Source organism: Muricoccus pecuniae (genome assembly GCF_014199205.1).
Lineage (GTDB): Bacteria > Pseudomonadota > Alphaproteobacteria > Acetobacterales > Acetobacteraceae > Roseomonas > Roseomonas pecuniae.
In genome coordinates this window covers 219686-331743 of record NZ_JACIJD010000002.1, presented here as the reverse complement: position 1 = coordinate 331743, position 112058 = coordinate 219686, and the positions used below count along the sequence as shown (strand labels likewise).

At 72.8% G+C, this 112058-nt stretch carries 105 protein-coding genes (1 of these 105 cut by a window edge); 47 read left to right on the top strand and 58 right to left on the bottom strand.

Annotated features, from left to right (window positions below; translation table 11 throughout):
* Window positions 1-3 precede the first annotated feature (3 nt).
* The 4 genes from argF to FHS87_RS23360 all read right to left on the bottom strand — a co-directional run bounded on the left by argF (window position 4) and on the right by FHS87_RS23360 (window position 4117).
* Window positions 4-957 (bottom strand): ornithine carbamoyltransferase, encoded by a 954-nt coding sequence (argF, locus tag FHS87_RS03520; protein WP_184513899.1) that lies wholly within the window; start codon window positions 955-957, stop codon window positions 4-6.
* Window positions 954-2159: an aspartate aminotransferase family protein gene (locus FHS87_RS03515; RefSeq protein ID WP_184513897.1), complete on the bottom strand. Its 1206-nt coding sequence runs from the start codon at window positions 2157-2159 to the stop codon at window positions 954-956. The genes argF and FHS87_RS03515 overlap by 4 nt, the downstream gene beginning before the upstream one ends.
* Window positions 2160-2341: 182 nt before the next feature.
* Window positions 2342-2719 carry a hypothetical protein gene (locus tag FHS87_RS03510; protein ID WP_184513894.1) on the bottom strand — a complete coding sequence of 126 codons (378 nt, stop codon included), beginning with the start codon at window positions 2717-2719 and terminating at the stop codon, window positions 2342-2344.
* Between the two features lie 201 nt (window positions 2720-2920).
* Window positions 2921-4117, bottom strand: coding sequence for a PRC-barrel domain-containing protein (locus FHS87_RS23360; protein ID WP_221299462.1), 1197 nt, complete (start codon window positions 4115-4117; stop codon window positions 2921-2923).
* 116 nt (window positions 4118-4233) lie between these two features.
* Here FHS87_RS23360 and FHS87_RS03500 point away from each other — a divergent pair, with 116 nt between their 5' ends.
* The 5 genes from FHS87_RS03500 to FHS87_RS03480 all read left to right on the top strand — a co-directional run bounded on the left by FHS87_RS03500 (window position 4234) and on the right by FHS87_RS03480 (window position 7287).
* Complete coding sequence (locus tag FHS87_RS03500) at window positions 4234-4875, top strand: regulatory protein RecX (protein ID WP_184513892.1); 642 nt, start codon at window positions 4234-4236, stop codon at window positions 4873-4875.
* Between the two features lie 95 nt (window positions 4876-4970).
* Complete coding sequence (locus tag FHS87_RS03495; protein ID WP_184513889.1) at window positions 4971-5153, top strand: KGG domain-containing protein; 183 nt, start codon at window positions 4971-4973, stop codon at window positions 5151-5153.
* A 27-nt stretch (window positions 5154-5180) separates the two neighbouring features.
* Complete coding sequence (locus FHS87_RS03490; RefSeq protein WP_246417795.1) at window positions 5181-5921, top strand: AzlC family ABC transporter permease; 741 nt, start codon at window positions 5181-5183, stop codon at window positions 5919-5921.
* Window positions 5918-6223: an AzlD family protein gene (locus FHS87_RS03485; RefSeq protein ID WP_184513888.1), complete on the top strand. Its 306-nt coding sequence runs from the start codon at window positions 5918-5920 to the stop codon at window positions 6221-6223. The genes FHS87_RS03490 and FHS87_RS03485 overlap by 4 nt, the downstream gene beginning before the upstream one ends.
* Window positions 6224-6285: 62 nt before the next feature.
* The gene (locus tag FHS87_RS03480; RefSeq protein WP_184513886.1) at window positions 6286-7287 is read left to right on the top strand and encodes an ATP-grasp domain-containing protein; all 1002 of its coding nucleotides are present in this window, start codon (window positions 6286-6288) and stop codon (window positions 7285-7287) included.
* On the opposite strand, the gene FHS87_RS03475 is transcribed toward FHS87_RS03480, so the two are convergent.
* Window positions 7284-8192 (bottom strand): alpha/beta hydrolase fold domain-containing protein, encoded by a 909-nt coding sequence (locus FHS87_RS03475; RefSeq protein ID WP_184513884.1) that lies wholly within the window; start codon window positions 8190-8192, stop codon window positions 7284-7286. The two genes, FHS87_RS03480 and FHS87_RS03475, sit on opposite strands and share 4 nt — an antisense overlap.
* Before the next feature lie 24 nt (window positions 8193-8216).
* A complete protein-coding gene (cysK, locus tag FHS87_RS03470) occupies window positions 8217-9191 on the bottom strand; it encodes a cysteine synthase A (RefSeq protein WP_184513883.1) in 975 nt (324 codons plus the stop codon).
* Window positions 9192-9591: 400 nt separating this feature from the next.
* On the opposite strand from cysK, the gene FHS87_RS03465 reads away from it, so the two are divergent.
* Window positions 9592-9789 carry a hypothetical protein gene (locus FHS87_RS03465; RefSeq protein WP_184513881.1) on the top strand — a complete coding sequence of 66 codons (198 nt, stop codon included), beginning with the start codon at window positions 9592-9594 and terminating at the stop codon, window positions 9787-9789.
* 31 nt (window positions 9790-9820) lie between these two features.
* On the opposite strand, the gene FHS87_RS03460 is transcribed toward FHS87_RS03465, so the two are convergent.
* Complete coding sequence (locus tag FHS87_RS03460) at window positions 9821-10438, bottom strand: pyridoxamine 5'-phosphate oxidase family protein (protein ID WP_184513879.1); 618 nt, start codon at window positions 10436-10438, stop codon at window positions 9821-9823.
* Window positions 10439-10546: 108 nt separating this feature from the next.
* On the opposite strand from FHS87_RS03460, the gene FHS87_RS03455 reads away from it, so the two are divergent.
* Complete coding sequence (locus FHS87_RS03455) at window positions 10547-11017, top strand: RrF2 family transcriptional regulator (protein ID WP_184513877.1); 471 nt, start codon at window positions 10547-10549, stop codon at window positions 11015-11017.
* Here the strand turns inward: FHS87_RS03455 and FHS87_RS03450 are convergent.
* From FHS87_RS03450 to FHS87_RS03420, 7 genes are all read right to left on the bottom strand, one after another.
* On the bottom strand, window positions 11014-12186 hold the full coding sequence (locus FHS87_RS03450) for a TIGR03862 family flavoprotein (protein ID WP_312861865.1): 1173 nt from the start codon (window positions 12184-12186) through the stop codon (window positions 11014-11016). The genes FHS87_RS03455 and FHS87_RS03450 overlap by 4 nt on opposite strands.
* Before the next feature lie 40 nt (window positions 12187-12226).
* A complete protein-coding gene (locus FHS87_RS03445) occupies window positions 12227-13009 on the bottom strand; it encodes a succinate dehydrogenase iron-sulfur subunit (protein WP_184513875.1) in 783 nt (260 codons plus the stop codon).
* Between the two features lie 80 nt (window positions 13010-13089).
* A complete protein-coding gene (gene sdhA / locus FHS87_RS03440) occupies window positions 13090-14916 on the bottom strand; it encodes a succinate dehydrogenase flavoprotein subunit (protein WP_184513873.1) in 1827 nt (608 codons plus the stop codon).
* 235 nt (window positions 14917-15151) lie between these two features.
* The gene (gene sdhD, locus FHS87_RS03435) at window positions 15152-15541 is read right to left on the bottom strand and encodes a succinate dehydrogenase, hydrophobic membrane anchor protein (RefSeq protein ID WP_184513870.1); all 390 of its coding nucleotides are present in this window, start codon (window positions 15539-15541) and stop codon (window positions 15152-15154) included.
* Between the two features lie 13 nt (window positions 15542-15554).
* The gene (sdhC, locus tag FHS87_RS03430) at window positions 15555-16004 is read right to left on the bottom strand and encodes a succinate dehydrogenase, cytochrome b556 subunit (protein ID WP_184513868.1); all 450 of its coding nucleotides are present in this window, start codon (window positions 16002-16004) and stop codon (window positions 15555-15557) included.
* Between the two features lie 177 nt (window positions 16005-16181).
* Window positions 16182-17186, bottom strand: a complete 1005-nt coding sequence (locus tag FHS87_RS03425; RefSeq protein ID WP_184513866.1) for an aspartate-semialdehyde dehydrogenase — start codon at window positions 17184-17186, stop codon at window positions 16182-16184.
* 110 nt (window positions 17187-17296) lie between these two features.
* On the bottom strand, window positions 17297-19612 hold the full coding sequence (locus FHS87_RS03420; protein ID WP_184513855.1) for a methyl-accepting chemotaxis protein: 2316 nt from the start codon (window positions 19610-19612) through the stop codon (window positions 17297-17299).
* Between the two features lie 108 nt (window positions 19613-19720).
* Here FHS87_RS03420 and FHS87_RS03415 point away from each other — a divergent pair, with 108 nt between their 5' ends.
* The 6 genes from FHS87_RS03415 to FHS87_RS03390 all read left to right on the top strand — a co-directional run bounded on the left by FHS87_RS03415 (window position 19721) and on the right by FHS87_RS03390 (window position 25477).
* Window positions 19721-20146, top strand: coding sequence for a DUF1489 family protein (locus tag FHS87_RS03415; protein WP_184513853.1), 426 nt, complete (start codon window positions 19721-19723; stop codon window positions 20144-20146).
* Window positions 20147-20355: 209 nt separating this feature from the next.
* Complete coding sequence (locus tag FHS87_RS03410) at window positions 20356-21150, top strand: lysophospholipid acyltransferase family protein (protein WP_221299456.1); 795 nt, start codon at window positions 20356-20358, stop codon at window positions 21148-21150.
* A 34-nt stretch (window positions 21151-21184) separates the two neighbouring features.
* Complete coding sequence (locus tag FHS87_RS03405) at window positions 21185-22525, top strand: 3-deoxy-D-manno-octulosonic acid transferase (RefSeq protein ID WP_246417794.1); 1341 nt, start codon at window positions 21185-21187, stop codon at window positions 22523-22525.
* Between the two features lie 7 nt (window positions 22526-22532).
* On the top strand, window positions 22533-23522 hold the full coding sequence (lpxK, locus tag FHS87_RS03400) for a tetraacyldisaccharide 4'-kinase (protein WP_184513851.1): 990 nt from the start codon (window positions 22533-22535) through the stop codon (window positions 23520-23522).
* 95 nt (window positions 23523-23617) lie between these two features.
* Window positions 23618-24574, top strand: coding sequence for an iron exporter MbfA (mbfA, locus tag FHS87_RS03395; RefSeq protein WP_184513849.1), 957 nt, complete (start codon window positions 23618-23620; stop codon window positions 24572-24574).
* Window positions 24575-24637: 63 nt separating this feature from the next.
* Window positions 24638-25477 (top strand): DUF2272 domain-containing protein, encoded by an 840-nt coding sequence (locus FHS87_RS03390; protein ID WP_246417793.1) that lies wholly within the window; start codon window positions 24638-24640, stop codon window positions 25475-25477.
* Window positions 25478-25524: 47 nt separating this feature from the next.
* Here FHS87_RS03390 and FHS87_RS03385 read toward each other — a convergent pair whose 3' ends face one another.
* The 10 genes from FHS87_RS03385 to FHS87_RS03345 all read right to left on the bottom strand — a co-directional run bounded on the left by FHS87_RS03385 (window position 25525) and on the right by FHS87_RS03345 (window position 34391).
* Complete coding sequence (locus FHS87_RS03385; protein ID WP_184513847.1) at window positions 25525-27018, bottom strand: carboxypeptidase M32; 1494 nt, start codon at window positions 27016-27018, stop codon at window positions 25525-25527.
* On the bottom strand, window positions 27015-27704 hold the full coding sequence (locus tag FHS87_RS03380) for an SURF1 family protein (protein WP_184513845.1): 690 nt from the start codon (window positions 27702-27704) through the stop codon (window positions 27015-27017). The genes FHS87_RS03385 and FHS87_RS03380 overlap by 4 nt, the downstream gene beginning before the upstream one ends.
* An 85-nt stretch (window positions 27705-27789) precedes the next feature.
* Window positions 27790-28659, bottom strand: coding sequence for a cytochrome c oxidase subunit 3 (locus FHS87_RS03375; protein ID WP_184513843.1), 870 nt, complete (start codon window positions 28657-28659; stop codon window positions 27790-27792).
* Between the two features lie 108 nt (window positions 28660-28767).
* Window positions 28768-29367, bottom strand: coding sequence for a cytochrome c oxidase assembly protein (locus FHS87_RS03370; protein WP_184513841.1), 600 nt, complete (start codon window positions 29365-29367; stop codon window positions 28768-28770).
* 34 nt (window positions 29368-29401) lie between these two features.
* The gene (locus FHS87_RS24155) at window positions 29402-29536 is read right to left on the bottom strand and encodes a hypothetical protein (RefSeq protein WP_281394284.1); all 135 of its coding nucleotides are present in this window, start codon (window positions 29534-29536) and stop codon (window positions 29402-29404) included.
* Window positions 29537-29550: 14 nt separating this feature from the next.
* Window positions 29551-30522, bottom strand: coding sequence for a heme o synthase (locus FHS87_RS03365; protein ID WP_184513839.1), 972 nt, complete (start codon window positions 30520-30522; stop codon window positions 29551-29553).
* Between the two features lie 54 nt (window positions 30523-30576).
* Complete coding sequence (gene ctaD / locus FHS87_RS03360; protein ID WP_184513837.1) at window positions 30577-32172, bottom strand: cytochrome c oxidase subunit I; 1596 nt, start codon at window positions 32170-32172, stop codon at window positions 30577-30579.
* A gap of 25 nt (window positions 32173-32197) precedes the next feature.
* The gene (coxB, locus tag FHS87_RS03355; RefSeq protein ID WP_246417792.1) at window positions 32198-33058 is read right to left on the bottom strand and encodes a cytochrome c oxidase subunit II; all 861 of its coding nucleotides are present in this window, start codon (window positions 33056-33058) and stop codon (window positions 32198-32200) included.
* A gap of 279 nt (window positions 33059-33337) precedes the next feature.
* Entirely contained in the window at window positions 33338-33664 is a 327-nt protein-coding gene (locus tag FHS87_RS03350) for an ArsR/SmtB family transcription factor (protein ID WP_312861864.1), read from the bottom strand.
* A gap of 85 nt (window positions 33665-33749) precedes the next feature.
* On the bottom strand, window positions 33750-34391 hold the full coding sequence (locus FHS87_RS03345) for a hypothetical protein (protein WP_184513833.1): 642 nt from the start codon (window positions 34389-34391) through the stop codon (window positions 33750-33752).
* A 125-nt stretch (window positions 34392-34516) separates the two neighbouring features.
* On the opposite strand from FHS87_RS03345, the gene FHS87_RS03340 reads away from it, so the two are divergent.
* The 4 genes from FHS87_RS03340 to FHS87_RS03325 all read left to right on the top strand — a co-directional run bounded on the left by FHS87_RS03340 (window position 34517) and on the right by FHS87_RS03325 (window position 37908).
* Complete coding sequence (locus FHS87_RS03340; protein WP_246417791.1) at window positions 34517-35134, top strand: LolA family protein; 618 nt, start codon at window positions 34517-34519, stop codon at window positions 35132-35134.
* Window positions 35135-35209: 75 nt separating this feature from the next.
* Complete coding sequence (locus FHS87_RS03335) at window positions 35210-36016, top strand: gamma-glutamyl-gamma-aminobutyrate hydrolase family protein (RefSeq protein WP_184513828.1); 807 nt, start codon at window positions 35210-35212, stop codon at window positions 36014-36016.
* Between the two features lie 369 nt (window positions 36017-36385).
* On the top strand, window positions 36386-37069 hold the full coding sequence (locus FHS87_RS03330; protein ID WP_184513826.1) for a fumarylacetoacetate hydrolase family protein: 684 nt from the start codon (window positions 36386-36388) through the stop codon (window positions 37067-37069).
* Window positions 37070-37077: 8 nt separating this feature from the next.
* Entirely contained in the window at window positions 37078-37908 is an 831-nt protein-coding gene (locus FHS87_RS03325; protein WP_312861863.1) for an exodeoxyribonuclease III, read from the top strand.
* Window positions 37909-37975: 67 nt separating this feature from the next.
* Here FHS87_RS03325 and ppdK read toward each other — a convergent pair whose 3' ends face one another.
* From ppdK to FHS87_RS03300, 5 genes are all read right to left on the bottom strand, one after another.
* Complete coding sequence (gene ppdK, locus FHS87_RS03320; RefSeq protein ID WP_184513824.1) at window positions 37976-40657, bottom strand: pyruvate, phosphate dikinase; 2682 nt, start codon at window positions 40655-40657, stop codon at window positions 37976-37978.
* A 10-nt stretch (window positions 40658-40667) separates the two neighbouring features.
* A complete protein-coding gene (gene glyS / locus FHS87_RS03315) occupies window positions 40668-42905 on the bottom strand; it encodes a glycine--tRNA ligase subunit beta (RefSeq protein ID WP_184513822.1) in 2238 nt (745 codons plus the stop codon).
* A complete protein-coding gene (locus FHS87_RS03310) occupies window positions 42905-43768 on the bottom strand; it encodes a glycine--tRNA ligase subunit alpha (RefSeq protein WP_184513820.1) in 864 nt (287 codons plus the stop codon). The genes glyS and FHS87_RS03310 overlap by 1 nt, the downstream gene beginning before the upstream one ends.
* Window positions 43769-43896: 128 nt before the next feature.
* Complete coding sequence (locus FHS87_RS03305; protein ID WP_184513818.1) at window positions 43897-44511, bottom strand: LysE family translocator; 615 nt, start codon at window positions 44509-44511, stop codon at window positions 43897-43899.
* Window positions 44512-44721: 210 nt separating this feature from the next.
* Window positions 44722-45552, bottom strand: a complete 831-nt coding sequence (locus FHS87_RS03300; RefSeq protein WP_184513816.1) for a S49 family peptidase — start codon at window positions 45550-45552, stop codon at window positions 44722-44724.
* A gap of 91 nt (window positions 45553-45643) precedes the next feature.
* Between FHS87_RS03300 and FHS87_RS03295 the strand changes: the two genes are divergently transcribed.
* Together FHS87_RS03295 and FHS87_RS03290 are read left to right on the top strand one after the other, a co-directional pair.
* The gene (locus FHS87_RS03295) at window positions 45644-46033 is read left to right on the top strand and encodes a hypothetical protein (protein ID WP_184513814.1); all 390 of its coding nucleotides are present in this window, start codon (window positions 45644-45646) and stop codon (window positions 46031-46033) included.
* Window positions 46030-46347, top strand: coding sequence for a DUF167 domain-containing protein (locus FHS87_RS03290; RefSeq protein WP_184513812.1), 318 nt, complete (start codon window positions 46030-46032; stop codon window positions 46345-46347). The genes FHS87_RS03295 and FHS87_RS03290 overlap by 4 nt, the downstream gene beginning before the upstream one ends.
* A 105-nt stretch (window positions 46348-46452) precedes the next feature.
* On the opposite strand, the gene FHS87_RS03285 is transcribed toward FHS87_RS03290, so the two are convergent.
* Entirely contained in the window at window positions 46453-46956 is a 504-nt protein-coding gene (locus FHS87_RS03285; protein ID WP_184513810.1) for a YciE/YciF ferroxidase family protein, read from the bottom strand.
* Window positions 46957-47198: 242 nt separating this feature from the next.
* Between FHS87_RS03285 and FHS87_RS03280 the strand changes: the two genes are divergently transcribed.
* Window positions 47199-47447, top strand: coding sequence for a hypothetical protein (locus FHS87_RS03280; RefSeq protein ID WP_184513808.1), 249 nt, complete (start codon window positions 47199-47201; stop codon window positions 47445-47447).
* Here FHS87_RS03280 and FHS87_RS03275 read toward each other — a convergent pair.
* The gene (locus tag FHS87_RS03275; protein WP_184513807.1) at window positions 47368-49056 is read right to left on the bottom strand and encodes a glycoside hydrolase family 17 protein; all 1689 of its coding nucleotides are present in this window, start codon (window positions 49054-49056) and stop codon (window positions 47368-47370) included. The two genes, FHS87_RS03280 and FHS87_RS03275, sit on opposite strands and share 80 nt — an antisense overlap.
* A gap of 139 nt (window positions 49057-49195) precedes the next feature.
* Between FHS87_RS03275 and FHS87_RS03270 the strand changes: the two genes are divergently transcribed.
* The 5 genes from FHS87_RS03270 to FHS87_RS03250 all read left to right on the top strand — a co-directional run bounded on the left by FHS87_RS03270 (window position 49196) and on the right by FHS87_RS03250 (window position 53505).
* Window positions 49196-49645 carry a CoA-binding protein gene (locus FHS87_RS03270; RefSeq protein ID WP_184513805.1) on the top strand — a complete coding sequence of 150 codons (450 nt, stop codon included), beginning with the start codon at window positions 49196-49198 and terminating at the stop codon, window positions 49643-49645.
* Between the two features lie 78 nt (window positions 49646-49723).
* Window positions 49724-50518 carry a DUF2076 domain-containing protein gene (locus tag FHS87_RS03265; RefSeq protein ID WP_184513803.1) on the top strand — a complete coding sequence of 265 codons (795 nt, stop codon included), beginning with the start codon at window positions 49724-49726 and terminating at the stop codon, window positions 50516-50518.
* 86 nt (window positions 50519-50604) lie between these two features.
* Window positions 50605-51471 carry a LysR substrate-binding domain-containing protein gene (locus FHS87_RS03260; RefSeq protein WP_184513801.1) on the top strand — a complete coding sequence of 289 codons (867 nt, stop codon included), beginning with the start codon at window positions 50605-50607 and terminating at the stop codon, window positions 51469-51471.
* Between the two features lie 64 nt (window positions 51472-51535).
* Window positions 51536-52783, top strand: a complete 1248-nt coding sequence (locus tag FHS87_RS03255) for an MFS transporter (protein WP_184513799.1) — start codon at window positions 51536-51538, stop codon at window positions 52781-52783.
* Window positions 52784-52791: 8 nt separating this feature from the next.
* Window positions 52792-53505: a trimeric intracellular cation channel family protein gene (locus FHS87_RS03250; protein WP_184513797.1), complete on the top strand. Its 714-nt coding sequence runs from the start codon at window positions 52792-52794 to the stop codon at window positions 53503-53505.
* Window positions 53506-53517: 12 nt separating this feature from the next.
* On the opposite strand, the gene dctA is transcribed toward FHS87_RS03250, so the two are convergent.
* The 4 genes from dctA to FHS87_RS03230 form a co-directional block, all read right to left on the bottom strand.
* The gene (gene dctA, locus FHS87_RS03245; protein WP_184513795.1) at window positions 53518-54843 is read right to left on the bottom strand and encodes a C4-dicarboxylate transporter DctA; all 1326 of its coding nucleotides are present in this window, start codon (window positions 54841-54843) and stop codon (window positions 53518-53520) included.
* A gap of 173 nt (window positions 54844-55016) precedes the next feature.
* Entirely contained in the window at window positions 55017-55949 is a 933-nt protein-coding gene (gene glk, locus FHS87_RS03240; protein ID WP_184513793.1) for a glucokinase, read from the bottom strand.
* Window positions 55946-56908, bottom strand: a complete 963-nt coding sequence (locus tag FHS87_RS03235) for a 1-phosphofructokinase family hexose kinase (protein ID WP_184513790.1) — start codon at window positions 56906-56908, stop codon at window positions 55946-55948. Before FHS87_RS03235 ends, glk begins: the two co-directional genes overlap by 4 nt.
* A gap of 134 nt (window positions 56909-57042) precedes the next feature.
* Entirely contained in the window at window positions 57043-58176 is a 1134-nt protein-coding gene (locus tag FHS87_RS03230) for a threonine synthase (protein WP_184513788.1), read from the bottom strand.
* A 69-nt stretch (window positions 58177-58245) separates the two neighbouring features.
* On the opposite strand from FHS87_RS03230, the gene FHS87_RS03225 reads away from it, so the two are divergent.
* Window positions 58246-59367, top strand: a complete 1122-nt coding sequence (locus tag FHS87_RS03225) for a M20/M25/M40 family metallo-hydrolase (RefSeq protein WP_184513786.1) — start codon at window positions 58246-58248, stop codon at window positions 59365-59367.
* Window positions 59368-59534: 167 nt separating this feature from the next.
* Complete coding sequence (locus tag FHS87_RS03220; RefSeq protein WP_184513784.1) at window positions 59535-60056, top strand: DUF4142 domain-containing protein; 522 nt, start codon at window positions 59535-59537, stop codon at window positions 60054-60056.
* A 48-nt stretch (window positions 60057-60104) separates the two neighbouring features.
* Here the strand turns inward: FHS87_RS03220 and FHS87_RS03215 are convergent, their stop codons facing one another.
* The 5 genes from FHS87_RS03215 to FHS87_RS03195 are packed head-to-tail and all read right to left on the bottom strand — an operon-like array spanning window position 60105 to window position 66989.
* Window positions 60105-60647 carry a cob(I)yrinic acid a,c-diamide adenosyltransferase gene (locus tag FHS87_RS03215; RefSeq protein ID WP_184513782.1) on the bottom strand — a complete coding sequence of 181 codons (543 nt, stop codon included), beginning with the start codon at window positions 60645-60647 and terminating at the stop codon, window positions 60105-60107.
* Between the two features lie 8 nt (window positions 60648-60655).
* On the bottom strand, window positions 60656-61609 hold the full coding sequence (locus FHS87_RS03210; protein WP_184513780.1) for an energy transducer TonB: 954 nt from the start codon (window positions 61607-61609) through the stop codon (window positions 60656-60658).
* 10 nt (window positions 61610-61619) lie between these two features.
* On the bottom strand, window positions 61620-62507 hold the full coding sequence (locus tag FHS87_RS03205; RefSeq protein ID WP_184513778.1) for a cation diffusion facilitator family transporter: 888 nt from the start codon (window positions 62505-62507) through the stop codon (window positions 61620-61622).
* 25 nt (window positions 62508-62532) lie between these two features.
* Window positions 62533-66033, bottom strand: a complete 3501-nt coding sequence (gene metH / locus FHS87_RS03200) for a methionine synthase (RefSeq protein WP_184513776.1) — start codon at window positions 66031-66033, stop codon at window positions 62533-62535.
* An 11-nt stretch (window positions 66034-66044) separates the two neighbouring features.
* The gene (locus FHS87_RS03195) at window positions 66045-66989 is read right to left on the bottom strand and encodes an ArsR/SmtB family transcription factor (protein WP_184513774.1); all 945 of its coding nucleotides are present in this window, start codon (window positions 66987-66989) and stop codon (window positions 66045-66047) included.
* 53 nt (window positions 66990-67042) lie between these two features.
* On the opposite strand from FHS87_RS03195, the gene FHS87_RS03190 reads away from it, so the two are divergent.
* Window positions 67043-67417 (top strand): hypothetical protein, encoded by a 375-nt coding sequence (locus tag FHS87_RS03190; RefSeq protein ID WP_184513772.1) that lies wholly within the window; start codon window positions 67043-67045, stop codon window positions 67415-67417.
* Window positions 67418-67426: 9 nt separating this feature from the next.
* Here the strand turns inward: FHS87_RS03190 and FHS87_RS03185 are convergent, their stop codons facing one another.
* From FHS87_RS03185 to FHS87_RS03165, 5 genes are all read right to left on the bottom strand, one after another.
* The gene (locus FHS87_RS03185; protein ID WP_184513770.1) at window positions 67427-67945 is read right to left on the bottom strand and encodes a GNAT family N-acetyltransferase; all 519 of its coding nucleotides are present in this window, start codon (window positions 67943-67945) and stop codon (window positions 67427-67429) included.
* A 75-nt stretch (window positions 67946-68020) separates the two neighbouring features.
* Window positions 68021-69211, bottom strand: a complete 1191-nt coding sequence (locus FHS87_RS03180) for an amidase (RefSeq protein WP_184513767.1) — start codon at window positions 69209-69211, stop codon at window positions 68021-68023.
* Window positions 69212-69347: 136 nt separating this feature from the next.
* Window positions 69348-70718, bottom strand: a complete 1371-nt coding sequence (locus FHS87_RS03175) for an esterase-like activity of phytase family protein (RefSeq protein ID WP_184513765.1) — start codon at window positions 70716-70718, stop codon at window positions 69348-69350.
* Window positions 70719-70812: 94 nt separating this feature from the next.
* Window positions 70813-71253 carry a DUF3429 domain-containing protein gene (locus tag FHS87_RS03170; protein ID WP_184513763.1) on the bottom strand — a complete coding sequence of 147 codons (441 nt, stop codon included), beginning with the start codon at window positions 71251-71253 and terminating at the stop codon, window positions 70813-70815.
* Between the two features lie 68 nt (window positions 71254-71321).
* Complete coding sequence (locus tag FHS87_RS03165) at window positions 71322-72035, bottom strand: GNAT family N-acetyltransferase (protein WP_184513761.1); 714 nt, start codon at window positions 72033-72035, stop codon at window positions 71322-71324.
* Between the two features lie 135 nt (window positions 72036-72170).
* On the opposite strand from FHS87_RS03165, the gene FHS87_RS03160 reads away from it, so the two are divergent.
* The 10 genes from FHS87_RS03160 to bla all read left to right on the top strand — a co-directional run bounded on the left by FHS87_RS03160 (window position 72171) and on the right by bla (window position 83578).
* Window positions 72171-72944: a ferredoxin--NADP reductase gene (locus tag FHS87_RS03160; protein WP_184514020.1), complete on the top strand. Its 774-nt coding sequence runs from the start codon at window positions 72171-72173 to the stop codon at window positions 72942-72944.
* Window positions 72945-73039: 95 nt separating this feature from the next.
* Window positions 73040-74179 carry a TRAP transporter substrate-binding protein gene (locus FHS87_RS03155; RefSeq protein ID WP_184513759.1) on the top strand — a complete coding sequence of 380 codons (1140 nt, stop codon included), beginning with the start codon at window positions 73040-73042 and terminating at the stop codon, window positions 74177-74179.
* A gap of 53 nt (window positions 74180-74232) precedes the next feature.
* The gene (locus FHS87_RS03150; protein WP_184513757.1) at window positions 74233-74907 is read left to right on the top strand and encodes a TRAP transporter small permease subunit; all 675 of its coding nucleotides are present in this window, start codon (window positions 74233-74235) and stop codon (window positions 74905-74907) included.
* 34 nt (window positions 74908-74941) lie between these two features.
* Window positions 74942-76342, top strand: coding sequence for a TRAP transporter large permease (locus tag FHS87_RS03145; protein WP_184513755.1), 1401 nt, complete (start codon window positions 74942-74944; stop codon window positions 76340-76342).
* Complete coding sequence (locus FHS87_RS03140) at window positions 76339-76986, top strand: hypothetical protein (RefSeq protein ID WP_184513753.1); 648 nt, start codon at window positions 76339-76341, stop codon at window positions 76984-76986. Before FHS87_RS03145 ends, FHS87_RS03140 begins: the two co-directional genes overlap by 4 nt.
* Window positions 76987-77214: 228 nt before the next feature.
* Window positions 77215-78933, top strand: coding sequence for an MFS transporter (locus tag FHS87_RS03135; RefSeq protein ID WP_221299453.1), 1719 nt, complete (start codon window positions 77215-77217; stop codon window positions 78931-78933).
* 126 nt (window positions 78934-79059) lie between these two features.
* Window positions 79060-79875 carry an enoyl-CoA hydratase gene (locus FHS87_RS03130; protein WP_184513752.1) on the top strand — a complete coding sequence of 272 codons (816 nt, stop codon included), beginning with the start codon at window positions 79060-79062 and terminating at the stop codon, window positions 79873-79875.
* The gene (locus tag FHS87_RS03125) at window positions 79875-81518 is read left to right on the top strand and encodes an AMP-binding protein (RefSeq protein WP_184513750.1); all 1644 of its coding nucleotides are present in this window, start codon (window positions 79875-79877) and stop codon (window positions 81516-81518) included. Before FHS87_RS03130 ends, FHS87_RS03125 begins: the two co-directional genes overlap by 1 nt.
* Window positions 81519-81576: 58 nt before the next feature.
* Complete coding sequence (locus FHS87_RS03120; protein ID WP_184513748.1) at window positions 81577-82632, top strand: ROK family protein; 1056 nt, start codon at window positions 81577-81579, stop codon at window positions 82630-82632.
* A 67-nt stretch (window positions 82633-82699) separates the two neighbouring features.
* A complete protein-coding gene (bla, locus tag FHS87_RS03115) occupies window positions 82700-83578 on the top strand; it encodes a class A beta-lactamase (RefSeq protein ID WP_184513746.1) in 879 nt (292 codons plus the stop codon).
* Window positions 83579-83600: 22 nt separating this feature from the next.
* Here bla and FHS87_RS03110 read toward each other — a convergent pair whose 3' ends face one another.
* From FHS87_RS03110 to FHS87_RS03095, 4 genes are all read right to left on the bottom strand, one after another.
* On the bottom strand, window positions 83601-84179 hold the full coding sequence (locus tag FHS87_RS03110) for a DUF1643 domain-containing protein (protein WP_184513744.1): 579 nt from the start codon (window positions 84177-84179) through the stop codon (window positions 83601-83603).
* A 10-nt stretch (window positions 84180-84189) separates the two neighbouring features.
* Window positions 84190-85320 carry a peptide chain release factor 2 gene (gene prfB / locus FHS87_RS03105; protein WP_184513742.1) on the bottom strand — a complete coding sequence of 377 codons (1131 nt, stop codon included), beginning with the start codon at window positions 85318-85320 and terminating at the stop codon, window positions 84190-84192.
* A gap of 123 nt (window positions 85321-85443) precedes the next feature.
* The gene (locus tag FHS87_RS03100; RefSeq protein WP_184513740.1) at window positions 85444-88032 is read right to left on the bottom strand and encodes a penicillin-binding protein 1A; all 2589 of its coding nucleotides are present in this window, start codon (window positions 88030-88032) and stop codon (window positions 85444-85446) included.
* 154 nt (window positions 88033-88186) lie between these two features.
* Complete coding sequence (locus FHS87_RS03095) at window positions 88187-89317, bottom strand: N-acetylmuramoyl-L-alanine amidase family protein (RefSeq protein ID WP_184513738.1); 1131 nt, start codon at window positions 89315-89317, stop codon at window positions 88187-88189.
* A gap of 663 nt (window positions 89318-89980) precedes the next feature.
* On the opposite strand from FHS87_RS03095, the gene FHS87_RS03090 reads away from it, so the two are divergent.
* From FHS87_RS03090 to FHS87_RS03080, 3 genes are read left to right on the top strand one after another with little or no spacing between them, the layout of a single operon-like run.
* Window positions 89981-92974 carry an Rne/Rng family ribonuclease gene (locus FHS87_RS03090; protein WP_184513736.1) on the top strand — a complete coding sequence of 998 codons (2994 nt, stop codon included), beginning with the start codon at window positions 89981-89983 and terminating at the stop codon, window positions 92972-92974.
* Window positions 92975-93013: 39 nt separating this feature from the next.
* On the top strand, window positions 93014-94021 hold the full coding sequence (locus FHS87_RS03085; RefSeq protein WP_184513734.1) for a bifunctional GNAT family N-acetyltransferase/(deoxy)nucleoside triphosphate pyrophosphohydrolase: 1008 nt from the start codon (window positions 93014-93016) through the stop codon (window positions 94019-94021).
* Between the two features lie 59 nt (window positions 94022-94080).
* On the top strand, window positions 94081-94851 hold the full coding sequence (locus FHS87_RS03080; protein ID WP_184513732.1) for a competence/damage-inducible protein A: 771 nt from the start codon (window positions 94081-94083) through the stop codon (window positions 94849-94851).
* A 22-nt stretch (window positions 94852-94873) separates the two neighbouring features.
* Here FHS87_RS03080 and FHS87_RS03075 read toward each other — a convergent pair whose 3' ends face one another.
* A complete protein-coding gene (locus FHS87_RS03075) occupies window positions 94874-95899 on the bottom strand; it encodes a M14 family metallopeptidase (RefSeq protein ID WP_184513730.1) in 1026 nt (341 codons plus the stop codon).
* 74 nt (window positions 95900-95973) lie between these two features.
* Between FHS87_RS03075 and FHS87_RS03070 the strand changes: the two genes are divergently transcribed.
* A complete protein-coding gene (locus tag FHS87_RS03070) occupies window positions 95974-97119 on the top strand; it encodes an aminotransferase class V-fold PLP-dependent enzyme (protein WP_184513728.1) in 1146 nt (381 codons plus the stop codon).
* Window positions 97120-97123: 4 nt separating this feature from the next.
* On the opposite strand, the gene FHS87_RS03065 is transcribed toward FHS87_RS03070, so the two are convergent.
* From FHS87_RS03065 to FHS87_RS03050, 4 genes are read right to left on the bottom strand one after another with little or no spacing between them, the layout of a single operon-like run.
* Window positions 97124-98374 (bottom strand): D-amino acid dehydrogenase, encoded by a 1251-nt coding sequence (locus FHS87_RS03065; protein WP_184513726.1) that lies wholly within the window; start codon window positions 98372-98374, stop codon window positions 97124-97126.
* Between the two features lie 32 nt (window positions 98375-98406).
* A complete protein-coding gene (kynA, locus tag FHS87_RS03060) occupies window positions 98407-99264 on the bottom strand; it encodes a tryptophan 2,3-dioxygenase (RefSeq protein WP_184513725.1) in 858 nt (285 codons plus the stop codon).
* Complete coding sequence (locus tag FHS87_RS03055) at window positions 99257-99988, bottom strand: DsbA family protein (protein ID WP_184513724.1); 732 nt, start codon at window positions 99986-99988, stop codon at window positions 99257-99259. Before FHS87_RS03055 ends, kynA begins: the two co-directional genes overlap by 8 nt.
* Complete coding sequence (locus tag FHS87_RS03050; protein ID WP_184513723.1) at window positions 99985-101415, bottom strand: M48 family metalloprotease; 1431 nt, start codon at window positions 101413-101415, stop codon at window positions 99985-99987. The genes FHS87_RS03055 and FHS87_RS03050 overlap by 4 nt, the downstream gene beginning before the upstream one ends.
* Between FHS87_RS03050 and FHS87_RS03045 the strand changes: the two genes are divergently transcribed.
* From FHS87_RS03045 to FHS87_RS03030, 4 genes are all read left to right on the top strand, one after another.
* On the top strand, window positions 101390-102769 hold the full coding sequence (locus FHS87_RS03045; protein WP_184513722.1) for a gamma-glutamyltransferase: 1380 nt from the start codon (window positions 101390-101392) through the stop codon (window positions 102767-102769). The two genes, FHS87_RS03050 and FHS87_RS03045, sit on opposite strands and share 26 nt — an antisense overlap.
* A gap of 52 nt (window positions 102770-102821) precedes the next feature.
* On the top strand, window positions 102822-103940 hold the full coding sequence (locus tag FHS87_RS03040; RefSeq protein WP_184514016.1) for a pyridoxal phosphate-dependent aminotransferase: 1119 nt from the start codon (window positions 102822-102824) through the stop codon (window positions 103938-103940).
* A gap of 134 nt (window positions 103941-104074) precedes the next feature.
* Window positions 104075-105907: a hypothetical protein gene (locus tag FHS87_RS03035; protein WP_184513721.1), complete on the top strand. Its 1833-nt coding sequence runs from the start codon at window positions 104075-104077 to the stop codon at window positions 105905-105907.
* A 176-nt stretch (window positions 105908-106083) separates the two neighbouring features.
* Window positions 106084-107043, top strand: coding sequence for a Bug family tripartite tricarboxylate transporter substrate binding protein (locus FHS87_RS03030; RefSeq protein WP_184513719.1), 960 nt, complete (start codon window positions 106084-106086; stop codon window positions 107041-107043).
* A gap of 45 nt (window positions 107044-107088) precedes the next feature.
* Here the strand turns inward: FHS87_RS03030 and FHS87_RS03025 are convergent, their stop codons facing one another.
* The 4 genes from FHS87_RS03025 to FHS87_RS03010 form a co-directional block, all read right to left on the bottom strand.
* The gene (locus tag FHS87_RS03025; RefSeq protein ID WP_221299451.1) at window positions 107089-108105 is read right to left on the bottom strand and encodes a Bug family tripartite tricarboxylate transporter substrate binding protein; all 1017 of its coding nucleotides are present in this window, start codon (window positions 108103-108105) and stop codon (window positions 107089-107091) included.
* Between the two features lie 91 nt (window positions 108106-108196).
* On the bottom strand, window positions 108197-109045 hold the full coding sequence (locus FHS87_RS03020; protein ID WP_221299449.1) for a shikimate dehydrogenase: 849 nt from the start codon (window positions 109043-109045) through the stop codon (window positions 108197-108199).
* 5 nt (window positions 109046-109050) lie between these two features.
* A complete protein-coding gene (argJ, locus tag FHS87_RS03015; RefSeq protein ID WP_184513714.1) occupies window positions 109051-110286 on the bottom strand; it encodes a bifunctional glutamate N-acetyltransferase/amino-acid acetyltransferase ArgJ in 1236 nt (411 codons plus the stop codon).
* Between the two features lie 13 nt (window positions 110287-110299).
* A complete protein-coding gene (locus FHS87_RS03010) occupies window positions 110300-111277 on the bottom strand; it encodes a peptidylprolyl isomerase (protein ID WP_184513712.1) in 978 nt (325 codons plus the stop codon).
* A gap of 262 nt (window positions 111278-111539) precedes the next feature.
* Between FHS87_RS03010 and secA the strand changes: the two genes are divergently transcribed.
* Window positions 111540-112058, top strand: partial view of a preprotein translocase subunit SecA gene (secA, locus tag FHS87_RS03005; RefSeq protein WP_184513710.1) — the 5' portion only. Its footprint extends 2217 nt past the window's final position; the window shows 519 of its 2736 coding nt (coding positions 1-519); the start codon lies at window positions 111540-111542; its stop codon lies beyond the right edge, outside the window.

The window sequence follows — 112058 nt, the reverse complement described above, 5'->3', positions numbered from 1 at the left end:
GCCCTATCCCGCGCCCAGCGCCCAGAGCAGCACGCCCTTCTGCGCGTGCAGCCGATTCTCCGCCTCGTCGAAGACCACGCTCTGCGGGCCGTCGATCACCTCCTCGGTGATCTCCTCCCCGCGATGGGCGGGCAGGCAGTGCATCACAATGGCATCGGGCGCCGCGTGGCGCATCAGCGCGGCGTTGAGCTGGTAGGGCGCGAGGAGGTTGTGGCGGTTCGTGGTGGCCGCATCCGGCTTCTCATCGGACATGGAGACCCAGGTATCCGTCACCACGCAGCGCGCGCCGCGCACGGCCTCGGCGGGATCGCCTGTCTCCTCGATCCGCGCGCCCTCGCGCCGCGCCCAGGCCACGAGATCGGCCGGCGCCCGCAGCGCCTCGGGCGTCGCGAGGCGGAGGGTGAAGTCGAAGCGCGCGGCGGCCTGGATGAAGGACTGGGCCACGTTGTTGCCGTCTCCCGTCCAGGCGACCGTCTGCCCGGCGATCGGGCCGCGATGCTCCTCGAAGGTGAGCACGTCGGCCATGATCTGGCAGGGATGCGACACGTCGGTCAGCCCGTTGATCACCGGCACCGTCGCGTGCTCCGCCAGGCCGCGCAGCTTCGACACGTCGTCCGTGCGGAGCATGATGGCATCGACGTAGCGGGAGAGGACCTTGGCGGTGTCGGCCGGGGTTTCCCCGCGGCCGAGCTGCATGTCCCGCCCCGAGAGCACCACCGCGTGCCCGCCGAGCTGGGTGATGCCCACCTCGAAGGAGACGCGCGTGCGGGTGGATGGCTTCTCGAAGATCAGCGCCACCGACTTGCCCGCCAGCGGCTTGCCGCCCACGCGCCCGGCCTTCGCCTCGCGCGCGAGGTCGAGCATGCGGCGGAGCGTCGGCGCGTCGAAGTCCATGATCTCGAGGAAGTGGCGGGGGGCTGCGAGCCCCCCCTCCACGGTCTTCAGGGCGGCGCTCACTTCGCCGCCGCCTTCGCCTCGCCCGGCGTCATGCGCAGGCAGGCGCGGTCGAGCAGGCGCAGCGCCTCGTCCGCCTCGGCCTCGGTGATGATGAGCGGCGGCGCGACGCGCAGCACGTTCATCCCCGCCGCCACCGTCAGCAGGCCCTCCGCCACGGCGGCGCCCTGCATTTCGGAGTTGGAGACGGCGTCCTGCAGCCGGAGGCCGAGCAGCAGCCCCGCGCCCTGCACGCCCGCCACCACCTTCGGGTGGCGCTCCGCGAGGCCGAGCATGCCGCGCCAGAGATGGCGCGCGACGCGGTCCACGCCGTCGAGGAAGCCGGGCGCGAGGATCACGTCCAGCACGGCATTGCCGGCCGCGCAGGCGAGCGGGTTGCCGCCATAGGTGCTGCCATGGGTGCCGGGCTTGAGGTGCACCGCCACCTTCTCCCGCGCCAGGGTGGCGCCGAGCGGGAAACCGCCGCCGATACCCTTGGCCGAGGAGATGATGTCCGGCTCGATCCCGGCCCATTCATAGGCCCATAGCTTGCCGGAGCGGCCCATGCCGGTCTGCACCTCGTCGAGCGCCAGCAGCAGGCCGAACTCGTCGCAGACGGCGCGCAGCTCGCGCAGGAAGCGCAGGTCGGCCGGGCGCACGCCGCCCTCGCCCTGCACCGGCTCGATCATGATCGCCGCCGTCTCCTTCGTGATCGCCTGCCGGACGGCGTTCATGTTGCCGAAGGGAACGTGATCGAAGCCTTCCACCGGTGGGCCGAAGCCCTCCAGGTACTTCGGGTTGCCGGTGGCCGAGATCATGGCCAGCGTGCGGCCGTGGAAGGCGCCCTCGAAGCAGATGGTGCGGAAGCGCTCGGGACGGCCCTCGGCGGCGTGGTATTTCCGCACCGCCTTCACCATCGCCTCGTTCGCCTCGGCGCCCGAATTGGAGAAGTAGACGCTGTCCGCGAAGGGAGTCGCCTCCACCAGCCGCGCGGCGAGGCGCTCGGCCTGCGGCACGCGGTAGAGGTTGGAGGTGTGCATCACCCGCCCCGCCTGCTCGGCGATGGCGGAGACGAGATGCGGGTTGCCGTGGCCCAGGCTGCTGGTCGCGATCCCGGCCCCGAAATCGAGGAATCGTCGGCCCTGCGCGTCCCACAGCCAGGCGCCCTCGCCCCGCTCGAAGGCGAGGTCGGCACGGTTGTAGTTCGGCATCAGGGGGGGGATCACGCGGCGTGGCCCTCCGGTAGCCCCGCGGGCGAGGCGGTTATCGCGGCGCCGGGCGGGAAGCCGGCGAGGATGCAGGAAAGCGAATCACCGGTCAAAGCGTGACAGGGATGCGAAACGCGAGGGGCGGCGGCCCTGCGGCCACCGCCCCCCCTTTCTGCGCGCGGGCTGGCCGCGCGCCGCGATCAGCGGCGGTTGCGGCGGCGCTCGGCCGGCGTCGGGCAGGTGCTCGGATCGGTCGTGCCGAGGGCGCGGGAGACCTGCGTGCCCGGCGGGTTGCCCGGCGAGCAGTCGTCCTGCCGCGGATAGGCACCCGAGACATCCGTGCCGGCCGCGCGGTCGAAGGCGCGCTCGGCGGCGGTGCCGGTCGGGTTGCCCGGGCGGCCATCGGCCGGGGTGCGGTCGCCGGTCACGGAGTCGACCGCGCGCTGCGTCGCGGTGGAGGGCGGGTTGCCCGGCGCGCCGTCGCGGCGGCCGGCGGTGTTCAACGGGTCGCTGCTGCAGGCCGCGAGGGCACCGAGGGTGAGGGCGAGCACGGTGGCGCGGAAGGTGGTGGACAGCATCGGATGCCTTCTCCGGTCGGTTGTTCTGATCCCGCATGTCTCGCCGGGACCTGTGAGGGCAACGCGACATCCCGGCGGTGGTTCCGCTTTCCGTTGCGTCATCTTTTCATTTTTGAGCACCGTGTCGCATGGCACGAAACGAGAAAGGGGTCCGGACGCCTTCGCGTCCGGACCCCCGTCAATGCCGCAGGAAGAAGCCGATCAGCCGCGGCGCGCGGCGTCGTAGGAGTAGGCGGGAAGCGAGGTCAGGCTCTCCCGCGTCGCGCCGGTGATCGTCCAGCGGTTGTCGGCCGCCGACCAGCGGAGGTCGGACATCGGCACGGCCACGAGCTTCGCACCGATCCCGAGGAAGCCGCCGACCGAGACGATCGCCATGGGCGAAGAGCCGCCCGAGGCGAGGACGAGGTCATCCACCGAGCCGATGGCCTCGTTGCGCTCGTTGTAGACGCTGGAGCCGATGATGCGGCTCGCCCGGTCCGTCTGCGCCATCGGGGCCGTGGCGGCGGTGCCGCCGGAGGCGGTGGCTGCCGCGCCACCCGAAGCGGCACCCGCCGTGGCGCCGGCCGCCGGCATGCTGCCCGGGCCGTTGGGGTTGGCGGGGGCATTACCGGCCGCCTGGTTCTGCAGCGGCACGCTCGTCGTGCCGGCGCGGGCCTGGCCGCCATCGGGGGTGGCGTTCACGGCGCCGGGCTGGGTCTGGCCGGGGCCCTGGGCGCCGCTCGCGCCACGGTTCACCGCCTGGTTGCTGCCCATGGCGCCGGGATTGGCGTTGGCGGCGGCGGGCTCGTTCTCGCGGTCAGCGGCGGGGCTGCGGCCCGTCGTGCTCGCGCGGGTGCCGTCGGTCGCCGGCCCCTCGTTCTGCGGGAAGGCGCCGGAGATGTTGGTGCCGAGCGCGCGGTCCACGCCGCGGCTGACCGCCGTGCCCGGCGGGTTGCCGGCGGTGCCGTCCGGCTGGTTGTTCGTGTTCGCCGGATCGCCGGCGCGCTGGTTCGCGCCGCTGGCGCTGTCGGTCGCGCGGTCGGCGGCGCGGCCGAGCGCGGTGCCGGGCGGGTTGCCGGGGGTGCCGTCAGGCCGGTTCTGGGTGTTCAGCGGGTCGCCCGCGCGCTGGTTCGCCTCGGCGGCGTTGTTACCGGCACGCTCCGTCGCTCCGCTCACGGCATTGCCCGCGCGCTCCGCGGCCCGGCCGACCGCCGTGCCCGGGGGATTGCCCGGCGTGCCGTCGGCCGGGGTGCGGTTGCCCGTCGCGGCATCGGCCGCGCGCTGGGTGGCGGTGGAGGGCGGGTTGCCCGGCGCGCCGTCGCGCGGCTGGGACTGGCTCTGGGCGAATGCCGGGAGGGCGAGCAGGGCAGCAGCAGCGGTGAGGCCCATCAGGCTGGACTTGTAGGATCGATTGGTCATCGGCGTCTCCTTACGGCGTCGTCTGAGTCGTGCGGCTGGAACGCCCGCCGGCGAGGGGGGGTTGCGGCACTCGCCTTCCCCTCGCCGGGCCGGCGGCGCCGTGGCAGGTTCTCCCGATGGCCGAGGACCCTTCGCCCCCGAACCGGCGCAAGCGGGAGCGCCGCCCGCCCGGCGCCGGCCCCGCCCCCACCGAGGCGCGGCTGCACGAGGCCGCGCTGAACCACCTCGCCCGCTTCGCCGCTACCGAGACCGGCCTCACCCGCGTGCTGCAGCGCCGGGTCGCGCGTTGGGCGCAGCGGGCGGAGCGCGAGGGGATGGCGCCCGAGGCCATCGCCCCCATCGTCGCCCAGGGGCGGGCGGCGGCGGCGAGCGTGGCGAGGCGCATGGTCTCCGCGGGGGCGGTGGACGACGCCGCCTTCGCCGCCTCCCGCGCGCGCCGCCTCTCCCGCGCCGGGCGGTCCCGGCGGGCCATCGCAGCGCATCTGGCGGCCAAGGGCGTGGGCGGGGAGACCGCCGCCGGGACGCTGGAGGAAGCGGCGACGGACGAGGTGACGGCCGCCCTCGCCCATCTTCGCCGCCGGCGCCAGGGCCCCTTCGATCCCGACCCGCCGGAGGAGGCGGAGGCGCTGAGGACGGCGCGGATGAAGGCCATGGGCGCCCTCGCCCGCGCCGGCTTCCCGCGCGAGGTGGCGGAGCGGGCGCTCGACCTCGACCGCGCCGAGGCGGAGGCCCGGATCATCGAGTCCCGCCGCGGCTGAGCCGGCGGGGAGCAGCAAACCTCCCGCGCTCCCCGCGTTGATCCCGCGGAGGCCCCGACGGCCTCCCACGCAGCACGATGAATCGGAGGTCCGCCGTGGCAACCAGCCATTCAGGGAACGAGGGCAAGAAGTCCGACAGCGCCGCCGGCAAGAAGGGCGTCTCGCAGGAGACGGTCGGCAGCGGGAAGGAGCACGACCCCAACAACTTCGCCAACAACCCCGAGCGCGCCTCGGCCGCCGGGAAGAAGGGCGGGCACAACAGCCACAAGAACGACTGAGGCACCGCCTCCGGGAGGGGGCGCCGCATGGCGCGGGCGCCCCTTCCCGCCTATAGGGCGCCCATGCGCGTCACCTTCACCTCCGCCGGTATCAAGCGCGGCGTCGGGCGCGGCGTGCCGTTGCTGCTCGGGATCATACCCTTCGGGCTGGTGGTTGGGGTCATCTCGCTGGGCAAGGGGCTGAGCCTCGCCGAGACCCTACTGATGAGCGGGCTCGTCTTCGCCGGCGCTTCCCAGCTCCTGGCGCTGGAACTCTGGACGAACCCGCCGGACATCCTCGCCGTCGCCCTCGCGGCGCTGGTGGTGAACATCCGCATGGTGCCGATCGGCGCCGCCCTCTCCTTCTGGTTGGACCATCTCCGGGGCTGGCGCCTCTGGGGATCGCTCTTCCTCACGGTGGACCACTCCTTCGCCCTCTCCGTGGCGGAGAACAGGGCTGGGGGGCGCGATGCGGGCTTCCTCTTCGGCCTCGGCGTCTTCACCTGGCTCGGCTGGGTGGCCGCGGCCGGGGCGGGGCATGCGATGGGCACGGTAGTGGCGCTGCCTCCGGACCACCCGCTCTTCTTCGCGGCCACGGCGAGCTTCGTTGTCATCCTCGTCGCCCTCTGGCGCGGGCCGCGCCAGGACCTGCCGCCCTGGATCCTGGCGGCGGCCACCGCCCTGGCCGCCCAGGCGCTGCGCCTGCCGCCCCCGGTGCCGCTGCTGGCCGGCGCCTTCGCCGGCGCCGCGCTGGGAGCCTGGCAGGAGACGCGGGCGCGCGCGGCATGACGCTCCGCCTGGATGTCACCCTGGCGATCCTGGCCATGGGGATCGTCACCTATCTCTGCCGCGCCGGGGGCTACGCGATCCTTCGGGCCGTGCGGACCCCGCCTTTCCTCGACGCCCTGCTGCGGAACCTCCCCGCGCCGCTCTTCGCCGCCTATGTTTCGCTGGCCCTCTCGCGGCAGGACCTCGCGGCGGCGCTGGCGAGCATTCCCTGCGCGGCGGTGCATGTGCGGTGGGGTAATTTCGGGCTGTCCATCGTGGTCGGGGTCGCGGCCATGGCGGCGCTGCGCTGGGCCGGGCTCTGAGAGCCTCCTTGACCGCGCGCCTCGGCCGGCCAACATCGCGCGCCGAAGCAAAGGCCGATCGCATGTCAGAGATTCACGTTATCCACGAAAATCCCGAGTGGCTTCCGCCGCTCGCCCGCGCCTTCGATCAGCGCGGCCTGCCCTGGACGGAGTGGAACCTCTCCGCCGGCAGCTTCGACCTTTCCCGGCCGCCGCCCGAGGGCGTGTTCTACAACCGCATGTCGGCCTCCTCCCACACGCGCGGGCACCGCTACTCCGCGGAGCTGACGGCCGCCGTGCTCGCCTGGCTGGAGCGCTACGGCCGCCGCGTGGTGAACGGCCCCCGCGCCCTGGACCTGGAGATCAGCAAGGCCCGGCAATACGCCGCGCTGGAGGCGGCCGGCGTGGCCGTGCCCGGTACGGTGGTGGTGCGCGGCGAGGCGGGTGACGTGGTCGAGGCCGCGCGCCGCCGCTTCGGCACGGGCCCCCTGATCCTCAAGCCCAATCGCGGCGGCAAGGGGCTGGGCGTCCGCCTCTTCGCCGATGCCGACGCGCTCGCCGCCTTCCTGGCCGATGCGCCGGAGGATGAGCTGCCGGCCGACGGGCTCTGGCTGCTGCAGGACTACATCCGCGCCGCCCGCCCCTTCATCACCCGCGCCGAGTTCGTCGGCGGCCGGTTCCTCTACGCGGTGGAGGTGGACACCTCCTCCGGCTTCGAGCTGTGCCCCGCCGATGTCTGCGAGGTGCCCGCCCCCTCCGCCGCCATCGGCGACGCCGCCTGCCCCGTGGGCACCGCCCCCGCCGCGGCCGCCCCGCGCTTCCGCGTGCTGCCCGAGGGGATCGATGCCGCCCAGCGGGAGCGGCTGGAGGGCTTCCTGGCCGCGAACGGCGTGGAGGTGGCCGGCATCGAGTTCATCCGCACGCCGGAGGGCGAGGTGCTGACCTACGACGTCAACACCAACACGAACTACAACCCTGATGCCGAGGCGGCGGCGGGGCTGGCCGGCACGGACCGCTCCGGCCCCGGCGCCATCGCGGCCTTCCTCGGCGCGGAGCTGGCGCGGACCCGCCGCGCCGCGGCCTAATCCCCCGGGGCCGCCGCCTCCATGAAGGCGGCGGCCTCGTCCAGCGCCTGCCGGGCCTCGGGCATCGGCAGGGCCATCCAGACGTGGCACAGGCCGTCATACTCGCGGAAGATGAGGTCGGCCCCCTCCTCCGCGGCCTTGTCGCGCAGCCGGCGGGAATCGGCGTTCAGCATGTCCCGCGTGCCCGTGAACACGGCGATCGGCGGCAGGCCCCGCAGGGAGCCGTAGATCGGGCTCACGCGGGGATCGCGGAGGGAGAGGTCCCGCGCGTACCACCGCCCGGCCATCCTCGCGGCGGGGATGGCGAGCATGGGGTCGCGCGCCTCGGCGGCGACCACGCCGGGGTCGTCTGTGACGACGTCCAGCCAGGGCGAGAGGAGCACCAGCCGCGCCGGCAGCGCCTCCCCTGCGTCGCGGATTTCCTGGGCCAGGGCGAGCGTCATGCCGCCGCCCGCCGAATCGCCCATCACCGTCAGGTTCTCCGCCCCGTGCCTCTCCGCCAGCGCCGCGTGCAGGGGGCGGACGAGGGCGAAAACGTCGCTCCAGCAACGGGCCGGCGCGAGGGGGTAGATGGGGATGCTCACCGTCGCGCCCGTGCGGTGGATGAGCCCCTCGATCACGCGCCAGTGAACGTCCAGGAGGTCGAAGACATAGGCGCCGCCATGGAGGTAGAGGATGTGGTGGCGGCTGTCCCCCTCCCTCGGGGCAGCGGTGATCAGCTCGTAGCCGCCGAAGCCCTGCCGCTCGATCCGCAGCCGCCTCTCCCTCGCGGCGCCGGGGCTGGCGGGCCCCCTTGCCTGGATCATCCGCACCCGCTCGGGAAGGCGCGCCGTATCCCGCGCCTTGTCCTTCATGCGGGTGGCCCGGACGAGGGCCATCACCAACCAGGCGCGGAAGCTCGGCACTCGTGTCACCTCATCATCACGGGATCAGAGCCCCGCGAAGAGCTCCGTCGAGAGGTAACGCTCGGCGAAGCTCGCGGCGATGCCGACCACCAGCCGCCCCTCCATCGCGGGATCGCGCGCCACCTCCAGCGCCGCGTGCAGCATGGCGCCGGAGGAAATGCCGATCGGGATTCCCTCCTCCCGCGCGCAGCGGCGGGCGGCGGCGATGGCCGCGCGCTCGGAGACGGGGATCACCGCGTCCATCCGCTCCAGCTCCAGCACCGCCGGGCGGAAGCCGGCGCCGATGCCCTGGATGTCGTGTGGCCCGGGCTCGTCGCCCGAGAGAACGGCGGATTCGGCGGGCTCCACCGCGATCACGCGCAGGCCGGGCCGCCGTGGCTTGAGGGCGCGCGCGATACCCGTCAGCGTGCCGCCCGTGCCGACGCCGCCCACCACCGCGTCCACCTCTCCCCCTGTGTCGGCCCAGATCTCCTCGGCCGTCGTGCGGGCGTGGATGTCGGGATTGGCGGGGTTGTCGAACTGCCGCGGCATCCAGGCGCCGAGGGTGGAGGCGACCACCGCCTCGGCCCGCTCGATCGCCCCGGCCATGCCGCGCCGGGCCGGGGTGAGCACCAGCTCCGCGCCCAGCAGCGCCATCATGCGGCGGCGCTCCTCGCTGGCGCCGTCCGGCATGACGACCACCAGCCGGTAGCCCTTGGCGGCGGCCACGAAGGCGAGGGCAATGCCGGTGTTGCCCGAGGTCGGCTCCACCAGGGTGGACCGGCCGGGCTCGATGAGGCCGGCGCGCTCGGCCTCCTCCACCATGGCGAGGCCGATGCGGTCCTTCACCGAGGCCAGGGGATTGAAGAACTCCAGCTTCAGCGCCAGCCGCGCGGCCAACCCCTCGGAGGCTTCCAGCCGCGGCAGGCGCACGAGCGGCGTGCCGCCCACCGTCTCCAGTACGCTGCCATAAAGGCGCCCCCGCGGCGGATTGGATCGGTTATCGGAGGATGCAGACATGACAGGGGCTTATCCCGCGGGGGCGGGATGACGTCCATCGCCGATCCACGCCGGACGAATGGTTCATGCCAGGAAATGCACGAAAATCGACTGTTCCATTTCGTTGACCCACGGCCGCCGAGGGGCAAATCTAGGGCCATGCCAACCAGCCTCGACAGGGGGTTCCAGATGGCGCCGGCACACAGGATGGCGGAGCGCTGTCGGCGCTGAGCGCCCGGCCAGACCCTCCCAGCATTTTCCCCTTTCCCAGGCCCGATGATGGCCAGGAGACGGACGCCATGACCCGCACCGCCCACGCCCTGCGCGCCCTTTTCGCGCGCCTCTTCCCGCGCGCCCCGATGCCGCCGCGCCAGTCCGAGATCGAGCGCGCCCTGCTTCGTGCCATGGGAGGGCTGTGAGAGTGCTCGCCTCCCGCCCCATCAGCGTGGACGGACGCTTCGTCGGCGTCGCCGTCGCGCGCGAGAAGGACTGGCTCTTCCTCGCCACCGACCCCGTGCTCGAGGACCTGGAAGGCGCGGCCTTCCCCGATCCCTCCGAGGCGGCGCGCGTCGCGCGGCTCGTGCTGATGCGCGGGCTCGGCCTGCGTCAGGCGGCCTGACACCCCGCCCCGCGCGAGGCGGCGGAGGCGGCTACCACATCGTCTCCTTCGCCCGCGCGGCCCAGCCGGAGTCGTAGGGCTCGCCCCCCACCTTTCCCTCGCTCAGCGAGGCCAGGATGCGCCCCGGCGTGGGCAGGCTGCCCGGCGCCACCTGCGCCCCGGCCTCCCAGAGCCGGGCGCGGATCACGGCCCGGGCGCACTGGAAATAGACGCTCTCCACCGCGATCACGATCACGCTGCGCGGTGCCCTGCCCTCTACCGCGAAGCTCTCCAGCAGCGCGGGGCTGGCCGAGACACGCGCGCGGCCATTCACGCGGAGCGCATTGCCATGGCCGGGGATGAGGAACATGAGCCCGACGCGCGGGTCGCGCAGGATGTTGCGCAGCGAATCGATCCGGTTGTTCCCGCGCCGGTCCGGCATCAGCAGCGTGCGCTCGTCCGCCACCCGCACCAGCTCCCCCGGCCTGTCGCCGCGCGGGGAGCAGTCGAGGCCCTCCGGCCCGCTCGTCGCCAGCGCCGCGAAGGGCGAGGCCTCGATCATCGCTCGGTATTCCGGTGTGATGACGGGTACCTCCTTCACGGTGGAGGCGTCGTTCGGCACGCCATAGAGGGCCTCGAGCGCCTCGATGCTGTCGATCATGTCGGGCATGGGGTGTCCTGCTCGCGCTGCTCGCCGGAGCCTAGCCCGCCATCCCGCCACGGCGAAGCCGCGGGCCGGGGCCTGGAAATCCACGTCATTCCAGCGTAGATAACCAGCATGGAACAGTCCCTTCGCCTGCTGCGGCAGGACCGCGCGCTGACCGCCATCTCGGTGCTGCTGGACGTCGCCTTCCACGCCGGGCGCGGCGCGACCGGGCCCGTCGCGGGCGGGGCCGAGGTGGCGGACCGGCTGGGTGCCGCCCGGCGCGGCATCGAGCCCGTCTTCCAGGCCCTGTCCCGCGCGGGGCTGCTGGAAGGCGTGCGCGGTCCCCGGGGCGGCTACCGCCTGGCCCGCCGCCCGCGGGACATCCGCCTGTCCGAGGCCGTCGCGGCCGTGGCTGAGGGGACGGAGGGCGGCAGCGACCTCGCCGGCCCGCTGCACGAGAAGGTGGTGGGACCGCTCTGGGCCGAGCTGGACGAAGCCCTGCGCGAGCGACTGGAAGGCCTGACCCTGGAGGACCTGCTGCGCCGCGCCGGGGCCGCGGGGCTTCAGCGCCCGGCGACCGAGCCGCTCAACTTCACGATCTAGCGCCCGAGCATCCCCCGCGCCGCCGCCCGCCCCGTGGCGAAGCAGGCGGTGAGCAGGTGCCCGCCCGTCGGAGCCTCCCAGTCGAGCATCTCGCCCGCGGCGAAGAGGCCGGGGATGCGGCGCAGGGCGAAGTTCTCGTCCAGCCCCTCCCAGCGCAGTCCGCCCGCGGAGGAGATGGCGCGGTCGAGACCGGCCACCCCGGTCACGCGCAGCGGCAGGGCCTTGATGGCGCCCTCCGGCGGCCCCGCGCCCTCGCGCAGCAGCGCGATGGCGGCGGGGGAGAGGGAGAGCTGCCGGCGCAGGTGGTTCGAGAGGGACTGCCCCCGCCGCGGCGCCGCCACCCGGCGCGCGACCTCCTCCGCCGACAGATCCGGGCGGAGGTCGAGGGTGACCCTTGCCTCCCCGCCCGCCGCCACGGCATCCCGGATCGCGGCGGAAAGGGCGTAGACCACGCCGCCTTCCAGCCCGCGGACCGTGATGAGCGCCTCCCCGCGCAGGCTTCGCCCGCCGAAGGAGAGGGCAATGCGCTTGAGCGGCTCCCCGGCGAAGCGGTCCCGCAGATGCGTGGACCAGTCGATCAGGATGCCGCAATTGGCGGGGGCGAAGGGCGTGACGGCGACCCCGCGGGCGGCCAGCACCGGCGCCCAGCCGCCATCCGATCCCAGCCTCGGCCAGGAAGCACCGCCCAGGGCCAGCAGCGCCGCATCCGGGCGAAGGCGGAGCGGTTCGCCCCCCGGCCGGTCGAAGGTGAGCGCGCCCTCCTCGTCCCAGCCGGTCCAGCTGTGTCGGCTGAGCAGCGTTACTCCGCGCGCGCCCAGCCGCGCGAGCCAGGCGCGCAGCAGCGGCGCGGCCTTCATCGCGCGCGGGAAGACGCGGCCGCTGGTGCCGGCGAAGGTCGGCTCGCCCAGCCCCTCGCACCAGGCGCGCACGGCCTCGGGCGGGAAGGCACGGATGGCCGGCTCCAGCCGCTCGCGCGCCGCGCCGTAGCGGGAGAGGAAGGTCTCGAAGGGCTCGGTATGGGTCAGGTTCAGCCCGCCGCGCCCGGCCATGAGCAGCTTGCGCGCGGGGCTGGGCATGCGGTCCAGCACGGTGACCGCGACGCCCGCCTCGGAGAGGATCTCGGCCGCGGCCAGCCCCGCGGGGCCGGCCCCGATGATCGCGGCCTTCACGCGGGGACGGCGCGCGGCCGCCCCGCCGATGACGCCCCGATCAGCCCTCGCGCTCGGCGAGGAGCATCTTCACCTTGCCGATCGCCTCGGCCGGGTTCAGCCCCTTCGGGCAGGTCCGGGCGCAGTTCATGATCGTGTGGCAGCGATAGAGGCGGAACGGGTCCTGGAGCTGGTCCAGGCGCTCGCCCATGTACTCGTCCCGCGAATCCGCGATCCAGCGATAGGCCTGCAGCAGCACGGCCGGGCCGAGATAGCGGTCGCCGTTCCACCAGTAGGACGGGCAGGCGGTCGAGCAGCAGAAGCACAGGATGCACTCCCACAGCCCGTCGAGCCGCGCGCGCTCCTCGCGGGACTGGCGGCGCTCCTCGTCGGGCGGCGCGGCGGTGTCGGCCTTCAGCCAGGGCTCAATCATGCGGAGCTGCGCGTAGAGCTGCGACAGGTCCGGCACGAGGTCCTTCACCACCGGCATGTGCGGCAGCGGATTGATCCGCACCTCGCCCACCACGTCCTCGATCGGCTTGAGGCAGGCAAGGGTGTTCAGCCCGTCGATGTTCATCGAGCAGGAGCCGCAGATGCCCTCGCGGCAGGAGCGCCGGAAGGTGAGGGTCGTGTCCACCTCGTTCTTGATCTTGATGAGCGCGTCCAGAACCATCGGGCCGCACTTGTCGAGATCGATCTCGTAGGTGTCCATCCGCGGGTTCTCGCCCGTGTCCGGATCCCAGCGGTAGATCTTGAAGGAGCGCACGTTCTTCGCGTCGGGCGCGGCCTTGTAGGTCTGGCCGGTCGAGACGGTGCTGTTTCTCGGGAGCGTAAAGGTCGCCATGGGTCCGGGGCTTCCTAGAGCGCGAACGCCGGGGGCGTGCGCGCGATCCAACGGGGGAAGGGAGCGTGGAGAACCACGCCCTAGTAGACGCGTGCCTTGGGCGGGAAGACCTGCACCTCATTGGTGAGGGTCCGCATCTTCACGTCGCGGTAGTCCAGCTTTACCTGGTACTTGTCATTCACCCAGGCCAGCGTGTGCTTCATCCAGTTCTGGTCGTCGCGCTCGGGGTAGTCCTCATGCGCGTGGGCGCCGCGGGACTCGTGCCGGGCCTCGGCGCCGACCACCGTGGTCAGCGCGTTGCCGATCAGGTTGTCCAGCTCCATCGCCTCGACGAGGTCGCTGTTCCAGATGAGGCTGCGGTCCTTGATGCGGATGTCGTCATAGCCCTGGGCCACGACGGCCATCTTCTCCACGCCCTCCTTCAGCAGCTCGGAAGTGCGGAACACCGCGGCATGGGCCTGCATCGTGCGCTGCATGTTCACGCGCAGCTCGGAGACGGAGGTGCTGCCCTTCGCATGGCGAACCTTGTCGAGCCGGGCAAGCGCGTTCTCCCCTGCGCCCTCGGGCAGCGGCGCCTGGGTGGCGCCCGGCTTGAGCGTATCCTTCGCGCGCAACGCGGCAGCACGGCCGAACACGACGAGGTCGAGCAGCGAGTTCGTGCCGAGGCGGTTCGCGCCATGGACGGAGACGCAGGCCGCCTCGCCCACTGCCATCAGGCCCGGCACCGTTGCGTCCTGGTCGGCCGCAGTGGGGCGCAGAACCTCGCAATGGATGTTCGTCGGAATGCCGCCCATGTTGTAGTGGACGGTCGGGAGCATCGGGATCGGCTCCTTCGTCACGTCCACGCCGGCGAAGATCTTCGCCGTCTCGGAGATGCCGGGCAGGCGCTCGTGCAGGAGCTCCGCGCCCAGATGCTCCAGGTGAAGGTGGATGTGGTCCTTCATCGGGCCGACACCGCGGCCCTCGCGGATCTCCATCGACATGGCGCGGGACACCACATCGCGCGACGCCAGGTCCTTCGCGGTCGGCGCGTAGCGCTCCATGAAGCGCTCGCCCTCGGAGTTGGTGAGATAGCCGCCCTCGCCGCGCGCGCCCTCGGTGACGAGGCAGCCCGAGCCGTAGATGCCGGTGGGGTGGAACTGCACGAACTCGTTATCCTGCAGCGGAAGGCCAGCGCGCAGCACCATGCCGCCGCCATCGCCCGTGCAGGTATGCGCGGAGGTGCAGGAGAAGTAGGCGCGCCCGTAGCCGCCGGTCGCCATCACCGTCGTCTGCGCGCGGAAGCGATGGATCGAGCCGTCCTCGAGGTTCCACGCCATGACGCCGCGGCAGGCGCCCTCCTCGTCCATGATGAGGTCGAGGGCGATGTACTCGACGAAGAACTCGCAGTTGTGCTTCAGCGACTGCTGGTAGAGCGTGTGCAGGATCGCGTGGCCCGTGCGGTCGGCCGCGGCGCAGGCGCGCATGGCCGGCGTCTTGCCGTAGTTCTGCATGTGGCCGCCGAAGGGCCGCTGGTAGATCTTGCCGTCCTCCGTGCGGGAGAAGGGCACGCCGAAATGCTCCAGCTCGATGATCGCCGGCACGGCCTCGCGGCACATGTACTCGATCGCGTCCTGGTCGCCGAGCCAGTCCGACCCCTTCACGGTGTCGTACATGTGCCAGCGCCAGTCGTCCTCGCCCATGTTGCCCAGTGCGGCGCCGACGCCGCCCTGCGCCGCCACCGTGTGGGAGCGGGTGGGGAAGACCTTGGTGATGCAGGCCGTCTTCAGGCCGGCCGCACCCATGCCGAAGGTGGCGCGAAGGCCGGCACCGCCGGCCCCCACCACCACCACGTCATAGGTGTGGTCCACAATGCGATAGGCGCCGCCGTTGATCCCGGGGCGCGGAGGCTGGCTGATGGCGTTCATCGCGGGCTCTCGTCGGTCCTCGCGCCGGCTTCGGCGCATGTCTTGGCGCCCTGCGGGGCGCGGAAATCACCGCCCGTTCGGGCGCAGATGTCGTCGCCCGTTCGGGCGTGGAAGCGATGGCCCCCTCGGGCCGTGGCGCCGTGCCGGCGATGGCACGGCGGGAGGGCGCCGGAGCACCCTGAACCTATATGGGAAGCCCTTGCGCGACCGGAAGAGAGAGGCCGCGCAGGGCGCATCAAACGGCGAGCCGGATGATGGAGAGCGCGGCCAGAAGGGCCAAAAGGGTGAGCACGGCCTTGATGGCCATGTTCACCACCATCACGCTCCGGTCGGGTCGGATATAGTCCTCCACCACCACCTGCAGGCCCTGGGCCGTGTGGTAGAAGCCGATCGCCGTGAGCACGACGAGCAGCACGGCGTTGAAGGGACGGGCGATCCACTCCGCCATCACCTCCCAGGGCTCGCCCGCGCGGATAGCGATGGAGAAGGCGAACCAGATCATCAGCGGGGTGAGCGCGATGGAGGTCACGCGCTGCATCCACCAGTGATGCGTGCCGTTCTTGGCCGAGCCGAAGCCGCGGACGCGGCCGAGCGGCGGCTGGAGGCGGGTCTGCTGCTCGATCATGCGCCGGTTCCCCTCACGATGCCCAGGCGACGATGGCGACGATCCAGGTCAGGACCGTCATCACGGCGGTGCCGGCGATGACGATCCAGCCCGTGCGATAGGTCGTCGGGATGTCGTAGCCGTAGCCGAAGTCCCACATCAGGTGCCGGATGCCGGCGAGGATGTGGTACCAGGCGGCGGCGGTGATGCCGAACAGGATGGGCACGCCGATGAAGCTGCCCATGAAGCCCGCCATGCGGCCATAGGCCTCGGGCCCGGCCGCCGCGGCGGCGACCCACCACACGAAGAAGATCAGGCCGACCGACCAGGCCGCGCCCGAGATCCGGTGCATGATGGAGAGGGCACTGGTCATCTGCAGCATGTCGTAGACCTGCAGATGCGGGGAGAGCGGCCGGCGGACGGTCGTTCCGTCCGTACGGCGGCCGATCATGAGGGCTTCGCGCGCGTCGTTGGAATGGGCCATGCGGCGTCCTGAAATCCTGCCGGGCGCGGGACACTTCCGCGAACGGCTGCGCCGCTTTTATGGTGCGCCACGGCAAAGCGTCAATCGCACGAAATCAAAGCGTTGCGAAGCGGTCGCAACTGGAGACCGCCCCCGACCTCCAGCGCCTTGTAACCACGCGCTTCCCGCCGCAGCCCTTCAGCCACGAAGGGCGCCCCGGCGGGCGAGCTCCTCGGCGATCTGCACCGCGTTCAGCGCCCCGCCCTTCCGCTGGTTGTCCCCCGCGCACCAGAGGGCGATTCCGTTCGGGACCGTCGAATCGGCCCGGAGACGGGAGATGAAGACAGGGTCCTCCCCCACGGTCTCCAGCGGGGTCACGTAGCCGCCATCGTCACGGCGATCGAGCAGGGTGAGGCCCGGGGCGCCCCGTATGGCCTCCCGCGCCTCCGCCTCGTCCAGGGGACGGTCGAAGACCGCGTTGATGGAGAGGCACTGCCCGATGAAGACGGGCACCCGCACGCAGGTCGCCGCCACCGTCACCCCGCCGAGCAGCCGCCCGGCATCCTCGGCGATGGCCTCCTCCTCCTCCGTCAGCCCGTCCTCGCCGAAGGCGCCGATATGGGGGATGAGGTTGAAGGCGATAGGCTTGGTGAACTGCTCCGGCGTGGCGGTGTCGTTCACGAAGACGCCGCGGGTCTGGCTGAACAGCTCGTCCATCGCGTCCTTCCCGGCGCCGGAGACCGGCTGGAGCGAGGTGACCACCACCCGCACCAGCCCTCCCAGCGCCTGGAGGGGGTGCAGCGCCATGGCCAGCAGGATCGCCCCCGCCACGGGTGAGGCGACGACGCGCGGATTCGCGGCCAGCACGCCGGGATTCACCTCCGGCACCACCACGGGCGCGTCCGGATCGCCCATCCCCGTCACGTCCACCACCGCGCAGCCCGCGGCCACCGCGCGGCGGGCGAGGGTCGCGGGTGCAGGCGTGCCGGGGGCCAGGAAGAGAAGATCCGTCGCGGCGAGGTCGTGCCGCTCCACCGCGCCCACCCTCAGGTCCGCTTCGCCGAAGGAGAGCGAGCCCCCCACCGCGCGCCCGGAAGCGAGGGCGGCGAGGGAGACGGTGGGGAAGTCGCGCTCCGCCAGGGTCTTGATGATCTCGCGCCCCACCTGCCCCGTGGCGCCGGCAACCGCGATCCGATGAGCCATTCCGCAATCCCTTCCCGCCGGCACCCCTCGCCGTCACGGCCGCCGGGAGCGGCGCGCGGCAGATAGGGTCGGGCGGCCCGGTTCCGCAAGCCGGGGCCGCCCTGCCCCCGTCAGGCGGCGCGCACGGCCCGCAGGAAGCCCGCGGACTTCTCCCGCAGGATGCCCGTCTGCCCCGCCAGGATTTCGGTGGCGGCCAGCATGCCGCCGGCGGCGCTGCCCGTCTCCTCCGCGGCGGTGCGCACGCCGGCGATGGCCCCGTTCACCATCTCCGTACCGTCCGCCACCTGTGCGGCGCTCCGGGCGATCTCCTGCGTCGTCGCGCCCTGCTGCTCCACGGCGGCGGCGATGGCGGTCGCGATCTCGCTCGTGCGCTCGACCGTCTCGCCGATGCCGCGGATGGCCTCCACGGCCCCGGCCGTGGCCGCCTGCATCTGCTGGATCTGGGCGGAGATCTCCTCAGTGGCCTTGGCGGTCTGGCTGGCGAGGGACTTCACCTCGCTCGCCACCACGGCGAAGCCCTTGCCGGCCTCGCCCGCCCGCGCCGCCTCGATCGTGGCGTTGAGCGCCAGCAGGTTCGTCTGACCCGCGATGTCTCCGATCAGCCGCACCACATCGCCGATCCGGGCGGCGCCATCCGCCAAGCCGCGCACGGTGCCATCGGTCGCGCGCGCCTCGGCGACGGCACGGGCCGCCACATCCGCGGCCTCGGCCACGCGGCGCGTGATCTCGGCGATGGAGGCGGCCATCTCCTCGGCCGCGGCGGCCACGGCGCCGACCTCGTTCCCCGCGCGGGCGGCGACCTCGGCCACTTCGGCGGCCTCGCGCCCCGAGCGGCTGGCGCTCCCATGCACCAGCCCGGCGGAGCGGCGGAGCTGCTCGGCCTGGCCGGCCAGGTTCTCGACCACGGCGCCGACCTCGGCCTCGAAGGTGTCAGCGAGCCGGGCCTCCTCGGTCACGACGCGCCAAGTGAGCATCGGGCCGGCAAAGGCGCCGCGCCCGTCGGTGATCGCGCTGGCCTGGAGGTCCACGACCTCCTGCCCGATGACGAGGCGGGCGCGGTGCGGCAGGGCGGAGGGGTTGGACAGGACCGGCCCCAGGGCGGAGAGGCCGGCCAGCGGCAGCTCCCCGAGCGACTTCCCGAGCACGGGCTCGCTCACCCCCAGCCGGGCGAGCACCGTGCCCATCTCGGCATTTGCATGGGTGACCCGCAGCGCGGGATCCACGGCCATCAGACCCAGCGGCATCTGCTCGATCATCTGGGCCTGGGCAAAGGCGCGCCCGACCGTGCCGCGCAAATCCTCGAGCGCGGCCGCGATCCGCCCCGTCTCGTCGCGGGAGGCGCGATCCCGGGCCTCGGCCGCCCCGCCCGGCGCGGTGTCGCCGGCCGCGATCGCCCGCACCCGCACGGCCGCCCGGCGCAGCGGCGCGCCGATCGCCCGCGAGCTGGCCCAGGAGGAGAGGAGCAGGATCACCGCCACCGCGCCGCCGATAGAGAGGGTAAAGTCCGCCATGCTCTCCACCGAGGTCTCGACGGAGGCACGGCGCAGGGAGGCGTCCTGGCGCAGGAGGCCGGTCGCCTCGCCGAGCGCGCCCTGCACGGCCGCGGATGCCTTCTCGGCCTCCTCGTCGTGCAACTTGCGGATCTCGGCCAGCACCGAGAGGATCGTCTCCGCCCCTTCGGCGAGGCCGGAGGCGACGGCGCCGATGCGGGTGATGTCCTCCTTCAGCCGGTCCGACATCCCGGCGGACAGGGCGCCCCGGAGATGGACGCGCTGCTGCGCCGCGGCCCGGCGCACGCGGCGCGCCTGCGCCTCCTCGCCCGTGATGAGGAAGCGCTGCACGGCGAGGCGCACCTCGTTCACCGCGTTGGAGAAGGTCATCAGCCGGCTGCGAGCATCCTCGACCCCGCTCCGGTCCGACAGCTCGAATTCGAGGCTGCCGAGCACGGCCTCCATCGCCTGGTCGAAATCCACGGCCTGACCGTAGAGACGCTCGTCCCGCGCCCCGATCATGCGTCCGCGCAGCTCCAGCATGCGGGCAACTGCCGCCTCATGCGCGCGCATGGCCGGGATCGCCGCCTCGGCCGCGGTGCGGGCGGCGGAGGGGGGCAGCGCCCGCACGGCTTCCTCGGTCCGTGCTCGCGCCTCGGCCATGCTGGAGCGGGCCGCCTCCGCCGCGGCGCGGGCGGCGGACAGGGTCTGGGCGCTGCCCAGCTCGGCCGTGGCGGCCGGGGCCTGGGCGGCGCGCGCGCCCGCCTGCTCCATGAGGGCGAGCACGCCGGCGGCCTCCTTCAGCTGGCCCTGCTGCCGCGTGACCTCGCGCGCCTCCACCCAGACGAGGCCCACGAGGCCGCTCAGAAGGGTAAGCGTCAGTCCGGCGCTCGCCCCGAGCTTCCGGGCGACCGAGAGGTTCTGGAAGGCGCGCATCCCTGGCGATCTCCTCGTTGTGAGCGTCACCAATCCTACGGGCCGAATGCCTAACCGCTGGATAAGGCCAGCTTGCGCGCGAAGGGTCGCGGGAGCAGATGGCGCGGCGTGCTGCACATCATCAAACTGGCCGTGGGGCCGAAGGACGTCGATGCGCTGGAGCGCGGCCAGGCGCTGCGCGCCCGCGGCCCGGAGGGGCTGCGCCACGTCACGCGCATGACGCCCCGGCGCGCGCCGGAGATCCTGGAGGGCGGCTCCATCTACTGGGTGGTGGCGGGGGTGCTGCGCGTGCGCCAGCGAATCCTCGCGATCGAGCCCGTGAAGCGGGCGGACGGCACGGGCGCCACAGCGCTCATCCTCCAGCCCGGCCTCGTCCATGTCCGCCCCCGCCCGGTGAAGGCCTTCCAGGGGTGGCGCTACCTCGAAGCCCATGCGGCACCCCCGGACCTCGCGGAGGGCGAGGCGGCGGTGGAGGGAATCGAGGAACTGCCGCCGGCGATGCGCCGGGCGCTTCTCGACCTCGGCCTCCTCTAGAGCGGTTTCCGTTCGCCGTGGCTCGCGGCAACCGCTCTCGCGTTCTGCTTTGGCGCATCTTCCGAGCCGCCGGGTGATTCCACCCGGCTTGAAAATGCTCCGGCCCAGCCGTTCCCGCCCGCGCCCCGTCCCGCGCGCCCGGCCGGAGCCCTGCCCGTGACCTCCCGCCGCGCCCGTGCTAGGGGCGCCCGACCCATGGCACGCCTCCGATGCTCAAGCGGCTGACCCGCCACCCCCGCTTCCTCGCGGCCGCGGCCCGGCTGCTGGGCCTCTACATCGCCCTCGTCCACCGCACGACGCGCTGGACGCTGGCGGGCGACGCCGCCATCGCGGCGCTCCAGGCCCGGCCCGGCCCGATCATCCTCTCCTTCTGGCACGAGCGGATCGCGCTCGGCCCCCGGCCCTGGATCGGCATGCAGCGGCTGGTGCCCGCGCTGCGCCCCAAGCGGCCTCAGGTCCTCGTCTCCCAGCACCGGGACGGCGTGTTCATCGGCGAGGTCGTGGCGCGCTTCGATCTCGACATGATCTACGGCTCCACCTCCAAGGGCGGCAGCCAGGCGCTGCGAACGATGCTGAAGATTCTCCGAAAGGAGGGCGTCGTGGCCATCACCCCGGACGGGCCGCGCGGGCCGCGCCGGGTGGCGGCGCCGGGGGTGGGGCAGCTCGCGGCCGTGTCGGGCGCGCCCGTCCTCCCCTATGCCGCCGCGACCACGCGCGGCTTCCGCCTGCGCTCCTGGGACCGGATGCTCATCCCCCTGCCCTTCTCGCGCGGGCTGATCGTGCTGCACCCCCCCTTCACCGTGCCGCCCCACGCCGCCGAGGCCGGGCGCGCGGCCGTGGAGGCGGCGCTCACCGAGGTCTGCGACGCCGCCGATGCCTGGGCCGAGGCGCGGCGCGCGGGGCGCGGCGGCGAGGCCGAGCTGGCCGCCGCCCAGGCCATCGCGCGCCGCGCGCCGCCCGCCTTCCCCGCACCCCCGGCAGGGCCCGGGACGGAGGCGGCTTGACCCTCGCCGGGGATTCCCGCCCGGCGCCGCCGGCTTGAGCGACGCAACCCTTCCCGGTGGCTGGCGCGGCACGCTGCCGCTGCTCGCCTGGCGCGCGGCGACCGGCCTCGCCGCGCCGCTCCTGCCGCTCTGGCTAGCCCGCCGCGCCAGGCGCGGGAAGGAGGACCCCGCGCGGCTGGGCGAGCGCCGGGGCGAGGGCGCGGACCGTCCGCCCGGCCCGCTGCTCTGGCTGCACGGCGCGAGCGTGGGGGAGAGCCAGTCCGCCCTGCCGCTGATCGAGGCCCTCGCCGCCTCCCGTCCCGCGCTGCGCTTCCTCGTCACCACCGGCACGGTCACCGCCGCGCGGCTGCTGGCGGAGCGCCTGCCGCCCTCTCTCGCGCCCCGGGTGCAACACCGCTTCGCCCCGCTCGACGTGCCCGCCCATGTCGAGCGCTTCCTCGATGGCTGGCGGCCGGACGCGGCGGTGTTCATCGAGAGCGAGATCTGGCCGAACCTCATCCTCGCCGCCGCCGGGCGCGGCGTGCCCATGGCGCTGGTGAACGCGCGCCTCTCCGCCGGCTCCGCCCGCGGCTGGGGGCGGGTGCCCTCCGTGGCGCGGCGGCTCTTCGGCGCCTTCCGGCTGGTGATCGCGCAGACGGAGGACGATGCCGCCCGCCTGCGCGCCCTCGGCGCCGAGGGGGCGGAGGCCTGGGGCAACCTGAAATTCGCCGCCCGCCCCCTTCCCGCCCCGGAGGCGGCGCTGGCCGCCCTGCGCGGCGCCATCGGTCCCCGCCCCGTGCTGCTGGCCGCCAGCACCCATCCCGGGGAGGAGGCGCAGGTCGCCGAGGCGCACGCCCTGTTGGCCGAGCGCCTTCCCGAGCTGCTGACCATCCTCGCGCCCCGCCACCCCGAGCGCGGCCCGGCCCTGGCGCGGGAACTCGATGCGCTTCCCCTCGCGCTGCGCTCGCGCGGCGAGCTGCCCGGCGCGGACACGGCGCTCTACGTGGCGGACACGCTGGGCGAGCTGGGGCTGCTCTACCGCCTGGCCGGGGCCGCGCTGATCGGCGGCTCCCTCGTGCCCCATGGCGGGCAGAACCCGCTGGAGGCGGCGCGGCTCGGCTGCCCCGTTCTGCTCGGCCCGCACACAGCCAATTTCACCGCCATCGTGGACCGTATGATCGAGGCCGGCGCGGCCCTCCGCGTGGCCGGCCCCGCCGCGCTGGCCGAGGCCGCTGCTGGCGTGCTAACGCATCCCGAACGGGCTCGCGCCATGACCTCGGCCGCCGCCCGGATCGCGGCGGATGCGGGGGCGCTGCCCGAGCGGATGGCCGCCGCGATCGAGACCCTCCTGCCCGCCCCCTCCGGGACCGGGCGGGATCAGGAAAAGGAAGCCTGACGGCACCATGCGTGCCCCCGATTTCTGGACCGGGGATGGCGGCGGGCTCGCCCCCATCCTGCTCTCCCCCATCGCCGCCCTCTATGCCTCGGCCACCGCGCGGCGCGTGGCCAGGCCGGGCTGGCACGCCCCGGTCCCCGTGATCTGCTGCGGCAACGCGACGGCGGGCGGCGCGGGCAAGACGAGCCTCGCCCTCGACCTCGGCCAGCGCCTGGCCAACCGGGGCGTGGCCGCCCACTTCCTCACCCGCGGCTATGGCGGCACGGAGCGCGGTCCGATCCGGGTGGAGCCGGGCAAGCATGACAGCCGCGCCGTGGGCGACGAGGCCCTGCTGCTCGCCGCCGAGCAGCCGACCTGGGTGGCCGCGGACCGCGCCGCCGGCGCCCGCGCCGCGGTGGAGGCCGGCGCGCAGGTCATCGTCATGGATGACGGGCTGCAGAACCCGACGCTGGAGAAGGACCTCTCCTTCCTGACGATCGACGGCTCCTACGGCTTCGGCAACGGCCGGGTGATCCCGGCCGGCCCGCTGCGCGAGCCCGTGGCCAATGCCGCCGGCCGCGCCCGGGCCGCCGTGCTGATCGGCGATGACGAGACCGGCGCGCTGGCGCATCTCCCCCCGGGGATGCCCGTGCTGCGCGCCCGCACCGTGCCCGGGCCGGAGGCGGCGCAGCTCTCGGGGCAGCCGGTCTTCGCCTTCTGCGGCATCGGCAATCCCCGCAAGTTCTTCGCGACGCTGGCCGGGGCGGGCGCGAGCATCGCCGGCCGCGCCTCCTTCGCCGACCACTATCCCTACGACGCCGGCGACATGCGCGACCTGATGGCCGAGGCCGACCGGCTGCGCGCCATCCCCGTGACCACGCGCAAGGACTTCGTCCGCATCCCCCCCGCCTTCCGCTCGCGGGTGACGGTGGTGACGGTGACGCTCGCCTGGGACGAGGCGGCGCAGCTGGAGGCGATGCTGGACCCGCTGGCCGGGCGCGTGCCCGTGCCGGCCTGATCCGGGCGGCGCAATCGAGAATGCGTCACGATTGCGCCTAAATATCTGTTTTTCTTGGCCTTCCCTTGAAGCCCGATCCGGGGCTAGCTAGAGGGATGAAGCGCTTCGAGGACCTCACGGAGGCCGAGACCCTCGCCCTCGCCATCGCGAACGAGGAGGAGGACTCGCGGATCTACGCCACCTTCGCCATGCGGCTGCGCGGCGACTACCCCGCGACCGCCGCCGTCTTCGACGGCATGGCGGAGGAGGAGAACGAGCACCGCCGCTCCCTCCTCGCCCTCTACGAGCGCAAGTTCGGGCAGGAGCTGCCCCTCATCACCCGCCAGGACGTGCGCGGCTTCCTCCGCCGCAACCCCGTCTGGCTGGCCGAGGAGCTGCGGATCGACGTGGTGCGCAGACAGGCCTCGATCATGGAACTGGAGGCCGGGCAGTTCTACGCCCGCGCCGCCGAGCGGGCGCGCGACACGGATGTCCGCCGCCTTCTCGGCGACCTCGCCCTGATCGAGCAGAAGCACGAGGCGGTGGCCGAGCGCCTGGCCGAGACGCATCTGACGGAAGCCGCCCGCACGGGGGAGGACGAGACCAAGCGGCGCCTGCTGGTGCTGCAGGTGGTGCAGCCCGCCCTGGCCGGGCTGATCGACGGCTCCGTCTCCACCCTCGCCCCCATCTTCGCCGCCGCCTTCGCGACGGGGAACACGCACGAGACCTTCCTCGTCGGCCTCGCCGCCTCGGTCGGCGCGGGCATCTCGATGGGGCTGACCGAGGCGATGTCGGATGACGGCGCGATCACCGGGCGCGGCCGTCCCTGGATCCGCGGCCTCGCCTGCGGCCTCGCGACGGCGGTGGGCGGGCTGGGCCATGCCCTGCCCTACCTCATCCCCGACTTCTGGACGGCGACCGCCGTCGCCGCGGTGGTGGTGGTGGTAGAACTCCTGGCCATCGCCTGGATCCGCTGGCGCTACATGGAGACGCCCTTCGGCTCGGCGCTCGTGCAGATCGTGCTGGGCGGGCTGCTCGTGCTGCTGGCGGGCATCTTCATCGGCAGCGGCTGAGACGGCCCTCGTCATTTTGCGCGCGGGCCGAAACCGGCGGTTGTTGCGCCGCGATACCGGACCATGCGCCGCGCTTCTTCTTCTCTGCTCGCTCTCCTCCTGGCGGCCTGCGCCTCGGGGGCATCCGGTCCGGGAGGCACGGGTTCCTCCGGGGCCTCCCGCTCCCCCGGCCCCGGTGCCGCACGCCTCGCCTCCGTTGCCGAGCGGGAGTGGCGGGCCTGGGGGCGGATCGCCGTCGACGGCTGGCCCGTTGCCCTGGAGCGCACGCCGGACGCGACGCCGGAGCTCTTCGAGCGGCTGATGACCTACTGGTCCGCCACCCCCGAGGGACCGGAGGTGGTCACCGCCCATCGCCTCTTCCGCGACACGATCACCGCTCCACTGGCCGAGGCCGCCTCGCTGGATCCCGTCTCCGGCCTGCCCTTCACGGTGGTGCCGGCGAACGTGGCCATCTCCAGCTTCAACCACCCTGCCTGGTCCGCCGCCTTCATCAGCTTCGCCATGGCCGAGGCGGGAGCCCCGCGCGCGGATTTCGACCCCTCCGCCAGCCACGCTCTCTATGTGGACCGGCTGATCGCGGCGGCGCTGGCCGATCCCGAGGGCGCCGCCTTCCTGCCGCGCGGCCCCGCCGAGCACGCCGCCCGCCCCGGCGACCTCCTCTGCGCGGACCGCTCGGCCGCGCCGCTGCCGGACTGGCCCTCCCGCCTCGCCGAGGCCGGGAGCTTCCGCCCGATGCACTGCGACATCGTGGTGCGCGCGGGCGGGGGAACAGTCGACATCATCGGCGGCAACGTGCTGGACGTCGTGCTGCGCCGGCGGGTGCCGACGGATGCGGCGGGCCATGTCCTGCCCCCGCCGCCCGATCGCCCACCCTTCTTCGTGATCTTCGAGAACCGGCGGTAGCGCCGCCCGGCTTTCTGCCGGATCAGGTCCCCCGGCTTCCGGCCGGATCAGGTAAGATAGCGCGCGCGCAGGTGCTCCATGAAGGCCGAGGGGTCGAGCGGCCGGCCGGTTGCGGACGTCATCAGCTCCTGGAAGCCGAGGAGCGATCCCCTCTCATGGATGGAGACGCGGAGCCAACCTACCAGCGGGGCGAAATCGCCCCTGCCCAGCGCCTCGTCCAGCCCGGGCACGGCGATGCGCGCCGCCTGCATGAGCTGTGCCGCCGCCATGGCGCCGAGGGTGTAGGAGGGGAAGTAGCCGAAGGCGCCGTCGTGCCAGTGGATGTCCTGCAGGCAGCCGCGCGCGTCGTCGGGCGGGATGATGCCGAGCAGCCCCTGCAGACCCTCGCCCCAGGCACCGGGCAGCTCGGCCACGCGGAGATCGCCCGCGATCAGCGCCCGCTCCAGCCGGAAGCGCAGGATGACATGGGCGGGGTAGGTGATCTCGTCCGCCTCGACTCGGATGAAGCCGCGCCCCACGCGCCGCCAGAGCCGGCCGAGATTCGCCCCGGCATAGGCGGCGGGATCGCCCCCGAAGGCGGCGTGCAGCTCGGGGCCGAGCCAGGAGAGGAAGGCATCGGAACGGCTGGCCTGCATCTCGATGATGAGGCTCTGCGATTCGTGGGCAGCCATGCCGGCGGCCTCGCCCACGGGCTGGCGCGCATAGGCCTCGGGCAGGCCGCGCTCGTAGAGGGCGTGGCCGGTCTCGTGCAGGATGCCGAGCATCGCCTGTCCGAAGGCCTCCGGCGTGTAGCGCGTGGTGATCCGCACGTCGGTCGGTGTGCCGCCGCAGAAGGGGTGCGCGCTCTCGTCCAGCCGGGCGTGGTCGTAGTCCAGCCCCGCCCGCTCCGAGAGGCGGCGGCCGAGGGCGCGCTGCACCTCCACCGGGAAGGGGCCCTGCGGCTCAACCGGCGCGGGGCGGGAGGCCTGGACCTCCTCGGCCCGCGGCAGCGCCTCGGCCAGGAAGGCCTCGTAGGCGGCGAAGACCGGCTCGACATCGGCGGCGAGGATACCGGGCTGGTAGGTGTCCATCAGCGCGTCATAGGGCGAGAGGCCGGTGGCGCCGGCCAGGGCGGCGGCCGTCTCCCGCTGGAGCGCCACCACCTCCTCCAGCCAAGGGCGGACCGCCGCGAAGTCGGAGCGGGGCCGCGCCTCGCGCCAGACCTTCTCGCAGGCGGAGTTCGCCCGGGCCGTCGCCTCGACGAGATCGGCCGGCAGGGCGGTCGCGCGCCGGTGGGCGCGGCGCATGAGGGCGAGGTTCGCCTCGCCCCAGGCCCCCTCCGCCCCGGCCGCGGCAAGGTCGCCGGCCACTTCCGGCGCGACGAGCATGGCGTGGGAAACCCCCGCCAGCACCGCGAGCTGCTCCCCCCGCGCCGCGCCGCCGCCGGGCGGCATCATGGCGGAGGCATCCCAGCCGAGCATGGCCGCGGCCTCGTTGAGGGTCGCGATACGGGCGAAGCGATCCTTCAGGCGGGCATAGGCGGTCGCGGAGGTGTCGCTCACGGGTCGTCCTTGCGGAGGCAGAAGGCGATGAGCACGCCGACGAGGGAGGCGGCGAGCCCGTACCAGGTGATGGCGTAGCCGAGATGGGAGTTGGTGGGCCGGGGCAGCGTCGCGGCCGGCTGCGGCAGCGCGTTCCCCGCTTGGCCGGGCCCGACGAGGGCGACGAGCAGATCCGGCATCGCGTCCGGCAGGCCGAGCGCGGCGCCGATGGCCCGGGCGTCGGCGGTGTAGAAGCGGCGCCCGACCGTGTCGTCGGTGGCGGCGAAGAGGTCGCGCGGGTCGGGCGGGGAGACGTAGCCCGTGACGGTGACGGGCCCCTCCGGGCGCTCGATCCGCACGCCCTGCCGCTCCAGCGGAACCCAGCCGCGATCGACCAGCACGGGCGGCAGGCCCTCCGCCTCCAGTGGGGTGATGAGGCGCGTGCCGAGGGTGGGGCCGCGCACCTGCACCCCGAGGATCGCCTCCAGGTCGTAGCGGAAGCGGCCGGTCACCTGGACCTTGGTGAAGGGAGCGGGCGAGGCGGTCAGCGGCACGGGCGGCCCGGCCTCGGCGGCCGCGATCCCGGCGAGGAGGTCGGTCTTCCAGTGCAGCCGCCTCACCTGCCAGGTGCCGAGGGCCAGGAGGATCGCCAGCACCGGGATGGAGGCCAGCACGGCCGGAAGGATGCGGCGCAGGCGGGGCGTCATGCGGACCTCTCAACGACGAACCCCGCCCGGCCGGCCGAAAGCTCTCGGCGGGCCGGACGGGGCTCGGGTAACGCGCCGGGGGGCGTCAGTGCTGCGCGATCTCGCCCGCGCCCCAGAGATAGACGACGACGAAGAGGAACAGCCACACCACGTCGACGAAGTGCCAGTACCAGGCGGCCGCCTCGAAGCCGAAGTGCTTGCGCGGCGTGAAGTCCCCGCGCAGGCCGCGGAAGAGGCAGACGGCCAGGAAGATGGTGCCGACGATCACGTGGAAGCCGTGGAAGCCGGTGGCCAGGAAGAAGGTGGAGGGATAGATGCCGCCGCCGGAGAAGGGGAAGGGCGCCTCGGCGTACTCCACGGCCTGGAGGAAGGTGAAGAAGAGGCCGAGCAGCACGGTCAGGAGCAGGCCCTGGATCATGCCCTTGCGGTCGCCCTCGACCAGCGCGTGGTGCGCCCAGGTCACCGTGCAGCCCGAGAGCAGCAGGATCATCGTGTTCAGGAAGGGCAAGCCGAAGGGATCGAAGGTGTGGATGCCCTTGGGCGGCCAGGTCGCGACCTCGGCGCCCGAGACGTGCTCGGGATAGAGGGCGAAGTGGAAGAAGGCCCAGAAGAAGGCGACGAAGAACATCACCTCGGAGGCGATGAACAGCGCCATGCCGTAGCGCAGGCCGATGCGCACGATGGGGGTGTGCAGGCCGGGGGTCTTCGCCTCCCGCACCACGTCGCGCCACCAGAAGTACATGGAGGCGATGACGCCGAGGAAGCCGACGCCCAGCACCCAGTGGATGTTGTAGTGCGCGAACAGCACGATCCCGAGCAGCAGCGCGCCCGCGGAGAAGGAGGCGGTCAGCGGCCAGGGGGACGGGTCGACGAGGTGGTACGGATGCCGGTTCGGCGGCGGCGGCTCGCTCGGATCGAGGGTGACGTCGGCCGTGGTGGTATCGAGGGAAGCCATCGCGCGTCCTGGTGAAGCGGGGCCGGGCCCCGGAAGGTCTCGTCGCATCAATCCCGCAAACGGCCGCGCGGATCAAGGGTTGGACCGGCGCATCGCGCCCCCCTCACCTCAGGGTGTCGCGGTGCGACCCACATGCGGCCCGGCGCTGGCCAGGGCGCCGTTGCGCTCGGCATCCGCCAGGGTGCGGAAGAAGGTGTAGTTCAGGGTGATCGTGCGGATGTCGCGCGTGTTCGGGTCCTGCGCGATCGCGGGGTCCACCCAGAAGCTGACGGGCATCTCCACGGACTGGCCGGGCTGGAGGGTCTGGGCGTCGAAGCAGAAGCAGGCGGTCTTGTGGAAGTACTTGCCCACCACCTCCGGCGTCACGTTGTAGGTCGCCACACCCTCGACGGGGCGGTTCGCCTCATTGGCGGCGCGGTAGAAGGCCAGCCCCTGATCCCCGAGATGGACGGGCATGGAGAGCTGGGCAGCCTCGAACTTCCAGGGCAGGGAGGGATGGGTGTTGGCGGCGAAGCGCACCGTCACCTGCCGCTCGACCGCGCCCGGCGCGGCCTGGCCACCGGCCTGGACCGTGCCGTTATAGCCGGTGATCCGGCAGAACATGGCGTAGAGCGGCACGGCCGCGAAGGAGAGGCCGGCCATCCCCGCCACGGTGGCGAAGGCGGCCAGGGCGACGCGGCGGTTCCGGCGAGCGATGGAGTCGTTCATGTCGGCCCTCAGATGCTCCCCTCCCTCCCCTTCCTCAAGAGACGGAGGAGGTCAGCTTCGCCATGGTAATGGCATAGAAGATCACGACCAGCGCGACGAGCACGACGAGCAGGGCGATGTTACGGCCGCGCCGGCGGCGCACGAAGGCGGCCGCCTCATCATCCGACATCTGGGCAGGTTCCATCAGCCGAGGACTCCGGCGGCGCGCAGCCAGTGATCGAGCGCAATGGCGGCGAACAGGCCGGCAAGGTGCAGAAGGGAGAAGCGGAACGCCGCCTTCGCCGCCCGGTCGCCGACGAGGCTCACCCCGGAAGCATCCTGCGGCTCGGTCAGCACACGCCAGGCATGGAAGAGGAAGCCGGCGCCGAGGGAGAGGGCGTAGGCACCGTAGACCCAGCCCGCCTGCCCCATCAGCACGGGCAGCAGCCCGAGCGGGGCCAGTACCAGCGTGTAGAGCATGATCTGCCGCCGCGTCTCCCGGGCCCCGGCCGCGACCGGGAGCATGGGCACGCCGGCCCGGGCGTAGTCGTCATGCGCCCAGAGGCTGAGGGACCAGAAATGCGGCGGAGTCCAGGTGAAGACGATGGCGAAGAGGATGAGGGGCAGCACGTCCACGCCACCCGTTACCGCGGCCCAGCCGATCACCGGGGGGAAAGCCCCGGCGGCGCCGCCGATGACGATGTTCTGCGGCGTCCGGCGCTTCAGCCACATGGTGTAGATGAACACGTAGAAGAGGATCGACCCGGCGAGCCAGGCCCCCGCCACTGCATTGGTTGCGAGGCCCATCATCAGCACGGAGAGAACCGAAAGGGTGATGCCGAATGCCAGGGCCGCCCCGGGCTCCACCCGGCCCGCCGGGATGGGGCGGCGGGCGGTGCGGCGCATCACCGCGTCGATGTCGCGGTCGTACCACATGTTGATGCAGCCCGCGGCCCCGGCCCCGAGCGCGATGCAGAGGATGGCGACGGTGCCCAGCACGGGATGGATGTGCCCGGGGGCGAGCAGCAGGCCGATCAGGCCGGTGAACACCACCAGCGTCATCACGCGCGGCTTCAGGAGCGCGACCCAGTCGCGCAGCTCCGACCAGTCGGCGGAGATGGCCCCGGAAGATATGGAAAGGGGGGCCGTGGCCCCCCTCCGGATCAGGTCACTCATGGTGACGCCTCATATCGTCCCGAAGCGGCGAACCGCAACGGGGAACTGCCGGGATTAGCGAATGCGCGGCAGCTCATCGAAGGTGTGGAAGGGCGGCGGGGAGGAAACCTGCCACTCCAGCGTCGTCGCGCCCTCGCCCCAGGGGTTCGCCTCGGCCTTCTGCTTGCGCGCGAAGGTCAGGTACACCGTGTAGACGAAGACGAGGAAGGACAGGCCGGAGATATAGGCGCCGGCCGAGGCCACCATGTTCCAGCCCGTGAAGGCATCGGGGTAGTCGGCGTAGCGGCGCGGCATGCCCTGGGCACCGAGGAAGTGCATGGGGAAGAAGGTAATGTTCACCCCCACGAAGGTCAGCCAGAAGTGGATCTGACCCCAGCGCTCCGGGTACTGGTAGCCGCTCATCTTGCCGATCCAGTAGTAGAACCCGGCATAGATGCCGAAGACGGCGCCCAGCGACAGCACGTAGTGGAAGTGGGCCACGACGTAATAGGTGTTGTGCAGGATCTGGGTGACGCCGGCATTCGCCAGCTTCACGCCCGTCACGCCGCCGACGGTGAAGAGGAAGACGAAGCCGATGGCGAAGAGCATCGGCGTCTTGAAGGAGATCGACCCGCCCCACATCGTCGCGATCCAGGAGAAGATCTTGATGCCCGTGGGCACGGCGATGATCATCGTGGCGGCCATGAAGTAGGCCCGCGTGTCCACCGAGATGCCCGAGGTGAACATGTGGTGCGCCCAGACCACGAAGCCGACCACCCCGATCGCGACCATGGCGTAGGCCATGCCGAGATAGCCGAAGATCGGCTTGCGGCTGAAGGTGGACAGCACATGGGAGACGATGCCGAAGGCCGGCAGGATCATGATGTAGACTTCGGGGTGGCCGAAGAACCAGAAGAGGTGCTGGAACAGCACGGGGTCGCCGCCACCCTCGGGCTTGAAGAAGGCCGTGCCGAAGTTCCGGTCCGTGATCAGCATCGTGATCGCGCCGCCGAGGACGGGGACCGAGAGCAGCAGCAGGAAGGCGGTGACCAGCATCGCCCAGACGAAGAGCGGCATCTTGTGCAGCGTCATGCCCGGGGCGCGCATGTTGAAGATGGTCGTGATGAAGTTGGCCGCGCCCAGGATGGAGGAGGCACCGGCGAGGTGCAGGCCGAACAGCGCCATGTCGACGCCGGCGCCGCCCTGGTACTGGATGTCCGACAGCGGCGGGTAGAGGGTCCAGCCCGTGCCGGCGCCGCCCACGAAGAGGCTGGCCACCGTCAGCAGGAAGGCCGGGACGATCAGCCAGAAGGAGATGTTGTTCAGCCGCGGGAAGGCCATGTCCGGCGCGCCGATCATGATCGGCACGAACCAGTTGCCGAAGCCGCCGATCAGGGCGGGCATGACGACGTAGAACACCATCACCACGCCATGCGCGGTGACGGCCACGTTCCACATCTGGCCGTCGGCGAAGAACTGCATGCCCGGGGCCTGCAGCTCCAGCCGCATCAGCATCGAGAGGCCGATGCCGACGAAGGCCGCCACCACCGCGAAGATGATGTAGAGCGTGCCGATGTCTTTGTGGTTGGTCGAGAAGAACCAGCGCGCCACGAAGCCTGGCGCGTGGTTGTGGGCGTCGTGCCCGTGTGTGTCGTGCGCGGCGTGCGCCATGTTGCTCTTTTCCCCTCAGGCCGCCTTAACGGCGGGCCTCCGCGGAGTGGTCGGTGATGGAAGCGACGGGGCCGCCCAGCGCGGCGACCGAGGTGGTGCGGTCCCGCTCCGGCCAGCCGGGGCCGTTGCCCTCGGCGAAGCGGGTGCGGGCCTGGGCCACCCAGGCATCGAATTCGGCGCGCGGCACGGCGCGGACGGCGATCGGCATGAACCAATGGTTCGTGCCGCAGATCTGGTTGCACTGGCCGTAGAAGGTCCCCTCCCGGTCGGCCCGGAACCAGGTCTCCATGGTGCGGCCGGGGATCGTGTACTTCTGCACGCCCAGCGAGGGCACGAAGAAGGAGTGGATGACGTCGTGGCCGCTCGTCATCACGCGGATGGTCGCGCCCACCGGGATCACCAGGGGGTTGTCCACCGAGAGCTTGGCGATCTGGCCGGGACGGATCTCGGCGTCGGCGATGGGGTAGCTGTCGAAGGCGAAGTTGCCGTGGTCGGGATAGGCGTAGTGCCAGTACCACTGCCGCCCCTGGACGGAGATCGTCATGTCCGCGTCACGCGCCCGGTCCTCGTAGTAGATCAGGCGGAAGGAGGGAATGGCGATCACCAGCAGGATCAGCACCGGCACGACCGTCCAGGCCACTTCCAGCATCGTGTGGTGGCTGACGCGGGACGGGTTGGGGTTCCGGCTCGCGCTGTAGCGCCACATCACATAGGCCAGCAGGGCGGCCACGAAGATCGTGATCGCGACGATGATGTAGAGCACGAGGTCGTTGAAGTCGTGGATGGCCACCTTCACCGGCCCGAAGGCCTCCTGGAGGCCCGTGCCCCAGGGCACGGGGGCGCCGACCGCCTCCCCCGTGGGGGCCGGAGCGGGGGACTGCGCCATCGCGCCGGTCCCGGCCGTCAACATCAAAGCCAGGGCTGTTGAGAGAATCCGCCGCATTCCGCCGTCCTGATCCGGTGTTCCGCCCGGGCGCACCGCGCGCCGGGCGACCACGCGCCGCTCGAAAACCTGTGCCGCCCGGTGCGTCCCGCGCCGGCCGAACGCCGCCCCGCGAAGCCGCGGGTCCCAGCGCAACCGGACACTAATCACGGGCCGAGCCAGGGCACAAGATTGGGGCTCGCGCCCGGGTTGGAAGAGGGTGATCTTCCTTGCGAATCCTTCTCACCCCGGAGGCGCAACCTCTCCCTCCGCCTCGCCCTCGGCGACATGGTCCACCATGTCCGTCAGCATCGAGCGGATGTGCTCGTCCATCACGGCGTAGAAGACCTGCCGCCCCCGCCGGTCAGCCTGCAGGAGGCGCGCGGCGCGGAGGAGCCGGAGGTGGTGGGAGACGAGGCTGCCCGAGATCCCGATGCGGTCCGCCATCTCCCCCACGGAGGCCGGGGCGTCGAGGCAGGCGAGGATGATGCTCAGCCGGGTGGGGTCACTCATCAGCCGGAACATCTCGGCCAGCTCCACCACTTGGTCGTCGCCGATCCTGCCCCGCACCGCCAACGTCTCCCCCTTCGGAAAGGGCCGAGTCTCGGGGCAAGGGGGCGCCCTGTCCAGGGTGGCCGCTCCGCGCGCCCAGGGGTCAGACGGAAACGACGCGGAGCCCGGCCCTCTCGGGGCGCTGCAGCGGCGAGGGGCCGGGACCATCCTCAGCCGCCCATCTCTCCAAGACCCATTGCGCCCGGCCGGACAGGGCCAGGGGTTCCGCCGGGGTGCCGGCCAGCCTGGCCGTCCAGCCCGCCCTGTGAGTGACCAGATCCGCCCCGTCCCGCAGGGCGGACAGAAGGGTGTGGGCCCAGCGCGGGGCCACGGGCGCCCCGGGCGCCGCGATCAGCACCGGCACCCCGGGGGCGTCCAGCGCAGCGGCCCAGTCCGAGGCCAGCCGCAAGGCGAGGGGCAGATCCCCAGGGCCGGGCTCGATCCGGAGGGGAAAAGGCAGCTCCGGCGCCATGGATTCGACGATCTGCCGGACATCCGGGTGATCCGACACAACCAGCACGGCGAGGGCTCCGGCAGCCATGGGCACGTCCCCAGCCCCGCGCGACCGCGCGAGGGAGAAGAGCAGGGCCCGCAGCCCCTCCGCCCTCCCGCGCGGAACGGGCACGATCACCACGGCCGCGGGCGTCACCGTGCCCGCCCGCTGATGCTTAGTGGGTTCGTGGAAGACCTGGGGTGCCGCACGCGTCGGAAGATGGGCCAGGGTGTTCATATCGCGATAGGACAACGCGCTTCCTTACAATGACATTAACGCGGCAGGCGGCGGAAAGGCATGTTTCCGGCCGTATCGCGCCGCGGGGCCTTCCGCCGGCGGCCCTCCTGCGCCATCTCCGCCCTATGCTTCGCCGCCAGATGCTCCCCCTTCTCTCCCTGCTCGCCCTCGCGCCGCCCGCCCTGGCGCAGGCGCCGGCACCCAGCGCCCGCGACCGGGCGGACCTGCAGCGGGTGGAGGCCTACCTGAACGGGCTGACCACGCTCCGCGCCCGCTTCATCCAGATCGCTCAGAATGGCGCGACCGCCCAGGGAACGGCGCTCATCTGGCGTCCGGGACGCATGCGCTTCGACTACGATCCGCCCGAGCCGCTGCTGCTGATCGCCAATGCCGGCCAGTTCCTGCACTACGACAAGGAGCTGCGCCAGCCCTCCATCGTCCCGGTCGGCTCGACCCCGCTCGGCATCCTCCTGCGCGACCGCATCACCCTCTCGGGAGACGTGACGGTCTCCGCGGTGCAGCGGGAGCAGGGGCTGCTCCGGGTGACGCTCTACCGCACGGAGAACCCGGCCGAGGGCCGCATCACCCTCGTCTTCGCGCAGGAGCCGATGGAGCTGCGGCAATGGCTGGTCGTCGATGGCCAGGGGCGCACGACCCGCGTCACCCTCTCGGCGATCGAGACGGGGCTCCGGCTCAACCGCGCGGCCTTCGACTTCAACGACCCCCGCTTCATGGCCAATCCCGTGGACAACAACTAGGCACGGCCCTGCCTTGTGCGTTCCGTGGCGCTTCCTCCTTGAAGGCGCCACGCCGCGACTGCAACATAAGTGTCCATGCGCCCCCTGATCGGTATTTCCTGCTGCGTGAAGCCCTTCGGCCCCTCGGGGATGCCGAACCACGCAGCATCGGACCACTATGTGCGCGTGGTGCTCGGCCCCGTGGGCGGGATGCCGGTGCTCCTCCCCGCCGCGGGCGAGGACGTCTCGCGCGAGCTGCTCTCGCGGCTGGACGGGCTGTTGCTCACGGGCAGCCGCTCGAATGTCTGCCCGGTCTACTACGACGGCCCTGACCACGCGGAGGGGACGCCCGAGGATCAGGCGCGGGATGCCACCACCCTTCCCCTCATCCGCGCGGCGATCGCGGCCGGCGTGCCGTTGCTGGCCATCTGCCGCGGTTTTCAGGAACTGAACGTCGCCCTCGGCGGCTCGCTCGACCAGCGAGTGCAGGATCTGGAAGGGCGGATGGACCATTCCACCCCCACGGACCAGACGATCGCGCGGGTGAGGACCGGCAAGGCCCATCCTGTCCGCATCGAGCCCGGCAGCAGCCTCGCCCGGCTCTGGGCGGGGCTGGACTACGATGCCGGCACCGTGCCGGTGAACTCCCTCCACAACCAGGCCGTGCGCCGCCCTGCCCCGCGCCTCCGGCCGGAAGCATGGGCGCCGGACGGCACGATCGAGGCGGCGAGCATCGAGGACGCGCCGGGCTTCGCGCTCGGCGTCCAGTGGCACCCGGAATACGACTGGGAGCGGGACGCCCTGTCCCGCCGCATCTTCGACCGCTTCGGGCAGGCGGCCGTCAGCCATGCTGCGCGCCGGAACGCCGGGGCGGGCCTCCCCACTCCCATCGCCGCAGAGTGATGAGTCGTAACGCGGGGAGAAATGCAACGCTGGCGAAGTTAAGCGTTCTCACGCTGCTGTGATTGAAACGGTAACCCGCGGCTTTGCATTCTGCCTGTGGATATGAGTAATGTTCCGTCGTCGGCTGAGAAGCCGGCGGTGGCCCGGTATCCCCTGCCGGTTCACCCGACCATCAATACTCCGATCGGAACTAGCGTGTTACGGCGCCCGGTGACCCCCCTCACCGGGCGCCACTTCTTTGCGCCGTCCAGTTCTTGCGCGGCCCAGGCCATCCGTTCAGGCCCGGTCGTTCCGGACAGCCCCGCTATCCCCGCTGCCGCACCGGCCCTATACCCTTTGGCCGTTCCCGGAACCGGATCGGATCGCTCCATGGCCGACTATGTCATCGCCCCACCTCCCGTCGCCGCCATTCCCGTGCGCGGCGGTGGGCTCTTCCCCGTGCGGCGCATCTTCTGCGTCGGCCGCAACTATGCCGAGCACGCGCGCGAGATGGGCAGCGACCCCGACCGCGAGCCGCCCTTCTACTTCACCAAGCCCGCCGATGCCGTGGTGACCGGCGGCGCCGACATGCCCTACCCCACCATGACCAAGGACCTGCACCACGAGATGGAGCTGGTCGTCGCCATCGGCGTGGGTGGGGTCGACATCGCCGAGGCGGACGCGCTGAACCATGTCTGGGGCTACTGCGCCGGCCTCGACATGACCCGCCGCGACCTCCAGGCCGAGGCGAAGAAGGGAGGGCGCCCCTGGGACATGGGCAAGGGCTTCGACCAGTCCGCGCCGATGGGCGAGCTGGTGCCGGCCGGCTCCTTCGACCCGGGCAAGGGCAGGATCGAGCTGAAGGTGAACGGCCAGGTCCGCCAGACCTCCGACCTCTCGAAGCTCATCTGGTCCGTGCCGGAGGTGATCGCCAACCTCTCCCGCCTCGTGCGCCTCGCCCCCGGCGACCTCATCATGACCGGCACGCCGGAGAACGTGGCGGCCGTGCAGCGCGGCGACGTGCTGGAAGGCGTGGTCGAGGGCGTCGGCACGGTCACCACCCGGATCGTCTGATCCAGCCCGTGTCCGCACCGGCATTGGTGGCCGCGCCCCTTCGCGTGGCCACCTGGAACATCAACTCCGTCCGTCTGCGCGCGCCCCTGCTGCGCGCGCTGGTGGACGAGCTGAACCCGGACGTCCTCTGCCTCCAGGAAACGAAGACGCCGGACGAGCACTTCCCGCACGAGGCGGCGGAGGCGCTGGGTTTCACCCACCGGATCATCACGGGGATGAAGGGCTACAACGGCGTCGCCGTCCTCTCCCGCCTGCCCCTCACCCGCTTGCCGGACGGGCGGGACTGGTGCGGGAAGGGCGACTGCCGCCATCTCGGCGTGGCGGTGGACCTGCCCGGCGGCCCGCTGGAGGTGCACAACTTCTACGTCCCCGCCGGCGGCGACGTGCCGGACCCCGCGGTGAACCCGAAGTTTGCCCATAAGCTGGACTTCGTGGCCGAGGTCACCGCCTGGACCGCCGCGCGCGGCCCGGCGCACCGCTCCGTGCTGGTCGGCGACCTGAACATCGCGCCGCTGGAGCACGATGTCTGGAGCCACAGGCAGATGGTCGGCGTTGTCTCCCACACCCCCGTGGAGGTGGAGGCGATGGCGGGCTGGCAGAGGGCGGGGAACTGGTACGACGCCCTTCGCCACTTCGTACCGGAGGACCAGAAGCTCTACACTTGGTGGTCCTACCGCGCGAAGGACTGGCGCGCCTCGGACCGGGGGCGGCGGCTGGACCACATCTGGGTCAGCCAGGACCTTGCCGGCGCGCTCCAGCGGCACGCGGTGCTGAAGGACGCGCGCGACTGGGCGCAGACCAGCGACCATGTCCCCGTGATGCTGGAGATCACGGTCTAGCCAGACCGGAAAGGCGGGCAGATCCGGGGAAGGTCGTCGCCTTCCCCGGACCGGAAAGCCAGCGGCGCTAGGCGGTACGGTCCGCCATGGCCGGCTTCTCGCTCGCCAGCGCGGCCTGCGCCGCCGCCAGGCGCGCGACCGGCACGCGGTAGGGCGAGCAGGAGACGTAATCCAGCCCCACCGTCTCGCAGAACTGAATGGAGGCGGGGTCGCCGCCGTGCTCGCCGCAGATGCCGAGCTTGATGCCCGGCCGCGTGGCCCGGCCCTTCTCGGCGGCGATCTTCACCAGGGCGCCCACGCCGTCCACGTCGATGGAAACGAAGGGGTCCTTCGGCAGGATGCCCTTCTCCACGTAGAGCGGCAGGAACTTGCCGGCGTCGTCGCGGGACAGGCCGAAGGTGGTCTGGGTCAGGTCGTTCGTGCCGAAGGAGAAGAAGTCCGCCGTCTCGGCGATCCTGTCGGCGGTCAGGCAGGCGCGCGGCAACTCGATCATGGTGCCGACCATGTACTCGATCGTCGTGCCCGTCTCGGCGAAGACCTCCTGCGCAATCTTGTCGATCTGCGCGTGGCTGATCTCCAGCTCCTTCTTGGTCGCGACCAGGGGGACCATGATCTCGGGCACCGGCGCCTTCCCGGCCTCCTTGGCGACGATCACCGCCGCCTCGAAGATGGCGCGGGCCTGCATCTCCGCGATCTCCGGATAGGTCATCGCGAGGCGGCAGCCGCGATGGCCGAGCATCGGGTTCGCCTCCGACAGGTCCGCCGCGCGGCGCTTCATGGTGGCGAGATCGGCGCCCAGGCTCTCCGCCACCTCGGCCAGCTCCTCCTCCTTGTGGGGGAGGAACTCGTGCAGCGGGGGGTCGAGCAGGCGGATCGTGACGGGCAGCCCCGCCATGATGCGGAACAGCTCCACGAAGTCGTCCCGCTGGAAGGGCAGGAGCTTGGCCAGCGCGTCGCGCCGGCCGCCCTCGGTCTCGCTCATGATCATCTGCCGCACGGCACCGATGCGCGAGGGGTCGAAGAACATGTGCTCGGTGCGGCAGAGGCCGATGCCTTCCGCGCCGAACTTACGGGCGGTGTCGGCGTCCAGCGGGGTCTCGGCGTTCGCGCGCACCTTCAGGCGGCGCACCTTGTCGGCCCAGCCCATCAGCGTCTCGAAGTCGCCCGAGAGCTTCGGCTCCACCATGGCGACCGTGCCGACGAAGACCTCGCCCGTCGCGCCGTCGAGCGTGATGGTCTCGCCCGCCTGCACCTGCACCCCGCCGGCGGCGAGGATCTGGGAGGCGTAGTCCACCACGATGCCGCCGGCGCCGGCCACGCAGGGCCGGCCCATGCCGCGCGCCACCACCGCCGCGTGGCTCGTCATGCCGCCGCGGGTGGTGAGGATGCCGCGAGCCGCGTGCATGCCGTGGATGTCCTCGGGAGAGGTCTCAATGCGGACGAGGATGACGCTCTCGCCCTTCTGGGCGCGCGCCTCGGCTTCGTCGGCGGAGAAGACCACCACGCCGCTCGCCGCGCCGGGGGAGGCCGGCAGGCCGCGGGAGAGGAGCCGGCGCGGCGCGTTCGGGTCGAGCGTGGGGTGCAGGAGCTGGTCGAGCGAGCCCGGGTTCACGCGGCGCACCGCCTCGGCCTGGTCGATCAGCCCCTCATTGGCCATGTCCACCGCGATCCGGAGGCTGGCCGCGGCCGTGCGCTTCCCGTTGCGGGTCTGCAGCATGTAGAGCTTGTTGCGCTGGACCGTGAACTCGATGTCCTGCATGTCCGCGTAGTGCTTCTCGAGCCGCTCGCGCACCGCGACCAGCTCGGCATAGGCGGCCGGCATGGCCGCCTCCATGCTGCGCTCGCCGGGCTTGGCGCGGGCCTCGCTCATCGGCTGGGGCGTGCGGATGCCGGCCACGACATCCTCGCCCTGCGCGTTGATGAGGTACTCGCCGTAGAATACGTTCTCGCCCGTGGAGGGATCGCGGGTGAAGCACACGCCCGTCGCGCAGTCGTCGCCCATGTTGCCGAAGACCATGGCCTGGACGTTCACCGCCGTGCCCCAGTCCACCGGGATGTCGTGCAGGCGGCGATAGGTGATCGCGCGCTGGTTCATCCAGGAGCCGAACACGGCTCCGATCGCGCCCCAGAGCTGGGCCCAGGGCTCCTGCGGGAAGTCCGCGCCCGTGACCTCGCGCACCATGTCCTTGTAGCCGGCGGCGACGTGCCGCCAGTCCTCGGCCGTGAGATGCGTGTCCTCGACGACGGCGCGGGCGAGCTTGGCGTCCTCGATGATCTCCTCGAAGCGGTGGTGGTCCACGCCGAGCACGACCGAGCCGTACATCTGGATGAAGCGGCGATAGCTGTCCCAGGCGAAGCGCGCGTCGCCGGAAGCGGCCTCGAGCCCCTCCACCGTCACGTCGTTCAGGCCGAGGTTGAGCACCGTGTCCATCATCCCCGGCATGGAGACGCGGGCGCCCGAGCGCACGGAGACGAGGAGCGGGTTCTGAGCGTCGCCGAAGCGGGCGCCCACGGCCTCCTCGATGCGCGCGAGCGCGGCCTTCACCTGCGCGTCGAGATCCTCGGGATAGGCGCCCTTGTTCTCGGTATAGAAGGTGCAGACCTCGGTGGTGATGGTGAAGCCGGGGGGAACGGGCAGGCCGATCAGGGCCATCTCCGCCAGGTTCGCGCCCTTGCCGCCCAGCAGGTTCCGCATCTCCGCACGGCCGTCATTGCGGCCGGCCCCGAAGCCGTAGACCCAGCTCTTCATGACCTCATCCTCAGCCTTCGATACGCGCGATATCGGCCACCTCGTCCATGGCGCCGCGAAGCAGCGCCAGCAAGCCTAGCCGGTTCTCCCGCAATTCCCTATCCGGATCATTGACCGTGACCCCGTCGAAAAAAGCGTCCACCGGCGCGCGGATTGGCGCAAGGGCCGACATGGCGGCTGCGAAGCCCTCCTGTGCCAGCGCCTCCCGGACGGCCGGGCGCGCGGCCTCGATCGCCGAGGCAAGGGCGATCTCCTCCGGGGCACGGAGCAGGTCGGCGCGGATCGCCGGAGCGTAGGCCCGCCCGTCCCGCTTTTCCTCAATTTTGAGGATGTTCGCGGCGCGGCGATAGGCCGCCAGCAGGTCCGTTCCCTCGGCGGTGGAGAGGAAGTCGCGCAGTGCGTCGGCGCGCGCCAGCAGCCGGTTCAGGTCGTCGTCGCCCGAGCGCCCGAAGGCCGCGGCCACGAGATCGTGACGCAGCCCCTCCGCCCGCATCTGCACACGGAGCCGCTCGGCCAGGAACTCGACCACCCCCTGGGCGAAGGCGGCGACCATGGGAGGATGGGCCGATTCGGCCGGCGGCTTCCAGCCCGCATTCATTCGCTCGGCGGCCACCGCCATGCCGAACTCGGGCGTCGCGGTCGTGCCCTGGGCCATGGGGTAGCCGAAGAAGGCCTCCGCCACCGCATCCGCCAGCGGCAAGCGCAGCCCGTTCTCCCGGACGATGCGGATGACGCCGAGCGCCGCGCGGCGCAGCGCGTAGGGATCGCCCGAGCCGGTCGGGCGCTCGTCCGCGGCGAAGAAGCCGGCGAGCTGGTCCAGCTTGTCCGCGAGGGCGACGGCCACCGCGACAGGCTCGGATGGCACGGCGTCGCCGGGGCCGAGGGGGCGGTAATGCGCGCCGATCGCCTCGGCCACGCGCGGGTCCTCCCCGGCATGGAGCGCGTAGTAGCGGCCCATCACGCCCTGGAGCTCGGGGAACTCGCCCACCATGCCGGAGGCGAGGTCCGCTTTGGCCAGCCGCGCGGCGCGGGCGGCGAGGCCGGGCTCCGCGCCCACCATCGGCGCGATGTGCCGGGCCAGCCGCTCCAGCCGGCGGACGCGGTCGCCCTGCGTGCCGAGCTTCGCGTGGAACACCACGGAATCGAGCTTCGGCAGGAAGGATTCGAGCGGCTGCTTGCGGTCCAGGTCCCAGAAGAAGCGGGCGTCGGAGAGGCGGGCGCGCAGCACGCGCTCGTTGCCGCCGATGATGGCGCCGCCGCCGTCCCTGGCCGCGATGTTGGCGACGAGGGCGAAGCGCGCGGCGGCGCGGCCGTCGGGGTGACGGAGCGCGAAGTAGCGCTGGTTCACCCGCATGGTCGTCCGCATCAGCTCAGGCGGCAGGTCCATGAAGGCGTCGTCGATCCGGCCGAGAAGCGGCACGGGCCACTCCACCAGCCCGGCCACCTCGGCCAGCAGCCCGCGGTCCGGCACCACCTCCAGCCCCTCCGCGGCGGCGAGGGCGGCGATCCCGCCCTCGATCATCCGCTCGCGCTCGGCGGCGTCGGGAATGACGGAGCGCTCGCGCAGCCCCGCCTCGTACTCCGCTGCGGAGGCCACGGCGAAGGCGCCGGGCGACTGGATGCGGTGCCCCTCGGTGAGGTCGGCGGAGCGGAGGCCGTGCGCCTCGTCCGCCCCCTCGCCGAGAGCGAAGGGCACCACCTCTCCATCGAGCAGGAGGAGGATGCGCTGCATCGGGCGGACCCAGATGAGGTCCGAGGTGCCCCATCGCATCGACTTCGGCCAGGGAAAGCGGCGGATGAGGGCCGGGACCGCCTCGGCCAGCACCTCGGCGCTGGAGCGCGCGGGGTTCCGCAGCCGCAGGAGGAAGGAGGCGCCGGACTTCTCCGGGCGGGCCAGGATCACCAGCCCCTCCCCCTCATAGACCGGCGTGTCGGAGGGGCCGGCGGCGCCGCGCATGGCGGCCACCGCGTCATCGGGGAGCGCGTGCTTGCGGGCGAAGCCGCCCAGCGCCGCCTCGGGGGCGCCGAGGCGCGGCCCCTTCTCTTCCCGCTCGCTCGCCGGCGTCTCGCCCGGGATCTGCGCGACGAGCGCGATGCGGCGCGGGCCGTAGAGGGTGCGGACGCCGTCGAGCGACAGCCCGGCGGGCCTGATCGCCTCGCCCAGCAGCCGCGCGAGGGCCTCGGCCGCGCGGGCCTGCATGCGGGCGGGGATCTCCTCGGAGAGGATCTCCAGTAGAAGCTCGGCCATCAGGCGGACTCCCCGGCGAGCCAGCCCTCGCAGCAGCGCTTCGCCAGCGCGCGCACGCGGCCGATATAGGCGGCGCGCTCCGTCACGCTGATGGCGCCGCGGGCGTCCAGCAGGTTGAAGCTGTGGCTCGCCTTGATGCACTGATCATAGGCGGGCAGCGGCAGGTCCTTGTCGCAGAGCGCGTTGCACTCCTCCTCCGCCTCGGCGAAATGGCGGAACAGCGCGGGGATGTTCGCGTGCTCGAAGGAATAGGCGGAGAACTCGCGCTCGTTCCGCAGGAACACGTCGCCATAGGTGAGGCCGGCCGAGTTGAAGGCGAGGTCGTACACGTTCTCGACGCCCTGGATGTACATGGCCAGGCGCTCCAGCCCGTAGGTCAGCTCGCAGGAGGGCACGGCGCAGGGGATGCCGCCGACCTGCTGGAAGTAGGTGAACTGCGTCACCTCCATCCCGTCGCACCAGACCTCCCAGCCCAGGCCCCAGGCGCCGAGCGTCGGGCTCTCCCAGTCGTCCTCCACGAAGCGGATGTCGTGGAGCATGGGGTCGATGCCGATGGAGCGGTAGCTCTCGATCAGCAGGCTCTGCGGGTCCGGCGGGCTCGGCTTGAGGATGACCTGGTACTGGTAATAGGCCCCCAGACGGTTCGGGTTCTCGCCGTAGCGCCCGTCGGAGGGGCGGCGGCTGGGCTGCACATAGGCGGCCCGCCAGGGCTTCGCCCCGAGCGCGCGCAGCGTGGTGGCAGGATGAAAGGTGCCCGCGCCCATCTCCATGTCATAGGGCTGCAGGATTGCGCAGCCCTGCTTCGACCAGAAGGCGTGGAGCGCCAGGATCATGTCCTGGAACGGGAGCGGCGTGGCGGTCATGCAGGGGCGATCATCGGGCTGGGGAGGCGTTCCTTGGCGCGGCCGGTATAGGGGCGCCCGCCGCACCCCCGCAAGGAAGCCCCCCACCCCGGAGCCGGCCCAGGCCCCGCAGCGAAATGGGAATAATTTCAGTTCACGCGCGCCAGGGCGAGGGTGCCATAGGCCGTCAGAAGCATCCCGGCCGCGAGGTTGGCGTGGAGCAGCAGTTCCGGCCGCAGCCGCGAGCGCAGCAGCGCCACGCCGCCGCTGAGCAGCATCCACCACAGGCTCGCCGCCGCGAACATGCCGAACAGGAGCGCGGAGGCCGCGGCCGGCGAAGTGGCCGTCGTGCCGGCGATGGGCGAGAGCAGCGAGAAGATGAGGAGCAGCGACATCGGGTTCGCCGCGTTGAAGGCGAGCGCGGAGAGATAGGCCGAGGCGCAGGAACGCGGCGCCTGTCCGGGCGCGTCCTCCGCGACGTGACGGCGCATCAACATCCTCGCTGCCATCAGCAAGAGAACGATTCCGGCCGCGATCGACAGCACCCTCCCCGCCCGCTCCATCCACGGCGCGGCGCTCTCCATCCCGAGCACCACGGCCGCACCGTAGGCGATGTTCACTGTCGCCGCGCCGAGCCCGGTGCAGAGGCCGACGCGCATGCCCGAGGCGAGAGTTCGCTGGATGCAGAGAATCCCCATCGGGCCGATCGGGACGGCGATGGAGAATCCCACCGCCAGGCCGAGCAGGAGCGGCGTGTTGCTCATCAGACTTCCCTTTGTCCTGTCGCGGGCGGGCCAGGGCACGGAATCCCCCCGCGGAGGTGCCGGCGCAGCCGCGCCATTCACCCCCGCCCGCCCGATCGATGTAGGAATTCTGACCTTTGTATTCGAACAAATCAAGAACGATTCGGGTGGGGCCGAGGGCCTGGGCGGGCGCCACCGATCAAGGCTTCATGAGCGGCCCGCCCCTCGGGGTCAAAGGCCGATACGCCCCCAGGCCGCCCGCGCCTCGGCCGCCACGATCGCGCCCTCCACCGCCGCCGACGGATCGAGCGCGGCGCCGGAGAGCAGGCGCCAGGGCAGGCGCGGGCGGCGGGCGCCGAGGGGCACGATCCGGGCAGCCTCGCCGAAGCGGCGGGTCACCTCACCGCGCAGGTCGCCCAGACGGTCCACCAGCCCGAGCTCCAGCGCGCGGCGCCCCGTCCAGAAGCGGCCGGTGAAGAGCGGCTCCTCCGCCCCGCGCAGCCTCTCCCCGCGGCGCGATTCCACCCAGCCGACGAACTCGCGGTGCAGCCCGCCCATCAGGTCGCGCAGCCGCTCCTGCTGCGCGGGGTCGACGGGGCGGAAGGGGTCGAGGAAGGACTTGTCCTCCCCCGCCGTCACCAGCCGCCGCTCGATGCCGAGCCGCGCGATCGCCTCCTCGAAGCCGAAGCCGGCGGAGATGACGCCGATGGAGCCGACGATGCTCGCGGGGTCCGCCACGATCTCGTCCGCCGCGCAGGCGAGCCAGTAGCCGCCCGAGGCCGCCGCATCCTCCACGCAGGCGATGACGGGCACGCCTTTCTTCTCCGCGAGTTGCCGGATGCGCGCGGCGATGAGGGAGGATTGCGCGGGCGAGCCGCCGGGCGAGTTCAGCGCCAGCACCACGCCGGCCAGGCGCTTCAGCCCGAAGGCGCGCTCCAGCACGGGGTCCAGCGCGGCGGCGGAGAGGGTGGGGCCGGCCAGGCCGTTCGCGCGCGGCGCGATGACGCCGGCGAGCCGCACGACGGCGACGCGGGGGGAACGATCGAGGAAGGGAAGCTTCATCAGCCAAAGGTCGCGCCGAGTGCGGCGGCTTCAAGGCGCTGCCCCAATGATGCCGCTTGCACGCCCGAAGCGATCGCGGGATCACATCGGCATGACCGTCCCCAAGCGTGATTTCCTGGCGATTCTCGCGGTTGCCGCCGCCATCGGGCTGATGCTGCTCTACCGCTACCTGCAGGTTGAGCCGCGCGAGATGGGCGCGCTCTGCCTCGACCTCGCCAGCGCGCCCTTCGCCTGCAAGCCGCGCGCGGTGCTGCTCTGGCTCCAGCACTGGCAGCTCTGGGGCGCGGGGGCCATGGCGCTCGGGATCTGGGCCTTCATCGGCGCCCCCTTCGCGGTGCGCGCGGCGGCCGTGGCGCTGGGCGTGACCGCGGTGCTGAACTTCAACGCCACCTGGGGGATGATCGGCGCGGCGCTGGGCGGCTGGGCCTGGGTGGAGGCGAATGCGCGCAAGGCGGTCGTCACCCCGCTCCGGGGCCGGTGACACCGCGCGACCTTCCCTGGCGCGCGGTGGAAGGCGGGCTGGAGCTTCGCGTGAAGGCCCATCCCCGCGCGAGGCGGCCGGGCCTGCAAGGGCTGGTGCCCGGGGTGGACGGGCCGAAAATCAAGGCGGCGGTGAACGAGGCACCGGAGGACGGGCGCGCGAACCGCGCGATCCTCGCCCTTCTGGCCGAGGCGCTCGGCCTCGCCCCCTCCCGCCTCTCGGTCACGGCGGGTGCGGCGTCCCGGGAGAAGACCGTGCTGGCGGAGGGCGACCCCGCCGCCCTGGCCGCGAGGCTGGCGGAACGTCTCGCCTGAAGGGGGCCTGAACGGCGAAGCGCCGGCCCCCTCCCCCGCGCTGCGGGATCGGAAACCGGCGCCCCTTGCCCCTGGTGGATCGTCCGAGGCGAAAGAGGTAACGCCTCAGGCGGCCATGCGGTTGACCTTGCTCTCGGCGAGCATAGTCAGCTTCTTGTCCGTCGCCTTCTCCTCGGCGAGGTTCTCCTCCAGCACCGAGGCGCAGTCGGCGCGGCCGAGCTGGCGGGCGAAGGCGACCAGCGTGCCGTAGCGGGTGATCTCGTAGTGCTCCACGGCCTGGGCGGCGGCGAGCATGGCGGCGTCGAGCACCTCCTTGTCGTCCACGTCGCCCATGATCTCCTGGGCTTCCTCCAGGATGCCGTCCATGGCGGCGCAGGTGACGCCCTTCACGGGCTGGCCATGCATCTGGAAGACCTTCTCCAGGCGGGTGATCTGGTTCTTCGTCTCCTGCAGGTGCAACTCGAAGCCCTGCTTGAGCTGAGGATCCGTCGCCTTGTCGATCATCTTGGGCAGCGCCTTCGTGATCTGGTTCTCGGCGTAATAGATGTCCTGCAGCGTGTGGACGAAGAGGTCGTCGAGCGTCTTGATGGGCTTGGAGAAGAGGGCCATGGCGGTCTGCCTTCCTGCGCGTGATGCGGGGAGCCCGGCCTGGGGGGACCGGGCCGATGTCGCACAGGGAACGCCCTGGCGGGGCCCCGCGTTGCGCCCCGGCCCGTTTCGCCGGGCAGCACCCGCCCGCGCGCGGCCGGCGATGGGGTGACGGATTCGCCTCCCTCCCCTCCCCGCACCGCGCCTATCGTCCTCCCCAACGCCTGCCGGCATGAACCGGGGCGCGCGGGGATGTTCAGGAGATGAGCGGGATCACCGATCCTCTGGTCGCCGACCTCGTGGAATGGGCGGCGCGGCGGCCGCGCAGCCTCGCCGAGCTGAACGAGGCCTGGCGCACCTCCTGCCCGCGCCTGATGGTGTGGGAGGAAGCCTTCGAGAAGGGCTTCCTGGCGCGGGCGGAACCGGTGCGGGTCACGCCGCTCGGGATGGCGCTCCTCGCCGGGAGCCGGGGGGCGGAGAGGCAGGGGCAGGCACCCGCGCCGCCCGGCTGAAGGGCTTCAGCCGTAGGAGGGGCGGCAGGGCGAGGCCGATCGCGCAGGTGCTCCAGCCCATGGCCTGGAGGTTGTGCGGCCCCTCCATCACCGCGCTCGCCACGGCGCAGGCCGCGAGCACGCCGCCCGCCAGCCATTCCGCCCAGCCGCCCCCCGTGCGCGGAAGGTCCCGCAACAGGGCGCGCGCGACCACCGCCACGAGCGGTACGGCGAAGGTGGGGAAGGGGAAGTCGCGGTAGCGGGGGTCGAAGAGCAGCATCATCTGCAGCACGGCCGCGGTGACGATGAAGAGGAAGAGCAGGTCCTCGAAGGCGAAGCCGCGCCAGTCCCGCGGGCGGAAGCGGCCGCGGAAGACCGAGCGAAGGTTAGCGCTGGCCTGGGCGCCATTGCGCGCGGGCTCCACCCTGTCCCCCGAGAGCCGCGCGCCCGCCCGGCGCAGCAGCAGTGCGGCGAGAAGCGACTGGCCGAGGATGTTCACGACGAAGGCGAGCTTCAGATGCTCGTCGAAGGCGTAGGGCCAGCCGCCGCACCAGGCATAAGCCAGGGCGTTGCCCAGCGCGGCCGAGAGCACCGCCAGCGCGGCGCGGAAGGCGCGGGGCCAGGCGCGGGCGGTGGCGGCGAACATGCCGGCGCCGAGCAGCAGTGCCGCGCCCGCGTACCAGGCCCACCACGGGTTCTCCCGCACGGGGCCGGAGAGGTCGAACTTCGGCTGCCGGTCCGCCGTCCACAGCCCCCAGGCGGCGCCCACCGTGCCCTCGTTGCGGTACTTCCAGACCTGGTCGAAGGCCTCGATGAGATTGTAGTCGAAGCCCTCCTCCTGGCTGAGCGCGATGAACTGGCGGAGGAACACCGCCTGATCCACGCGGGAGGGAACCGCGCCCTCGCGCCAGCGGCCGGCGCTAGGCCAGCCGATCTCGCCGATGGCAATGGCCTTGTCCGGGAACATCGCCTTCATCCGGCGATAGACGTCGCGCACATGGGCCATGGCGACGTCCACGCCCAGCGGCTCGTCCTCCCAGTAGGGGAGGATATGGATGGTCACGATGTCCACATGGCGGGCCAGCTCGGGGAACTGGGCCCAGAACTCCCAGACATCGGCATAGGTCACGGGCTGGCGCACGGCCGCCTTCACGCGGTCGATCTGGCGGGCCAGCTCCTCCACCGGCAGGTCGCGGCGCAGCAGCACCTCGTTGCCGACGACCACGCGCTCCACCACCTCCGGGTGCTTGTTGGCGGTGGCGATCAGGGCGGCGATCTCGCGGTCGTTCCCGCGGAGGTCGCGGCCGAGCCAGGCGCCCTTCCACATCTTCACCCCGTGCCGCCCGGCGATCTCAGCGGTGTCGTAGGCGCCCTCGATGCTGGCGTAGCTGCGGATGGCGCGCACGCGCGGGGCGATGAGGCGGATGTCCTCATCCACCTCCGCCGCCGTGGGGAAAATGTCGCGCAGCGGGCTCTGCCCCTCCCGGAAAGGGGCGAAGGAGACGCTGTTGAAGCGCTCGGCCGTCATCGGCACCTCGCCCGCCCTTTCCCGGTTGGGCACCCACCAGAGGAGGGCGGTGGCGAGCGCGGAGAGGATCAGCGCGGCGGCGACGGAGCGGGATACGGGCATGGCGCCCCACCTCTAGCCCCCGCCTGAGGCTCACGAAAGGCGGCGCGCGCCGCAATGGCGCCCCATTGGCATCCTCACCCTTCCGTCCCAACTGCCCCCGGGGCAGGGCACTGCCCCGGGACAAGGCAGGAGAGAGAGCATGGCCAGGGACGGGTTGAGCGACGATGCAGTGAGGGACCTCCTGCTGCGGACGCGCCGGATCGCGGTGGTCGGCGCCTCGGACAAGCCGGGGCGCGCCTCCAACGGCGTCTTCGCCTTCCTTCTCCAGCGCGGCTACAGCGCGATCCCGGTGAACCCGGCGCTCGACGGCCGCAGCATCCACGGCATGCAGGCCGTGCCCTCCCTGGAGGAGGCCGCGCCGCTCGACATGGTGGATGTGTTCCGTCGGAGCGAACAGGCCGGGGAGGTGGTGGACGAGGCCATCCGACTCGGCGCGAAATCGGTCTGGCTCCAACTCGGCGTCTGGGACGACGCGGCGGCGGAGCGGGCGCGGGCGGCCGGGATAGCGATCGTGATGGACCGCTGCCCCGCCATCGAGTGGGGCCGGCTCGGCCTGCCTTCCCGGGTGCCGGCCGGCGCGGTAGATTAACATCTTGAAAGGTTTGCCGCGGCGGGCCATCTCGCGGCCGTCGTGGGCATCTGCCCGCAACGAGGAGTTATGAGGGACATGACCGAGGAAGAGCGCCGCATCATCACCGGCTATGTGGAGCGCGTCGCTGGCGCCGCGCCGCAGCCGGCCGCGACCTCAACCGGCCCCTGGGGTGGCCGCAGCGTGCCCAGCACGCAGCCGCGCCCCAGCCTGCCCCCCGTGGACCCGGAGGCGGACCGCCTGATCGGCGAGCTGTTCACCCGCTACCCCGAGGCGCGTTACCGCATCACCCAGACGGCCTTCGTGCAGGAAGCCGCGCTGGTCCAGGCCCAGAACCGCATCCAGGAACTGGAGTGGCAGCTGGAGAACACGCAGAACCAGGCGCAGGCCAACCAGGGGTCCCGCGGCGGGCTGTTCGGCGGCATGTTCGGCGGCGGCGGGAACCGGCAGGTGCCGATGACCCCCCGCCCGCAGCCGATCCAGCCGCCCATGGGCGCGATGAACCCGGCCATGATGCAGCAGGGGGGGCGCGGCTCCGGCTTCCTCGGCACGGCGCTGACGACCGCGGCGGGCGTGGCCGGCGGCATGGTGCTGGGCAACGCGCTGATGGGCATGTTCTCGGGCGGCGCGGCCCATGCGGCCTCCGGCGTGTCCGATGCCGTCTCCGGTGCCACGGGCGGTGCCTTCGGCGAGCAGGCGGTCGATACCCCCGCAGCCTCTCCCTGGACCGATCCGGGCGGCGCGGGCAACGACGCCTCGCCCGTCTCTGATAATGGCTGGGGTGGCAATGACGCGGCCGGCTTCGACCAGGGCGCCGGCTATGACGATGCCGGTGGGTTCGACGACGCCGGCGGCTTCGACGAGGAAGTCTGAGCGATCAGCCCTTCTCATCGATCCGGCGGGTAGCACCGCCGAATCGTCATTGACCCCGTCGGGGCGCAGGTCCAGCCTGCGCCCCGATGCGCGTTCCGGACCTCGATCTCGATCTTCTCCGCTGCTTCGTGCAGGTGGCCGAGCGCGGCGGCTTCACCGCGGCGGCACCCGCCCTCGGCCTGACGCAATCGGCCATCTCGCTCAAGATCCGGCGGCTGGAGGAGCTTCTGGGCAAGCGCGTGCTGGAGCGCACCAGCCGCAGCGTCGCCCTCACCCCGCAGGGGGAGACCCTGCTCGCCTATGCCCGCCGGATGCTCGCGCTGAACGAGGAAGCGGTGCGGCGGCTCGTCGCCCCGCCCGTCTCCGGCCATCTGCGCCTGGGCGTGGCGGACCACTTCGTGCCGCGCAACCTCGCCCCGCTGCTCGCCCGCTTCTCCCGCTCCCATCCCGGCATCCGGCTGGAGGTGGAGGTCGGCCGCTCCCACGAGTTGCGCCGTGCCATGGAGGCGGGCGCGCTCGACCTCGTGCTCGGCAAGCGGCGGGACGGGGAGAGCGAGGGCACGATTCTCTGGACCGAGCCGGTTATCTGGGCCGCCACCCCCGGCTGGACCCCGCCCGAGGGACGGCCCCTGCCCCTCGCCATGCTCCCCGCCGGCTGCATGTTCCGGGACCGGGCGCTCGCCGCCCTCGCCCGTGCGGGGATGGGATTCGAGATCACCTACACCTCGCCCAGCCTCCTCGGCGTGGCGGCGGCAGCGCAGGCAGGGCTGGGGGTGACGGTGATGGGCGCCTCCGGCCTGCCGGACGGGCTGATTCCCCTCCCCGGCCTCCCGCCCCTGGGCACCGCGGAGATGGCGGTGTTCGGCGACCTCGCCGGCCTCGCGCCGCTGGCCGGGCCGCTGGTGGAGGCCATCCGGGAGACGGTAGGCGGGCCCGCGCCGCTCGCGGCGTAACGGCGGCGGGAGCGCAGGAGAAGGAAGGTTGACCCCCGGCCGGGGCGGGGCGCAGTTTCCGGCCATGACTCAGGCGACCCCGGCCGGCGAGGCCCCGAACGAAGCCCCGGACAGGGACTGGCGCATCATCGGGCTGATCGGCACGGGGCACTTCCTCTCCCACTTCTACATGCTCTGCCTCGCGCCCCTCTTCCCGATCTGGCGGGAGGAGTTCGGCGTGTCCTACGCCGTGCTCGGCCTCTCGGTCGCGCTGATGAGCGCGGTGACAGCGCTGCTGCAGACCCCCGTGGGCTTCCTGGTGGACCGGCACGGGGCGCGGCCCTACCTCGTCGGCGGCACGCTCATCATGGCCCTCTCCATCTCGGCCATGGCGCTGGCGCCCAACTACTGGGTGATCCTCGGCCTCGCCGTGCTGTCGGGCATCGGCAACTCGGTGATCCACCCCGCGGACTACGCCATCCTCGGCAGCAGCATCGGCGAGAAGCGGATCGGCCGCGCCTTTGCCATGCACACCTTCACCGGCAATCTCGGCTTCGCCCTGGCGCCGCTGGCGATCGGGGCGATGACGCAGGGGATGGGGCTGGGCTGGCGGGCGGCGCTGCTGACGGTCGGGCTGCTCGGCGTGCCCGTGGTGGCGGCGATCCTGCTCCAGTCCGGCATCCTGAAGGACCAGGCAAGGCCGAAGAAGGGTGGCGCCCCGATCGGACGGCAGGTCCTGCTCTCCCGTACCATGCTGATGTTCTTCGCCTTCTTCCTTCTCTCCGCCATGGCGGGGGTCGGGGTGCAGTCCTTCCTGATCGCGACGCTGGACCGGCTCTGGTCCACCCCGCTCGCCGTCGCCTCCATCACCCTCACGGCCTATGTCGCGGGGGCCACGGGCGGGGTGCTGATCGGCGGCTGGTACGCGGACCGGCACAGCAGCCACTTCACCTTCGTCACGGGGCTGACGGCGCTGGCCATCATCCTCTTCCTGGCGATGGGCCTCGTGCCGCTGCCCGATCCCCTGCTTCCCGTGGTGGCGCTCGCGGCGGGCACGGCGCTCGGCGCCTCCCGCACGCCGCGGGACGTGATGGTGAAGCACGCGGCGCCCCCGGGGCAGATGGGCAAGGTCTTCGGCTTCATCTCCTCCGGCCTGCCGCTCGGCGGCGCCATCACCCCCGTGCCCTTCGGGCTGATGCTGGACAACGGGGTGCCCTGGCTCGTCCTTCCCTGCGTGGCGCTGCTGCTGCTGCTCTCCCTTCTCTGCGCCGGCACGGCGCGCGGGGGGGCGCTGCGCGCATCCCGGAGCACCGTCCCCGCCCCGGCCGAGTAGGTATCGACATGGCGGGGTCCTTCGACCTGGCGCTGGAGGCGCTGGGCTGGATCGGCACCGCCGCCTTCGCCACGGCGGGCGCCCTCGCCGCCGCGCGGAAGAGGCTGGATCCCGTGGGCTTCCTGCTCGTCGCGGGGGTCACGGCCTTCGGTGGCGGCACCCTGCGCGACCTCATGCTCGGCCTGCCCGTGGCCTGGCTTCTCCGCCCGGACCTCGCGGGGCTCGCGGCCCTCTGCGCCCTGCTGGTCTTCCTCTTCGCGCCGGGGGTCGAGCGGCGCGTGGCCCTGCTGCTCTGGGCCGATGCGGCGGGGATGGCGGTCTTCGCCGTGCTGGGGGCCGAGGCGGCGTCCCGCGCCGGGGCCGCACCCTGGGTCTGCGTGCTGATGGGGGTGATGACCGCGAGCTTCGGCGGCCTCATCCGCGACGTGATCTGCGGCGAGATCCCGCTGATCCTGCGGCGGGAGATCTACGCCACCGCCGCGGCGGCCGGGGCGGGCGCCTTCCTCGCGCTGGGGGCGCTGGGCACGGGGCGGGCGCTGGCGGTCGCGGCCGGGGCGGGCACGGCCTTCCTCATCCGCGCGGCCGCCCTGGGCGGGGGCTGGTCCCTGCCCGCCTATGGCGGCCGGCCCGCGGAGGGCTCGGCCGATCCGGAACCCCGGAAAGAGGCCCGGAAAGAGAAAGGGGCGGAAGCGCCGCCGCGCCCCGCCCCTCCCCCGGCCTGAGGGGTCCCCCGCTCAGTCGCCGCTGCGTGCCCCACCGGGTAGCGAGACCACGGGGGCCGGCTGCGGCCCCGCGCCGGCCATCGGCTTCGGCCCCATCGCCTGGCGCAGCTTCACCGGGTCCAGCTCGCCCTCCCAGCGGGAGATGGCGAGGCAGGCCACGCCGTTGCCGATGAGGTTGGTCAGGGCGCGCACCTCGCTCATGAACTTGTCGATGCCGATCAGCACGGCGAGCGCGGCGATGGGGATGTCGGGGATGACGGAGAGGGTGGCCGCCAGGGTGATGAAGCCCGCCCCCGTGACGCCCGAGGCGCCCTTGGAGGTGAGCATCGCCACCAGCAGGATCGTCAGCTCCTGGCCCAGCGTGAGGTCCGTGTTCGTGGCATAGGCCAGGAACATGGTCGCCAGCGTCATGTAGATGTTCGTGCCGTCGAGGTTGAAGGAGTAGCCGAGCGGCACGGTGATGCCGACCACCTTCGGCGAGGCGCCGAGCGCCTCCATCTTCCGCATGATCTGCGCCAGCACGGATTCCGACGAGGAGGTGCCGAGGACGATCAGCAGCTCCTCGCGGATGTAGGCGATGAAGCGGAAGATGGAGAAGCCGCAGAAGCGCGCGATGGTGCCGAGCACCACGACGACGAAGAACAGGGCGGTGAGATAGAAGGTCGCCACCAGCTCGCCCAGCCGCAGCAGGGAACCGAAGCCGTAGGCGCCGATGGTGAAGGCCATGGCGCCGAAGGCGCCGACGGGCGCGGCCTTCACGACGATCGAAACGATGCCGAAGAAGATGGCCGAGAGGGAATCGACGCTGTGGGAGATGGGCTCGCGCAGCTTGTCCGGCAGGGCGTTGATGGCGAAGCCCGTCAGCACGGCGAGCACCAGCACCTGCAGCAGGTCGCCATTGGCGAAGGCGCCGACGAAGGTGTCGGGGATCAGCGCCATGAAGTGCGAGACGACGCTGTCATTCGCCGCCTTCTGCGCGTAGCCCTGGATGGCCGCCGCGTTCATCTGGCTCGGATCGATGTTGAAGCCCGATCCCGTCTTGAAGATCTTCGCGACGCAGAGGCCGATGACGAGCGCGAAGGTGGAGACGATCTCGAAATAGGCGAGCGCCTTGATGCCCACGCGGCCGACGCTCTTGGCGTCCCGCACGGAGGCGATGCCGTGGACGATGGTGAAGAACACCACCGGCGCGATCACCATGCGGATGAGCTTGACGAAGCCGTCGCCCAGCGGGCGCAGCGCCGCGCCCGTCTGCGGCCAGATCACGCCCACGGCGACGCCGAGGACGATGGCGATGAGCACCTGCACGTAGAGCAGGGAGAGGGCGCGTCTGATCATGCGGGGTTCCGTGCCGGGCCGGAAAACAGGCCTGCCCTGAGATTGGCGGGGCTTATGACAGACGACTTATAGAGGACAGCGCGCAACTCGCTCGCCCGCTCCGCGCGCCCGGCATGCCTCATCGCGCGTTGCTGAAGAACGTGACACCGCCTTCATGCGCGAGCGGGCGCCGCTCAGTGCTCCTCGTAGATCGCGGCGCCAAGCAGCCCGGTATGCGGCCGCATCACCTGGGTGATGGGAATGCCCCCGAGATAGCCGGCGAAGCGCCCCTTGCCGGTGAAGCCGCGCACCAGCGCCTCCCGGTCCAGCAGCGGGCCGAGATTCCGGCAGAGCCCGCCCGTGACGTAGACGCCGCCCTCGGCCAGCACCGTCAACGCCATGTCCCCCGCCGCGGCGCCGAGGATGGCGGAGAAGATGCGGGTTGCCTCCAGGCAGAGGTGGTCGCCCGCCCCGGCCGCCTCTGTCACCTCCTTGGGCGAGGCGAAGCGCAGCCCCTCGCCCCGGATCTCCGCGAGCCCGTTCGCGATCCGCAGCAGGCCAGGGCCAGAGAGAAGGCGCTCCACCGAGACATGGCCGAACTCACGGCGCAGCCCGTGCAGGATGCGCTCCTCCGTCTCGTCCTGGGGGGAGAAGGAGCTGTGCCCGGCCTCGCTCGCCAGCACCCGGGCGGCGCCCCCGCCGCCGAGCAGGAAGGCGACGCCGAGGCCGGTGCCGGGGCCGATCACCACGCGGGGGGCGGCCGGATCGGCCTCGCCCGGCTTCAGCTCCCGCAGGTCCGCCGTGCCGAGGCCCCGGATAGCCGAGGCCTGGGCGACGAAGTCGTTGATGATCACCAGGCGCCGCAGGCCGAGCCTCTCCCGCGCCTCGGGGATGGTGAAGCGCCAGGGGCTGTTGGTGAAGGCCACCTCGTCCCCGAGCACGGGGGTGGCCACGGCGAAGACCGCCTCCTCCACCGCGCGCCCGGCCAGGTAGGCCCCCGCCGCCTCGATCAGCCCGGGATGCTCCGCCACCGAGAGCTTGCGCTCCTCCCGCGGCGCGCAGCCCGGCTCGCAGAGGGCGAAGCGGGCGTTGGTGCCGCCGATATCGCCGACGAGGCGCATGGTCATGCCCTCTCCCGCACGGCCGGCGCGGCGGGAACCTCGCGGATGCGGTCCCGAAGCGCGACGACATCGGCACGCCGGGGATGGGCGGTGCCGGGGCTGGAGACGGCGGCGGCCCCGGCGGCCACGCCCCAGGCGAAGGCGTCCTCCGGCGGGCTCCCCCGGACCAGGGCAAGGGTCATGGCCGCCAGGAAGCTGTCGCCCGCCCCCACGGCGCCGCGCACGGGCACGTCCAGCGCGGGCAGGCGCAGGCTGCGCTCGGCACTCGCCAGCAGGGCGCCGTCCCGCCCAAGGGTGACGGCCACGAGCCGGACGCGGCCGGACCGCGCGAGCGCGACGGCCTCCCGCTCCAGCGCGCCGGGCTCGGCCAGCGGGCCGCCCGCCAGCGTCTCGAACTCGCCCTGGCTCGGCTTGATCAGCTCGATCCCGCCCCGCTCCACGGCGGCGCGCAGCGCGGGGCCGGAGGTGTCGAGCACGAAGGGCAGGCCGCGCGCCCGGGCGGCCTCGATGGCGCGGGCGTAGAAGTCCTCCGGCACGCCGTTGGGCAGGCTGCCGCTGGCGACGAGCCATCCCGGCTCGGCCTCCGCGACCGCCGAGAGGGCCGCGCCCCATTCGGCCTCCGTCACCGCCGGCCCCTCGGGCACGAAGCGGTATTCCTGGCCGCTGCCGCGGTCGAGCACGGTCTGGCTGATCCGCGTTCGGCCCGCGATGGGGACCGTGCGGCGGGGCACTCCGGCCTCGTCCAGCAGCTCGTCAAGGAAATGGCCGGTCACCCCGCCGGCGAGGATCACCGCCCGCGTCTCCCCGCCCAGCTCCCGCACCACGCGCGAGACGTTCACCCCGCCGCCCCCGGGGTCCTGGCGCTCGTTGGAGGTGCGGACCTTGTGGATGGGGCGGACGGCCTCGGCCTCGCTGGCCAGGTCGATGGTGGGGTTGAGGGTGAGCGTCGTGATCACGGCGGGCATGGGGGCGGCGTCTCTCCTGGGCCGGTCGCGATGGTCGGGCGGCCTTCACCCCCGCAACGCGGGGAGGCGCGGCTTCTTTGCCTCCGGGACCAGTCTAAGCGCCGCCGCCCGACCGTCCAGCCGGGGCCGCCCGGTCAGACCGGCCCGAGGCCGAGCAGTTCCGCGTAGCGCGGCGTGGCCTTCAGCCCGGTGCCGGTGAGGACGACCACCACCCTCTCCCCCGGCCGCACCCGCCCATCGGCCGCGAGCTTGCCGAGGGCCGCCACCGCCTGGGCGCAGGTCGGCTCGACATAGATGCCGCTCCGCGCGAGGCCGAGGGAGGCGGCGGCGATCTCCTCCTCCTCCAGCAGCACGCCGCCGCCGCCGCTGCGGCGAAGGGCGCCCAGCACCTCGGCCGGGCGGATGGGCTGGGCGATGGCGGTGCCCTCCGCGATGGTGGGGCGCGGCGGCTCGGGCGGCAGGCCCAGCGCCGCCCGCGCGATCGGGCCGCAATTCGCCGGCTGGGCGGCGTAGAGGCGCGGGAGGCGGGAGATGGCGCCCGCGCGCAGCAACTCCCCGAAGCCGATGTCGCAGCCGAGCACGTTGGACCCCGCGCCGCAGGGGATCACCACCGCATCGGGCGCCACGAAGCCGAGATCCTCCCACAGCTCGTAGGCGAGGGTCTTCGTGCCCTGGAGGAAGAAGGGGTGCCAGTTGTGGCTGGCATAGAAGAAGCCGGAGGACGGGTCGTTCCCCTGGCGCAGCGCCTCCTCCGCGCAGTCCTGGCGGCTTCCGGGGGTGAGCTGGATCTCCGCCCCCGCCGCGCGGGACTGCACGGTCTTGGCCGGGGAGGTGCTGTCGGGCACGAGGATCCGCGCCCGCATCCCGCCGGCGGCGGCATAGGTGGCGATGGCCGCGCCGCCATTGCCCGAGGAATCCTCCAGCACCGCCGCGATCCCCTGCTCCCGCAGGAGGGAGAGCATCACCGAGGCCCCGCGGTCCTTGAAGGAGCCGGTGGGCATCAGCCACTCGCATTTCAGCAGGGCGGGGAAGCCGTCGAGCGCGCGGGAGAGCAGCGGGGTGCGCCCCTCCCCCATCGCGATCGGCTCGCGCGGGCGGAAGGGCAGCGCGGCGGCATAGCGCCACAACCCGGGCGCGGCTTGGTCGATCCCCTCCCACGCGATGCCGGGCAGGTCGGTCAACAGCAGGGGCTGCCCGTCGTCGCCGCGCCAGCGCGGCGCCTCCAGCGGCCAGGTCTGGCGGGTGCGGGGATCGAGATAGGCGGTCACGGGGCCCTCTTCGCGGCGGGGGCGGCACCCTGTCTTGCGGCCGCCCCGCCGGCAAGGGATACCGCTCCCATGATCGCACGCACCGATGCCGAGGCCGTCGCGGCCCTCGCCGCCGACCTCATCCGCATCGACAGCCGCTCCTTCGTCTCCAACCTCGCCATCGCCGAGCGGGTGGAGGCGGCGCTGCCCGGCTTCGAGATCGAGCATCTCGACTTCACCGACGCGAACGGGGTGGGCAAGCGCGCCCTCGTCGCGCATCGCGGCGGGCCGGGCGGCCTCGCCCTGTCCGGCCACATGGACACGGTGCCCGACACGGGCTGGCAGGAGGACCCCTTCTCCGCCCGCGTGGACGGGGAAGGGGTGATGCACGGCCTCGGCGCGGCCGACATGAAGGGCCCGCTCGCGGCCTGCATCGTGGCGGCGCTCGGCATGCCGGCGGACCATCCGGTGACGCTGCTGATCACGACGGACGAGGAGACGACGAAAGCGGGCGCCGCAATCATCGCCGAGGAATCGGCCCTCGCGCGGCGGGCGGCCCTGCGCGGCATCGTGGTGGCGGAGCCCACGCGCCTCGCCCCCGTCCGCGGCCATCGCGGCACTGTCAACTTCGAGGCGGTGGCGAAGGGCAGCCAGGCGCATTCCTCGACCGGCCAGGGGGTGAACGCGAACCTCGCCCTCATTCCCTTCCTCGCGGAGATGCGCGCCCTGCACGACCGGCTGCGCGAGGAGCCCGGCTTCCGCGACCCCGGCTACGACCCGCCCTTCCCCGACTTCAACATCACCGTGGACAACCACGGCACGGCCATCAACGTCACCGTGGCGCGGGCGACGGCGCGGATGAAGTTCCGCTACTCCCGCCGGCTGGACCCCGCGCCCGTCATCCGCGCGGTGGAGGAAGCGGCGGCGCGGGCCGGCCTCTCCCTCACCCTCGTCGTGGACGGCTCCCCGCCCGAGCTGCCCGAGAACCATCCGCTGGTCCGCTCGGCCATGGCGGCCACGGGACAGGCGGCGCGGACCGTTCCCTTCGGGACGGACGCCACGCGGCTGAACGCGCTCGCCCCCTGCATCGTGCTGGGCCCCGGCGATATCGGCGTCGCCCACTCCCCCGGGGAACGGGTGCCGCTGTCGGAGCTGGCCGCCGCCGTGCCGCTGTTCCGGCGGCTGCTGCGGGAGGGGAGCGCGGCCGGCTGAGGGCGTTGGAGCTCGCCCCGCCTTAACAATTGTTTGTCCGACGGGACAAAATGGACCGGGCGCAATGTTTTCCGCCCGGCGCTGCGAACTCGCGCACGCTCCCTGGCGTTGGGGCCACGGCTTCAACCAGACCAAAAGCGGCGAAGCCAGAGCACGGAGATCGCAGCATGATCAATCGACGCGTGATCGGGATCGCCCTCGCGGGCGCGGGACTCGCGGGCTGTGCCGCCACGGCGCAGCAGGCGGCGGCCCCCCAGGCCCCCATCGGTGCCGCCCCCTCGGGGCTGCGCAGGCAGGCCCTCCAGGGCGGCGCCTTCCTGATGCAGACCGCGCAGCTCGGCGCCAGCAAGGCGCAGCGCGCCGACCTGCGCCGCTGGGCGCCCTTCGAGGTGAGCGAGCAGCAGGGCCTGGTGCAGGCTATGAGCCTGATGGGCGAGGCCACGACTCCCCCGCCGCTGGTGGGCGAGAAGGCGGCGATGCTCCAGCAGCTCCAGTCCGCCAACGGCGCCGCCTTCGACCGCGCCTTCGTGATGGCGCAGGTCCAGGGCCACCAGGAGGCGCTGAACACCTACACGGCGATCGCGCAGGACAGCGCGGCCCCGCCGGCCGACCGCGCCATCGCCCTGCTGGCGGTGGACCGCATCCGCGAGCACCTGGCCTTCCTGCAGGCCGTTCCGGCCCGCGTCTGACCGGTTCCGGAAGGGCCGCCCCCCGCGGGGCGCGCCCCTTCCGGTGCGTCAGCGATTCTCCCCGGGCTGCCAGAGCGGGTCCTGGCCCATGTTCAGGCTCCGGGAGAGGACGAACAGGTGGTCCGAGAGGCGGTTGAGGTAGCGCAGCGCGTTGCCGTTCACCGCCTCCTCGGCCGCCAGCGCCGCCACCGCCCGCTCGGCCCGCCGGGCCAGGGCGCGGGCGAGATGCGCATGGGCCGCCGCCGGCGTGCCGCCCGGCAGGACGAAGGAGCGCAGCGGCTCCAGATCCTCGTTCATCGAGGCCAGCTCCCGCTCCAGCCGCAGACACTGCGCGGCCGAGACCCGCAGCCCCTCCTCGCCCGGCACGGCGAGGTCGGCGCCGAGATCGAAGAGATCGTTCTGGATGCGGGCGAGCATCGCGTCCTCCTCCTGCGCGGTGTGCAGGCGCAGCAGGCCGATGGCGCAGTTCGCCTCGTCCACCGCGCCCAGTGCCTCGATCCGCGCGGCGTGCTTCGGCAGGCGCGTCCCGTCGCCGAGAGAGGTTTCCCCGGAATCGCCGCCCCGGGTGGTGATGACGTCCAGCTTGACCATGCCTTCTCCTAATCCAGCCTGAAAACGACGCGGTAGTCCCGGCTTCCCCAGACGGGGATGCCATCCCGCAGCGCGGGCACGAAGCGGCAGCGGCGGATCCCGCGCTGGGCGGCCTCGTCCAGCGCGAAGGAGCCGCTGGGCTCGACCAGCCGCGCCTCGACCACGCGGCCGTCATCGGAAACACGCAGCCGCAGCCCCACGGCGCCGGTGATGCCGCGCTGCCGCTCGGAGGGCGGATAGCCGATCGCGTCCTGGCAGCCGGCCTGCGGCGCGCCGACCACGCGGCTCTCCCCGGGGGCGCCGGCCGTGCCCGCATCGAGACGGACGGAACCCGCGGCGGGCGGGCGCTCGGCCGGGGTGGCAGCGGGCACCGCGGCAGCAGGTGGCGCCGCGGCGGGCGCGGGAGGGGCGGGGCTGGCACGGGGCGGCGCGGGCGGGGCCGGCGGCATCGGCAGCGGCAGGGGGTCCGCCGCAGGACTAGGCGGTGCGGGCGGGCGCCGGGCAGGCGGTGTGGGACGGGTTTCCGCGAGAGAGTCGGGGGGAGGCGGCAGGGCCGGCGCGGCTTCGGCGGCGGGTGGCGGCGCGGGTGCGGCAGCTGGCGGCGCCTCGGCCGTCGGCGGCTCCGCCGGGGCGGGCGCGGCTTCGGGCAGGGATGGCGCGGGCCGGGGCGGGGCGGCCTCCGCCGGCACGGGCTGCTCCGGCAGGTCGGGAGAGAGGGTTTCGGCCCCTTCCCCTGTCCCGACCGGCCCTTCCCAGAGCAGCGGCGTGCCCTCGACGATCCGGGGCTCGGGCAGGGTTTCCGGCTCCAGGCGGAGCAGCAATGCGGCCAGCGCCGCCGCGTGCAGCGCCGCCGCGACCCACCAGGCGAGGTCGCGGCGCCGCGGCCTGCGCCCCCTCGGGCGCCAGAAGGGCGCGGCGGCGGGGGCGAAGGCCCAGGGCCCGGCGGGGGCCTCGGCGCTCAAGGCCCGGGAATCACAGCACGACCACCCCGCTGTGCTTCGCCTTGCCCTCCGGCTCCACATGGATGGAGATCACGGCGTTGCCGAGCCTGTCCTTCAGCGCCGCCTCGATGCGGTCGCAGATCTCATGCGCCTCGGCCACCGGCATGGCGCCGGGGACCACGAGGTGGAACTCCACGAAGGAGATGCGCCCGGCCCGGCGGGTGCGGAGGTCGTGCGCCTCGATCGCGCCCTCCGCATTGGTGGAAACGAGGGTGCGGATGGCGGCCACCTCCTCGCCCCCCAGCCCCTCGTCCATCAGCCCGCCCACGCTCTCGCGCAGCAGGCGCCAGCCGGAGAAGAGGATCATCACCGCCGTCACGCCCGCCAGCAGCGGGTCGAGCCAGAGCAGCCCGGTGGCCGCGACCAGCCCGACGCCGATGATCACCCCGGCGGAGGTGACCACGTCCGACATGAGGTAGTGCGAATCCGCCACCAGCGCCGGGGAGCCCAGCCGCTTGCCGCGCCGGCGCAGCACCGTGGCCCAGGCCGCGTTGATCACCGTGGCCACGGCCGAGAGGGCGAGGCCCACCACGGGCTGGTCCGGCACGCGCGGGTTGGCCCAGGCCTGCCACACCTCCTGCAGGATCATGGAGGCCGCGACGAGGATCAGCGTCCCCTCCAGCACCGCCGAGAAATACTCGATCTTCGTGTGCCCGTAGGGGTGGTTCTCGTCGGCCGGCATGGCGGAGTAGCGCACGGCCGCCAGCGCCGCGCAGGCCGCGGCGACGTTCACCACCGTCTCCAGCATGTCCGCGAAGAGCGCGGTGCTGCCGGTCAGCCACCATGCCGCCCCTTTCAGGGCGAGCACGGTGAGGCCGGTGCCGAGGCTGGTCCAGGCTGTGCGTTCGGTCGGGCTCATCGGCCCCCGAATAGCCCGCCCTCCCCTAGACCGAGAAGTACTTCGCGCGGGGATGGTGCAGCACGATCGCGGAGGTGGATTGCTCAGGATGCAATTGCCATTCGTCCGAGATCGAGACGCCGATCCGCTCGGCCTTCAGCAGGCGCAGCAGGGGCTCCTGGTCCTCCAGCTTCGGGCAGGCGGGATAGCCGAAGGAGTAGCGCCCGCCCCGGTAGCCCTGGGACAGCATCCTCTCCATGTCGCGCGCGTCCTCGCCGGCATAGCCGAGCTCGGCGCGGATGCGCTTGTGGACGTATTCCGCCATGCCCTCCGCCATCTCGACCGAGAGGCCGTGGAGATAGAGGTAGTCCTGGTAGCGGTTCTCCTCGAACCAGTCCCGCGCCATGTCGCTCGCCTTCTGGCCGACGGTGACGACCTGCAGCCCGATCACGTCGCGCCCCTCCGGCCCGTCATCCACGTCGCGCACGAAGTCCGCGATGCAGTCGCCATCCTCCTTCGGCTGCCGCGGCAGGGTGAAGCGCGCGGCCTCGGTGGTGCCGTCCTCCTCGAAGAGGATGAGGTCGTTCCCCTGCCCCGCGCATTTCCAATAGCCGTAGATCGCCTGCGGCCTGAGGATTCCCCCCTCCTCCGTGATCTGCAGCATCCGCCGCAGCACGGGGCGCAGCTCCTGCTTCGCCCAGCCGAGGAAGTCGTCCAGGCTGCGGCCCTGCTTCCGGAAGCCCCACTGGAACTGGTACAGGCTGCGCTCGTTGATGAAGGGCACGATCGCCTTCTGCGGCGCCTCCACCACCCGCGCGCCCCAGAAGGGCGGGGTGGGAACGGGCTCCTCCGCCGTCAGGCGCCGGCGGCGCCCCTGGGCATAGCCGATCTCCACGGGCGCGAAGCCGCGGGCATCGGCGGTGCCGAGGGTGCGGCGCTCGCTCCTGCCCTTGCCCGTGCGCTTGGCCTGGAGCGCGGCGAGGTAGTCGTCGAAGCCGTTGCCCATCACCTTGTCCATCAGGTGCAGGCCATCGAAGGCGTCCCGCGCATAGGCGACGCGGCCGGAGGCATAGGCGCGCACGCAGTCGTCCTCGACATAGTTGCGCGTCAGCGCCGCGCCGCCGAGCATGACGGGGATATCGACGCCCTGGCGCGACATCTCCTCCAGGTTCTCGCGCATCACGACGGTGGACTTCACCAGCAGGCCGGACATGCCGATGGCGTGCGCCTTGTGGTCCCTCGCGGCCGCCACGATGTCCTGCAGCGGCACCTTGATGCCGAGGTTCACCACCTTGTAGCCGTTGTTCGTCAGGATGATGTCGACGAGGTTCTTGCCGATGTCGTGCACGTCGCCCTTGACCGTGCCGAGGACGATCGTGCCCTTCTCCTGCCCCTCGATGCGCTCCATGTGCGGCTCGAGATAGGCGACGGCCGCCTTCATCGTCTCCGCGGATTGCAGCACGAAGGGGAGCTGCATCTTGCCCGCGCCGAACAGCTCGCCCACCACCTTCATCCCGTCCAGCAGAATGTCGTTGATGATGGAGAGCGGGGCGATGCCCTTGGCCAGCGCGTCCGCGAGCTCCTCGTCCAGCCCCTTGCGGTCGCCGTCCACGATGCGGTCCTTCAGGCGCCCCTCCACCGTCTCGGCCTTGGCTCGCTTGGCGGTGTCGGCGGCCTTGCGGCCGGCGAAGAGCTCCAGCAGAGCCTGGAGGGGATCGTAGCCCTCCGTACGGCGATCGAAGATCAGGTCCTCGGCGACCTTCACCTCCTCGGCGGGGATGAGGTGCAGCGGCTTGATCTTCGAGACATGCACGATCGCGCCCGTCATGCCGGCCCGCACCGCGTGGTCGAGGAAGACGGAGTTCAGCACGTGCCGGGCGGCGGGGTTCAGGCCGAAGGAGATGTTGGACAGGCCGAGGATGATCTGGATGTCCGGGAAGCGCTCCCGGATCATGCGGATGCCCTCCAGCGTCCACAGCCCGAGCTTGCGGTCGTCCTCGTTGCCCGTCGCGATGGTGAAGGTCAGGGGGTCGATCATCAGGTCGCCCTGCGGCAACCCGTACTTGTTGCAGGCGAAGTCCACGAGGCGCTCGGCGATGCGGAGCTTGTCCTCCGCCGTCTTGGCCATGCCCACCTCGTCGATGGTCAGCGCGATGACGGCGGCGCCGAACTTCTTGGCGAGCGTCAGGCGGTCATGCGCGTGCCCCTCGCCGTCCTCGAAGTTGATCGAGTTTATGATGGGCTTGCCGCCATGCAGCTTCAGCGCGGCTTCGATCACCGGCGTCTCGGTGGAGTCGATCACGAGCGGCGCGTTCACCGAGGAGGTGAAGCGCGTGACCACCTCGTTCATCTCCGCCATCTCGTCGCGCCCGACGAAGGCGGTGCAGATGTCGAGCGAGTTGGAGCCCTCGCCCACCTGCTCGCGGCCGATGGCAACGCAGCCGTCCCAGTCATGCGACGCCTGACGCTCGCGCCAGGCTTTGGAGCCGTTGGCATTGCAGCGCTCGCCGATGGAGAAGTAGGCGTTCTCCTGCCGCAGCGCGACGGCGCCGTAGAGGGAGGCGACGGAGGGGATCCAGACCGGCTTGCGCGCCACCGGCGCCGGGCGGTGGCTGGTGCCGCCCAGCTTGCGCAGCATCGCGTCCAGCGCGGTGATGTGCGGGATGGAGGTGCCGCAGCAGCCGCCGATGAGGTTCATCCCGTCCTCCAGGACGAAGCGCTCCATCCAGCTCGCCATTTCCGCAGCGCCGAGGGGGTAGTGCGTCTTCCCGTCCACCAGCTCCGGCAGGCCGGCATTGGGCTGCACGGAGATCAGCCCGCGCCAGTTCTGCGAGAGCCAGCGGACGTGCTCGGCCATCTCCTGCGGGCCGGTCGCGCAGTTCAGCCCGATCAGCGGCACGTCCAGCGCGTCGATCACCGTCGCGGCGGCGGCGATATCGGGGCCGACGAGGAGGGTGCCGGTGGTCTCCACCGTCACCTGCACGAAGATCGGGATGTCCGACTTCGCCTCGGCGATGGCGCGCTTGGCGCCGTTCACCGCGGCCTTGATGAAGAGCGTGTCCTGGTTCGTCTCCGTCAGGATCGCGTCCGCGCCGCCCTCGATCAGGCCGCGGCACTGCTCGGCCAGCGCCGCCTCCAGCGCGTCATAGGTGATGTGGCCGAGGCTCGGCAGGCGCGTGCCCGGGCCGATGTCGCCGATCACCCAGCGCGGGCGGCCGTCGGCGAAGCCCTCGCTCGCCTCGCGCGCCAGCTCCACGGCGCGGCGGTTGATCTCGCGCGCGCGGTCGGTCAGGTCGAACTCGCCCAGCGTCACGGGGCTGCCGCCGAAGGAGTTGGTCAGCACCATGTCCGCGCCGGCCTCGAAGTATCCGCGATGGATCTCGCGCACGAGGTCGGGGCGGGAGAGGTTCAGTACCTCCGTGCAGTTCTCCTGGCCCCAGTAGTCCTTCTCGACATCGAGGGTCAGCGCCTGCACCCGGCTGCCCATGGCGCCGTCGCAGAGCAGCACGCGGTCGCGAAGGGCGTCGAGCAGATGCGGTCGGGACATGTGTCGTTCTCTCAGGCGGGCTGCGCGGCGGTGGCGCGATGCGCCGACCACAGGCGGACGTTCAGGTCGGTTCCGGGGGATCCGGCGATCTCCACGGGGGAATTCAGCGCGCAGCCGGCATCGCCGAGCCAGCCGGCCATCTGCGCGTCGTCGAAGCCGGGCCAGCGATGGGCGTGGCGCTCCATCAGCTCGCCGCGGGAATGGGGGGCGAGGTCCACCACGAGCAGCACGCCGTCGGGGGAGAGGACGCGCGCGGCCTCGGCGAGCGCGGCGGCGGGGTCCTCGGCGTAGTGCAGCACCATCTGCAGCGTCACGGCGTCGAAGCCCGCCTCGGGGAAGGGCAGGCGGTACATGTCGGCCTGGCGCACGGTGCAGCGCGGGGCGAGGCCGCGCTCGGCGAGCCGGCCGCGGGCGAGCGCCAGCATGTCGCGGCTCGCATCCACGCCGAGCGCCGCGTCGCAGCGCTCCGCCACGAGTTCGAGCAGCTGCCCCGTGCCCGCCCCGATATCCAGCAGGCGCCCGATGCGCGCGGGCAGCGCGTCCAGCAGCGCCGCGCCGACGGAGGCGGCGGGCAGGCCGAGGGCGCGCATCTCGTCCCAGTCCGCCCCGGCCTCCCGGAAGGCCTCGGAAGCGGCCCGCACGCGCTCCGCCCCGAGCCGGGCGGCGAGGCGGCGGTCGGCGGCGAGGAGGGGATCGTCCTCCGGCAGCCGGGCGAGGATGGCGCGCGCCAAGTCCGCGCGGGGGGCGAGGGAGAAGTAGACGTTGGAGCCCTCCGGCAGCCGCTCCAGCAGCCCGGCCTCGACCAGCAGCTTCAGGTGGCGGGAGAGGCGCGGCTGGGACTGGCCGAGGGCGGCGCAGAGATCGGTCACGCAGAGTGCCCCGCGCGCGCAGAGCGCGAGCAGCCGCAGCCGGGTCGGCTCGGCGGCGGCACGGAGCTGGGCCAGGGTCTCTTCCATGGGCTTGTAAATGACATAACGATATCTTTATGTCTATCGGAAAGGAGTCGCCGATGCCCGTCTTCGCCGATGGAAGGATCCCCGTCACCGTGGTGGCGGACAAGGCGTCCCTCGCTGCCAGCCTCGCCGCGCGGCCGGGCGCCGCCTTGCTGGCCGAGGCGCGGGGGGCCGCCCTGCCCGAGGGCGCGGTCCATGCCCTGACGATCGAGGACGCGCCCGAGCAGCACCCCGCGGCCTGCGCCTGCTGCGCGGGGCGGCCGTCCCTCGCCGTCGCCCTCGATCGTCTCTTCCTGGCGCGGGTGAAGGGGCAGGCGCGGTGGTTCGACCGGGTGGTCGCCCTGCTGCCCGACGAGGAGGCGCGTCAGGCCCTCGCCTCGGCACTGCGGGAGGATGCGCTGACGGTCAGCCGCTACCGGCCGGAGGCCTGAGCGCCGGGGTCAGCCGGCAAGGGTGCGCTCGCCCTCGCCCAGCGCCTTCTGCATGTAGACCACGTCCACCCAGCGCCCGAACTTGAGGCCGACGGCCTTCAGCGTCCCGGCCTGCCTGAAGCCGAGGGAGAGGTGCAGGCCGATCGAGCCGACATTCTCCGAATCGCCGATCACCGCGACCATCTGGCGGAAACCCGCCGCTTCGGCACGGCGAAGAAGCTCGGCGACCAGCGCCTTGCCCACGCCCTGGCCGCGCACGTCGTCGCGCACGTAGATGGAGTCCTCCGCCGTGTGGCGATAGGCGGAGCGGGGGTGGAAGTTGTTGAAGTAGCCGTAGCCGAGGATCGTCCCCTCCTCCTCGACCACGATCCAGGCATGGCCGGCGGCGCCGATCCGGGCGAGGCGGGCGGCCATCTCCTCCGCCGCGGGAGGCTGCTCCTCGAAGGTGCCGGTGCCGTGCAGCACGTGATGGGCGTAGATCGCCGCCATGGCGGGAGCGTCGTCGGGCGTGGCGTCACGAATCGGCATGCACGACCCCTAGAGCAGAATGGGCGGCGGGGAAATCACCCCCCCCTGCCCCGAATCGGCCATCCCAACGGCGCGTCAGACCGGCAGCCCCATCCTCTCCGCAACCCTCTCCGCGAGGGCGAGCAGCGCCCGGTCCCGCCCGGGTGCCGCGACGAGGGAAAGGCCGACCGGGGCGCCGTTCGCCCGGCCCGCGGGGATCGAGACCTCGGCGAGACCGGCCATGCCGGCGATGGCCGTGACCCCGATGGTGATCTCCCGCACCCAGAGCTGCTCGGCCGGCGAGGAGTCCAGCCGCGGCGCGACGAGGGGCGAGGTCGGGTAGGCCATCACCGCGCCGCCGCCGAGAAGCCCCAGCAGGCGCCGGCGGAACCGCTGGCGGAAGGCACGGGCGGCCGCGGCCTTGCCCGGCTCCAGGTCCCGCGCGAGGGCGAAGCGCTCGCCCACCCCCGGGCCGAATCGGGGCGATTCATGCGCGATCCATGCGCCCAGCGTCGCCCAGGCCTCCTCGGCCTGGATGCAGCGGAACTGCTCGTAGAGGAAGGGCAGCGCGTGCGGCACGGTCGAGACCTGCACGCAGGGGCCCAGGATGCTCTCCACCGCCTCCAACGCCGGCTTGAGGGCGGTGGCGACCGCGGGCTGGGCGTTCACCCAGGCTTCCTGCACCCGCAGCGGCGGGCCGAGCGGGCCTTCCCCGCCCTCGGGCAGCAGCACCTCCCCGGCGCGGCGCAGGGCCGAGGCGCGGGCGGCGAACCAGCCCGCCGTGTCGAAGCTGGGCGCCAGCTCTCGCGCGCCCACGAGCGAGACGGCGCCCCAGGAGGGCCGGATGCCGTAGATGCCGCAGTAGGAGGCCGGGATCCGCACGGAGCCGCCGGTATCCGAGCCGAGGGCGATGTCGGCCTCTCCCCGCGCCACGACCGAGGCGCTGCCGCAGGAGGAGCCGCCGGGGAAGCGGTCCGGCGCCGCCGGGTTCAGCGGGGTGCCGTACCAGACATTCTCCCCCGTCAGCCCGAAGGCCAGCTCCACCGTCTTCGTCTTGCCGAGAAAGCGCGCCCCCGCCTCGGCGAGGGCGAGGACGGCCGTCGCGGTGGCGACGGCCGGGGGATGCGTGCGCGCCCAGTCCGGGTTGCCGTAGGTGGTGGGGTGGCCGGCGACGTCGAACAGGTCCTTGGCGGCGAAGGTCAGGCCCGCCAGCGGCCCGGCCGGGGCGTGCGGCAAGGCCGCCCTCTCCCCCGGCATGAAGCCGCTGCAGCGATCCTCGTCCGCCATTCATCCCCGCCTCTGGTGGTGCCGAGGAATGCTGCGGCAGGGGCACCCTCCTGTCTACCGCCCGGAACGCGAGTAGCCGCGCCATCCGGAACGGCGGCGGCGCGAACCTGCCGCCCGCCGGAGCCGGAATGCAACCTCAGCGGGCGCGCAGGAACTCCGGCACGCGCAGCAGGATCAGCTCGTTGTCGTCCGCCCGGGTCAGGTGGCGGCCGGCGCTGAAGGGCAGGTTGTTGTCGTTGCCCACGATGATGTGGTCCGCATCCACCACCGCCACGTTCTCGATCGTGAAGAAGGGGAAGGCGAAGCGGTCGCGCGGCGCGTCGGGGGCGATGTCGCCGCGCTGGCGGGCGACGCCCTCGGGGTCGCGGATGGCCATGAGGTCGATATGGCCGATCTTGCGCACGAAGCCCTCCGCATCGGCCTCGCCGAGATCGACGAGCGAGATCCGCTTCACCTTCGCCGGGCTGTGGAAGCAGGCGGGCGGGGCCGTGCCGGCGGTGCAGGCGCGGGCGGGATCGCCCTCCCCGTCGTCGCGCTCGATCACCAGGGCGCGGCGGTCGTCCACCATGTTGAAGTCGCCGATCGAGGTCGCGCCCTCGGCCAGGCGGAAGCGCAGCACCCGGCCGGTCCAGGCGCCGCGGGCGGTGTCGAACTCGACGATGCGGAGGAAGGGGCCCTCCGCCGCGCCGGCCCCGGCGAAGAGGGGCTTCTCCAGCAGGGCGTAGAGGCGGCTGCCGTCCGGGCTCGCGGCCAGGCCCTCATAGCCGCCGCTGCGCTGGGCCTCGAAGGCGACCGTCGCCGTCGGGCTCGCGGGCAGGGAGAGGTCGGGGTGGTCGGGGCTGCGGATGGGGCGGCCGTCCACCACCGTCTCCACCACGCGCTGCACCCGGCCCTCGCCATCGACCTGGATGAGGAAGGGGCCGAACTCGTCGCCGATCCAGAAGCCGCCGCCCACGGGCTGGATGCTCTCGATGTCGAAGTCGCTTCCGGTGAGGTAGCGGCGCTCCGTCCCCTCATGCGCGATGCGGAAGGGCACGCGGCGCTCGGGGTCCGAGAGGAAGATCGTGCGCTCCACGGCCACGGCGCCCGTGCGGAAATCCGGGCGGATCTTGTGGAGCATCAGCAGCGCGTCCGGGGAGTTGCGCTTGTTGCCGAAGCCGTTGTCCGTCAGCACCCAGTAGGCGCCGGGCTCGCCCCCCACGGGCTTGATGCCGGAGAAGCCCTGCACGGCCTGCCCCTGGAAGGGAAAGGAGAGGCCGGTCGGGCGGCCGTTCGGCGCGGGGCCGGTGGTGCCGGCGATGCTGCCTGCGGCGTCCACGCGGCGGTTGCCAGGGCCCGCGAACTTCCCGGCCACCCTTGCATCGGCCGGGGCATCGGCCGGGGGCTGCACGAGGGTGTTGGCGGGCAGGATGGCCTGCCCCTCGAGCACCGCCTCGAAACGCTGGTCGGCCCGGGCGGCACCGGCCAGGGCCAGCAGGGCGGCGGATGCCATGAGGATGGCGCGCATGTCTCTGATTCCCCCAAGAGGTCGGGCCGGGGGTTAGGGCCGCCGCGTTGCGCCGGTTTGACAGGGAGATGACGAAGCCGTGTCGCCGCGCCCCTCAGGCGATGGCGGCGCCGAGAAGAAGGCAGGCCGCCGCGCCGAGGCTCAGCCCCCAGCGCAGCCGGAGGTAGGGGCCCGGCACCAGCCCGCGCCGCGCCGCCAGCGTCTCGGCCAGCGCCGTGGCGAGGAGGATGGCCGCCAGGGCGAGCAGGCCCGGCCCGAGCGGGAGGAGCAGCGCCACCCAGGCCAGCAGGGACGGCACCACGCCGAGCCCCATGCGCCCCCAGGCCGCCCCTTCCTCCCCCGGTGCCGGGTGCAGCGCCAGGCCCCAGTGAACGGCGCCGAGGAAGGAGGCGATCGTCGCCCCGTAGGCGAGCAGCGCGATGAGGGCGAGGCTGCGCCACTCCGGCAGGAGGAGCGCGGCCAGGGCCAGCCCGGCGAAGGGGATCAGCCCCGCGGGGCCGAGGATGCGGGCGGGGCTGGGCAGGGCGTCGTTCATGCCGGGCATCTCGTGCCGGGGCGCCTCACCGCAAGCCCTGTTGCAAGCCCCGCCGCAAGCCCCGCCGCTCAGCCCTCCGCCACCCAGGGCAGCGGCGAATGTGCCGCGCGGGCGAGCGGCGCCAGGGGGCGGCCGTCCGGCCCCCAGTTGACCTCGTCCAGCCAGGCGGCGACCGCCTCGCGCCGGGCCGGCCACTCCTCCGCCAGGATGGAGAACTGCGCCGTGTCCCGCAGCCGGCCCTTGATCACCTTGATCGCACGCAGCGTGCCCTCGTAGCGGAAGCCGAGCCGGGCGGCCGCGGCGCGGGAGGGCGCGTTGAGGGCGTGGCACTTCCAGACGAGCCGGCGGTAGCCGAGATCGTCCATGGCGTGGCGCATGAGCAGGAACATCGCCTCGGTCGCGGCGCGCGTGCGCTGGAGCCGGGGGGAGAACCAGATATGGCCCAGCTCGATCGCCGCATCCGCCGGGAAGATCTCCATCAGCGTCAGCCAGCCATCGGCCGTGCCGGTCGCCTTCTGCCGGACCGCCCAGGCCATGGGGTCGTGCTGGGCGGCGAAGGCGGCGACGTGGCGGCGCATGGCGCCCTCGTCCGGGAAGGGGCCGTAGCCGAGATAGGCCCAGCCCGGCTCCGCCCCTGGCGCCCGGGACGCCTCCCACAGCTCCGCCGCGTGGCGGGTGTGCAGGGGTTCGAGCGTCACGCTCACCCCCTCATGGGGGGTGCGGGCCGGCAGGGGCCGGGGCGTCGGGTCGACCTCGGGGCCGAGGGGCGGCGAATCGGGCATGGCGGGATGCTGACGGGGCATGGGCGCACCCACAAGTTGCCGCATTGCACAAGCGGCGCCCTCACCCCATACCGTCCCGCCATGCCGAACGACGCCTCCCCCTCCAAGACCGGACCGGACCCCAAGCGGCCCGCCATGTCCGCCTTCCTGAACGAGACGGTGCTGGATGTCCGCCACTGGACGGACCGGCTCTTCTCCTTCCGCTGCACGCGGGACCCGGGCTTCCGCTTCCAGGCCGGGCAGTTCGCGATGATCGGGCTGATGGTGGACGGCAAGCCGCTCATGCGGGCCTATTCCGTCGCCTCGCCGCCCTGGGAGGAGACGCTGGAGTTCCTCTCCATCAAGGTGCAGGACGGGCCGCTCACCTCTCGGCTGCAGAACATCCGGCCCGGCGACACGGTGCTGATCAACCGCAAGCCCGTCGGCACGCTGCTGCTGGACAACCTGCTGCCCGGCAAGCGCCTGTGGTTCCTCTCCACCGGCACGGGGCTCGCGCCCTTCATGTCCCTCATCCGCGAGCCCGAGGCCTATGACCGCTTCGAGAAGGTGATCGTCACCCACACCGTGCGCGAGGTGGAGGAGCTGGCCTATCGCGAATACATCACCAAGGACCTGATGGAGCACGAGTTCCTGGGCGAGATGGTCCGCGAGGGCCTGGTCTACTATCCCAGCGTCACCCGCGAGGAGTTCCCGACGCGCGGCCGGATCACCGAGCTGATGGACAGCGGCAGGATCTACGCCGATCTCGGCCTGCCCCCCCTCTCGCCCGAGGACGACCGCCTGATGCTCTGCGGCTCGCCCGAGATGCTCGTCGACACCCGCGCGCGCCTCGAAGCGATCGGCATGCGCGAGGGCAGCGCCCATGAGCCCGGGCACTTCGTGGTGGAACGCGCCTTCGTCGACAAATGATCCGGGCCCCGACGAAATTGTTGCACCGGGGTTAGTTCCTCGGGCAGGCTCCCCGCGGACGCGGCCGATAGATGCCGCGCCGCAAGGGAGCTTCGATGTCCGAGAAGAAAGGGGCAGGCCGCCGCGGCCTGCTGCGCGCCGCCGCCGTCGGCGCAACCGGTGCCGCCGTTCTTGCCACGCCGAGCGTGAGCCGCGCCCAGACCACCACCCTCCGTTTCCAGTCCACCTGGCCGCAGCGCGACATCTTCCATGAATTCGCCCAGGACTATGTGGAGCGGGTGAACCGCATGGCCGGCGGCCGGCTGCGGGTGGAGCTGCTGGCGGCCGGCGCCGTCGTCGGCGCCTTCCAGGTGCTGGATGCCGTGCATGCCGGCACGCTGGATGGCGGGCACGGCGTCGCGGCCTACTGGTTCGGCAAGAACAAGGCCTTCTCGCTCTTCGGCACCACCCCGCCCTGGTTCGGGGACGCCAACCAGATGCTCGGCTGGTTCTACCACGGCGGCGGCGAGGCCCTGTACAAGGAGCTTCTGCACGACGTCCTGAAGGTGAACGTCGTCGGCTTCCTCTCCGGCCCGATGCCGACGCAGCCCTTCGGCTGGTTCAAGAACCCGATCGAGCGGCCCGACCAGATCCGTGGCCTGAAGTACCGCACCGTCGGCCTCGCGGCGGATCTGATGGCGGAGATGGGCGCGGCCGTCGTCTCCCTTCCCGGCGGCGAGATCGTGCCGGCGCTGGAGCGCGGGGTGATCGACGGGGCGGAGTTCAACAACCCCTCATCCGACCGCGTCCTCGGCTTCCCCGACGTGGCCAAGGCCTACATGCTCCAGAGCTACCACCAGCGGGTGGAGAGCTTCGAGATCCTGTTCAACCGCCAGAAGTACGAGAGCCTGCCAGCCGAGCTGCAGGCCATCATCCGCCACGGCGCGGAGGCGGCCTCGGCCGACATGTCCTGGAAGCTGCAGGACCGCTACTCCAAGGACCTGCTGGAGATGACCCAGCGCCAGGGCGTGCAGGCCCGCCCCCTGCCCCGCCCCGTGCTGGACGCGCAGCTCCAGGCCTGGAACGCCGTGATCGCGCGGCTGGAGGGCGACAACTCCACCCCTACCAACGGCCCCTTCTTCAAGAAGGTCTGCGACAGCCAGCGGGAATGGTGCCGCCGCGTGGGCAACTTCTTCCTGCGCTACGAGGCGAGCCAGGTCGTCTCCTACAACCACTTCTTCACCAATCGCGGGTGATGCCGCCGGCGGGGCCGCGCGCCCCGCCGGTCGCTCGCCGTTGAAGGAGCGTCATGCAGCGCATCCTGCTGGGGATAGACCGCCTCTCCACCATCGTCGGCCAGGTCTTTGCCTGGTGCATCGTCGCTCTCACCCTCGTCGTCACCTACGAGGTGGTCGCCCGTTACGCCTTCCGCGCGCCGACGACCTGGGGCTACGACGTGAGCTACATGCTCTACGGCACGCTGTTCATGATGGCAGGGGCCTATGCGCTGTCGCGCAACGGGCATGTCCGCGGCGACTTCCTCTACCGCATGTTGGCGCCGCGCCGGCAGGCGACGCTCGACCTCGTTCTCTACATCCTGTTCTTCTTCCCCGCGATCTTCGCTTTCATGATCTCCGGGCTGCACTTCTTCGAGGAGAGCTACCGGCAGAACGAGCGCTCCATGTTCTCGCCGACGGGGCCGGTGATCTGGCCCTTCAAGTTCCTCATCCCGCTCGTCGGCTTGCTGCTGCTGCTGCAGGGGCTCGTGGAGGTGGTGCGCTGCATCCGCTGCATTCGCGAGGGCGAGTGGCCCCAGCGCCTCTCGGACGTAGAGGAGCTGGACCAGCTTATCCTCGCCCAGGCGGAGGCGCGGGGCGCGGAGGCCCTGGCCGCCGATCTCGCGCGCGGCCGGGACGTGGGAGTGAGCCCGCCGGCCGAGGCGGCACCGAAGGAGCGCGCGGGCGACCAGCAGGACGGCCGTTGAAGCAACCCGAACCCGAGCGAGACGACGCCGCACGATGAGCGATCCCGCCCTCGGCCTGACGATGCTCGGGCTGTTCCTGTTCTTCATCCTGCTGGGCTTCCCCATCGCCTTCACGTTGATGGCGATGGGGCTCGCCTTCGGCTATCTCGGCATGGGCGACCGCGTCTTCGACCTGCTGGTGCAGCGCACCTACGCGGTGATGGCGAACGACGTGCTCATCTCCGTCCCGCTCTTCGTCTTCATGGGCTACGTCATCGAGCGGGCGAACATCCTCGACCGATTGTTCCGCGCCTTGCAGATGGCATCGGGCAACATTCCCGGCAGCCTCGCCGTCGCGACCCTCGCCACCTGCGCGCTCTTCGCCACGGCGACCGGCATCGTGGGCGCGGTGGTGACGCTGATGGGGCTGCTCGCCTTCCCCGCCATGCTGAAGGCCGGCTACGACGTGCGGCTGGCCGCGGGCGTCACCTGCGCGGGCGGGTGCCTGGGCATCCTCATCCCGCCCTCGATCATGCTCATCCTCTACGGCGCGACGGCGGGCGTCTCGGTGGTGCAGCTCTACGCCGCGGCCTTCATCCCGGGCGTCGCGCTGGCCATCTGCTACATGCTCTACGTCATCATCCTGGCGATGCTGAAGCCGCAGGTCGCGCCGCCCCTGCCGCCGGAGCAGCGCAACGTTCCCACCGGCCAACTCGTGATCGCGCTCGTCACATCCTTCGTGCCGCTCGCCCTCCTGATCGCGGCCGTCCTCGGCGCCATCCTGATGGGGCTGGCCACGCCGAGCGAGGCGGCGGCGATGGGCAGCCTCGGTGCTGTCGTGCTGGCCGTGGTCTACCGCGCCTTCACCTGGGCCAAGCTGCGGGAGAGCGTGTACCTGACGGCGCGCACATCGGCGATGGTGTGCTGGCTCTTCGTCGGCTCCTACATCTTCTCCTCGGTCTTCGGCTATCTCGGCGGCCAGTCGGTGGTCGAGGAGTTCGTGAAGTCCCTCCCGCTGAACTCCTTCACCTTCATGATCCTCGCCCAGGCCATCATCTTCGTGCTCGGCTGGCCGCTGGAATGGACGGAGATCATCGTGATCTTCGTCCCGATCTTCCTGCCGCTGCTGGACGATTTCGGCGTCTCCCCCCTCTTCTTCGGGGTGATGATCGCCCTCAACCTCCAGACCTCCTTCCTCTCGCCCCCCGTCGCCATGGCGACCTTCTACCTCAAGGGCGTGGCGCCGAAGCACGTGCGGCTGGAGGATATCTTCGCCGGCGTGATGCCCTTCATCTACATCGTCGTGGCGACGATGGTGGTGATGTACTTCGTGCCCGAGCTCGTCACCTGGCTTCCCGAAACGCTCTATGGCGGCACCACCGCGGGAGACCCCGCCCTCGCCATCGAGGCCCCGCCCAGCGGCGGCTTCACGGAGGAGGAGGTGATGCGCGAATGAGCCGCACCGCGCGCGCCGCCGGCTGGATCGCCGAGGCCTTCTCGACCGGCAATCCCCTGGCCGAGCTGCCCGATGAGATCGCCCCCCGGCGCCGCTCGGAGGGGGAGCGGGTCGCCCTGCGCGCCATCGAGTCCCTGGGCCTGCCGCCCTGCGGGCTCCGGATGTCGGGGGGCATCGCCGGGCCGCTGATCGAGGGCCGCATCCTGCCCGACGGCACCGCCGTCGCCGGGTTGCGCCACCCCGTCGTCACCGCCGCCCTGCTCGCCGTGCTGGCCGAGCCGCTCGACCCCGGGAGCGACGCGCTGCCCGCCTTCGCCGCACTCCACCCCGCGCTCGACGTCGCGGACCACCGTTTCACCCAGCCGCCCCGGAGCGCGGCTCAGCGGGCGGCGGATCTCGCGGGGCTGGGCTTTGTCGTGGTGGGCGCGCCCCTGGCACCGGAGGAGGAGCTGCGGCTCGGCGCGGCGCCGGCGAATCCGGCGGAGGTGCTAGCCCCGGTCGCCGCCGCCGCGCGCCGCCTGGGCGGGTTGCCGGCCGGCGCCCTCCTGGTCGCCGCGGGCCTCTCCGCCCCCATCGCGGCCGACAGCCACGGCCTGCTGCGGCTGGATTTCGGAGTGGGATCGGTAACGGCACGATTCCCGTGAGGTTTTACAAAGCAAAGAGAAAGAATTTACAGGCGTAACGACGAGAAAGTTGCACAAGGTTGCGCCTTCTTAAGGAATCCGTCTGGCGGCGCGGCACGATGCTGATCTAGCCTCTCCGGGACGGGTCTGCGCGACGGCTCGTCCCCGCCCGGCCGTCATCGGCCCGGCGTGGCAACCGAGGTCCGGGCAGCGTCGCGCCCCGGGGGGAATTCAGGACCAAGTGAACACATGAGCGCCACCTATTCGACAAGCGCCGCGGCCGAGAGGAACCGGCCGATGACGCGCGAGGAGAGGAAGGTCATCCTCGGCTCCTCACTCGGCACCGTCTTCGAGTGGTACGACTTCTATCTCTACGGCAGCCTTGCCGGGCTGATCGGCACCCACTTCTTCAGCCAGTACCCCGAGGGCACGCGCAACATCTTCGCGCTGCTGACTTTCGCGGCCGGCTTCCTCGTGCGCCCCTTCGGCGCCATCGTCTTCGGCCGCATCGGCGACCTCGTCGGGCGCAAGTACACCTTCCTCGTCACCATCCTCATCATGGGCGCCTCGACCTTCATCGTCGGCCTCCTCCCGGGATCGGAGACGATCGGCATTCTCGCCCCCATCCTGCTCATCGTCCTGCGCTGCCTCCAGGGCCTGGCGCTCGGCGGCGAGTATGGCGGCGCGGCGACCTATGTGGCGGAGCACGCGCCGAACGGGCGCCGCGGCTTCTACACCTCCTTCATCCAGATCACGGCGACGGCGGGCCTGTTCCTCTCGCTGCTGGTGATCCTGGGCACCCGCACCTGGATCGGCGAGGCGGAGTTCGCGGCCTGGGGCTGGCGCATTCCCTTCCTGCTCTCCGTCGTGCTGCTCGGCATCTCCGTCTGGATCCGCACGACGCTGCATGAGAGCCCGGCCTTCAAGAAGATGAAGGAGGAGGGCACCTCCTCCAAGGCGCCGCTGTCCGAGGCCTTCGGCCAGTGGAAGAACGCCAAGTGGGCGCTGCTCGCCCTGCTCGGCCTCACCATGGGCCAGGCGGTGGTCTGGTACACCGGCCAGTTCTACGCGCTCTTCTTCCTCGGCTCGATCCTGAAGGTGGACGGGGCGACGACGAACCTGCTGATCGCCTGGTCGCTGCTGCTGGGCTCGGGCGGCTTCGTCCTCTTCGGCTGGCTGTCGGACAAGATCGGCCGCAAGCCGATCATCCTCGGCGGCTGCCTCCTGGCGGCGCTCACCTACTTCCCGCTGTTCAAGCTGCTGACGGCGGAAGCCAACCCGGCGCTGCACCAGGCGCAGCAGACCATCCCGGTGCAGGTGCTGACCGATCCCTCGACCTGCTCCTTCCAGTTCAACCCGGTGGGCACGGCGCGCTTCACCCAGCCCTGCGACATCGCCAAGGCGGCGCTCGCCCGGGCCTCGGTGCAGTACTCGGTGCAGGCGCTGCCGGCGGGCACGCCGGCGTCGGAGACCGCGATCCGCATCAACAACGGCACGCCGATCCGCGCGACCGACCCGACCTTCGCGCAGCAGCTCTCGGCGGGGCTGACCTCGGCGGGCTATCCGGCGGCGTCCAACCCGACGGTCGTGAAGATGTCCGGTCCTTTCGACATCTTCCGCGAGCAGCCGGCGGTGCTGATCGGGGTGCTGACCTTGCTGGTGATCTACGTCACCATGGTCTACGGCCCGATCGCGGCGGCGCTGGTGGAGCTCTTCCCCACCCGCATCCGCTACACCTCCATGTCGCTGCCCTATCACATCGGCAATGGCTGGTTCGGCGGCCTGCTGCCGGCGACCTCGCTCGCCATGGTGGCCCAGACCGGCGACATCTACTTCGGCCTCTGGTACCCGATCGTCATCGCCCTCGCGACGGTGGTGATCGGCGCGATCTTCATCCCGGAGACGAAGGATCGCGACATCTTCGAGGCCGAGGAATCCGGCACCAACGCGACCAGCGCGCGGGCCTGATCCCTCCCGCCTGAACGGAACGGGGCGCCGGGAGAGATCCCGGCGCCCCTTCTCTTTTCCGCATCTCCCCTTGCGCGCGGGCCGCCGCCCGCTCCAACCTTCCGGCAAGCGAACGGGGAGGGCGACATGCCGGACGGTGCCGCGGGGCTCACCGCGCCGATCCTGCTCCGGGAGAGCGCCGGGGGTGTCGTCACCCTCACCCTCAACCGCCCCTCGGCGCGGAACGGCCTCTCCATGACCCTGCTGGAGGCGCTCGGGGGCGCCCTCCGCGACATCGCCGCCGATCCCGCCGCGCGCTGCGTGGTGATCGCGGCCGAGGGGCCCGTCTTCTGCGCCGGCCACGACCTCAAGGAGATCACGGCGCATCTCGCCGACGCCGATGGCGGCCACGCCTTCTTCGCCGAGGCGATGGCGCGCTGCGCCGCCGTGATGCAGGCCATCCCCGCCCTGCCCCAGCCCGTGATCGCGGCGGTGGGCGGCATGGCCACCGCCGCCGGCTGCCAGCTCGCCGCCGCATGCGATCTGGTGGTTGCGGCCGACACCGCGCGCTTCTGCACGCCGGGCCTCGATATCGGCCTCTTCTGCTCCACCCCCGCCGTCACCCTCTCCCGCTCGGTGGGCCACAAGGCGGCGATGGAGATGCTGCTGACGGCCGAGCCGGTCGGCGCGGAGGAGGCGCGGCGGATCGGCCTGGTGAACCGCGTCGTGCCCGCCGCGGCGCTGCGCGCGGAGGCGGCGGCGCTGGCGGGGCGGATCGCCTCCCGCTCGGCGCACGCTGTGCAGCTGGGCAAGCGCACCTTCCATCGCCAGGCCGGGCTGCCGCTGGCCGAGGCCTATGAGCTGGCCGCCGCGGCGATGGTCGAGAACCTGCTGGCCGAGGACGCGGCCGAGGGCATCGGCGCCTTCCTCGCGAAGCGCGCACCGGAATGGAGGCATCGCTGATGGACACGAACCCGCCCCTCTCCGCCAAGGCCGCCTATGACGCCCTGCCCCGCACGGCGGCGAATCACCGGGCCCTGACGCCACTCCTCTTCGTGGAGCGCGCGGCCGCGGTCTTCCCCGACCGGACCGCGGTGATCCACGGCGCGCAGCGCTTCACCTGGCGCGAGCACAGGGACCGCTGCGTGCGGCTCGCCTCCGCCCTCGCCGCGCGCGGTATCGGGCGCGGGGACACGGTGGCGGCGCTGCTGCCGAACATCCCCGCCATGATCGAGTGCCACAACGGCGTGCCGATGACGGGCGCGGTGCTGAACACGATCAACATCCGGCTGGACGCCGACACCATCGCCTACATCCTGGATCACGGCGAGGCGCGCGCGATCGTGGTGGACCGCGAGTTCGCGCCCCTGCTGGAGAAGGCGCTGGAGATCGCGAGCGCCCGCCCCTTCGTCATCGAGGTGAACGACCCCGAGGCCCCCTTCGGCCACACGCTCGGCGGGGAGGACTACGAGGCCTTCATCGCGGGCGGCGACCCCGCCTTCCCCTGGCAGCCCCCCGCCGACGAGTGGGACGCCATCGCGCTGAACTACACCTCCGGCACCACGGGGCGGCCAAAGGGCGTGGTCTATCACCACCGCGGCGCCTATCTCGGCGCGATCGGGGACCTGCTGGCCTGCGCCATCGGCCCGGCGCCCATCTATCTCTGGACGCTGCCGATGTTCCACTGCAACGGCTGGTGCTTCCCCTGGGCCGTGGCCGCGGTCTCCGGCACCCATGTCTGCCTGCGCGCCGTGCGCGGCCCCGTGATGTGGGAGCTGATCCGCGCGCATGGCGTCACCCACATGTGCGGCGCGCCCATCGTGCTGCAGACGCTGGTGAACGACCCCAACCGGGTTCCCGGCACGGGCCTCTCCTTCGGCGTGGCCGGCGCTGCCCCGCCCGAGGCCGTGCTCGCCGCCGCCGATGCCGCCGGCGTCACCGTGCGCCACATCTACGGGCTGACGGAGTGCTACGGCCCCTCCGTGGTGAACGAATGGCACGCCGAGCACGACGCGCTGCCCGCGCCGGAGCGCGCGGCGCTCATGGCCCGCCAGGGCGTGCGCTACGTCACGCTGGAGGCCTTCGACGTGCTGGACGGCGCCGACAACCCCGTGCCCGCCGACGGCGCGACGATGGGCGAGGTGGCCATGCGCGGGAACACCGTGATGAAGGGCTATCTGAAGGACCCCGTCGCGACCGCGAAGGCCTTCGCCGGCGGCTGGTTCCGCACGGGCGACCTCGGGGTCAAGTACCCCGACGGCTACGTTCAGCTGAAGGACCGGGCGAAGGACATCATCATCTCCGGCGGCGAGAACATCTCCTCCATCGAGGTGGAGGACGCGCTCTACAAGCACCCCGCCGTCGCGGTCGCCGCCGTGGTCGCCGCGCCCGACGAGAAATGGGGAGAGGTGCCCTGGGCCTTCGTCGAGCTGAAGCCGGACGCTGACGCCACCGAGGCCGAGCTGATCGCCCATGTCCGCGAGCGGCTGGCGGGCTTCAAGGCACCCAAGCGCATCGTCTTCCAGGAGGTGCCCAAGACCTCCACCGGCAAGCTGCAGAAGGTGCCGCTGCGCAAGGCCGTGAGGGAGGGGCTGGTGGAGGGCTGAGCCAACCCGGGAACTGCGGCGGCGTTCCTCCCGCGACGACAGGAGAAGCCCCCGCATCATGCCCGACCAGGCCAGCGCGCTGACCGTTGCCGGACACGGCGCCTCCGAGCTCACCCATGTCGTGCTCGATGCCTACAATGCCGAGCTGCGGGACAAGGAGGGCTTCATCGGCGACCGCGCGAGCAAGCGGGCCTTCCGCGCGATCCTGGAGGAGTGGCGGGACCGGCTCCGCAAGCTCGGCGACGAGGACCCGCTGGGCGATGACATCGAGGTGTCGAACCGCCGCCTGGAGAAGCTGCTCCACGACGAGCGCCCGGAGGCCGCGGCCCTCGTCCACGGCGTGATCGAGGAATTCGCGCAGGAGCTGGCCGGCGTCACCCGCCGCTTCCTCCGGCTGAAGGGGTGGAAGGACACGCAGCGCATCGCCGTCGGCGGCGGGATGAGCGGCAGCCGGGTGGGCAAGCTCGCCATCGGCCGCGCCTCCCTGCTGCTGAAGGCCGATGGGCAGGGGGTGGAGCTGGTCCCCATCACCCACGAGCCGGACGAGGCCGCGCTGATCGGCGCCGCCCATCTCGCGCCGAGCTGGATTTTCGCCGGGCATGACAGCCTGCTCGCCGTGGATATCGGCGGCACCAACATCCGCGCGGGGCTGGTGGACCTGAACCTGAAGAAGGCCCCGGACCTCGCCGCGGCCCGCGTCGTCGGGCTGGAGATCTGGCGGCACCGGGACGAGAAGCCGAGCCGCGAGGCGGCGGTGGAGCGCATCGCCACCATGCTGCGCGGCATGGCGTCCCTGGCGGAATCGAAGCGGCGGGCGCTCGCGCCCTTCATCGGAATCGGCTGCCCCGGCATCATCGAGCCGGACGGCTCCATCGACCGCGGCGGACAGAACCTGCCGGGCAACTGGGAGGACCCGGACTTTCACCTTCCCAGCGCCGTCGCCCGTGCAATGCCGGAGATCGCCGGCCATCCGCCGGTGGTGGTGATGCACAACGACGCCGTGCTGCAGGGGCTGAGCGAGATCCACAACATGCGGGACGTGGAGCGCTGGGGCGTGCTCACCATCGGCACGGGGCTGGGCAACGCGCGCTTCACCAACCGGCACCCGGACTGACGGCGCCGCCGGCAGGCTGTAGAAGCCTCCCCGCCCTGGACTGAACCTCGCGGAGGCGCTTGCCGGAATGGCCTGGAGACGCAGCATTCTTCTCGGGGCCGCGCTCGCGCCGCTCCTTCCCGCCCTCCCGCGCGCCGAGGCCGCCCTCGACGGGGAGGCCCTCTCCCGCGCCCTGCAGCGAGCGGAGAGGGAGGGCGGCGGGCGCCTCGGCGTGGCCGTGCTCGACACCGCCACGGGCGCGCGCTTCGCCCGGCGCGGGGAGGAGCGCTTCCCCGCGGCCAGTACCTTCAAGTTCCTCCTCGCCGCGGCCATCCTCGCGGCCGCGGATGCGGGGCGCGAGCGGCTCGACCGCCGCCTGCCCATCGCCGCCTCCGACCTCGTCGAGTACGCGCCGGTCACGGGCAAGCATGTCGGGCCGGAGGGGCTGAGCGTCGCGGAACTCTGCGAGGCGACGATGGTCTGGAGCGACAATCCGGCCGCGAACCTGCTCCTCCCCTCCCTCGGCGGCCCCGAGGGGCTGACGCGCATCGTGCGGGGCTGGGGCGACCCCGCTTTCCGGCTGGACCGGTGGGAAACCGCGCTCGGCGAGGGGCGGCCGGGCGATCCCCGCGACACCACCACCCCGCTGGCCATGCTGGGCAGCATGCGGCACCTCCTACTCGGGGATACCCTCTCCCCGGCCTCCCGCGCCCGGCTGACGGATTGGCTGGTCGGCTGCCGCACCGGGGACGCGAAGATCCGAGCGGGTCTGCCGGCGGGATGGCGCTGCGGAGACAAGACCGGAGGCGGCGGCCACGGCACGAACAACGACATCGCCGTGCTCTGGCCGCCCGGCCGCGCGCCGGTCCTCGTCGCGGCCTATCTCACGGAGAGCGCGGCCCCGCTGGAGGCGCGGAACGCCGCCCTGGCCTCGGTGGGGCGCGCGGTGGCGGCGGCGGTGGGGTGAGAGCCCCGGAGGCGCCCCGGCCCTATTCGCCGCCCCCGCCCGGCAGCGCCCAGGGCCGGGGAGGCGTGTCCCCGGCGATGTAGAGCGGATGGCCGGGCTGCCCGTCCGCCGTGACCTTCAGCGCCATCGGCTGCGCCCCGGCCCGCGCCAGGATCGCGGCCAGTTCCGCCGCGCGCCAGCGCAGGGGCCTGGGCGGCAGGCCCCAGGCCACCACCAGCCGCTCGGCCCGCGCGGCCCAGTCGGCGATGGCGGCGTCGTTGCCGGGGCCGACGGGGTCCTCGGCCTCCAGCAGCATGGCCGGCTTCGTCGCGCGCAGGGCGAAGGCGTTCAGCACCACCATGGCGCCGAAGCCCCAGCGGCGGGTGAAGTCGCGCGCGCGGCGGACGGTGGGATCGTCCACCGTCTCGTCCGCCGTGCTCGGATTCATCATGATCCAGGCGCAGACGCCGGGGCTGCCGAAGGGCAGCCCGTCCCAGCGGCGCTCCAGCACGGTGCGGTAGCGGCCGTCTGCCGAGAACTCGGCGCGGCTGACCACCTCCTCCCCGATCCGCAGCCGCACCTTGCCGCCGGGATCGTGTAGGTCCTGCGGGCGGGAGGTCACGCGCCTCGCCTCAGCGGGCGCTGGCGCTCGCCTCGGAGCGGGTGGCGCCGACGCGGGTGGCCAGGGCGGCCGCCATGAACTCGTCGAGGTCGCCGTCCAGCACCGCGGCCGGGTTGCCCTTCTCCACCCCCGTCCGGAGGTCCTTCACCATCTGATAGGGCTGCAGGACGTAGGAGCGGATCTGGTGGCCCCAGCCGATATCGGTCTTGCCCGCCTCGGTGGCGGCGGAGACGGCCTCGCGCTTCTGCAGCTCCAGCTCGTAGAGGCGGGCGCGCAGCATATCCATGGCGATGGCGCGGTTGCGGTGCTGGGAGCGGTCCTGGGTGGAGGCCACCACGATCCCCGTGGGGATGTGGGTGAAGCGCACGCCCGACTCCGTCTTGTTCACGTGCTGCCCGCCGGCGCCGCTCGCGCGGAAAGTGTCGGTCCGCAGATCCGCGGGATTGATGTCCACCTGAATCTTGTCGTCGATCACGGGGTAGACATAGACCGAGGCGAAGCTCGTCTGCCGCTTGTCGTTCCCGCCGAAGGGCGAGATGCGGACGAGGCGGTGGACGCCCATCTCCGTCTTCAGCCAGCCATAGGCGTTCGGCCCGCTCACCTGGATGGTGGCGGACTTGATCCCGGCCTCGTCGCCCTCGCTCTGCTCGGTGATCGCCACCTTGTAGCCGTGCGCCTCGGCCCAGCGCGTGTACATGCGGAGCATCATCTCCGCCCAGTCCTGCGCGTCCGTGCCGCCCGCGCCCGAGTTCACCTCGACATAGGCGTCGTTCGCATCGGCCTCGCCGGAGAGAAGGCTCTCGATCTCGCGCCGCTTCGCCTCGGCGGCGAGGCGATGGAGGTCGGCGACCGCGGCATCGGCCGTCGCGGCGTCGTCCTCCGCCTCAGCCAGCTCGATCAGCTCCAGCGAGTCCTGGACCTCCCCCTCGAGCTTGCGCACGCCCTCGATCTGGTCGGCCAGGCGGGTGCGCTCGCGCATCAGCTTCTGTGCGGCCGCCGCGTCGTTCCAGAGGTCCGGGTCCTCGGCGCGGGCGTTCAGCTCGTGCAGCCGCACGACGGCGGCATCCCAGTCCAGGTGGCGTCGCAGCAGGGCGACGCTGTCGGCGATCTGGCCCTTCAGGCCCTCGGCATCGGCACGCATGGTTCAGCGGGTCCTGTCGGATCGTCGCGGCGGCGCGCCGCGCCAGGATTCGCGCAAGCGCCGATCCGATCCTCTTGAAAACGAAACGGACATGGCATCCCAGATGGGATCTCCGGGGGGCCCCTAGTAGAGCCCGCCCAGGCCGCTGTCCACGGCCGAGGCCGTGGTCCCGCCCCCGCCCCCTCCGGCGCCCGAGGCCTCGAAGCCGCCCATGGGCGGGCGGGCCGCGCTCTCCGTGCCCGGCCGGAAGGGCTCCAGGATGGACTGGCCGTTGCTGGTGGAGACGCGCACGAGCGCGACGCCCGGGGGGGCGCGGAACGGCACGGGGGGGCTGTCCTTCAGCGCCGCCGCCACCACCTCCCTGAAGATGGGCGCCGCGTTGCCGCCGCCCGTCTCGCCCTCGCCGAGGGAGTGCGGGTCGTCGAAGCCGACCCAGACGGCGACGACGATGTCGGGGGTGAAGCCGACGAACCAGTTGTCGAAATAGTCGTTCGTCGTGCCCGTCTTGCCCGCCACCGGGCGGTTCAGCCCCTTGGCGGCCTCCACGCCCGTGCCGCGCGCCGTCACGCCCTGGAGCAGGGAGACCATCTGGTAGGCAGCGATAGGGTCCACCACCTGCGGCCGCTGGTCGGCAAGCCGCGGCGGCCCGGCGGAGAGGTCGGCGTTGCAGCCCTCGCAGCGGCGCGCGTCGTTGCGCCAGACCACATGGCCGAAGCGGTCCTGCACGCTGTCGATCAGCGAGGGGTCCACCTTTTTTCCGCCATTGACGAAGGCGGCGTAGCCCGCGGCCATCCGCATCACCGTCGTCTCGCCCGCGCCCAGCGACATGGAGAGCACGCGCGGCATGTTCTGGATCACGCCGAAGCGCCGCGCCGTATCGGCGACCTTGCCGATGCCGACCTCCTGGGCGAGGCGCACCGTCACCTGGTTGAGGGACTTCTCGATGGCGGTGCGCATGGTCACCCAACCATTCGAGTTGCCGCTGTAGTTGCCCGGGCGCCAGATGCCCTGGGGCGTCATCATCTCGAAGGGCGCGTCGAGCAGCTGCTGGTTCGGGGGGATGCCCTGCTCTAGCGCCGTGACATAGACGAAGGGCTTGAAGGACGAGCCGGGCTGCCGCATCGCCTGGGTCGCGCGGTTGAACCAGGACTTCTCGAAGTTGAAGCCGCCGGCCATGGCGAGCACGCGGCCGGTGGAGGGGTCGAGCGCGACGACCGCGCCCTCCACCTGCGGGATCTGGCGCAGCGCCAGCCTCTCCGCACGGGCGGCATTGCGGCCCCCGGCAGGGGCGGCGGGGATCGTCTCCACCATCACCACGTCGCCGGGCGCGACCACGTCCCCCATCCGGCGGGGTGCCGGGCCCATGCGGCCGTCCCGCACCGGGCGGGCCCAGCCGGACACGTCCTCCAGCACGAGGCGGCCCTCGCGGGGCTGGGCGGGGGCGCGGGCCGCCGGGCGCTCGGCCCAGCCGAGCCGGGCCTCGCGGTTGTTCACCTCCAGCACCACGGCGAGCCGCCATTCCGGCAGCATGCCAGGCACGCGCTGCACGCCCTCCAGCGCCGGCATCCACTCGGCGGGGGCGGCCGAGACCTTCGCCACCGGGCCGCGCCAGCCGCCGCGGCGGCGGTCATAGTTCAGGAGGTGGTCGCGCAGCGCCTTCTCGGTCGCGGCCTGGAGCGGGGGGTCCATGGAGGTGCGGACCACCAGCCCGCCCATATTCGTCTGCTCCTGGCCGAAGCGGGCGTTCAGCTCGCGCCGCACCTCCTCGGTGAAGTACTGGCCGACGGCGACCATGTCCGGCCGCGCCCGGCCGCGGGCGATGATGGGCTCCGCCTTCGCGGCATCGGCCTCCTCGCGGGTGACGGCGCGGTCCTCGGCCATGCGGTCCAGCACCCAGTCGCGGCGCTCCTTCGCGCGCTCGGGGTAGCGGGCGGGGTTGTAGTTGTTCGGGGCCTTGGGCAGCACGGCGAGGAAGGCGGTCTCGCCCAGGGTCAGCTCGTCCAGCCCCTTGTTGAAGTAGTTCTGCGCGGCGGCGGCCACGCCATAGGCCTGGGCGCCGAGGAAGATCTCGTTGAGGTAGATCTCCAGGATGCGGTCCTTGCTCATCGCGGATTCGAGCCGCTGCGCCAGGATCGCCTCCCGCACCTTCCGCATGACGGTGCGGTCGTTGCCCACCAGCATGTTCTTGGCGACCTGCTGGGTGATGGTGGAGGCGCCGATGCTGCGCCGCCCCGAGCCGAGCTGCTCCAGGTTGGTGAAGGCCGCGCGCGCCACGGCGATGGGGTCCACGCCGCCATGGGTCCAGTAGTTCTGGTCCTCCGCCGAGACGAAGGCCTGCTGCACGCGCCTGGGGATGGCCGCGATCGGCACGAAGACTCGGCGCTCCAGCGCCATCTCCGCCATCAGCCGGCTATCGGCCGCGAAGATGCGCGACATCTGCGGCGGCTGGTAATCCGCGAGCCAGGCGTGCTCGGGCAGATCGGCGGTCGCGGTGCGCCACATGCCGTAGCCGGCGATGCCGCCCACCACCACGCCGACCATGCCGAGGCCGAAGACGAAGCCGACCGTCCGGCGCAGCCAGATGGCGCGGCGCGGGCGCCGCTTGCCCGGGCCCGGCGGGGGCACGGCGGCCGCATCCACCGTGTCCGCCCCGGCCCGCACGCCGCGCTCACCCACCAGCGGCCGCTCGGCACGGAGATCTCTGGAAGCCATTCTGTGAACCCCATGGCCGCGGGAGAAGCGGCCCAAACCCTGTCTCTATATCTGGGACGCGTTGCGGGCGAATGACAGACCCGTGCCCCCGACGCCGAGCCGCCACATAGCACACCCGCCTTGGAAACAACGCGTTAAGCAGGCCCGCCCCTTCTCACCCGACCGAGGCGACGCCCAGCCCCGGCCGCACGAGATAGTCCTCCACCGCCCCGGCCAGGGCCGTGGCGACCAGCGCCCGGTGCTCCGGCCGCTTGAGCTGCGCCTCGTCGGCCCGGCTGGAGAGGAAGCCGATCTCGACCAGCATGGAGGGGATGTCGGGCGCCTTCAGCACGGCGAAGGCCGCCTGCCGGTGGGTGTTGGGCAGCAGCGCCACCCGCGGGCGCAGCGCGCCCACCGTCATGTTGGCCAGCCGCACGGACCCCTGCCGCGTCTCCTGCCGAACGAGGCTGAGGAGGATACGCTGCACTTCGGCCGGGACGGTCGGCAGGTTCAGCCCGCCCGCCGCATCCGCCGCGTTCTCCCGCCGCGCCAGCGCCGCCGAGAGGGAGTCGGAGGCCGTCTCGGAAAGGGTGTAGACGCTCGCCCCCCGCGCCCCGGGGGCGGAATCCGCGTGGATCGACACGAAGAGCGCGGCCCGGTTCCGGCGCGCGAACTCCACCCGGCCGGCGAGGGGCACGAAGACGTCCCGCGTGCGGGTGAGCAGCACGCGGCACTTCCCGCCAGCCTCCAGCCGGCGCTTCATCTCCTGCGCGGCGGCGAGGACGATGCGCTTCTCCTGCGTTCCCGTGGCTCCGATCGCGCCGGGGTCCTTGCCGCCATGGCCGGGGTCCAGCACCACCACGGGGCGGGCCGTGGGGGCGGCGCCGCTGCCCTGCGCGATCGGGCGGCCCGGCCCGGCCATGCGGGCGAAGGCGGCGCCGGGCCCGGGGCGGATGGAGAGGACGAGCGCCCCTCCCTCCCGCCCCACATCCGGGGCGGCCACGGGCCCGTGCAGGTCGAGGACCAGGCGCCGGGCGCGCGGCTCCCAGCGGAGCGCCCGCACGGGGCCGGCACCGGCCAGGGCGCGCGGGCCCTCCCATTCGTGGCGCGGGAGGCTCAGCACGAGCCGGGCCGGCCGCGCCTCCGCCACCAGTCGCCACGGGCCGGACGCGGCGCCGGGCAGAACGAGCCAGGCGGCATCCCCATCGGGCCGCAGGCTGGCGCCATCGGCCGCCGCCGGGCGCGGTGCGGCAAGCGCGGCCAGCACGGCCGCCAGCAGGCCGCGGCGAGACAGATCCGGTCGCATCCCCTCACCCTCCCCCTTGAATTCGTCAGGCATCCCCTTGGCCGAGATAGTACCATCGGCCCATGCGGCAGAGCGTGACGGAGGGAAACAGCCCCCGCCCCGGCCCCCTTCCCCGGTGGGTGTGGCGCGGAGCACACAGCGCCTTGCTCCCCGGTGCCCCCCTGCGTATGGTGCCTTGCCCCGGCGGCACGCCGCCGGTGGAGGGTTTCGGGTGCGGCCGTTCAGGGCCGCCGGTCCAACGGGATTGGACGCCCGGCCACGCCACGCCCCGGACGGGGCCGCCGCCAGCGCCGGTTCCCCGGCACGGCGAGCCGGCCCGGCACCCCGGGCGCCGCGCGGTCCTCCCCCTCTCCGGCGCGCGCCACGCGGCGCGACAGGGCCGAACGCCCCAGTTCCCTGGGGATGACGGACCGCGCGCCAGTCGCCGGCCCCTCCGCGCGCGCAGTCCTGCGCCGCCAAGGGCCGCGCAGGGCACGCGGAACCGCCGGGCACGCCACGTGTCCATGAACAGCACTCAGGGCGCCCCAAGGGGCCGCCCGCCACGGGAGAAAGGACGGATGACGGCGATGCCTCGCACCAAACCGCACCGCGCCGCTCCCGGTCCAGCAACCCTCACCGCCGCCGGCTGCCATACGCCCCGCGCGGCGCGGAGCTCCGCCTTCCATGACCAAGCGCATGCTGATCGATGCATCCCACCCCGAAGAGACGCGGGTGGTGGTGCTGGACGGCAACCGTCTTGAGGACTTCGACCTCGAGACCCAGAACCGCCGCCCGCTGAAGGGCAACATCTACCTCGCCAAGATCGTCCGCGTGGAGCCGAGCCTCCAGGCCGCCTTCGTCGAGTACGGCGGCAACCGCCACGGCTTCCTCGCCTTCGGCGAGATCCACCCGGACTACTACCAGATCCCCGTCGCCGACCGGCAGCGCCTGATCGAGATGCAGGCCCAGGAGGAGGACGAGGAGTACCCCGAGGACGAGATCGAGACCGCCGCCGAGCGCATCGCCCCCGCCGACGACGCCGACCTGATCGGCCGCCAGGGCCCTCCCCAGGAGGCCCAGGGCGAAGCCGGGGCGCCCGCCGCCGAGGCCGGCTCCGGGCTGGAAGCTGCCGCCCCCGCGCAGCCCGGCGAGACGCTCGACGAGAGCGGCGCCACCGCCGACACGACGCCCGCCGCCCCCCAGCCTGAGCCGGAAGCTCCGGCCGGCACCGCCGCCGATGGCGAGACGGGCGGCGGCGAGGACGGCGCCCCGGCGCCCGAGGGCACCCCCCGCGCCCAGCCGATGTCCATGCATGTGGACCGCGTGAGCGAGGGCGACCCCGTCGCCGAGCCCTCCGAGGACGAGAACGGCCACGGCGTCGAGACCGTGACCGAGGCCGCGCCCCCGCCCGAGACGATCGGCGGCGAGGAGCGCGGTGACGAGAACGGCGAGGATGAGCGCCGCGAGCGCCGCATCCCCTCCCGCTTCCTGCGCCACTACAAGATCCAGGAGGTGATCCGCCGGCGGCAGATCATCCTCGTCCAGGTCGTGAAGGAGGAGCGCGGCAACAAGGGCGCGGCGCTCACCACCTACATCTCGCTTCCCGGCCGCTTCTCCGTGCTGATGCCGAACTCGCCCAAGGGCGGCGGCGTCTCGCGCAAGATCACCTCGGCCGGCGACCGCAAGCGCCTGCGCGAGGTGATCGACGAGCTGGGCCTGCCGCGCGGGATGAGCATGATCGTCCGCACCGCCGGCGCCCAGCGACCCAAGCCCGAGATCCGGCGCGACGGCGAGTACCTGCTGCGCCTCTGGGACGACATCCGCGAGCGCACCCTCGCCTCCACGGCTCCCGCCCTGGTCTACGAGGAGGCCGACCTCCTCAAGCGGGCGATCCGGGACAACTTCGCCAAGGACATCGAGGAGATCCAGATCGAGGGCGAGGACGCCTTCCGCCAGGCCCGCGAGTTCACGCGGATGCTGATGCCGCAGAACGAGCGCAAGATTAAGCTCTACCGCGAGCCCGGCATGCCCCTCTTCGCCCGCGCCGGGGTGGAGCAGCAGCTCGACGCGATGATGTCGCCCACCGTGCAGCTCCGCTCGGGCGGCTACATCGTCATCAACCAGACCGAGGCCCTCGTCTCCATCGACGTGAACTCCGGCCGCGCCACGCGCGACCGCCACATCGAGGACACGGCGCTCCGCACCAACCTTGAGGCGGCGGACGAGATCGCGCGCCAGCTCCGCCTGCGGGACCTGGCCGGGCTGATCGTCATCGACTTCATCGACATGGAGAGCAGCCGCAACGACGCGATGGTCGAGCGGCGCCTGAAGGAGGCGCTGCGCCACGACCGCGCGCGCATCCAGGTGGGCCGCATCTCCCATTTCGGCCTGATGGAGATGTCGCGCCAGCGGCTTCGCCCCTCGCTGACCGAGCACTCCTTCATCACCTGCCCGCACTGCCAGGGCCTGGGCATCGTCCGCTCCGACGAGAGCTCGGCGCTGCACGTGCTGCGCGCCATCGAGGAGGAGGGCGCCAAGCGCCGCGCCGCCGAGATCCTCGTGCACTGCGCGCCGGCGGTGGCGATGCACATCCTCAACCGCAAGCGTGAGCGTCTCGCGGCGGTGGAGGGGCGCCACGACATGTGCGTGGTCTTCGAGCCGGATGTGGAGATGAGCGCGGCCCAGCACCGCATCGAGCGCATCCGCCCGCAGACCCAGCAGGCCCCCGCCCCCTCCGCCGCGCCCGCGCTGCGGATGGACTACGCGCCCGAGCCGGTCTTCGTGGCCGGCGGCGGCGGAGACGAGGAGGACGAGCCCGCGGTGGCCGAGGAGGCCGATGAGGGGGCCGAGGCGACGAGCGCCGAGGCGCGCGCGGACGCCAATGGCGAGCGCGGCCGCCGCCGTCGCCGTCGCCGGCGCAATGGCCGCCGCGAGGAGGGCGGGTCCCCCGAGGCCGAGGGCTCCGAGGCCGCGCAGGACGATGAGTCCGGCGAGGCCGAAGAGGGGACCGCCGCCGCCGCGGAAGGCGAGCCCGTCGCCGAGGACGCCGCCGAGGCGGCACCCGAGGAAGCCCGCGCCGCCGGGGACCGGCCGGAGGGCGATGCCCGCCGCCGCCGCGGCCGCCGGGGCGGTGGCCGCTTCCGCCGCGACGAGGCGCCGCGCCCCGGTGCAGAGGAGGCTCCCGCCCCCTATTCCGGCCCGACGCCCGCCGATCCCTTCGGCGGGGGCTACGACGCGCTGATGGATGCGATGGACGCCGTGGAGGAGGCCGAGGCCGTCCCCCGCGCCGTGCGCGAGATCCCCATCGCGGCCTCCCCGGCCGAGATCCCCTCCGCCGGCATGGCGGAGGAGCCTGCCGCCGAGAACGCGGCACCGGCCGTGGTTCCGGTAGAAGAGGCGCCCGCCGCCGAGGCCGCACCGGCCGCCATGGAGGCTCCTGCCCCCGAGGCGCCGGCCGCCACGGACACCCCTGCCCCCGCGGCTCCGGTCGCTACGGACGCCCCTGCCCCCGCGGCGCCGGCCGAGGCCTCCCCGGTTCCGGCGGCCCCGGAGGCGGCATCCACTCCCGAGCAGCCGGCCCCGGCCGAGCCGGTGGTGGGCGCGATCGTGCAGCCCGTGCTGCTCGGCACGGACAATGCCCCGGAGGCCCCGGCGAAGAAGGGATGGTGGCGCCGCTGACCCGGCGCCGCCGTTCAGGTCGCTCCCGGAGGGGTTGACGTGGCCGACGAGATCTTCGCGCCGCTCCGGGCGGGGACGCTCACGCTGCGTGCCCTCCGCGCCTCCGACGCTGCCCAGCTGCACCGGCTGGTGAATGACTGGGAGGTGGCGCGCATGCTCGCGCGCGTCCCCTTCCCCTATCCGCGCCAGCTGGCCGACGAGTGGATCGCCTCCACCCGCGCCCAGATCGAGGCGGGCACGGCCTGGCACCTCGCCATCACGCGGGACGACGCGCTGCTCGGCTGCGTCGGGCTGACCACCAGCCCCGACGCGCCGCGCCACGCGGAGCTCGGCTACTGGGTCGGCCGCCGCCATTGGGGAGAGGGCATCGGGCCGGAGGCCGCCGGACGAGTGGCGCGCTGGGCGCTGGCCAATCTCGACCTCGACGTGATCCACGCCTCGGCGCTGGAGGAGAACAAGCGCTCCGCCGCCGTCCTCACCCGCATCGGCTTCGTCGAGGACGGGATGGCGGAGCAGGACTTCACCGCCCGCAACGCCCGCCTTCCCGTGCGCCGCTTCCGGGCGGGCCGGGCAGAGCTTTCCGCCCCGCCGCCCGAGACGCCTCCGGCCGAAACCCCCGCCCCCGCCGCGCCGGAAGCGGCGCCGGGCGTGCGGCTGCTGCTCGTGGCCGCCTGCGCGCTGATCGATCCGGACGGCCGCGTGCTCCTGGCCCGCCGCCCCGAGGGCAAGCCCATGGCGGGGCTGTGGGAGTTCCCCGGCGGCAAGCTCGCCCCCGGCGAGACGCCCGAGGTCTGCCTCATCCGCGAGCTGAAGGAGGAGCTGGGGATCGACGTCTCCGCCGCCTGCCTCGCCCCCTTCGCCTTCGCCTCCCATCCGCTGGAGGGCCGGCACCTGCTGATGCCGCTCTATCTCTGCCGCCGCTGGAACGGCACAGTGGAGGGGCTGGAGGGGCAGGCGCTCGCCTGGGTGCGGCCCAACAAGCTCTCCGACTACGCCATGCCGCCCGCGGACAGGCCGCTGGTCGCGCTGCTCAGGGATTTCCTCTAGCCCTTGACGCGCGCCGCCATCGCGCGACCCTGGCGCGCGACACGCCAGGGAAACACCGGATGACCCAGCCCACCGCCGCCCTGCTCATTATCGGCAACGAGGTGCTCTCGGGCCGCACCCAGGACGCGAACCTGAAGTTCATCGCGACGCGGCTCGGCGAGCTTGGCATCCCGCTCCGCGAGGTCCGGGTGATCCCCGACGTGCCGGAGACGATCATCGGCACGGTGAACGAGGTCCGCGCGCGCTTCACCTATGTCTTCACCACCGGCGGCATCGGCCCGACGCATGACGACATCACCAGCGAGTGCATTTCCCGCGCCTTCGGCGTGCCCTGGGAGGTGCATGAGGAATCGCGCCGGATCATGGAGGCCGACTACGCCCGCCGCGACCCGCCGGTCGCGATGAACGAGGCGCGGCTGCGCATGGCCACCCTTCCCCGCGGCGCGACGCCCATCCTCTGCTCCGAGACCTCGGCGCCCGGCTTCGTCATGGGCAACGTGCATGTCATGGCCGGGGTGCCGCGCATCATGCGCAGCATGTTCGAGGTGGTGGCGCCGACGCTGCAGGGCGGCACCCCCGTGAAGTCCCGCGCGCTGCACGCGACGGGGCTGCTGGAAGGCGCGATCGCGGCCGGGCTCTCGGCCATCCAGTCGCGCTTCCCCACCCTCGACATCGGCTCCTACCCCTATTACCGCGAGGGCGGGAACGGGGTCGCGCTCGTCGCCAAGGGCACGGACGAGGCGGCGCTGGAGGCGGCGGCGGGCGAGATCGCGGCCCTCATCCGCGCCGACGGCAAGGAGCCGGTTGAGGGCGAGCCGGCCCCGGCCTGAGAGGAAAAAAGGGGAGGAGGCGCTATCCCTCTTCCCGCCGCGCCAGCCGCACGGCGACGTGGCCGCGCATCACGCGCGGGCTCGGCATCACGAGCATGCAGTCGTCATGCGGCGTGCGGATCTCCGCCCCGCCATCCCGCGCGATCAGCGTGCCGGCGCGCGGGATCACCGCGCCGCCGCGGAAGTCGTCGGTGAAGGCGAAGCGGCGCGAGGTGGCGGCGACCGCCCGCGTCACCGTCCAGATCTCGGGCGCAGCGGCGGGCCGGCGGGGCGCGTCCATGCCCAGGGCCCGGAGGAACCCCCTCGCACAGGCCTCGGCCACCGCCTCGGTCCCCGGCTCCCAGTGCGGCCCGGCCTCGGCGAGCAGCGCCACGCCGCGCGCGCGGGGCCCGGCGAAGGCGGCGTGGTCCATCAGGCGCGGGCCGTCGGGATGCGGCCCGTCCAGCACCACCGTGGCGGGAAGCCCGGTCGCGGCGGCCATGGCCCGGGCCTCGGGGGAGTGGCCGGCCAGGATCAGCGGCTCCGAGGGCCAGAGCATGGAGTGCAGGTCCAGCAGGGCCTCCGCCGCCTCCACCACCGGGCGCAGAGCGCGGGCGCGGCGCAGTTCCAGGCTGTCGCGCGGGCCGTCGAGGATGGCGGGGCTCCAGACGCGGTTGAGGTCCTCGTCCAGGTAGCGGGAGAGGGTGGGGTCAGCGGGGTCGAAGCGGGCGAAGGCGTCGAGATTGGCGAAGACGAGGGTGAGCGTGCCTCGCAGCGGCCGCACGCCTTCCCGCAGCCAGCGCGCCAGCACCGCCGCCCCCGCGAACTCGTTACCGTGGACGAGCGAGACGATCGCGGCCCGCGGCCCCGGCAGGCCCGATTCGAGGCGCCAGACGCCGGGGATGCCGGTGTTGCCGCGCGCCGCCTCCCTCAGGTCGGGAACCGGGACGCGCACGGGGAAGCCTTCGTCCAGGACGGGGAATGCCGGCCGGCGCCGCGCCGTGGCGGCGTCCTCCGCTCCTGCCGGGCGCCCCTCCGGCTGCCCTGTCTGCCGAGGGCTTGTCACCATTCACGGTCTCCGGCGGCCAGTCTATACGCTGACCCTCCGGCCGCAATCCGGCGGTCCCCCGGGAGGGCAGCGGCTTGGACCTGCGCGCGCATTTCTCCCGCTTCCTCTCGGCGGCGCCGGGGCGGCTGCACTTCGCGGCCCATAGCCACCACCCCTGGCCGGACGTGACGCGGGAAGCCCAGCTCCGCGCCTGGGACGAGGCGGCGCGACTGCAGGACGGCAAGTGGGAAGAGGTGCTCGGCCCTCTCCTGGCCTCCTGCCGCGCCCATGTGGCCGGGCGTCTCGGCCTGCCCGATCCCGCGACCCTCGCCTTCGCGCCGAACACGCACGATTTCGTCCGCCGCATCCTCTCCACCCTGCCGGTTGGCCGCGTCCCGCGCGTGCTGACCACGGATGGCGAGTTCCACTCCTTCGCCCGCCAGGCGGCGCGGCTGGAGGAGGAGGGGCTGCTGAGCGTCACGCGCGTGGCCTCCGAGCCCGGCGCGGAGTGCGTCGCGCGGCTGGCCGAGGCCGTGCGGGCGGGCTTCGACCTGATCTGGGTGAGCGAGGTCTTCTTCCATTCCGGCTACGCGCTGGGCGGGCTGGAGGCCCTGGCCGGGGCGGCGGGAGAGGCGGTGCTGGTGATCGACGGCTACCACGCCTTCATGGCGCGGCCGGTCGACCTCTCCCCCATCGCGGACCGCGCCTTCTACACCGCGGGCGGGTACAAGTACGCCATGGCGGGCGAGGGCTGCTGCTTCCTCCACTGCCCGCCGGGCTGGCTGCCGCGCCCGCGCGACACCGGCTGGTTCGCCGCCTTCGGGGCACTGGCCGAGGGCGACGGCCGGGTGGGCTACGCCGCCGACGGCAACCGCTTCCTCGGCGCCACCTTCGACCCTTCCGGCCTCTACCGGCTGGACGCGGCGATGCGCTGGCTGGCGGAGCAGGGCGTGACGGTGGGGGACATCCACGCCCATGCCCACGCTCTCCAGGCGCGCTTCTGCGCGGGGCTGGAGGGGACGTGGCTGGACCCCGCGCGCCTCGCCGTGCCGCTCTCCGAACCGCGCCGCGGCAACTTCCTCGCCTTCGACCTCGACGACGCAGAGGGGTGGCAGGACCGCCTCGCCGCCGCCCACGTCGTGACGGACCGCCGCGGCCGGCGGCTGCGCTTCGGCTTCGGCCCCTACCAGACCGCGGAGGAGGTGGACGCCGCGCTGGAGCGGATCCGCGGGCTGGGCTGAGGCTTCAGGCCGCGAAGCCCTCCATCGGGATGGGCGGCGCGCGCCCGGCCAGGAGATCCGCCACCACCCGCGCCGACCCCATGGCCAGGGTGAAGCCCAGCGCCCCGTGGCCGATGTTCAGGTGCAGGTTCGGCAGCCCCGGCGCGGGGCCGAGGACCGGCAGGCCGGTCGGCGTCGCCGGGCGCAGGCCGGCCCAGGGGTTCAGCGTCCGCCAGTCCGTCGCCTCCGGAAAGGCTTCCCGCGCCTGACGCACCAGCAGGTCGAGGCGGGAGAGGTCGAAGCCCGTGTCGTAGCCCACGAGGTCGGCCATGCCGGCCACCCGCAGCCCCCCGCCGAGCCGGGCATAGACGACCTTCCTCGCGAAATCCGTCACGCTGATCCGCGGCGCCGCGCCATCGGCCAGGATAGGCAGGGTGAGGCTGTAGCCCTTGAGCGGATAGAGCGGCGGCCGCAGGCCGAGGGGCGCCAGCAGCCGCGTGCTCCCCGCGCCCATGGCCATGACGACCGCCTCCGCCTCTTCCACCCCCGCGCCCGTCTGCACGCCGATGACGCGCCCGCCTACGGCCAGGATCTGGCGCACCTCCGTGCCGAAGCGGAACGCGACGCCGAGATTCCCCCCGCGCATCGCCGCCTCCAGCCCCGCGCAGAAGAGCCGGCACTCCGCCGCGTCCTCCCCGCGCGTGAGGATGCCACCGGTGAGGCGGTGCGCGATGCCGGCGAGCGAGGGCTCGGCCGAGAGGCATTCCTCTCGCGACAACGCCTCCTGCTCGCTGCCCAGGCTCCGCTGGTAGTCCAGCAGGCGCCGGGCCGCGTCGAAGCCGGCCGGGTCGGAATGGACCACCAGCTTGCCCGCGTGGCGGAAGGCGCAGTCGATGGCCTCCTCCGCGATCGCGGCGCGGGTGAGGTCGCGCGAGAGGAAGGAGAGGCGCAGCAGGCGGCGCGTGGTGCGGTCGGCCGTCTCCGCGTTGCAGGCCGACAGGAAGCGCGCGCCCCAGGCCCATTGCGCGGGGTCGAGTCGCGGGCGGAAGCGGACAGGGCTGTCCCGGTCCAGCAGCCAGCCCGGCAGCTTGCCCACCACCCCCGGCCCCGCAAGCGGCGCGACATAGGAGTAGGAGAGCTGCCCGCCATTGGCGTGGCTGCTCTCCAGCGCGACGCCGGAGCGGCGGTCGAGCACGGTCACCGCATGGCCGTCGCGCGCGAGGAGATAGGCGGCGGCCAGCCCGGTCACGCCGGCGCCGAGGACGAGAACCTTCATGCCGCCATCATCGGCCGGGGATCGCCTCCCGGCTACAGCCGCCCGCGCACCGTCCACAGCTCGGGGAAGAACCGGCGCTCCAGCGCGCGGCGGAGATAGGTAACGCCGGCCGAGCCGCCCGTGCCCGTCCGCATCCCGATCACCCGCTCCACGGTGGTGACGTGGCGGAAGCGCCATTGCTGGAAGGCGTCCTCCAGGTCCACCAGCTCCTCGGCCAGCTCGTAGAGGTCGAAGAACTCGCTGCTGCTGCGATAGACGCGCTCCCAGGCCGCGACCACGCCCTCGTCCTCGGCATGCGGCCTGGAGGGATCGCGGTTCAGCACCGCGTCGGGCACGGGGATGCCGCGCCGGGCGAGGAGGCGCAGCGCCTCCTGGTAGAGGGAGGGCGAATCGAAGGCCGCGCGCAGCCGCGCCGCCAGCGCGGGGTCGTGGGCGTGGGGCTTGAGCATGAACTCATCCCGCGCGCCGAGGAGGATCTCCATCAGCCGGTACTGCCAGGACTGGAAGCCCGAGGACTGGCCGAGCACCTCGCGGAAGGAGAGGTAGTCCGCGGGGGTCATGGTGGAGAGCACGTCCCAGGCCTCGACGAGCTGGCGCTGGATGCGCGAGACGCGGGCCATGCCCTTGAAGGCCGGGCGCAGCTCGCCCGCGCGCACGCATTCCGTCGCCACCTCCAGCTCGCGGATGATGAGCTTCATCCAGAGCTCCTGGACGTGGTGGATGACGATGAAGAGCAGCTCGTCATGCCTGTCCGAGAGCGGCTTCTGCGCGGAGAGCAGCGTGTCCAGGTCGAGATAGCCGCCATAGGACATGCTGCGGGAGAAATCGGTCGCGAGGCCGCGCCCTTCCTCCTTCGCGTGCTCGGGCGCTTCCCCGGGCGGCTCAGCCACGGCGCCGCGCCTCCGCCACCAGCCGCTCCAGCTCGGGCAGCTCCACGGCGCCGGGCACCAGCGCGTCCCCGATCACCAGGGCGGGGGTTCCCTCCAGCCCCAGGCGCTGGGCGAGGGCGATGTTGGCCTGCAGCCGCTCCTGAATGGTCGGGTCGTCCATGTCCCGCCGCAGCCGCGCCCAGTCGATGCCGGCGCGCTGCGCCTCGGCCTGGATCACCGCCTCGGTCGGCTCGGTCCGCAGCTTCAGCAGCGCGTCGTAGAGCGGCTCGTACTTGCCCTGCTTCTGGGCTGCCAGCAGCGCGCGGCTGGCGAGCACGCTGTTCGGCCCGAGGATCGGCAGGTCCTTCAGCACCACGCGGATGTTGCGGTCCCGCTGCAGCAACGCCTGCATGCTGGGATAGAGTGTCTTGCAATAGGTGCAGCGCGCATCGAAGAACTCGACGATCGTCACGTCGCCGCGCGGGTTGCCCTTCACGGGGTCGGCGGCGTTGTTGAACAGCGCGTCGCGGCTGGCGGCCAGGGCGTTGCGGCGCGCGCCCTCCTGCTCCGCCCGCTGGGCCTCCTGCATCGCCCCGATGGCGTCGCGCAGGATGGTGGGGTCGGTTCTCAGCGCCTCCCGCAGGATGGAGACGATCTCCTCCCGCTGCTCCCCGGAGAAGCCCTGGGCGAGCGCGGCGCTGCCGCCGAGAAGCAGGGCGGCGCCCGCCATGAGGATGCGCTTCATCGTCTGTCCCTTCGCCGAAGCTCGTCCTCGGCCTTCCGCTCGTCGGAGGTGAGGTTATCACGGCGCGTCGCGTTCCGCAGGTCCGCGGCGCGCAGCCGGGCGGGGCCGGGAGGAAGACCCTTCTCGGCGCGGGCGGCGCGGAAACGGGCCTCGGCCGTGTCGCCCTCGGCCATGGCCTGCTCCGCCAGGGCCAGCTCGGCATTCGGGATGTCGTCCAGCCGGGCATAGGCGGTGGCGAGCTGGCCCCAGGCGAAGCCGTTGTCCCGGTCCGCCCGCGCCGCCGCCAGCAGCTCCGTCGTGGCGCGGCGGAGGGAGGCGGCGTCCCCTCCCCCCTCCATCAGGGCGCGACCGTAGGCGGCGCGGATCAGCGGCTCGTTCGGGGCCAGCCGCAGGGCGGCGGCCAGCGGCGCCACGGCCTCGGCCGGGCGGCCGCCCTCGAACAGCACCTGGCCCTTGAACTCGAGCAGCCAGGGGTTGGCGGGCTGCTCGCGGATCGCGGGCTCCAGCAGCTCCAGCGCCGCGTCGGTGCGGCCGGAGCGGTACTGGGCGATGGCGCGGGCGTAGCGGCCGGGGGCGGTGTCGTCGTTGAGGTAGCGGCGCCAGCTCGCGGCGGGGGCGTCCACGAAGCCGTTCAGCTTTGCCCGCACCATGGCGAAGCGCGCCTCGAGGGCCGGGGGCAGCCCTCCCTGCCGCGCCCGGCCGCGCGCCATCTCCTCCCGCACGAAGTCCAGCCTGTCGCGCGAGAGGGGGTGGGTGCGGAAATACGGGTCCTGCCGGCCGACGGCCAGCAGCTCCTGGTCCAGCAGGCGGCGCAGCAGCCTCTCCATCCCGGCACCGGACCAGCCCAGGCGCTCCAGCAGGACCATCCCCGCCTGGTCCGCCGCCTGCTCCTGCGTGCGGGTGAAGGCGTAGAGGCTGCCCATGGCGCTCGCCTGGCCGCCGAGCATCAGCCCCATGGCGGCGTCCGACGACCGCGCCGCCACCCCCGCCCCCGCGCCGAGCAGCATGGCGGCGACCGAGCGCAGCATGGCCAGCCGCATCTCCTCCGGCAGCCGCGCGAGGTGCCCGCCGGAGATGTGCCCGACCTCGTGCGCGATCACCCCGGCCAGCTCGCCCGCCGACTCCGCCCCCTGGATGAGGCCGGTATGGATGTAGAGCCGGTTCCCCTGGGCGACGAAGGCGTTGATCGCCCTGTCCTGGATGATGGTCAGCTCCACCAGCCGGCGGTCCACCCCAGCGGCCGCCAGCAGGGGGTCGAGGAAGGCGCGGATGAGGGATTCGGTTTCCGCGTCGCGAATGGTCGAGACCGGGCCGCGCCCCCCACCCCCTTGCGCCCCTGCGGTGCCCGGTGCCAGGAACGCGGCCATGACCAGCACGGCGGCAGAGATGGCCCGGAACAGGATGGCGAGTGCGCGTGGCTTCCGCATGGGCGGCACCCTATTCCGGGTGCCTCCCCGCCGGCCAGCCATGGCGGCGCTCGCCCTCTCCCTCGCGGCCCTGACCGGCTGCTCCACCGTCGAGCGGGTGGGCAACGCCCTCACGGGCGGCTCCTCCGCCCAGCCGGGGCAGCAGGGCTATGTCCGCGGCTTCCTCGGCAATGTGGCGGCGGAGGAGCCCCGCGCGGCGATCGTGGCGCGCGACGTCCTCTCGGCCGGCGGCTCGGCGGCGGATGCGGCGGTGGCGGCGGGCTTCACCCTGGCCGTGACCCTGCCCTCCCGCGCGGGGCTGGGCGGCGGCGGCGCCTGCCTCGGCTACGACCCCCGCCGCAACGAGGTGGAAGCCTTCCTCTTCCAGCCCGGCGCGCGCGCGGCGGTGCCCTCGGGGGCGGACCGGCCGGCGGCGGTGCCGATGATGGCGCGCGGCCTCTTCGCCCTGCATGCCCGCCAGGGCCGGCTGCCCTTCGAGCGCACCATCGCCCCGGCGGAGGGGCTGGCCCGCTTCGGCACCCCCGTCTCCCGCGCCTTCGCCACCGACCTCGCCGCCGTCTCCGGCCCGCTCCTGGCCGATCCCGTCTCCCGCGCCGTCTTCGCGCCGGGCGGCAACCCGGTGGCGGAGGGGACGCCGCTGGCTCAGCAGGACCTCGCCACCACCCTGGCCGCCCTTCGCACGGCGGGGGTGGGCGACTTCCACCAGGGCGGGCTCGCCCGCCGCGTGGAGGAGGCCAGCGCCGCGGCGGGCGGCTTCCTGACCGTGCCGGAGATGCGCGCCGCCGTGCCGCAGGCCGTGCCGCCCGCGCAGGAGCGGCTGGGCGCGGATGTCCTCTCCGTCCTCCCCGCCTCCGCCGATGGCGGGGCGACGCTCGCCGCCTTCCGCGCCGCCGCGGCGGGCGGGGCCGCCCCGGCCGTGGCGGGGAGCTTCGGCGCCAGCACCTCCCTCGTCGTCCAAGACCGGGACGGCGGGGCGGTGGCCTGCGCCTTCACCATGAACAACCTCTTCGGCACGGGCCGGATGGTGCCGGGGATGGGCTTCCTGCTCGCCCCCGCGCCGGGGATGGGCAGCGTGCAGGCGCCGCCGCTGGGCGCGATCCTCGTCGTCAACACGAATGTGAAGACGATGCGCTACGCCGGCGCCGGCTCGGGCCAGGGCGCGGCCCCGGCGGCGGCGGGCGGTCCCGCCGCGCTGCACCTCTCCCGCCGCGCGCCGCTGCTCCAGGCCCTCTCATCCGGCGCGCCGGAGCCCGGGCGCGGGGTCGCCGTCTCCTGCCAGGGGAGCGTCTCCGCCGCGGGCTGCTCGGGGGGCGCCGATCCCCGCGGCTTCGGCCTCGCCGTCGGGAACGACTAGCTTGGCCGGGCTGAAGGTCGGGCGGGGCGCCCACGCCCCCGCCTTCCTCGTCATGGACGTGATCGCGGCCGCCAATGCGCGCGCGGCCGCCATCCCCCCGGGGGAGCCCGGCATCCTGCGGATGGAGGTCGGCCAGCCCGGCACCGGCGCCCCGCGCGGCGCCGCCGAGGCCGCGATCCGCGCCCTGCGGGACGGGCATCCCATGGGCTACACCGAGGCCTTCGGGCTGCGCTCCCTGCGCGAGCGCATCGCCGCCCGCTACCGCGACCACTACGGCGCCGCCATCCCGGCCGAGCGCATCGCGGTGACGGTCGGCGCCTCGGGCGCCTTTCCCCTCGCCTTCCTCTCCGCCTTCGACACGGGGGACCGCGTGGCCATGGCCGCGCCCTACTACCCCCCTTACGCGAACATCCTGACGGCGCTGGGCATGGTGCCGCAGCTCCTGCCCTGCGACGCCTCCACCCGCTTCCAGCCCACCGTCGCCATGCTGGAGGCGCTGGATCCCCGCCCGGCCGGGCTGATCGTCGCCAGCCCCTGCAACCCCGCGGGCACGATGCTGGCGCCCGATGAGCTGGCCGCCATCGCCCGCTGGTGCGAGGCGAAGGGCGTGCGCCTGATCTCGGACGAGATCTACCACGGCCTGTCCTACGGCATGGCCGAGGAGACGGCCGCCGCGCATTCGGCCAGCGCCATCGTGGTGAACAGCTTCTCCAAGTATTTCAGCATGACGGGCTGGCGCGTCGGCTGGCTCGTGCTGCCGGAGGATCTCGTCCGCCCGGTGGAGCGGCTGGCGCAGAACCTCTTCATCTCCGCCCCGCACGTCGCCCAGGTGGCGGCAGAAGCCGCGATGGACTGCACGGAGGAGCTGGAGGCGAACCGCGCCGCCTATCGCCGCTCCCGCGACCTGCTGCTCGCCGGCCTGCCGGCGGCGGGGTTCGACCGGATCGCGGCGGCGGACGGCGCCTTCTACATCTGGGCCGATATCGGCCAGCTGACGAATGACAGCCCCGCCTTCTGCGCCCGCATGCTGGCCGAGGCCGGGATCGCGGCCACCCCCGGCGTGGACTTCGACCCCGGGCGCGGCGCGCGCTTCCTCCGCTTCAGCTATTGCGGCCCCGAGGCGGACATGGCCGAGGCGCCGGAGCGGCTACGGCGGTGGCTGAGGCCGTGAGGACGCCGCCGGCCAAGCCTGCGACTGCCATCACGGGCCTCGCGCCCCGCTCCGCGCGCCTCATCCGGGGCCCGGGCCGCTCTAGGAGGAGCGAGGCGGCAAGGGCCGCGCGCCGGAAGAGCCTGTAGCCCCCGATGGCTGCCCCACCCCGCTGGAGCCGGTTGCGCGCGGCCTGGCCGGACCTGGCGCTGCTCGCCTTCGCCGCGCTCCAGCTCTGGCCCTTCCTCAGCGCCTTCCACCAGTCGGCGGACGACAATTTCTGGCAGCTCGCGGTGCTGACCACGCTGGACCGGCCGGCCTCCCTGATCGAGGAGGTCCGCAAGGCGGCGCAGGAGCAGGGCCGCATCGGCATCTATCCTGCCCTCATCCTCGTCATGCTCGGGGCGATGCTGCAGGAATATGCCTGGGGGCGCGTCCTCATCGTCGCGCTCTTCGGCTTCCTGATCCTCGCCTTCTGCCACCTCCTCGCCCTGCGGTTCCGGCTTCCGCTCACCCGGCCGGCGCTGCTGGCCACGCTCTGCATCACGCCGATGGTGGCGCACCACCTGCCGCCGAACGCCTACCCCCTGATGCTGACCCTGCCGCTGCTCGGCCTCGTCGCCCTGCATGTCCACCTCGCCCGGAAGGATTTGCCCCGCGCGGGCGGGATGGCCGCGGCCCTCGGCCTCGCGGCGCTGATGCTCGTGCTGGAATACGCGCTCATCGCGGGCAGCGCCCTCGCGGCGCTCGCGGTGCTGACCTCCCCGCCGGGGCAGCGGCGCCACGCGCTGCTGCTGCACGGGACGGCGCTGCTCGCCTCGGCCACGGTCTATCTCGGCTACCGCCTCGCCTTCCCGAGCGACTACTCGGGCAACATGCTCCAGGCGATCGACCTGTCCGAGGTTTTCCGGCTTCAGCTGCGGCACATGGTCAGCGGCACGGTCTTCCCCTACCTGCCCCGGGCGGCGGCAGGGCGGATGGACCTCGCCCTGGCCTTCCTCCTCCTGCTCGGCGGGGCCCGGGCCGCCGCGCGGCTGCTCCCGCCCCTCGCCCGCGATCTCCGGCCTCGCCTGGCGCTCGGCCTGCTGCTGTGCTGCGGGGGCTGGATCTGGCTGAACACGCTCTTCCACGCGCTGACGCCGAAATACCAGAGCTGGTGCCGGATGGGCGACTGCGCCTATGTCGATTCGCGCCTCGCGGGGTTGGGCGTGGGCGTCGCGGCGGCGGTGGGCCTCGCGGGGCTGCTGCACCTTCTCCGGGCCCGGGGCGCGACGCTGCTCTGCGCGGGCCTGGTCGGCCTCGTCGCGTCCCTCACCTTCCTGCACAACCGCGCCTCAGCCCGGGAGATGGCCGGGAGGGAGCGCGCCTTCGGCGTGCTGCGCAGCGCCGCCTGCCATCCGGAGGCCGGGATCGGCCGGGACGAGGCGGTGCTGCAGACCCTCGCCCGCACCGTCTGGTGGCACCAGCCGCCCGCCCGGGTGCCGCCCGCCGAGGCCTATCTCGCGGCCTATGCGGAGAGGCTGGACCGCCTGGGCCTCTCCTGCCGCCCGATTCCCTTCGCGCCGCGGCCCTGGCCGGTCGAGTTCCTGGGCTGGTCCGTTCCCGAGCCGACCGGGCGCTGGTCCATCGGGCGGGCGGGCCTCATCCTCCTCACGGGGCGCGAGGGTTCCGGGGGCATGGTGCTGTCCCTCTCGGCGCATGTTCCCAGCGGCGGGGCGGAGCAGCGGGTCCGGGTCCGGACGGACACGGCCGCGGGCTGCGGCTTCCGGCTGGGAGCCCCGCCGCGCGAGGTCTTCGTGCCGCTGGAGCCCGGGCGGCAGACGATCCTGGTCATCGAGACGCCGGATGCCGTGAGCCCCAGCACGCTCCGGGAGAGCGAGGACCCCCGCCGCCTCGGCGTGTTCCTCTTCGGCATCCGCGGGCTGCGGGACGGGGAGGCGGCGCCGGACGGAATCGACCTGCGCCGCTGCCCGGCGGAAGGCGAGTAGGCGCAGCGCCAATCGGCCGGGCCGGACGCGCCGCGTGAAACGCGGGCACGCCAAGTCCGGACCGCCCTCGCCCGAGGGCCTTGCCTGTCCCTCGCGAACCTGTTGTCTGCGGCCCAGACCAGCGCTTCCGGGTCCGCCCGCCCGGCCGCGATCCGCTCCAGCCGAAAGTCGCCTCCATGGAACGCCGTTCCCTTCTCGCCCTGCCGGCCCTGGCGGCCCTCGCCCGCCCGGCCCTCGCCCAGGCCCGCCCGGTGCGGCTGATCGTGCCCTTCCCCGCCGGGGGCGCGACGGACGCCGTATCCCGCCTCTTCGCCCCGCTCCTGGCGCAGCGCCTGGGCGCGACGGTGGTGATCGAGAACCGCCCCGGGGCCGGCGGCGTGCCGGCGGCGGAGGTGGTGGTGCGCGCCCAGCCGGACGGGTTGACGCTGCTGCTCGCCACCTCCTCCATCCACTCCACCGCGCCGGCCACCGGCGCCAACCTGCCCTATGACGTCGAGCGGGACTTCACCCCGCTCGCCCTCATCGGCGCCTCGCCCTCCCTGGTTCTCGTCTCGACCACCGTCCCGGTGAACGACCTGCGCGGCCTCATCGCCTGGGCGAAGACGCGGCGTGGGGCGGTGAACTACGGCTCCTCCGGCGTGGCCACCACGCCGCACCTGAACGGCGCGCTGCTCGACAGCCTGGCCGATCTCGGCATGGTCCACGTGCCCTATCGCGGCACGGGCGCGGTCTATGCCGAGCTGCGCCGGGGCGACGTGCACGTGCTGCTGGACGTGCCGGCCACCGCCGCCACGCATATCCAGGCCGGCACGGTGAAGGCCCTGGCCGTCACCTCCGCAGAGGAGACGCCGCTCGCCCCCGGCACCCCCACCGGCGAGTCCGCGGGCCTGCCGGGCCTGGTCTCCGAGACCTGGTTCGGCATCTTCGGCCCGGCCGGGATGCCGCCCGCCCTCGCCGCCCGCATCACCGAGGCCTCCCAGGCCGCCATGGCCGAGCCGGAGCTGCGGGCGCGACTTCTCGGCCTGGGCGTCGATCCCCGCGCGGGGGACGGCACGGTCCTGGCCGCCGCGGCCCGGACCGAGCGCGAGCGGTGGACGGAACTCGTCCGCCGGCTGGGCATCCGCGCGACGGACTGAGCGCGGGCCGCGGGGGAAGGCCCTGCCCTCCCCCGCCACCGGTCGTCAGTCGGGCTTGATGTTCCGCGCCCGGATGATGCCGCCCCACTTCTCCGTCTCGCGCTTCTGATAGGCGGGGAAGTCCTCCGGCTTCCCGCCTACGGGGCGGATGGCCATGGTCGCCAGCTTCTCCCGCACCTCCGCGCTCTCGAGCGCGCGGGCGAAGGCGGCCTGAATCCGGGACCCGAGCGCGGGCGCCACGCCCGGCGGCGCGAAGAGCGAGAAGTCGGTGGAGGATTCGAAGCCCGGCACGGTGGCCGCGATGGGCTTCACCTCGGGCGCCGCGGGGTCGGGCTGGGGGGAGGACACCGCGATCGCCCGCACCGCCCCCGCGCGCATGGGCTGGAGGGCGGAGACCGCGTCCACCGCCGAGAGCTGCACCTCGTTGGCGATCAGCGCCTGGAGCGCCGGCGCCCCGCCGCGATAGGGAACGTGGAGCATTTCCACCCCCGCCTCGGCATTCAGCAGCTCCACCGCGAGATGGGCGGAGGAACCGGCGCCGGAGGAGGAGTAGCTGATCTTGCCCGGCTGCGCCTTGGCCAGCGCGATCAGCTCCGCGATGTCGTTCGCGCGCACGGAGGGGTGGACGCAGAAAAACTGCGCGTTCGTCGCCAGCAGCCCGATGGGCGTGAAGCCGCGATCGTTGTCATAGGGCAGGCTGTTCAGCAGGAAGGGCGCCATCGCGTAGGTGGAGTTGGTGCCCAGCAGCAGCGTGTAGCCATCGGGCTGCGCGCGGGAGACGCTGCTGTGCCCCACCGTGCCCGAGGCGCCGGGCCGGTTGTCCACCACCACGGGCCGGCCGAGATCGGCCGAGACGCGCTGCGCCAGCACGCGGGCCAGCGTGTCGGTGGAGCCGCCGGGCGCCCAGGGCACCACCAGCGTGACCTGCCGCTGCGGCCACTCCGCCGCGCCGCTTCCCTGGGCGCTTCCCGGGCTGCTTCCCTGGCCGGTCCCCTGGGCCCGCGCCGCGGTGCCGATCGTCATGCCGAGGGCGGCGAGCCCCAGGCCACGCTTGGTGAGCATCGGATGTTTCCCCTTGGGGCGGCCCACCACCGGGCCGCCTGTTGGGGGCAAGATGCTGTGAAGGATTCCGCCGCGCAAGGAGCGCGACGCCCTACCTCACATGGGCGTCGAAGGCCGCGCCGATGACGCCCGGCGGGGCGGTGCGGCCGGTAAAGAGGCGGAAGCCGTCCTCCGCCTGCCCGACCGACATGGCCCGGCCCGGCATCACCGCGCAGCCCTTCGCCCCCGCCGCCGCCAGCAGCGGCGTGACGGGCGGGTGGTACACGGCATCCGCCACCCACATCCCGGCTTCCAGCAGCGCGGCGTCCACCGGGCTGGAGGTGTCCGGCAGCATCCCGGCGGGGGAGGCGTTCACCACGCCCAGGGCGCCGCGCATCGCCGCCGGCACGGAATCGTCCGGCACGAAGCGGCCGCTGCCCCAGCCCGAGGCCTCCGCGGCCAGGGAGGCCGCGCGGGCGGGGTCCTGGTCCACCACGCGCACCTCCGGCACGCCCGCCCTGGCCAGCGCCCAGGCGATGGCGCGACCAGCCCCGCCCGCGCCGATCAGCACGGCGGGGCCGGACTTCGCCGCCTCCCCCACCGTGCCGAGCAGCCCGGCGAGGAAGCCGGTCGAATCCGTGTTGTGGCCGGTGAGGCGCCCGTCCCGCACGGTGACGAGGTTCACCGCCCCCACCTGCGCCGCGCCGGGGTCCAGCGCGTCGAGAAAGGGGATTACCGCCTGCTTGTAGGGGAAGGTGACGTTGATGCCGGCGAAGCCGATCAGCCGCACCCCGTCCAGGATGCGGCGGATCACCCCTTCGTCGGCCCCCGCCACCTCGATCAGGTGATAGCGGACGTCGAGCCCGACCGCCGCGCCCGCCGCCTCCATCATGGCGGGTGCCGCCGAGTGGGAGATGGGGTGGCCGAAGAGGCCGAGCAGGACGCGGTTCGAGGTCGCCACGGGAATCAGGACCGGTAGGAGCCGTTGATGTCGATGTAGCCGTGCGTCAGGTCGCAGGTCCAAACCGTGGCTTCGCCGCGCCCGAGGCCGAGATCCACCTCGATGTCGATCTCCCGCCCCTTCATGTGGGCGACGACGGGCGCCTCGTCATAGCCCTCGACCACGCCGCCGTCCCGCGCCATCCAGACCCCGCCGATGGCGACGGAGAGGCGGTCCCGGTCCGCCGGCTCGCCCGCCTTGCCGACGGCCATGACGATCCGGCCCCAGTTGGCGTCCTCGCCGGCGATGGCGGTCTTCACCAGGGGGGAGTTGGCGATGGCCATGGCGACGCGCTTGGCCGAGCTGTCGGAGGTGGCCCCCTTCACGCCCACGCGCACCAGCTTCTGCGCGCCCTCTCCATCGCGCACGACCTGCAGCGCGAGGTCGAGGAGGAGGGCGTCGAGCTGCGTCTGGAACTCGTCCAGCGCGTCCCCGGGGAAGGCCGAGACGCGGTCGTGCCCGGCCTGCCCCGTGGCGAAGAGCAGCACGGTGTCGGAGGTGGAGGTGTCGCTGTCCACGGTGGTGCGGTTGAAGCTCGCCTCCACGCCGCGGCGGAGCGCGGATTGCAGCGCGGCGGCGGGAATGGCGGCGTCCGTCGCCACGAAGCAGAGCATCGTCGCCATGTCCGGCGCCACCATGCCGCTGCCCTTGGCGATACCGAGGATCGTCACCTTCGTGCCGTGGATCGTCGCGGTGCGGGCGGCGGCCTTGGGGAAGGTGTCGGTGGTCATGATGCCGCGCGCGGCATCGGCCCAGCCGGTCTCCTTCAGCGTGGCGTGCAGCGCGGGGAGCGCCGCCGTCAGCTTCGCGTGCGGCAGGACCTGCCCGATCACCCCCGTGCTGGCCAGGAACACCTCGGAGGGCGCCGAGCCCACGAGGGCCCCGGCAGCGGCGGCGGTGGCCTCCACCGTCTCCACCCCGGCGCGGCCGGTGAAGACGTTCGCGTTGCCCGCATTCACCACCAGGGCGCGGGCCGTCTCGCCCTTCAGCGCCTGCCGGCACCAGTCCACCGGGGCGCCGGGGCACTTGTTGCTGGTGAAGACGCCCGCCACCGTCGTGCCCGGGGCGAACTCCATCATCATCACGTCGGGCCGCCCCTGGTAGCGAAGCCCGGCCGCCGCCACGCCTAGCCGCACGCCCTTCAGCGGCGGCAGCGGCGGGAGGTCGACCTTGAGGGGGGAGACGGGAATTGCCTGCGCCATGCTGCCCGCCCCCTCAGCGCCGCTGGGCCGGGGCGGGCGGCGCCGCCGGCGGGGACGCGCCCTCGATCAGGCTGGGCGCGCGCTGGGGCGTGCCGTCCAGGTTGAAGCGCTCCACCTTCGCCGCGTTGCGGATCCGCTCCACCGCGGCGTTCACCGTCTCCTCGAAGGCGGCCTGGCGCAGCGCCTCCTGGCTGTCCTCGAAGCTGGCGGCGGGGGCGGTGCGGCGCTCCTCCACCTTGATGACGTGCCAGCCGAAGGAGGTCTGGACGGGCTCGCTGATCCCGCCGGGCTGGAGGGCGAAGGCCGCCTCGGCGAATTCCGGGATCATGTCGGCCTTCTTGAAAAAGCCGAGATCCCCGCCCTGCTGGGCGCCGGGCCCGGTGGAGCGGCGCTTGGCCACCTCGGCGAAGTCGGTGCCGGGGCGGCGTACCTCGGCCAGGGCCTCGCGGGCCGCGGCCTCGGTGGAGACGAGGATGTGGCGGGCATGGACCTCCGCCTCGCCCTGGCGGTTGCCGCCCTCCCGCTGGTAGCGCTGGCGGAGCGCCTCCTCGGTCAGGGCCGGGGCCACCTCGCGGCGCAGCAGGGCCTGCTGCAGCTCCTGGTCGGTGGCGCGGGCGACGCGGCGCTGCACCTCGGGGTCGCGCTCCAGCCCCTCCGCCCGGGCACGGGCCACGATCGCCTTCTGGGCCACGAGCTGGTCGAGGATCAGGGGGTAGAGCATGCCGGGCGGGGCGTTCTTCAACTCGTCCGGCAGCTCGTTGGCGGCGTCCCGCACGTCGGAGAGGCGGATTTCCTGCCCCTCCACCCGCGCCACCACGGGATCGGCGGGCTGCGGGCTGGCGGCAGGGGCCTGGCCAGCACCCTGGGTCGCACCCTGGCCCGCCGCCTGGGGCGCGGGGGAGGCGGGGCGTTGCGCCGGGGCCTGGGCGAGGGCGAGGCCGGCCGAGAGGCAGGCCGGCAGGACGGCGGAGAGAAGGAGGGGGCGGCGCATCGGGGAAGCCTCGGCGAAAGGTGCCGCAACATGGAGGAGCGGTGGTTCCGTCACAAGGCGCCCCCTTCCCTCCAGCCCCCCGAAAAGCCGTTCGCTGCCGGTTGCCCTCCACCTTTCGTTGACCGGGCGCCCCCCCTTGCCTATCTCTCCCCCCTCGCATGCTCAGGGCCAGCGCGGCTCCCCTCTGCCGGCCGCCCCGCGGCCCCTCGGTGGCGGCCCCGGCCGACGGCCCCTGGCGCTGCCCCGGAGATCTTCTGTCCCGATGTTCGCCCGTCTTGCCCGCGCCATCCTCGGCACCTCGAACGACCGCGCCCTGAAGGCGTACCGGGCGCGGGTGCCGGCCATCAACGCGCTGGAGCCGGGGATGGCCGCCCTCTCCGACGAGGCGCTGAAGGCCAAGACCCCCGAGTTCCGCCAGCGCCTTGCCAATGGCGAGAGCCTCGATTCCCTCCTGCCCGAGGCCTTCGCGGTCTGCCGCGAGGCCTCCAAGCGCGTGCTGGGCATGCGCCACTTCGACGTGCAGCTCATCGGCGGCATCGTCCTGCACGAGGGCCGCATCGCCGAGATGAAGACCGGCGAGGGCAAGACGCTGGTCGCCACCCTTCCCGTCTACCTCAACGGGCTGACGGGCCGGGGCGTGCATGTGGTGACGGTGAACGACTACCTCGCCACCCGCGACGCGGCGGAGATGGGCCGGCTCTACAACTGGCTCGGCCTGAGCGTGGACACGATCGTCTACGGCAAGAACGACGGCCAGCGGCGCGACGCCTATGGCTGCGAC

Bases quoted from the DNA above. Each gene is read 5' to 3' on its own strand.
- FHS87_RS03500 (WP_184513892.1), top strand. From the start codon at position 4,234: ATGGCCGAGGACCCTTCGCCCCCGAACCGGCGCAAGCGGGAGCGCCGC.
- FHS87_RS03025 (WP_221299451.1), bottom strand. From the start codon at position 108,105: ATGCTCACCAAGCGTGGCCTGGGGCTCGCCGCCCTCGGCATGACGATC.
- FHS87_RS03375 (WP_184513843.1), bottom strand. From the start codon at position 28,659: ATGGCTTCCCTCGATACCACCACGGCCGACGTCACCCTCGATCCGAGC.
- FHS87_RS03130 (WP_184513752.1), top strand. From the start codon at position 79,060: ATGCCGGACGGTGCCGCGGGGCTCACCGCGCCGATCCTGCTCCGGGAG.
- FHS87_RS03155 (WP_184513759.1), top strand. From the start codon at position 73,040: ATGTCCGAGAAGAAAGGGGCAGGCCGCCGCGGCCTGCTGCGCGCCGCC.
- FHS87_RS03040 (WP_184514016.1), top strand. From the start codon at position 102,822: ATGGACGTGATCGCGGCCGCCAATGCGCGCGCGGCCGCCATCCCCCCG.
- FHS87_RS03260 (WP_184513801.1), top strand. From the start codon at position 50,605: ATGCGCGTTCCGGACCTCGATCTCGATCTTCTCCGCTGCTTCGTGCAG.
- FHS87_RS03170 (WP_184513763.1), bottom strand. From the start codon at position 71,253: ATGAACGACGCCCTGCCCAGCCCCGCCCGCATCCTCGGCCCCGCGGGG.
- FHS87_RS03185 (WP_184513770.1), bottom strand. From the start codon at position 67,945: ATGCCGATTCGTGACGCCACGCCCGACGACGCTCCCGCCATGGCGGCG.
- FHS87_RS03300 (WP_184513816.1), bottom strand. From the start codon at position 45,552: ATGAAGCTTCCCTTCCTCGATCGTTCCCCCCGCGTCGCCGTCGTGCGG.
- FHS87_RS03285 (WP_184513810.1), bottom strand. From the start codon at position 46,956: ATGGCCCTCTTCTCCAAGCCCATCAAGACGCTCGACGACCTCTTCGTC.
- FHS87_RS03095 (WP_184513738.1), bottom strand. From the start codon at position 89,317: ATGCGACCGGATCTGTCTCGCCGCGGCCTGCTGGCGGCCGTGCTGGCC.
- FHS87_RS03420 (WP_184513855.1), bottom strand. From the start codon at position 19,612: ATGCGCGCCTTCCAGAACCTCTCGGTCGCCCGGAAGCTCGGGGCGAGC.
- sdhC (WP_184513868.1), bottom strand. From the start codon at position 16,004: ATGGCCCATTCCAACGACGCGCGCGAAGCCCTCATGATCGGCCGCCGT.
- prfB (WP_184513742.1), bottom strand. From the start codon at position 85,320: ATGCGTGCCGATGCCGAGGGCCTGAAGGGCCAGATCGCCGACAGCGTC.
- bla (WP_184513746.1), top strand. From the start codon at position 82,700: ATGGCCTGGAGACGCAGCATTCTTCTCGGGGCCGCGCTCGCGCCGCTC.
- FHS87_RS03180 (WP_184513767.1), bottom strand. From the start codon at position 69,211: ATGGCGGACGAGGATCGCTGCAGCGGCTTCATGCCGGGGGAGAGGGCG.
- FHS87_RS03250 (WP_184513797.1), top strand. From the start codon at position 52,792: ATGGCGGGGTCCTTCGACCTGGCGCTGGAGGCGCTGGGCTGGATCGGC.
- FHS87_RS03135 (WP_221299453.1), top strand. From the start codon at position 77,215: ATGAGCGCCACCTATTCGACAAGCGCCGCGGCCGAGAGGAACCGGCCG.
- FHS87_RS03225 (WP_184513786.1), top strand. From the start codon at position 58,246: ATGATCGCACGCACCGATGCCGAGGCCGTCGCGGCCCTCGCCGCCGAC.
- FHS87_RS03410 (WP_221299456.1), top strand. From the start codon at position 20,356: ATGCTCAAGCGGCTGACCCGCCACCCCCGCTTCCTCGCGGCCGCGGCC.
- coxB (WP_246417792.1), bottom strand. From the start codon at position 33,058: ATGGCGCAGTCCCCCGCTCCGGCCCCCACGGGGGAGGCGGTCGGCGCC.
- FHS87_RS03310 (WP_184513820.1), bottom strand. From the start codon at position 43,768: ATGACCGCCACGCCGCTCCCGTTCCAGGACATGATCCTGGCGCTCCAC.
- FHS87_RS03485 (WP_184513888.1), top strand. From the start codon at position 5,918: ATGACGCTCCGCCTGGATGTCACCCTGGCGATCCTGGCCATGGGGATC.
- argJ (WP_184513714.1), bottom strand. From the start codon at position 110,286: ATGGCGCAGGCAATTCCCGTCTCCCCCCTCAAGGTCGACCTCCCGCCG.
- FHS87_RS23360 (WP_221299462.1), bottom strand. From the start codon at position 4,117: ATGACCAATCGATCCTACAAGTCCAGCCTGATGGGCCTCACCGCTGCT.
- FHS87_RS03275 (WP_184513807.1), bottom strand. From the start codon at position 49,056: ATGCCCGTATCCCGCTCCGTCGCCGCCGCGCTGATCCTCTCCGCGCTC.
- FHS87_RS03370 (WP_184513841.1), bottom strand. From the start codon at position 29,367: ATGAACGACTCCATCGCTCGCCGGAACCGCCGCGTCGCCCTGGCCGCC.
- FHS87_RS03140 (WP_184513753.1), top strand. From the start codon at position 76,339: ATGAGCCGCACCGCGCGCGCCGCCGGCTGGATCGCCGAGGCCTTCTCG.
- FHS87_RS03480 (WP_184513886.1), top strand. From the start codon at position 6,286: ATGTCAGAGATTCACGTTATCCACGAAAATCCCGAGTGGCTTCCGCCG.
- FHS87_RS03195 (WP_184513774.1), bottom strand. From the start codon at position 66,989: ATGGAAGAGACCCTGGCCCAGCTCCGTGCCGCCGCCGAGCCGACCCGG.
- FHS87_RS03490 (WP_246417795.1), top strand. From the start codon at position 5,181: ATGGCGCGGGCGCCCCTTCCCGCCTATAGGGCGCCCATGCGCGTCACC.
- FHS87_RS03215 (WP_184513782.1), bottom strand. From the start codon at position 60,647: ATGGTCAAGCTGGACGTCATCACCACCCGGGGCGGCGATTCCGGGGAA.
- FHS87_RS03270 (WP_184513805.1), top strand. From the start codon at position 49,196: ATGGCCAGGGACGGGTTGAGCGACGATGCAGTGAGGGACCTCCTGCTG.
- FHS87_RS03380 (WP_184513845.1), bottom strand. From the start codon at position 27,704: ATGACGCCCCGCCTGCGCCGCATCCTTCCGGCCGTGCTGGCCTCCATC.
- FHS87_RS03330 (WP_184513826.1), top strand. From the start codon at position 36,386: ATGGCCGACTATGTCATCGCCCCACCTCCCGTCGCCGCCATTCCCGTG.
- FHS87_RS03175 (WP_184513765.1), bottom strand. From the start codon at position 70,718: ATGCGCGCCATCCTCATGGCATCCGCCGCCCTGCTGGCCCTGGCCGGT.
- mbfA (WP_184513849.1), top strand. From the start codon at position 23,618: ATGAAGCGCTTCGAGGACCTCACGGAGGCCGAGACCCTCGCCCTCGCC.
- sdhA (WP_184513873.1), bottom strand. From the start codon at position 14,916: ATGAACGCCATCAGCCAGCCTCCGCGCCCCGGGATCAACGGCGGCGCC.
- FHS87_RS03205 (WP_184513778.1), bottom strand. From the start codon at position 62,507: ATGAGCCCGACCGAACGCACAGCCTGGACCAGCCTCGGCACCGGCCTC.
- FHS87_RS03445 (WP_184513875.1), bottom strand. From the start codon at position 13,009: ATGGCGACCTTTACGCTCCCGAGAAACAGCACCGTCTCGACCGGCCAG.
- FHS87_RS03010 (WP_184513712.1), bottom strand. From the start codon at position 111,277: ATGCGCCGCCCCCTCCTTCTCTCCGCCGTCCTGCCGGCCTGCCTCTCG.
- FHS87_RS03100 (WP_184513740.1), bottom strand. From the start codon at position 88,032: ATGGCTTCCAGAGATCTCCGTGCCGAGCGGCCGCTGGTGGGTGAGCGC.
- FHS87_RS03510 (WP_184513894.1), bottom strand. From the start codon at position 2,719: ATGCTGTCCACCACCTTCCGCGCCACCGTGCTCGCCCTCACCCTCGGT.
- sdhD (WP_184513870.1), bottom strand. From the start codon at position 15,541: ATGATCGAGCAGCAGACCCGCCTCCAGCCGCCGCTCGGCCGCGTCCGC.
- FHS87_RS03075 (WP_184513730.1), bottom strand. From the start codon at position 95,899: ATGGTGACAAGCCCTCGGCAGACAGGGCAGCCGGAGGGGCGCCCGGCA.
- FHS87_RS03335 (WP_184513828.1), top strand. From the start codon at position 35,210: ATGCGCCCCCTGATCGGTATTTCCTGCTGCGTGAAGCCCTTCGGCCCC.
- glyS (WP_184513822.1), bottom strand. From the start codon at position 42,905: ATGGCCGAGCTTCTACTGGAGATCCTCTCCGAGGAGATCCCCGCCCGC.
- FHS87_RS03365 (WP_184513839.1), bottom strand. From the start codon at position 30,522: ATGAGTGACCTGATCCGGAGGGGGGCCACGGCCCCCCTTTCCATATCT.
- FHS87_RS03150 (WP_184513757.1), top strand. From the start codon at position 74,233: ATGCAGCGCATCCTGCTGGGGATAGACCGCCTCTCCACCATCGTCGGC.
- FHS87_RS03305 (WP_184513818.1), bottom strand. From the start codon at position 44,511: ATGAGCAACACGCCGCTCCTGCTCGGCCTGGCGGTGGGATTCTCCATC.
- FHS87_RS03055 (WP_184513724.1), bottom strand. From the start codon at position 99,988: ATGAAGCGCATCCTCATGGCGGGCGCCGCCCTGCTTCTCGGCGGCAGC.
- FHS87_RS24155 (WP_281394284.1), bottom strand. From the start codon at position 29,536: ATGTCGGATGATGAGGCGGCCGCCTTCGTGCGCCGCCGGCGCGGCCGT.
- FHS87_RS03235 (WP_184513790.1), bottom strand. From the start codon at position 56,908: ATGCCCGCCGTGATCACGACGCTCACCCTCAACCCCACCATCGACCTG.
- FHS87_RS03160 (WP_184514020.1), top strand. From the start codon at position 72,171: ATGTCCGCCTTCCTGAACGAGACGGTGCTGGATGTCCGCCACTGGACG.
- FHS87_RS03340 (WP_246417791.1), top strand. From the start codon at position 34,517: ATGCTCCCCCTTCTCTCCCTGCTCGCCCTCGCGCCGCCCGCCCTGGCG.
- FHS87_RS03295 (WP_184513814.1), top strand. From the start codon at position 45,644: ATGACCGTCCCCAAGCGTGATTTCCTGGCGATTCTCGCGGTTGCCGCC.
- FHS87_RS03090 (WP_184513736.1), top strand. From the start codon at position 89,981: ATGACCAAGCGCATGCTGATCGATGCATCCCACCCCGAAGAGACGCGG.
- FHS87_RS03425 (WP_184513866.1), bottom strand. From the start codon at position 17,186: ATGGCTCATCGGATCGCGGTTGCCGGCGCCACGGGGCAGGTGGGGCGC.
- ppdK (WP_184513824.1), bottom strand. From the start codon at position 40,657: ATGAAGAGCTGGGTCTACGGCTTCGGGGCCGGCCGCAATGACGGCCGT.
- FHS87_RS03220 (WP_184513784.1), top strand. From the start codon at position 59,535: ATGATCAATCGACGCGTGATCGGGATCGCCCTCGCGGGCGCGGGACTC.
- FHS87_RS03120 (WP_184513748.1), top strand. From the start codon at position 81,577: ATGCCCGACCAGGCCAGCGCGCTGACCGTTGCCGGACACGGCGCCTCC.
- FHS87_RS03255 (WP_184513799.1), top strand. From the start codon at position 51,536: ATGACTCAGGCGACCCCGGCCGGCGAGGCCCCGAACGAAGCCCCGGAC.
- ctaD (WP_184513837.1), bottom strand. From the start codon at position 32,172: ATGGCGCACGCCGCGCACGACACACACGGGCACGACGCCCACAACCAC.
- FHS87_RS03035 (WP_184513721.1), top strand. From the start codon at position 104,075: ATGGCTGCCCCACCCCGCTGGAGCCGGTTGCGCGCGGCCTGGCCGGAC.
- FHS87_RS03030 (WP_184513719.1), top strand. From the start codon at position 106,084: ATGGAACGCCGTTCCCTTCTCGCCCTGCCGGCCCTGGCGGCCCTCGCC.
- FHS87_RS03280 (WP_184513808.1), top strand. From the start codon at position 47,199: ATGAGCGGGATCACCGATCCTCTGGTCGCCGACCTCGTGGAATGGGCG.
- FHS87_RS03125 (WP_184513750.1), top strand. From the start codon at position 79,875: ATGGACACGAACCCGCCCCTCTCCGCCAAGGCCGCCTATGACGCCCTG.
- lpxK (WP_184513851.1), top strand. From the start codon at position 22,533: ATGCGTGCCCCCGATTTCTGGACCGGGGATGGCGGCGGGCTCGCCCCC.
- FHS87_RS03390 (WP_246417793.1), top strand. From the start codon at position 24,638: ATGCGCCGCGCTTCTTCTTCTCTGCTCGCTCTCCTCCTGGCGGCCTGC.
- FHS87_RS03145 (WP_184513755.1), top strand. From the start codon at position 74,942: ATGAGCGATCCCGCCCTCGGCCTGACGATGCTCGGGCTGTTCCTGTTC.
- FHS87_RS03265 (WP_184513803.1), top strand. From the start codon at position 49,724: ATGACCGAGGAAGAGCGCCGCATCATCACCGGCTATGTGGAGCGCGTC.
- FHS87_RS03045 (WP_184513722.1), top strand. From the start codon at position 101,390: ATGGCGAGTGCGCGTGGCTTCCGCATGGGCGGCACCCTATTCCGGGTG.
- FHS87_RS03050 (WP_184513723.1), bottom strand. From the start codon at position 101,415: ATGCGGAAGCCACGCGCACTCGCCATCCTGTTCCGGGCCATCTCTGCC.
- FHS87_RS03065 (WP_184513726.1), bottom strand. From the start codon at position 98,374: ATGAAGGTTCTCGTCCTCGGCGCCGGCGTGACCGGGCTGGCCGCCGCC.
- FHS87_RS03190 (WP_184513772.1), top strand. From the start codon at position 67,043: ATGCCCGTCTTCGCCGATGGAAGGATCCCCGTCACCGTGGTGGCGGAC.
- cysK (WP_184513883.1), bottom strand. From the start codon at position 9,191: ATGTCTGCATCCTCCGATAACCGATCCAATCCGCCGCGGGGGCGCCTT.
- FHS87_RS03080 (WP_184513732.1), top strand. From the start codon at position 94,081: ATGACCCAGCCCACCGCCGCCCTGCTCATTATCGGCAACGAGGTGCTC.
- FHS87_RS03460 (WP_184513879.1), bottom strand. From the start codon at position 10,438: ATGCCCGACATGATCGACAGCATCGAGGCGCTCGAGGCCCTCTATGGC.
- FHS87_RS03165 (WP_184513761.1), bottom strand. From the start codon at position 72,035: ATGCCCGATTCGCCGCCCCTCGGCCCCGAGGTCGACCCGACGCCCCGG.
- dctA (WP_184513795.1), bottom strand. From the start codon at position 54,843: ATGATCAGACGCGCCCTCTCCCTGCTCTACGTGCAGGTGCTCATCGCC.
- FHS87_RS03455 (WP_184513877.1), top strand. From the start codon at position 10,547: ATGGAACAGTCCCTTCGCCTGCTGCGGCAGGACCGCGCGCTGACCGCC.
- glk (WP_184513793.1), bottom strand. From the start codon at position 55,949: ATGACCATGCGCCTCGTCGGCGATATCGGCGGCACCAACGCCCGCTTC.
- metH (WP_184513776.1), bottom strand. From the start codon at position 66,033: ATGTCCCGACCGCATCTGCTCGACGCCCTTCGCGACCGCGTGCTGCTC.